Source organism: Mucilaginibacter sp. P2_D11 (assembly GCF_056404435.1).
This window is the reverse complement of sequence record NZ_JBFUEA010000003.1, coordinates 115,343-230,685: the sequence shown is the minus strand read 5'-3', so window position 1 is coordinate 230,685 and position 115,343 is coordinate 115,343. Positions and strand designations below refer to the sequence as shown.

The following is a 115,343-nucleotide window of genomic DNA, read 5'->3' as shown; positions in this document are numbered from 1 at the left end:
TCATATTCCTATTGTTTTGTCAAATCGTTCTTGTTTATTTCGGGCCAGTTGCCTACCCAATTTAGCCGGGCCAGCCGTAATTTGGGTATAGCCCTGTCGGCAGCATCGTACCCGTGAAAAATGATGTAATCGGCACCATCAAACGTGGCGACGCCGTTATGGCCCACGCCGTACCAATCCTTATCTCCTTCCAATAAGATGCTGCCGCCCCCATCGCTCATGGTCACGCCATCCTTATCAAGGTAAGGCCCCCTGATATTTTCGGCACGGCCAATAATCATTTTGTAAGTGCTTTTAGGCCCCTGGCAGCAATAATCTATCGATGCAAACAGGTAGTAGTATTTATCGTGCTTAAATATAAATGGTGCCTCTATGGCATTCCCACTGCGCTTTCGGCTGGCAATGGTTGGTATGGTAGCTATGTCTTCGGCAACACCTAACCTGTCCTTTTGCAGCTTTACCAGTTTAATGCCATCCCAAAACGACCCGAATACCAAATAGGGAGTGCCTTGGCCATCGTCTACCAGGTTTGGGTCAATAGCATTCCAATTGGTTTGCCCGGGTACCGACCGGATGATTTGCCCATGATCTACCCATTTGTAATCGGCACTGCTTGCGTGCAGTGTGGTGTTGGTTGCCAGCCCAATGGCCGACGTATTTTTGCCAAATGCCGAAACGCTATAAAACAAGTAGTACCGGCCTTTGTAGTACGATATATCGGGCGCCCAGATGTAATTTCTAAATTCGGGCAAAAAATCTTTCACCCAGGCCGGCGCAGTAGCAAACACCGGTTTTTCGCGCTTCCAATGAACTTTATCTACCGACGACCAATTGGTTATGCCATTGCCCGTGCAGAAGATATAGTAAACGCTATCCTGTTTAATAATAACAGGGTCATGTACCGATATATCCTTTTCCTTATCCTGAGCCACAAGCTCTTGGCTCAGGATAAGGAAAACAATAACGATGATGCTTTTCAAAAGCTTCTGCTTAAATCAATTTCAGCCTTATCACTTTAAAAGTATATGGCTCTACGGTAACGTTAACCGCTTTGCCCTTTACCACCAGGGTGCTTTTAACCGGGCTAACCAGTTTTGGTGCCTTAAATGAGTTTACCGCCGCTTTATCGGCACTACGCAACGTTGTTACCAGTGCGGTTTTTTTGCCGGCCGATGCACCATCGATATTAAATACCACCGGTTGTGCCGTTGCCCCGCTATTCACAAACTTAATAATGAGCTCTTTGGTGCTTTTATCAATACTGGCCGTGGCGTAACATCCATCCTGGCCGGTTACCATTTTGCCATCATTCAACAAGGGTACCACATCACTGCCTTTGTTTAGTGAAAAGAGTTGCTGCACATAATAGTTTGGCGTGCCGTACGAGCGCAGGTTATCAAACCAGATCAAATCCGGTGTCCATTGCCAGCCATCCACATGTGCAAAAAGCGGTGCGTATGATGCCATGTTCACTACATCGGCATTGCGCTCCAGGCCGGTCATAAAAGCTGCCTCGGCTAAAGCACAATCCCAATTATTCTTATTATCGGGGCTGCCCGTGGATACGCTTTGCGCAGCGTATTCTCCCGCGAATATCTTGGGCCCTTTACGGTCGTAATTATCGTAACGGGTTGCATTATCTAAAAACCACTTAGGCGTTTGGTAATAGTGCTCGTCTAAGATATCGGCATGTTCAGTCCTGAAGAATTTATCCAGACGGTTAAATTCTTCGCCACCGGGGCTGGGGCCAACGCTCGATACAATCTTTACATATGGGTACTTGTCTTTTATGGCTTTGGTAAAAATTTTCCACCGGGCGATATATTGCTCGCCCCATTGTTCGTTACCTACCCCCAATACTTTCAGGTTGAAAGGTTTGGGGTGACCAAGATCAGTACGCAGCTTGCCCCATTTGGTATCAGGCCCGCCATTGGCAAATTCAATAAGGTCCAATGCATCCTGTACGTATGGGTCCAACTGATCCAAAGGCACTAGTTGCCCCGTATTATACTGGCAAGCCATACCGCAATTTAAAATTGGCAACGGCGTTGCACCAATATCCTCTGCCGTCATAAAATATTCCATAAAGCCGAGGCCGAAGGTTTGATAATAATCGGGCGTGGGGCGATGCTTAAACTCCATATTCCAGCGGTTTATCAGGTTCTCTCGCTTATCTATATCGCCAATACTTTTTTTCCATTGATAACGGTTAGCCAAATCGCGCCCCTCTACAATACAACCGCCCGGGAAACGCAGGAATCCGGGCTTCATATCGGCAAGCTTCTGCACCAGATCGGCACGCAGGCCGGCAGGACGGTTTTTCCAGGTGTGCTGCGGAAACAGCGATATCATATCCAGTTCAACCGTTCCTTTGCCTTTAAGCCAAACATATAAGGATGCTTTATCTTCGGTAGCGGTTGCCACAAACTTTACATTATATTTTTTCCATTCGGTTGATGTTGGCTTTAGGATGGCGGTGCCGATAACAGTGCCTTTTGCACTATGCAGCTCCACCAATAAGGATACAGCATTTGCGGTTGGTTTACGAGCCGTTATCGAAAAGCTGTAGGTTTCGCCTTTCTTGATACCCATACCCCGGAAACCTTCGTTCGATAAACCAAAGTAGCCTGCGTTGTCGCTTACATCTATTTTAATAACGTGTGCATTTTCCGAGCGTTCGGCTGTGCGGTCCAAAACTTCTATGCTGCCCTTGCCGCCGGCCTTTTGCTGCTGCTGCCAGCCAGCCAAATGCGAATCGAATTCGAAAGAGCGGTTCTTTACCAGTTCGGCGTAAACCCCACCATCTGCCGCCAGGTTTATATCCTCGAAAAAAATGCCGTACATAGTTGGCTCGATATGTGCCTTTACCTGGCCGGTTGCAATGGTATAAACTTTGGGCTGCGTTTGGGCATTGGCACCCAACATAGTAGCTGCAGCGCACAGCATTAGCAGTGTTTTTTTCATTTTCATAGTACTTTAAAAAAAATAGGCCTCGAAAGCCGGGAAGAGCCGAGGTTTTTGTTTATAAAAGGTTGTCTTCAACAAAATCACACAAATTTTAGCAGTTCAGCAAATCCTACACGGCTTCTGATTGTGTTTATCGATTCCCGAAGATAACATTAATTTATTAATTGTATAATCAACACTTAAAATATTGCGGCTGTTATCCCGCTAATTTTTTCGACTTGGCTCGGGATACAATTTGATTAGAGATAAACTATGATAAATATAGGGTTGCTCATTTTAACTATTTACCCAAATCGCCCAAATCCCAGCTATCTTTCCAAACCACCTTTACGTCATCGCCTGTAAACGTTATGGGTAGCCAAATGTACCTGCCATCTATTGCGTTCTTTGGCTCCCATTTATCGGCCATAAATATCAGCGCATCTTTTTTGCCGTTAACATTTAACACATAGGTGCTTTGGCCGCCGTAGGTAAGTTCCTTATTGGGGCCAATGCATGGGTTACCCAGGTATTCCCATGGCCCGAATATCGACTTTGCCCTAAACAAGCGCGCAGCATTGGGTGCCCAGCCCGTACAGCCCGACCCTATCATATAATAAACGCCGTTGCGTTTGAAAATTGCGGGGGCCTCGGTTTGCTGGCCAATGTAAACTCTGGAGAACTTACCCGTATGCGCGGTGTAATCGGCGTTTAATTCGGCCACATGCAATGTGTAGTTCTCTTCCGACGAGAAAATGTGGTAGGCTTTACCATCATCATCAACAAATAAAGTCATATCGCGGGCCATTTGCCCACCGGCAAAATCGCGCATAAAAAACTTGTCTTGCTCTTTTACAATTGTAGCGTTCACCCTATCGCTATCTGGCGTGCCATTGGGGTAAAACGGCATTCTGCCTGCGTTGGGTCGGTAACTTCGGATATACCGGTACGGGCCTGTTGGCTTATCGCTAATTGCCAGGCCTGTGCGCGCTGCACTGTAACCCTTACCCTTTAGTTCCAGGTGAAACCACATCACATATTTTTTGGTTCTGGCATTGTAAATAACCTTAGGGCGTTCTAAAACACAGCCCTTTACAATATCGCTCCGCTCATCATCAGACATGGGCAAGGCAATACCCTCATCTTTCCAATCGTATAAATTGGTTGATGAGTAACAATGCACGCCAACCTGAGATGTATTGCCGGCGCTACCTGCCACCTTGTGCTCGCCAAACCAATAATAAACGTTATCCTTAAACAACATGCCTCCGCCGTGGGCGTTAATAGCCACGCCCTTATCATCGTACCATTGTGCAATGGGCGTAAATTTACCCTTGCCGGCAGGCGGCGTACTTTGTGCGTAAACCTGCTGCGCCCCAATGAAACCAAAGCAGGCAAAAAACAACCGCGACAAAAAGAAAACCCTGTAATTATTCATGGAAGATTGAAACTTAAAACATTAAACAAGGTGCAAACCCTAACATCAAGTTTACGGGGTTAAGCGGCAGATTACTACAATTTTCCTATCTAAACCTGAAACTATCTTAAGGACGGCACAGGTTTAATTATTTCTTTTGATAGCCGGGTTAAGCGACAATTTCTTCGAAAAAGGGTCTCTGTATTTTTTGATGTATTCTGACGGGTTTAAGCCAAAAAGCTGGGAGAACTGCTCCCTGAAATACTTTACATCTTTAAATCCCACGATTACCGATACTTCATTAACATTCAACGATGTGTTGATGAACAGCTCGGCGGCACGCCTTAAACGCACGAACCGGATGAAACTATTAGGTGTTTGGTTAGATACCAGCTTTATTTTCTTGAACAGGTTAGAGCGGCTCACGTTAATATCGGCAGCAAGTTCATCAACGCCAAAATCATCATCTTCTAACCGGTTCTCAATAACCAGGATGCAGCGGTCGATAAATAGCTTTTCCTCTTCGGATATCTTCACGCTTTGCTCCTTAAGGGTAACCTTACGGTAAAAGTAATTCTGAAGGCTGTTGCGGCTATCCAGCAAGGCATCTATCCTCGCAATTAGCAGTTCTTTATCCAGCGGCTTGGAAAAGTAATCGTCGGCCCCATGTTTAATGCCTTTCAACCTGATTTCCTGGGATGAATTGGCCGTGATTAAAATTAAGGGGATATGGGCGAGCGAGGGATTGGCCTTTATCTCTTCGCAAAGCTCAAGGCCGCTTTTGCCATCCATGGTAATATCGCTGATAATAATATCAGGCACGTGCTCCCTGGCCATCAAAATCCCTTCGAAACCATCGGCGGCTTCCAGCATGGAGAATTGGCCTTTAAATATCTGTTTAAGATAAATCCGCATGTCGGGGTGGTCATCAATCACCAGCATGGTGCGCTTAGAAAAAACAGCCTGCTCTGTCAGGTTGGCTGGATTGTCGCCCGGCAACTGTGTATCATCAACGGCGGTAATTGCGTCCGCATTAGCCTGGAGCGCGTAATTGGTAAGCTCCTGCTCGCCGGAGAGTTCATCCAGGAAAACGTTCCCGCTTTCGACATTCTCATTTATTTGGAGGCCCGGGAAATGCGCTTTCCCCTTTTTGAAATTAATAACGAAGGTAGTCCCTTGCCCTAGTTGGCTCTCGTAACTAATATCGGCTTTGTGCAGCTTTACAAATTGATGCACCAGATAAAGCCCTATGCCGAATCCGGCTTTCTGGCTCGACCGGGGATTACCCGATCTGTAGAACTTATCGAAAAGGTGCTCGCCTGTTTCGGGAGCAATACCATATCCTGTATCACTTATCGCAATATTTATAAGCCCTTCCGATTGTGACAACTTCAATGCGACCGTGCCGCCACTATCGGTGTAACGAAGCGCATTTGATAGCAAATTGTAAAGGATAACTTCAATTTTCGGCTTATCACCATATAAATTGATATGCTCCTCGTCAATAAGTAATTGGTAGGTTATCCCCTTACTGCGGGCCTGGTAAGCAAAACTTTCGTAAGTGAGCCTGCAAAGCGCAGAAAAATCAATCAGGCTTAATTGCAGATCGGTGCCGTCGTTTTCTGTTTTGTTGAACAGCAGCAGCTGATCTATAAGGCTCACCAGCCGCCGCGCATTACGATAAATGATACCCAGTTCTACGTCTTTTTGCTGGGCGGGCCGGGCAAGTATCTCTTGCAATGGGTTAATGATGAGCATAAGCGGGGTACGGAACTCGTGCGATACATGCGTAAAAAAGGATGTTTTCCGCAGGCTTAGCTCAGCTTCTTTCTCACTGTTCATACGCTCCAGCTTTATTTGGTATTGCAGCCTGGCCTTGCTGGTTCGGTAACTAATGAAAGCCAGCATTACCCATACCAGCGCACCTGTATAAAGTAACCAGGCCCACCAGGTACGGAACCAGGGTGGGGTTATTATCAGTTTCAGCGTGGTTTGCTGTGCGTTCCATTTACCTAAAGCATTGGTAGATCGTATGTGCAAGGTGTAATTACCCTCGCGGATGTTGTTGTACGTAATTATTCTTTGATTGCCCGCATGTATCCAGTCTTTATCCAAGCCCTCCAGATAGTAAGCGTACTTAATATGCTCGGGCGAGGAATACTCCAGCCCGGCAAACGCGAAGGAAAGTATTGCTTCATCATACGGCACTTTTAAACCTTGCACCTCTCGGGTGCCGTTGTTATTGGTAATTGTATTTTGGCTGGTAATCCTTTTATTATTTACTGTAATGCTGGTAAACACTACGGAAGGCATATAATTACGGGTGGCAATGCTATCCGGGTAAAACAGGTTAAAACCATTTATGCCGCCGAAAGCAAGCTCCCCCGATTTTAACTTCAAGGCTGAATTAGCTGAGAACTGATTGCTTTGCAGGCCATCGCTTTCGAAATAACTCCTCATTTTAAAATCCTTGTAACCAAAGCTTGTTATCCCCCTAAAGGTACTCAACCACAGTTTGCCGGAGTTATCTTCCAGTATATTCAAAACCGAATTGTTAGATAGCCCCTCGCTATCGGTGTACCTTCTTACGATTTTGCCCGATGCCCTGTTAAACAGGCACAAGCCGCCGCCTTCTGTGCCTAACCAAAAATTGCCGCTTTTATCTTCATAAATTGCGCGTACAGGCTTATCTATCTTATAAAAAACATGGTTATGTGTTGCAGTATCGAGTTTAATAAGATACTCTGCATTGCCGCACCACAGTTGGCCGGCGCGGTCTTCTACAAACGAATAGGGGTCATTTACCTGTTGGTCAAAAACAATAAACTTATTCGCTTTTCTGTTAAACCTATACAACTTGCCGTTGGAGAATGTACCGGCCCAGAGATTTTTGCGGCTGTCTTCATATAAAAGCCAAACATTCTTGTTCAATTCGCCGTTTTCCAGGTTTTCGAATTCAAAATGCTCAAAACCCCCGCTCTGCGCATTAAAACGATTCACGCCTCCCGCAAAAGTGGCCACCCACATTTTATTAAGGTAGTCTTTTACGATGTAGGTAACCGTGTTGCTGCTAAGCGAGGCGGGGGAATTATTTGAATGGACGAAGTTTTGGAACTTTCCCGTTGTCCTGTCCATCACAGAAACGCCGCCATCTTCTGAGCCTACCCAAAGCCGTTGCTTATCGTACTCGCAAAAAGACGATACGTAATCATTAACCAGGCTATGCACGTCACCGGTTTCGTGCCGGTACTTTTGAAAGTAACTCTTCTGCTGATCTATGATGTAAACGCCAGCGCGCACGGTCGCAATCCATATCCGCGATTCTTTATCCTGGTAAATATCCATCACCGCGTTACTCTGCAGCATCCCTGTTTTTTGGCCCTGCCTTAGGTAACTAAATTTACCCGAAGCAGGGTTTAATATGGTAACCCCGCCGCCTTCGATACCGATGTAAAGGTTATGATTACGCGAGAGCAACAATGAGCTGATGTTATTGCCCGATAACTGACCCGCGGCCGCCCGATAGGTCTCGACAATCTTTTTTTGCTGCACGGCATACTTAAACAACCCCTGGGTGCTACCTATCCAAACTATACCTTCATTATCTGCTTTTATGCGGCTAGCCAACTTAACACTGTTACTTGCCAATACAATTTGTTTAGCACTGCTATCGTAATAACACAAGCCTATTTCCGATAAAAAGAGCCAAACCTTGTTGTGCTTATCAATATCTATGGTAGGGCAATCCACGTACATTAGGGTATTCATGCCATACTTTACAGGCAGTTGGATGCAGATATCGCTATCGTGCGGCTTTAAGAATACCCCCGAGCTGTTAGTGCCGATGAAAAGGTTGCCCTCGCTATCGGCCTTAATTACATCTATATTAAATGTTAGCCTATACAGCTTTTTAGAGTGGTAATCCCGGTAATATGCCCAATGAAAATCATCGGTAACGGGGTCTAGTGCCATCAGGCCCTGGCCGGTCCCTACCCAAATTTGCTGCTTATTATCCTCACTTATGGCGTAAATGTAATTGTGCTGCAACGACGCCGTATCCCCGAACTTATTCCTGTAAACCTTTACCTCGTAACCATCGTAACGGTTAAGCCCGTCGAAGGTACCAAACCACATAAAGCCTTTCTTATCCTGATAAATGCAGCGTACCGAGTTATTTGACAGGCCGTCTGTAATGGAAAGCTTGGTCATTTGCTGTTGCGCCATAAGCCCCGATTGGATGCAGATGGTAAACAGAAGAATGACGACAGCGCGATAACTTAGATACATATTAAAGGCTTGTTAAGTAAGAGCCTGGTTTTTACGGAAACTGTTATACTAATTGATGAGGTATTAATAAATATACCCGTTTTTGAATCGTTGTATCGTTTTTAATTCTTCAGCTTATATGCAACCCTCGCCCTGAAGCATTAGATGGCCTTATAAATTCCTATTCTTCAAGGCCTTGATTCGCCCTGAAAAACCGGCCGTTTAAACCCCGTTTATTAAAAAAAAATGCCCATTTATTATTTGTCCCCCATATTAGAGATAATTACCCCCCTATGCAAACGCTGCCCTAATTTACATTTGTTTGATTAAACCAACTGTTTAGTGTAAAAACAACACTTATTATAAGCCACCGGTCTCGTTTGTCAAAGATATAGAATTACGCTTTACTAAACTGCCGTTTTTAAATTCAGTTAACGGCTAACAGTGTAGGGCCATAGATTTAAAAAGACTGGCAACTGGCTTATTGGTGCTTATGAAGATTAAATATCTATGATATTATCGTCATTTTGACTCTTATTTTAACCAAATACCTAAATATAAACCAACTCTAATGAACAACGAAGCATCAAAGATGAAAAGCAGCCGGCCATTTACCGTTAAGCCCATAATAAGCCCAGAAGAATAAACGGTAATTTTTTTGATAATTTTTTTAAGTGTTTATTTTACAATTAATAAATTAATATTTAACTTCGAAATAAGTAAACGCCTATAAAGCAGCCACAAGTTGTTACCAAAATGCAGCTAAAGGGTTTGCTAATAAACCAATAATAAATCTATTCTTCAAAATGCAGGGCATGGGGTTAAAAGCCATTATTGAAGATAGTACCGTACAACCTATTTTAAACGATATGTTATGACTTCAACTTTACAAAAACTACCCGTTACTCACGAGTCGACCTTTTTTGCCAAAACTTTTAAATCGGCGCAATTCGATATCCCATGGCATCATCATACCGAGTTAGAAATCGTATTGATATTGGAAGGTTGTGGTAGCTGCTTTGTTGGAAACTACTCGGGCAAGTTTACCGCGGGAGATGTTTTCCTGATTGGGGCCAATGTGCCGCACACATTTACTTGTACCAATCCGGCTAGCACAACTTGCGCCGTGCTGGTGCAGTTTAAAGCAGATTTTTGGGGACGCGACTTTATTTCGCTCCCCGAAACATCTAACATCAGGCATCTGTTTGAGCAGGCTAAAAGCGGCATAAAAGTAAGCGATTGCTGTACATCTACATTATCAGCAAAAATCAAAGAACTTGAATTTCAACGTGGATTCGACCGCATTATAACCTTGTGCTCGTGCCTTAACATCATTGCAGAGGATAATGATTGCCAGCTCCTCTCAACGGCCAACATTCACACCCTCGCCTGCCAAAAAACCGACAGGCTGGAAAAGGTTTTTAAATTTACCAACAGCGAGTTTGCGCGGGTAATTACATTAAAAGAAGTATCAGACATAGCCGGCATGAGCATCCCTGCCTTCTGCGAACACTTCAGGAAAACGGTTAAAAAAACCTATATAGAGTTCCTGAACGAGGTAAGGCTGAGCTTTGCATGCAAACTGCTTATGGAAAGCGACATGACTATTTCCGAGATATTCTTCCAGAGCGGCTATAATACCCCGGCCAATTTTAACAGGCAGTTTTTAAAGTATAAAGGCTTATCGCCATCAAGCTTCAGGAAAAAATTCTACGTTAACTAATAGCCCTACCAGGCATCAAATAAGCTTAAAAGAGCGGTTTAGGTAAAGCTGAACCGCTCTTTTTTTTCCAGGTTTTATTTTGTAGAATTTGCAAAAAAACGGAGAAATTGTGTCGGACCGGCATGACATTCAGCTGCGCTTTTTACCATCGAATAGGCCAATATGCCGGCGAAAATCGCCGTATTTTTGCGGTTTTTGGGTGCTTTTTCCGGTGTTTTACCGAGTTTTTCGGAGCTTTTTCGGAGCTTTTGTGACTTTTCCTACAAAAGTTAAAAACGGCCTGATTTACATGGAATGGCGGTTTTTAGCTAAAATCATGCGTACACGCAGAAAAACAATTTCCAGTTTTTTCCAATTTTTGCGCGGGTTTCAGCTGTGATTTTTCCAGGAATTTCCAGCTTTGGTAATGGTGGTTAAAATATGGGCATACCCCTTTACTGCCATTAAAGAAAAAAGCCCCGGGAGTTTTCACCACCGGGAGCTTACCAATTATAAACCCCATTTATTTTCTTAACACTCAACGGGCACCTTTTTAGCGACAGAGGCATTTTTGTTGCTATAACAAAAATGCCTCCGGGCCGCTTTGGGTAATATCCAAAATTAGTTTCTGAACAGTTTGATATTAAGCACCTGGAAGTAACTCCCCGGATCACCGCTACCAACAACATTCCCCAAAAATCCAATTGATACCACCTGCGGCGAGGTCAATACAAATTCAAAGGTTTTTGTTTCTTTAACGTTTGGAGACGTTTTGCCTACTGCTGCGCCGTTAAACAAACTGGCATACCCCAACGATGAAGTCAGATTAGCCAATACCGGGATACCGGTGCCACCCGCTGCTGCTATACAATACACCGTTGAGTTAGCTTGTATTTCGGAATAGTAGGTGAACGTAACCTGGTAAGTACCTGCGGGTAAAGCAGCCGATGTTGGCTGGTAAACTATGCCGTTTACTACAGGCGTGTTGCCCCAGGTCTCCCAGTTGATAACGCCGCCTTCGTCGGCAGAGAAGCCGCCGTTGGTACCGCCGTCTTTATTTTTTGCAGCAGCGTTAGTTATCCATGGCGCGCCAAGCACGCCCCATCGGCCACCTGGTGTCGCTCTTGTAAAAGGCCCGGTGTTCGACAAGTAAATGCTTGTTACTTCGGCTTTTACGCTATGGTCCTGAAAATCGGTATAAAAAATATCGATTGCGGTTTTGTTAGGTTTAAAAGCGCTGCGGTAACTGATAGATGCACCTGCCTTAAATTTTGGCAGCGACGTGCTTTGGCCGGTAACCTGCGATGTTATTAAAGTATCGTGCAGTTTATTGTTAACATCAGTGTACCTAATTTGCATAGAAAGCAAACCGTCATCTGCGTTTACATCGGCCCAATTAATCAGTGCCGAACCATCTCCCTGCAATTCGGCTTTGGCTATACCCCTGTTAGATAATGAAGCCTGATACTGATCGCCATACACGTTACCGGCCAGTGTTACCGGGATGGATATATGCCCCTCGTTGTCATAAGTGCGTATCTCAAAAGTCATAACACCTTCGGGCAGATTTGGGATAAGCAGTTTAGCGGTATCTACTCCATTTGTGCGGGTTACTGCGGTTTCTATTGAATCCTGCTTACTGTTCCAATACACTTTGTATTTTACGATTTTAGGATCTGATGTAAATAGGCCCGTTAGCAGCACCCTGTTCCTGCCAGAGAATACCTGTACGGAATCTAACTTGCCCGGGTACGAAATTGCGCCGTTTGGTTCGTACTTCTTTTTGTAATCATCCATTTTAGTGCAGGCGCCCAGCGCCGATATAATTAGCACTAAAAGGAAGTATGGTATGTTTTTATATTGTTTCATAATTGAAATTGAATTAAAAATGCCGCTACACTATTACTTACCGAATAACGTAAACTCGGCTATACTCATAAAGTACGACCCTGTCCAGTTACGTAAATTCCTGATCCTGATGTATCGATACGCCGGAAGCCCTGCCGGGAAATCAAAGCCCCATCCGTTATGCCCATAATTATAATCTGCTGTTGTTTCGGTACCAGAAGCAGCGCCTGATGGCTTCACTACGTTACAGGTAACCAACTTTGTCCACGATGCATCTAAATTACCGTTAGGGTTTGGCGAGTTGGAGCCCCATATTTCAAAATCGCGCGGGTTACCCCTTACATAAAACACAGTACCAAGTTCCTGGTACGGATAAAGTATAAAGCGGCTGAATATGCGCTGCTTACCCAAATCTATTGTTACCATTTGCGGGCTGCCTGCGCTCTCCATGGTGAAGAGACAATTTGGCCAGTATGGGTTGGCGTCACCATCAATCATCCTGCCCACATTTGTATAGGAATACAGGTTTGTGGCATCTTGCGGCAGCGTATAAGTCGACCAATCGAGTTTTGAGAACTGCTCCTCAAAAAACGGAGTGAGGTTTAAAAACAAGGTATCAGACCTATTCAGGAACCTGTCGCGCACAAAAAACCCATATTTCCTATCAACAGGGGGCTGCCCTCGTACCGTTGCTACTATAGCTGCACTGTTGCTATAAACATTATCCATACCCTTAGATTGTACAAACTGGCCGTTATTGGCAGTATCAACCAAAGGCACTATAGCTAAATTGTCTTTTGTCGGGTTATCTGCCGTAATTTTGAACCCGCCAAAGGTGGCTGTTATTTTAAGCGAATTAAATGCCAGCTCATACGGTGGCGTTAAGGGTTTTACTGTAACGTTAACCGGCGCCGAAGCTGTTTCACTGGAGTTAACAGCATATAGTTTCACCACATGCTCATTAGTATCGCCAAAGCCATCTACCGTTAAGGTATTGGAATAGCGGGATGCAATTACCTCGCGCGATTTGCCGGGCGAGGTTTCGTAAACCGCTCTTACATAAAACAGGTCGCCATCGGTTGGCAGTGCGTAAGTTAAAACCGCTAATCCGTTTTTATTCTCCACCTGCACATTGCTAACCACACCGGGGGCATTGGTATTGTTGGTGAGTGGCTTATTAAGTGTTTCCTGCTTGCAGCCCGATGCTACTACTGCTAACAGCCACATACAAAAAGCAGTTCGTAATTTCATTGATTTCATGTTAATGTTTTTATTGTTAAACATTTAATTATATACGCTTACCAGTTAGGGTTTTGTACCAGGTTCTGATTGACAAGCAAATCGCCCTCCTGTATTGGCCATAAGTAATCGCGCGGGATAACAAAGTGCCTGGAGTAGATAGAACGCTCCCTGTAATACAACTCCGGCGAATTTTCGCTTATCGACCAACCTGTTACGTTACTGTTCAGTTCAACACCTGCTGTTTTCCAACGCAAAAGGTCCCAAAAACGCTGCCCTTCAAAGCAAAGCTCAACGGCACGCTCGCGCTGTATAATAGCACGCAAACCATCTTTGGTGGTGTACTTTGTTGGGTTGATGCTAAAGTTTGTCCATGAAACCTGCACGGTAGGCAAGCCGGCCCTTTCTCTCACACGGTTTAAGTAATCGTAAGCAGCGGCGCCGGGGCCTTGTGCTTCGTTCAATGCTTCTGCGTAAAGCAGATACAGGTCGCCCAAACGCATCTCAGGCCATGGATAATTTAAATAAGTAACGGTTGCCCATTCGTAGTGCCAGTTAAGTGCCTTTTTCATGTAGAAACCGGCAATAGGTATTGGCGACGACTGGCCAATTTCGGCACCGCGCGATTTTAACCACCAGGTGTCAACATCCGTTTTTGTTGGGCTATTGGCCATGTACCAAACACCACGGTCGAAACCAAGGTCGGCGTAGTAGCGTGGTTCCCTGTCAAAATTAAGTCTTGCGGTAGTCTCACCTTCCTTTATATAAAAACGTTCGGCATGGTTACCAACACGCAGCTTAGCTATATTACTAAAATCAAGCGTTTTGTCTTCATTGATGGGCACACCATTTTTGGTGTAGAACATTTTTGCCATTTTTATGGTAGGGCCAAGCAGCGGGCGGTTGGCCGATTTTGCGGCATCAGCGTTGTTAAAATCATACTGGCCGGCACACATCGACTGGAAGAATGAACTAAACCCAATGTTATTTACCGTTAAGCCCCAAATCAATTCGTCGTTCCATTTTTCGCTCATCGCGTTCCTGATGCTCATTTGCGTCATGGTGCTATCGCTTAGTTTAACTGTTTGCGCGGGAAACTTGTACAAATGGATATTTTGCGATTCGCATGCATCAATCGCAGCTTTGCAGGCGTCTGCAGCAACCTGCCATTTTTCGGCGCTGTAAGTTGAGTTGAACAGCAGTTCTCCGTCTTTATTCTTAAATGAATTATAATCCGGGTTGCCGTTGAAAAGCGGGCTTGCGGCGGTTACCAGTAACCTGGCTTTCATGCTTAAGGCAATTGGCTTGGTTAAGCGGCCCAGGTCGCTGCCTTCGTTTTGGATGGTTAGCGGCAGTTTGGAAGCTGCCAGATCGTATAAACCTGCTATGTAAGCCACAACCTCGTCAACGGGGCGGCGTTTTACCCTTACATCTTCTATAGATGCATCTATAGCCAGGTTTTTATCAATGATGGGGATAGGCCCATAGGCGCGGAATAACTGAAAATGATAAAAGGCCTTTAAGAATTGTGCCTCGGCTATCCAGCGCTCGCGCGTATCTATATCCAGGTCGCGCACCTTGGTAAGGTCGCTCACGTTTTCCAGAAAAACGTTACAATCGCGTATGGCGCGGTAGTTCCCTGCTGCATCCCGGGTACCGTTCATGTAATTGGCAATAGGGTCTGATGAGTTTTGGAAACCCCTTGGCAACTGCAGCACATTGGTAGAGCGTATGTGGTTCGCCGGGTCTTCTACCCAAACTTCATCACCGGCGGTAAGGCCCACGTTATAAGTTGGATCTGCCCCGGTTGGCAGGTACGAGTAACAGGTAAACAAATATTTCTCGGCCTCGGCTTTAGAAACAAAGGCATTGGCTATTGTAGAAACGTTATCCGGCACAACATCCAGGAAGGGTTTCTTGCACGATGAAACTGGCAGCACCAATATAAAAGCGCCCATTAACAAGGCGATTGCCCCCTTTGGTGCGCTGCCTGATGCGGCGAGCTTTATTTTTTGTATATAATTAGTTTTCATATAATTAATTTGAAAGCTTTTAAAATTCTACCCTTAAGCCTAAGTTAAACACACGTTGAATAGGATACCCTAAACCGGATGTACCCATCTCCGGATCCCAAAGCTTAAAGCTGCTGAGCGATACCAGGTTTAGCCCGTTTGCGTAAATACGTGCGCTGCTTAAATGGATGTTTTTAAGTGCGTTTTTACTGAAGTTGTACCCGATCTCTGCCGATTTAAGGCGCAGGAATGAACCGTTACGCAACCACCAGGTTGATGCCTGCGTGTTATTACCCTGTATCTGCGTGCTTAAGCGCGGGTAAAAAGCATAAGGGTTACGGTTATCTTCAGACCAATGGTCATTTGCTATAGCGCTCAGCAAACTGCTTTGGTTACCCCTATCCAGCCCGTTCCACGGCTGATACCCACTAACCTGGTAAAAGGGAGAAATATCAGCCGAGTTGATAAAGAAGGACGAGCGTGCAGACCCCTGGAAGAAGGCACTGATATCGAAGTTTTTATACCCTACAGAAAAACCAAAGCCATAAATAATCTCCGGCACCTGGGGGTAGCCAATAGGCACCACATCAGAGCTGGTTATTTTACCGTCGCCGTTCATGTCGCGGTATTTAATATCACCCGCTTTGTAATCACCAAAACTTTGCAGTGGCGAGTTTGCCACATCCTTGTCGTCGATAAATAAACGCTCGGCAATAAGGCCGTATAGCTGGCTTAAAGAGTTGCCCACCCTGGTGAGGTATTGCAGGTTATCAGGATAAACGGGCTCTTCGTTTTTAAGCAGCTTGCTTTTTGCGTAAGTAAGCGTACCGCGCGATTGAATCCAGAATGACGAACCAAAGTTCACCTTGTAATCCATGGCAACATCTATCCCCTTGCTTGATGATTTACCCGCATTTGATGATATATTGGCTTGTAAACCCATTGATGTAGGGATGGTGGTGCGCACCAATAAAATATTATCGCGGTTTTGCTGATAAGCATCCAGCGTAAGGTTGAAGTTTTTGGCTACCGTTAAATCCATACCAATATTCAATTGGCGCGATTGCTCCCAGGTAATGTTCTGATTTTCGTAACGGTAAGTAACTACACCCGGCCTGCTGTAGGTATAATTGGTACCGAACTGGCCAATGCTGCCATTGTTGAGGTTAACATCTGAGAGGTAAAAGAAACGGTCTGTAGCCGAGCCTATCTGGTCGTTACCTACCAAACCGTAGGTGAACCTGAATTTAAGGTTATCAATTGTAGATAGCAACGGTTCAAAGAATTTCTCGTTCGAAACCACCCAGCCCGCACCTACAGAGGGGAAGAAACCAAAACGGTGGTTAGCCGCAAAACGCTCGGAGCCGTTATAACCAAAGTTGAATTCAAACAGGTAGCGGTTATCGTAACCGTAAGTCATCCTGCCCGATACGCCTTGGTTACGCGACGGTAACGACAGCTGCAGCGTTGGCGCGTTGCCGGTAAGATAGTTGCGCATGGTACCAATAAGCAAGCCACTTACCGCATGCTTTTTGGCAAATGTGCGGTTATAGTTAATAGCCGTTTCTACGTAAGTAATAGAATTAGAAACGTTTAATTGTGGGTTTTGGTTATAGGTTAGGTACTCCGTTGGCGTAGCACCAATGCTGCCTGTTTGCCCATTGTTAAGCAAACTCAGACCACTGAACTCGCCGTTTGATACGTTTGATTGATAGTAGTATGGGCTATACTGGCGCGATACGGTGAAGTACGAATAACGGGTGGTGTAACCCATTGCCCTGGCAGATAACCCTTCTGTAATAAAATCGAGCTTTTGGCTTAAGTTCAATTGCGCCGTTAGCGTACTGGTATTGGAGCTTTGAAAGCCAGATAGCGATTGCGCGTAAGGGTTCATATACAACGCGCCGCCCGGGATAATGGCATTACCAAAAAGCGGGTGATTTACATAAGGCAATAAACTACCGGGATAAATAGCCGGGAAAGCAACCGGGTTGCTCCACAATGCATTTAAAAAGGTATAACCGCCCCCGCCGTTTGGCCCATTGTAGCTATCAAACTGGCCTTTTAGGCTTACCACGGCTTCGGTGCTTTTGGTTAGATTTAAAGTTGTGTTTGATAAGATGGAGTACGATTGCAGCTTAATGTTGTTGCTGAAATTGTTAAGGCTGTTTTGGGCCAGGTTACCATTATCTATATTATAGGTCATGGCCAGGTAGTACTTGGCTTTTTCGCCACCGCCACTGGCATTCATATTGTACCGCTGGTTATTGGTTTTGGTTTTTATCAATTGTTTTAACCAATTGTTGTTTGGGTACAATAAAGGATCGTCGCCCGCAGCGGTATGGTCTATCTTATTTTGCGAATAAGGCAAAACACCTAGCGGGTTACGGGTAAGTACCGCTTCGTTGGCCAGTGTCATGTAAGTAATATTGTCGGCCAGCTGAATGTTCTTGATATTTGATGATGTGGAGCTTTCTGCACGCACGTTAAATTTAACGGTACCTGCTTCGCCTCGTTTTGTTGTTACCAGTATTACGCCGTTAGCACCGCGCGCGCCGTACAATGATGATGCGGTAGCATCTTTCAATACCGAAAAACCGGCAATATCATCAGGCTGCAAACGGGCAAGGTCGGTAGTGGATGATTCGATACCGTCTATCAATATCAAAGGGTCCACCTTACCTGCGCCGAACGTACCCACCCCACGGATGAAGAACTGGGCATTATCTGCACCCGGTTCGCCGCTTCGCTGGTAAGATATCATGCCCGGCACAACACCTGCAAGCATGGTTGTTAAGTTACTGGTAGAGCCTTTAAGCTGCTTGGTGCTCACACTGGTGATTGAGCTCACCAGGCTTGCCTTTTTCTGTGTGCCGTACGCAACAATAGCCACCTCGTTCAAGTTATTCTCGCTCTCTGCCAAAACAATATCAACAATGTATGTACCGTTGCTTAAAACGGTATAATCTTTAAGGCTTACGCTTTGGGTTTGATAACCAACAGATGTAATGGTTAATTTACTGTTGGGTGGTACATCTAATTTATACCGGCCGTTAACATCTGTTGTTTTGCCGTTAGTAGTACCATCTACTTTTACGGTTGCGCCAGGTAGGGGGCCTACCTTATCTTTTATTACTCCCTCAACGTGTACATTCTGCGCTATTGCGGCCGAACTTAACATTGTTAGTGCCATTATTGGCAGTAGTTTGAAAGTATAAAGCAATTGTTTGTATAGTTTTTCCATATAATTATTTTAGGTTTTGTTCTGCGATGCCACGCATTTTTTTTACTGGCCATTTGGTTTTACTTTTCCTTTTGCTATCCCATAATCGATTTTTTAGAGGCTTTTTATTATTGTACATTTAACACTTAAAATTTTTTAGCCGTCAAAAAGCTTCAGCATGATTTTTAAACATGCGAAGGCAGCAAACCAATTAGTTAAAATCTAAATGGTTGAGACTGCAGGCCCAGGATATCTTCCGACAACCAAAAGCCGTTTTATCTAAAAAGTATTTTGTTAATATGGCTGCCCAAAACATATACGCGGGCAACGCTCGATTTATAATTGAACAATTTTAATCAACTGCCGCGGGTAAAATCACTACTATTCTATTAGATTCTAATACGATTTTTTTGAAAAATGCGGCAAACCCGATTTAGGTACTTAACTGGTTGCTTTTGTGGGTTTCAATAATCAAATACAAAAGGGCCTAACGGGCCTTGAATTTGCTGATTGAGGCTTAGCGCTCCGGCCGATACACGAACAAGAGGTTATTATTGTATAAAAAACAATTAATGCTCAATTGGATGAAGTTTTTAAATAGCTGCTAAATGAGGTTGTGGTAAAGCCCTGTTAATTTGCATTTAGGGCACGGAGAGGCTCGGGCGCAAGGCAACAATTAGCCCGGTAGGCACGCGGCGTTGATCGCTAACAGGGGCCTCAGTACTTCGCCGGACAGCCTGAATTAAATAGCCGGGTTATACTAAAGGAGTAAATCAATTCAAGGATGCAATCGCACGGGCATAAAATGCGTGGCTGTCATCCTTAAAAGCGGCATTAGCTGTATCGCTTGTATACAACATATGGCCAGCTTTATAATATTTTGCGGTGAGGTTTTTACGGATTTGCTTCCCTAGGCCTAAATGGTTCAATACATAATCGGTAGCGGCAATGGGTGTAGCCAAATCATAATACCCGCCTACCACCTGTACTTTTAAGCCAGGGTTTTGGGTCATTATCTTTTTTAACGTAGCGGATGCATTGATGTAGCAATTGTTTGCCCCTTGCCCATAGTTCCAACCGCTGGTTGCAGTAGTGGCCAGGTAGGGCAATTGGTTATCATATTTAAGTTCTCCGCGTACATAGTATTGAAAGCCCTGCGTAAACGGCGTAAGTATAGCGGCAATGCTGGGGTCGCCATGCTGCAGGGTGTCTTTTACGCGGCCATCAAAGGTGCCTATCGTTTGGGTATCGCTACCTAACAGCTCAGCAGTAAATTGGCCATCTGTTACCCTTCCGTTCGCTTCCGTCAAATAATCCCTGCTTAGGCCGGTAAAATAATGCAGCGAATCTATCACCTTGTTTACTAAAGCTTGTGGCGCGGCATCGCCCAAATGAAGAAAACGAGTATAAGTACCCTGCCCGAAGGCTGCTGCACGGCTCATCAATTGCTCGTCGGTAAGGCTATCCAGGCGGGCATCTAACTTATGATGGTAGCGGGCTGTAACCGCATATGTTGGCAGGTAGTAAGCATAAGGCGTTTCGTTACCCTCGTTAAAACTAATCAACTGGTAATTAAGCGCCGGCGAAATAAGCGTTATGCCGGAAAGCTTTACCCCGCCGTTGGCCTGCAGGTTTTCGGCCAGGCCCACAGCGCGTAGTCCGCCGTAACTTTCTCCGGCCAAAAAAACCGCATCGTTTTCCCTGCCGTTATCTGCCAGGTAGGCGCGTATGAATTCGGCGATGGAACCGATATCTTCTTTATAGCCATAAAACTTGCGGGCATCGGTACCGTGGGCAGCACGGCTGTAGCCGGTACCAACAGGATCTATAAATACCAGGTCGGTAAAACCAAGCCAGGTATTGCTGTTGTCTTCAACCCTGCCATTGCCGCCGACGCGCACCGGCCCAAACGAACCCATATGCAACCATAGTGCAGATGAACCGGGCCCGCCGTTAAACACAAAGGTAACGGGGCGCTTTGCAGCACTAATGTTATTATCAAGGCTGTAGGCCACGTAAAAAACATTAGCCGCAGCCCGGCCTTTCGACTGCCCTATACCCAGATAACCTGCTTTTGCCCTATAAGCCAACGTTTTGCCATTTAAGGCTATGGTATGCGAAGTTACCGCAGTGCTAAAGGCCGCAGGCCCCGCTGCAACATCTTCAGACGGGCGATGGGCAAATTCAGACCACGAAGTAGAAAGTAAAGCAATAGTGCCGGCCAGCAAAATAGTGGCAATAAAACGCAGATTGATTGTAACAGTAAAAGAAGAAGGTAACATGGGAGGCAAATAATAATTTTAATAAACAGCGGTTGTTTTTGCTTGGGGGTTAGCAACAACAGCTGCACATACCCATCTGAGGCATGGGCATTCGCATTAAAAATTGATTATTTAAACCTTGGGTTATCATTATAAAACACAGTACCGCTATATGCGGGTGCTGCAAATGTAATGGTAAATTTCGTTTCCTCAAATTTTTTCTATAATTTCTATGGGATTAATAGAATTTATTTACATTTGCATCGAAACGTTCTTTTAAACTTATCCAGAAAGACCGAGGGAATGGCCCTATGACGTCTTGGCAACCTATTATTTAAGGTGCTAATTCCAACTCCTGCCAAAACAGGAGAAAGATAAGAGTGCAAGTTTTCAACTTGTTAAGCGGTAAATCTCACCTCGCTTTCTGGCCTGTTTAAATCAAAATTTAATTAAATTACCATGAAAGTTTACCTCGACAACGCCGCTACCACCCCACTTGATAAAGAAGTGTTTGAAGCCATGACGCCGTATCTGCTCAATCATTTCGGCAACCCGTCGTCGCATCATCAGCACGGTCGCGAAGCAAAGCAAGCTATTGAAAGCTGCCGCAGTACCATTGCCGGTTTGCTCAATGCCTCGCCCAGCGAAATCATTTTCACATCGGGCGGCACGGAAGCCGATAATACTGCCATACTAACGGCGGTGCGCAACGCCGGCGTAAAGCATGTAATTACCACAAGGTTCGAGCATCATGCTGTGTTAAGTTTGCTGGAGCACCTCGAAAAAACCGGCGAAATATCCTTAAGCTTCATCGCTCATGACGAAAAAGGGAACCTGGATCTTAGTCATTTAGCATATTTACTAAGCACCAACCCGCACAGCCTGGTATCGGTAATGCACGCCAACAACGAAATTGGCAACCTTAACGATATTGAACAGATAGGCAACATCTGCGAAAAGTACGATGCGCTTTTCCACACCGATACGGTACAAACCATGGGCCATTATCGGCACGATGTAAGCAAGCTTAAGGTTCATTTCCTGGCTGCCTCTGCCCACAAATTCCACGGGCCAAAAGGTATAGGCTTTTTATATTGCCGGCAGAGCCTAAGGCCGGCCAAATTGCTGCACGGCGGCGGGCAGGAAAGAGCGTTGCGTGCAGGCACAGAAAACATCCCCGGTATAATCGGCCTTACCAAAGCATTGCAACTGGCCTATGCCGATATAGACGGGCACGGGCAATACATACAGCAATTAAAAGACCATCTGATTGCCGGGCTTACCCAAACGCTGCCGGGCGTACGCTTCAACGGAAATTCGGCCATTGCGGATAAAAGCTTATACACCGTGCTCAGCATCAATGTACCATCGTTAAACCCCGACCTGCTGCGATGTTTGGACGAGTATGGCATATCTGTATCGGGCGGGAGCGCCTGCAGCAGTGGCTCATCGTCGCACGTGCTTAGTGCGCTTGGCGTTGACGCAGGTAGAGATACCATCCGATTCTCTTTTAGCAAATTCAACACCCCGGAAGAGATAAATTATGCCGCCGGTAAACTTGCGGCTATTTATCAGTTGATTGCGGCATAATTGCGCAAAGGCAGCCGGTCCCGTTTCCTGTCAGTTTTTTATTGATAAGAATAGGGGCATGGCAAAAACATATAAGGGTTCTTCTTAATACGCAGCAAAAACAAGGTGGAGTGGCCGAGTGGTTAGGCGGGAGCCTGCAAAACTCCTTACGATGGTTCGAACCCATCCTCACACCTCCCATAATTAAAAAATGAAATTAAGCTATTTATATATCTTGTTGGCCGCCCTTTTTATATGCTCTGCGGCCACTGCGCGTGGTTGCGTGCCCGATACGCCTGCAAGGGTACTGGTGGTGATTGCGCACCCCGATGATGAGAGCGAAATGGCCGTTACCCTATACAAAATAGCTAAAGAACACCACGGCCTGGTAGATATTGCGGTTATCACCAATGGCGAGGCGGGTTATAAATACTCCACCCTTGCCGAGGCTTATTATAACATAAGCCTTACCAATGAACAGGTAGGCCGCCGAAAGCTGCCCGCCATCCGAAAACAGGAACTTAAAAACGCAGGGCGCATTATTGGCGTCCATCGTTACTATTTCCTAAACCAGCCCGATGCACATTTTACCCTGAACGAACGGGAACCAATAGACACCAGTTGGAACGTGCCCTACGTGAAAAAGGCCTTGCTTACTGTCCTCAACAAAAATCGTTACGATATTGTGCTTACCCTTTTGCCCGTGGCCCAAACGCACGGTGCGCATAAAGCTGCTACCCTACTGGCATTGGAAGTTGTTAACAGCCTCCCCGCCGACAACAGGCCGGTAGTATTGGCGGTAGCTACCCGCGATAAAGGTAATGCAATGCCCGGTTTCGGTAACGATTACAAGTACCCTCTGTGCCATACAACTGCCGACACCCCCAGCTTTTTTATCGACCGCACGCAATGTTTCAGCTACATGAACCGGGTGAACTATAAGGTAATTGCTAACTGGGAAATTGCCGAACATAAATCTCAGGGCTACACCCAAATGACGATGAACGTTGGCGACCTGGAGGAGTTTTGGAGTTTTACCCTAAATACCCCAGCCGGCCTTGATTGGTGCAGGGGCTTGTTCGATATCTTAAAAACTCCGCCACCGGCGTTGGCTAAAACTACCTATTGACATTTGCGGGCATCTCCAAACGCAGCCTGGAAAATGAGTTATTTCATCAGTTCCCGCTGGATGTTGAACAGGAATTCGAAGAGGTTCATCTCGGTAGGTATCTGTAATTTTTTGCGCAGGCGATAGCGGCTTACCTCCACTCCACGTACAGATATCGCCATCAGTTGGGCTATCTCCTTGCTCGACAAGTTCATGATGAGGTAGGCGCAAAGCTTCAGTTCCTGTTGATTGATGGTGCTGTAGCGATCCTTAAGCAAGGATAAGAAGCCCGCATGCACCCTATCGAAGTGAATGGAGAATTGCTCCCATTGTTCGTTCAGCTTATCTTCTTCGGTAAGCATGCGCTGTATCTTTTTGATTTCGGCCACCTCCACGGTGTCTTTTCCTTGTTTTTGCAGGCGCAACAACTCTTCGCGCACCTTGGTCAGGAATTCCTTTTGCTGCACCAGGTTCAAGGCGGATGATGCCAGTTCTGAGTTTTTGAATTCCACCTCGGCTTGCAGTTTCTCGTTCTTCAGGTTGGCCAGTTCTTTTTCAGATCGTTCCAGTTCCAGCTGATGCTGGTAGGCCAGTTGCTGTTGCTCTTCCTGGTTCTTTTGCTGCTGCAACAGCAATTCCTTTTGTTGTTTTATAATGTGACGCTGTTCCTGCTTTTGATATGCCAGATAAAGCCCGCCCGCAATGGCAATAATATATAAGCCATAGGCCCAAATGGTTTGATACCACGGTGGATTGATATTGAATGCGTACACAGTAACGGCCGATTCGTTATTATGGTGGTTGCGGGCCTTCACCTTAAAAAAATAGTTGCCCGCAGGCAGGTTGGTGTAATCCTTTTCCGACCGTTTAGACCAATCCGACCATTGCTTATCGAAACCTTCCAAAAAATAGCTGTATTCTACATTAGATTGCTCCTCAAAAACCGGCGACGAATATTCAAAATGTAACGAGTTGAACGCATAGCCCAAGTCCAGCGCCTCATTTGCCGATGGCTTATCATCACCTCCTATATTGCTGCTATATCCGCCAAACAACAAACTATCCGTACCCGAACCCGAGCGCACGCTGCGGATGTAAACCTTTAGCGGCCGGATGTTCTGTTTATACTTCGCATAGTTGATATGGTAAAACCCATTCTCGCTGCCCACGAATATATTTTCGGCGTTGATGGGGTAAACGTTCTCAAATCCGCTTAGGATACGGTTGTTTAGTTCCGGGAAATTGATAATGGTTGGCGCTGCCGAATAGTCTACCACGCCAAGGCTTTTTCCTTCAACAAACCAAATGTTGCCCAGGTTATCTTCCTTTAAATACCTTATCCCCCGCGTGCCAAAAATTGCCTTAAAAAGCTGCGAAGGCACAAATTTGTCCGCCCGGGCATCATAGGCATAAATACCTTTTTCGGTAGCCACAACAACATGCCCTTTTACTTTAAACACAAAATTATTGAGTGCAGATGGCAGCCCCTGCTCCTTGCGGTAGTTCTTAACTTTTTTTGTTTCGGGGTTAAGGCAATAAACACCGCGGTATGGGTGCGATGTCCAAATCATATTGTCTTCGTCAACTTCCAAAAACCTGGCCGATTCGTAATATGCACCCAGGTTACCCTTATCCGTAAGCTTTGCACCATCATCCCCAAACAGGCGCACGCCGTAATAATTACCTGCCGCTATTAGTGGCTGCTTAAGGCTGTTTGCAAACGGCTGGAACATCCAAAACCCGGTGGCATTATAAATAGGTACAATTTTGCCATCCTCCACTTCAAACAGCCCGTCGTCGCGGCCGGCTAAAAGGTGGCTGCCTACAGCGGCAATATTCCAGGTTTGTCCTTCGGCGGCAATCTTGAAGTTGTTTTTAACATAGCTCAGGTCGCCCATGTCGGTTACGGGTACCTGGTAAATACCGTTTGATAAGGCAAAATAAAGCCGGTTATGGTAAAATGCCGTAGCATAGCCTCCTCCATCCTTAAATATAGAGGGGCTGATGTGTTTGACGGCATTATTATAAGCAATAAAATCGATGCCGTTATCCAGTCCCAGCCAAACATTATGGTTGGCATCTGCGAACATGCAGCGCACGAACATATTCTGCAGCCCTTCTTTTTTGGCGATGTTCTCTATCACCTGCCCCTGGCGGTCAACCTGGTAAACACCGTTTAAATAAGTGCTTATAAGATAAGTGCCATCGTCTAAGGCAAGTGCTGCCGAAAAATGCTGATGATTATCTATTCCATCACCTGTAAGTGTGAAACTTCGCAAAGTGTTACCGCTCAAAATAAAAACTCCGTCTTTCGCTGTGGTAACCAGGCTAAACGAGGTGCTGTATTTGGATATGGAAGTGATGTAAAATCCGTTTGGCAAATCTTTTTTGGCGATAAAGGGCTGCCAGTTGCCATCGACATATTGCAGCAGTCCTTTTTGCTCGTCGTGCGCCAGCAGTTTATCCTGGTGGCAGCCCATAAATAACCACGAGCGGGCATGATAAACCGTTATTCTGCCTTTGCTGTATTTAAATATCTTATCGTTCGATCGGAAAAAAACATCTTCCTTAATTCTGACGATGTCCCACAGATCAGAAAAAACCTGGTCGGCTTTGGGGATGAGTGCTTTGAGCGAGGTAAATACCAGCGAGCCATTTTTGCCCGGCGAAAAATAGCCTATCTCGTCCTGCCCCCCTACGTATAATTTTTTATCTGCACCAAACTCTAGCGAGCGCACGATGGTACGGTTTGGTAAGGGGAAAAGCTGCCAATTGGAGCCATCAAATACCAATACGCCCTCGTTATTGGCAAAATACATACGGCCTTGTGCATCCTGGCGTATTTTCCAGTTCTGCGTACCGCCATTGTACTGCCGTTTTTCGTAATTAATGGTTTTGCGCTGCGCTATATAGGCCTGCGACAGCGCAAAGTTTGCCCGCGCAACAAATACAATTACGGTTAAGTATTTAAAATACAGCAACTTATGCCGGGCAAGAAACATCGTTTATCATTGGTTTGATGGTTGCCCTAATATCGGCTTTTTTATGGCTTTTTTTTGCCTTGTTGTAGTAGTGATGTAGTCCGTTATTCTCTTTAACGCTTATCCATAGTCTACTTTTGACCCCGTGAACCAGCGCATCCGGCGCTTACTATAAACCAATTATAAACGCACAACATCATCTATGACCTATTAACCGCGTGCATTTTTATGCGCCTAAAATCCTTTTATGAGAAAACTTTTACAACCAACAACGGGCACAGCCCCCAACCTATTAATCATAACTAACATTTAACCTTATGCAATTTAAACTCAAGTTTCTTGTGGTTATAGCTTTGCTATTTTTTGTTAGCGAGGCTTATGCACAATCCCTCCGCTTAACCGGTAAAGTAACCCAAAAATCCGACGGGCAAGGCGTACCCGGCGCATCTGTTGCCATTAAAGGCACAACTATCGGCACCGTAACAGATATAAACGGTAATTATACGCTCACCGTTCCGCAAAACGGCGGCGTTATCATAGTATCGTTCATCGGCATGGTATCAGTAGAACGTACCATAACCGCCGCAGGCGTAGAAAACTTTGTTTTGGACGATAACACCCAGGCATTGAACGAAGTAGTGGTAGTAGGCTACGGTACGCAAAAAGTAACCAATATATCGGGGGCTATATCCGTAGTAAAAGCATCCGATATCAAAAAGCTGAACGCGGTACGTACCGAGGAGGTGCTGCAAGGGCAGGTATCGGGCGTTACCGTTATACAGGCGGGCTCGCCGGGCGCAAAACCAGCTGTGCTGGTAAGAGGTATTCCCTCGTTCTCGGGCAACGACCCTACCGTGGTGGTAGATGGTTCCATCCAATCGCTGGATGACTTGAACTCCATCAACCCTTCGGATATCGAATCCATCAACGTGCTGAAAGACGCTGCTACCACAGCCATATACGGCCTTAAGGGCGGCAATGGAGTCATTGTGGTAACGACCAAATCGGGCCGCAAAAACCAGAAGACGGAATTCTCTATCAACAGCAACTACGGCGTACAGGATGTTTCGCGCCGCATTGGGGTGTTGAATGCCGCAGAATACGGCGCCATGGTAAACGAAGGCAGTGTGGCATCAGGCGGCAACGTTATCTTCCCCGATCTTTCTATACTAGGCACCGGCACCAACTGGCAGCAAGAAATCTTCCACACCGCGCCTATGCAATCGCATAATATATCGGCACGTGGCGGCAGCGATAAAATGTCGTACTTCCTATCGGGCGGATACCTTAGCCAGGGCGGTATAGTGGGCGGATATGATAAATCGCACTTTAACCGCGGTACTTTTACGGCTAACCTTACATTCGATTTCACATCGAAACTGAAGTTCATCGTAAACACCACCGGTGTTTTGTTGAACAATAAAGGCGTGGGCGAAAACTCGTTCAACAGCGTTATAGGCAATGCACTTAACTTCGACCCAACCGTATCCGTTTACAATACCGACCCTAACGTAACCAGCAGGTATGGCTACAGCAATTTGCTGCTATCAGAAATCTCCAACCCGCTTACCCAACTGGATAATACCTACAACACCAACACCGGCAGCAAAATTTACGGCAAGTTTGAATTGCAGTACGATATTATCAAGGGGCTTAAAGTGAATAGCCGCTTTGGTTACACCAAATACGACGATAAATCGAAAGGCTTTACGCCCCTTGTATTTTACGGCCCGCTGAATGTTGAAAACGGTTTAGATGCAGGCGGCAATCCAATTGCAGGCAGGCACAACAGTGTAAACCAAAGCAAGAACAGCAACTTTAATTACACCTGGGAAAATTTTGCCAACTATAACTTCAATGTAGCCACAGACCACCATTTCGAAACCGTGTTAGGTTTTTCGATGGCGAAAATTACCGGCAACGGCATGAACGTAGGCCGCCAGGATGTACCCTTCAACTCATGGGAATTTGCCGATTATTCTGCTGCTACGGGTACCAACAGTGCCGATAACCCAAATGCGCAAACCGGCGGTTACTATCAGTATTTCCGCAGGAACCTTTCTTACTTCGGCCGTGTAAACTACGATTATAAAAACCGTTACCTGGCATCCTTCTCGGCACGCCGCGATGGTTCGTATGCCTTCGGCGTAAATAACAAATTTGCCGATTTCTATGCAGGCTCGTTAGGCTGGGTAGTTACCAGCGAAGAATTCTTCAAACCATCGTTCATAGATTATTTGAAGATCCGCGGTAGCTACGGTGTCACGGGTAACGAAAACGTATCACCACAGTACAACAAAATTGCCACCGGCGGCCCGGACTATGGCCCAACTGCCAACAGCAACGGTTACAACTATGGCAACGTGTTCTACACCGGTTCAACCCTTGCCTCATCGCGCAACGATGACCTGGCCTGGGAAAAACAAAAACAAGGCAACATCGGCTTCGATATGACCATGTTCCATAACAAAATTTCTATCTCTGCAGATTATTACCAAAAAAGAGTAAGCGGTTTGTTGTTCACCCCAACCGCGCCGGGCATTTACGGTACTTTACCCGTGCCGCCGTATAACATCGGTTCTACAAAAAGCAGCGGTTTAGATATCAGCATTGCCTATAATGAAAACATAGGCGGCTTTAAGCTGAGCAACACGTTCAACGTTACTACCATCAAAAACATGGTAACCGCCACAAACTCTGATGGTACAGCCCGCATACTTGGCGGCGGTTTCTTCAACGGCCAGTCGCAAACGGTTACCGTGTTTGAGAAAGGGCAAACCCCGGCTTATTTCTACGGCTATAAAACCATGGGCCTGTTCCAGAACGCGGCAGAAATTGCTTCAGCACCAACACAGGCAGGTGCCCAGCCGGGCGATATCCGCTTTGTGGATACCAATAACGATGGCGTAATTAACGCCGCCGACCAAACCAAAATAGGCGACCCATTCCCTAATTTCACTTTAGGCTGGAACCTGAATATGGCTTACAAAGGCTTTGATATGAGCGTACTGACTTACGCATCTATAGGCAACGATATCTATCGCGCTTATGAGCGTAACGCCAACTTCAGCAACAAATATCGCGCAGTATTAGCCAGGTGGACCGGCGAAGGCACTACCAATGATGCACGCTACCCACGATACTCTTTCACCGACCCTAACAGCAACATCCGCGTATCAGACCGATATGTAGAGGATGGCTCCTTCGTAAAGGTGAAGAACATCCAGTTGGGTTACACCTTCTCTAAAGCGATGCTGAAAAACGTATTTAAATCTGTAAGGATATATGCCCAGGTAAAAAATGCATTTACCATCACCAAATACAACGGTTTCGACCCGGAGATATCTGGCGGCGGCAACTTGCTGGAAAACGGTATAGATCGTGGCGCATATCCGCAGGCACGTATTTATGCAGTAGGGCTTGATATTAATTTGTAATGGCTTTAAACAGGAAAACAATGAAAAAGATATATATAAAGATGGTGGGCCTGGCTGTTGTTGCAACGCTGATAGGTTCATGTAAAAAATTTATTGATTACAATCCGCACGAGGATTTCGTGACTACCGATTTGGATTATTTTAAATCGGAAAGCGATTACCGCAGCATGGTGGTAAGCGCCTATACGCCTGTGCAATGGCTAAACCAGGTAACCGTTATTGGCGATATTGCTTCAGATAACTCAGTAGCCGGCGGCGAGAGCGCATCAGACGTACTGGCACTGCAGCAGATAGATGACTTTACCCTTACCCCGGTAAACTCCGCGCTTGAAGATTTGTACAAAGTTGCTTACGAGGGTGTTAACCGCACCAACTACATTGTGCAGAACAAGGATAAAAACCCGGCGGGCCAAACCGTTAGTTTTACAGGTAAGGACGCCTTGTATGGCGAAGTGTATTTTTTACGCGCATACTACTACTTTACGTTGGTAAAAATGTGGGGCGATGTGCCGATGTTCCTGGATAAGCGCATTTCCCTTACCGAAGCCAGGGGTCTTGCTCGTTCGCCGAAAGCTGATGTTTACGCCCAGATAGAGAAGGACCTGCTTGCAGCTATTGCTGCATTGCCAACAACGCAATCGCAGCAGGGCCGCATTACCAAATATGCCGCACAAGGCTTATTGGGCAAGGTTTATTTGTACGAAAGTAAATTCGCAGAAGCTGACGCGGTTTTAGAACCCATCATCGGATCTAACGCGTTTACATTGGTAACAGATTTCCCATCCATCTACCTGGCAGCTGGCGAAAATGGCAGCGAATCGGTTTTCGAAGTTCAGTACACTAATGGTTCGCCATATTACAACTGGGGCGGCGCAACCCGCGGCCAGGGAAACTATGCGGTGCAGCAAAACGGTATAAGGGGCCTTAGCGGCAGCGGCGCCATGCCATATGCAGCCGGCTGGAGCACCAACCTGCCTACGCAGAACCTGGCCAGCGCTTACGCAGCCGGCGATCAGCGTAAAGATATTACCGCATTCAATATCGAAGCTTATAAAGCCGCCCACCCTGAGTTCAATATTGTTTACTCTGTAGCCCCTTACAGGAATACCGGGCTTTACAACGGCAAGTACCTGCCGCGGAAGGGCGAAACATCGGGCCAGATAGAGCTCAACTACCTCAACAACTTCCGCGTAATGCGTTACCCCGAAGTATTGCTGATGGCAGCCGAGGCTATTAACCGCAGCGGCGGAGATAACGCTAAAGCGCTGGGTTACCTTAACCAGGTACGCCGCCGCGCATTTAAAGATAATGCACATGATATTACAGCCACCGGCGATGCCTTGAAACTGGCCATATGGAACGAGCGCAGGCTGGAACTGGCCATGGACGGCGACCGATTCTTCGATTTGGTGAGGACAGGCCAGGCAGCCTCCAAGCTTCCCGGGTTTGTTGCGGGCAAGCACGAGGTGTTCCCTATCCCGCAAACGGAGATAACCATTACAGGCATCACACAAAACCCAGGCTACTAAACCTTAATTATTACAAATTATGAAGGCAATAAAATATTATTTAGGATTAACCCTGGTACTTGCCACAGCAACTGGCTGTAAAAAGGATTATCTGGATACCTCATTTGTTACCCAGGCCTCGGCCCCAGGCAAATTGAGCGTGCTATACAACATTACGCAGGATAATACCGGGCTGGTAACTATTATACCAAACGGCGAAGGCGTAACCAGCTACGACGTTTACTTAGGCGATGGCGGCGACACCTATGTTAAGGTTGCCGCAGGTAAAACCATCGACCATAAATATGCAGAAGGCGTTTACCAGGTAAAGTTGGTTGGCCACAATATTGGCGGTCAAACGGTGGAGTTTACCCAGCCACTCACGGTATCTTTCCGCGCGCCGGAGAACCTTACCCCGGCTATAAGCACCAATGGTCTCACCGTTACTGTTGACGCGAAAGCCGATTACGAAACCATGTTCCATGTGTACTATGGCGACGAAGCGGGCACCGTTCCCGAGCCTTTCGATACCTTTATAGAAGGCCAACCCGCTGCGCATACCTACAAAGCTGCAGGTACATACACCGTACGCATAGTGGCCCTGAGCGGTGGCGTGGCAACTACAAATGCTACCCGAACCATTAAGGTTGGCAAACAGATAGATCTGCCGCTAAGCTTCGACGACCCTAACTTTGATTATACGATGAGCGATTTTGGCGGTAACCAAAGCGGCGTAGTTGCCGACCCTGCAGACGCAGGCAACAAAGTGTTGAAAGTTACCAAACCGGGAGGTGCCGAAGTTTGGGCAGGTACTACTTTAGGTACAGGCCTGGGCTTTGCAACCAAAGTTGGTGTCACTGCTGCTAACTCAAAAATGACAGCAAGGGTTTACTCTCCTGCCGCAGGCTTAACTATAAAATTGAAATTAGAGGACCATGCCAACGGCGCAAACTCTGTAGAAACAGATGTGTTGACTACCAAAGCCAACCAGTGGGAAACTTTAACATTCAACTTCAATAACAATTCGGCAGGCACGCCGGCTATAAACCCGGCCTTTACTTACGATAAGGCTTCGATGTTCTTCGACTTTGGTACAGGCGGCAGCGGCAAAGTGTTTTATATGGATGATCTGCAAATGAGCGTGCCTATACAGCAGATAAGCTTACCGGTAACCTTTGATGCAGCGAATACCGATTACACGGTTACCGATTTTGGCAACAACAGTACAGTAGATGCCGTTGACCCGGGCAATGCGGCAAATAAAGTTAAAAAGACCACCAAACCGGGCGGCGCAGAAGTTTGGGCGGGTACTACCATTGGTACACCGGCAGGCTTTGCAACCAAAGTGCCTATCACGGCCGATTTTGCCCAGATGAGCTTGCGCGTATATTCACCGGCAGCGGGCTTATCCATCAAATTAAAACTGGAAGATCACACCAACGGCGCAAAATCTGTTGAAACCGATGTGGTAACCACGGTAGCCAACGCATGGGAAACCTTAACGTTCAACTTCCTGAATAACTCCGCAGGCACGCCGGCCTTTAATGCTACCAGCAATTACGATAAAGCCTCCGTGTTCTTCGACTTTGGCGTGGCAGGCTCTGGCAAGGTGTTCTATTGGGATGACCTGAAGCTGGTGCCTGCGCCGGCATCGGTATTAGGCATCCCGCTCGATTTCCAGTCGTCGACCCTGGCCTACGCCTTTACCGATTTTGAAGGCGGCAACGTTACCGTGGTAAACAACCCCGCTTCGGGCGGCATCAATACCAGCACCAAGGTGGCCAAAATGGTGAAAAATCCCGGCGCAACTTACGGCGGTAGCTTCATCACCCTGGATAACCCTATCGATTTCTCGACTAAGAAGACTGTCACCATGAAGGTATGGTCGCCAAGGGTTGGTGCTAAAGTGCTGTTGAAAGTAGAGAACCTCACCACCGGCGGCATCAGCTTCGAGAAAGAAGTATCTACTACAAAAGCCAACGAATGGGAAGTGCTCACGTTTGATTACAATGCCATCAATGCCGCAAATTCTTATCAGAAGGTGGTGCTGATATTCGACAACGGTACATCAGGCGATGGATCGGCCAACTACACGTTCTATTTTGATGATATAACCCTTAACTAAACAACAAATGAAGATCAATATAAAAATTTTAACAGCGGCCTTTGTTGTGGCTGTTATTGCGGTGGTAAGCTGCAAAAAGCAGGAGTACACCTTCGGCAAAATCATCACTCCAACCGATGTAATGCTTACTACCCAAATTGAGGGCGTGGATGCTGCAAACCCCAACGGGGGAGGTACCGGCAATGTTAGTATAACTGCCGCAGCAACCAGCGCGGTTTCTTACAAGGTAGATTATGGCGACGGCAATGTGGAAATAGTACCTACCGGTAAGGTAACGCATAAATACGCAAACCCAGGCACTACCGACTATACCGTTATCGTAAGTGCGATAGGCACCGGCGGCGTAACGTCTACTCTTTCTAAAAAGATAACCGTTTTTGTGGCCTTCGAAATTCCTTCTGAAATAATGCAGGATCTTACCAACGGCGGCTCGCAAACCTGGGTTACGGCTAAAGAGACACCGGGCCACGTAGGTGTGGGACCAAACAATACGTATTCATCTGACTATTACAGTGCCGACCCCAACCAGCGCGACCCTTGTTTGTACGACGACGAGATGACCTTTACCAAAAACGGCAGCAACATAACGCTAACCGTTAACAACAAAGGCCAGTCGTTCTCTATTGCGGCGGCAACCGCGTTCTACGGTGCATCAGGCGGCGACGGTTGCTACACTATCGATTTGGCGGCACCACGCAAGCTTACCTTCATGAATGCAACCTCTGGCTCTACTACCGCAAACTCTACCCGCATACAATTCGTAGTTCCGGGTAACGGGTTAATCAATTTTGGTACCGGCGGCAATACTTACGAGATATTGGCGATTACCCCAACCACCATTACCTTGCGTAACATCGGTATCGACGGACTGGCATGGTATCAGAAATTTAAAGTTAAATAACCAACATATGAGACATTTACGCATATATATGATGATTGCACTTGTGGCCATAGCCGCAAGCTGCAGAAAAGAAACCAACAAAACCGACCCTACCAAACCGGCGGATATCCAGATCGCTACCGTACCGAGTACCGATAACAGCGGCAATGTAGCATTTACGGTTACGGCTACTAACGCGGCATCGTACGAGTTTGACTTTGGCAACGGCGTTTTCCAAACATCAACCACCGGCACCGTTACTTACAAGTATCCGGTTGCCGGCACCTACACTGTAAAGGTTACGGCAAAAAGTGCTTCGGGCTCGGTTACCACGCAAACGGCGCAGGTTACGGTGGGAGCCAGCCAGGCGCTGGTTTTTTCAGACGAGTTTGATAAACCCGGCGCACCGGATCCCGGCAAGTGGGGTTACGATTTAGGCAACAACAGCGGTTGGGGCAATAACGAGTTGGAGTACTATACCAACCGTGCCGATAACGCTGTAGTGGCCGATGGCAAATTGAAAATCACCCTGAAGAAAGAAGCCTTCAGCGGGTTTAATTATACATCGGCACGCTTGCTTTCTAAAGGTAAGTTCAACTTCAAATACGGTCGTGTAGAGTTCAAGGCGAAACTGCCTGCCGGGGCCGGTACCTGGCCTGCCCTTTGGGCATTGGGCAGCAGTATCGATACCACCCCATGGCCTGCATGCGGCGAGATAGATATCATGGAGCATGTTGGCAATCAGCAGAACAAAATATTTGCTACGCTGCACTACCCCGGCCATTCGGGCGGCAATGGCGTGGGCAATACCACCATGATACCGACTGCGTCTACAGAGTTCCATGTGTACAGCTTAGACTGGAGCCCTACCGAAATGAAGTTTGCGGTTGATGGCGTGGTGTACCACACCTTTGCCAACACGGCAAGCACGCCGTTTAATGCCAACTTCTTCCTCATCATGAACGTGGCAATGGGCGGCAACTTCGGCGGTGCCGTAGATCCAAGCATTACCAGTGCAACCATGGAGGTTGAATACGTACGTGTTTACAGATAACAACATCAAAGGGGCACCCTTGCCGGGTGCCCCTTTTTAAATCATAATCCCCTAACGAGTTTATGCTCACAAAAAAACATTTCATTGCTGCGGTAATAGCGGTGGCATCTGCCCTGCCCGGTCATACGCAAACAAAAAAAACCGCATCGGTAAAACCAACCGGCAAGGTCATCTTTTTCGATGATTTTGCGGGCAATAAGCTCGACCGCAGCAAGTGGACACCGATAGTCACCGGCTTTCATACCAATGGCGAATTGCAGGCTTATGTAGACTCTACCAACGTAATTTCCTTCGCGAGCGGCGCAGCGGCCCAGGGCGCCCACAATGGCGCACTGGTGCTAAGCCCAAAGTATTCGCCAGGCTTTAAAACGTTCGACGGACAAACTTTCGATTTTATTTCGGGCAGGATTACTACCATAGATAAGTTCGATTTTACCTACGGCACTGCCGAAGCCCGTATTAAATTAGTAGCGGCAGATGGCCTTTGGCCCGCCTGGTGGATGCTGGGTTACCCTACCTGGCCAGCCGGCGGCGAAACCGATATCATGGAATTTATAGGCGAAGCCGACTGGGTAAGCGCGGCTGTGCATGGCCCCGGTTACAGCGGCGAAACCCCTTTCGTTAACCGCCAATACTTCAAAAAAAGCAACGATACTACCCAATGGCATACCTATGCCGTTGATTGGGCACCCGAAAGCCTGGTATTTAAATACGACGGCGTTACCATGTTCCGGGTTACGAAAACCATGGCCGAGCATTACGGCAAATGGATATTTACCGATAAGCAGTACCTGCTGTTGAATTTTGCCGTAGGCGGCATCTATCCTTACAAAATCAACGGGCTTAAAAAACCATACTATGGCCTATCAGAAAAAGCGCTTGGCCTCATCAAAACCAACAAAGCAAAAATGCTGGTAGACTGGGTGAGGGTTACTAAAAAGTAAGGACTATCGTCACGAATCAAACTACTACAAAAACCTTCGGCAATGCCGGAGGTTTTTTGTTTGATGCGAACAGCATATTGTTTGTACTTTAGTGCAACCAACATAACCCAATGAAAACATTAGCCGAATTTAAAGCATCATTGAATTCAGACCGCCCGGCGGAAAGCCTCTCCGTGCAATTAAAAAGCCTGTGGTATGATGGCAAAGGCGATTGGCACCAGGCGCATGCCCAGGTAGATCAGCTGAGCGATAAGGCATCGGCCTGGGTACACGCTTACCTGCACCGCAAAGAAGGCGACATCTGGAATGCCGACTACTGGTACAGCAAAGCAGGCAAGGTACGGCCGAATGTTTCTTTAGAAGAAGAATGGGAAGCTTTGGTTGTGGCATTTATTTGATTGAAGAATGGCTGCTTTGTAGCGAAAGTTATATCAATTAATAGTCAGCACCGTTTAACAGATAACTAATTCCAGAGGCTTGCAACCCTACACCTTCCATATAATCCTTTACGATGCAGCCCTTTTTGCCCTGCTATCCATCGGCTTTGCCTTCATTGCGCTTCTATGGTTTACCCGTAAAGCAAACCAGGCGGCAAACCGTTTTTTAGCTACCGCACTGGCGGTCGCAGTTTTGTGGCTAGCAAAGATACTGGCTGCAAATATTGGACTGGCCACCTCTCTCCCGTTCTGGAGCCGCCTACCCATGCAATTTTCTTTGGCGCTTGGGCCTCTTATTTATTTTTATGTATTGACGACCATCCGGCCGGGCTACCAATTTCGTCGGAAGGATTTGCTGCATTTTAGCCCCTTGTTATTGGAGCTATGCGTACAGGTTTTGCCGTTTGCAGAGAGCTTAAAAACAGTAACATTGGTCCTTAATGTATTGGCATTCGTCTCCGTTTTAGCATATCTATATTTATGCCTCAACACTATAGATAATTTCTATACACAAAAAACGTTCAACGGCGGCGACCGCTACAGGCACCAATTTTGGTGGCTCCGTAATTTAATTACTGCGTTCGGCTTACTATGGCTGTTGTGGGTTCCGCTCGTGGCCGCAGATTATTTTTGGTACGGCAATCGCATAGGCGCACAGGCTTACTATCCCTTGTACATACTTTTAATGGGTATGCTCATCTGGATGGCGGCAAGGATATTCATTGTGCCCGAAGTTGGCACGATAACAGAAGCTGTACCGTTATTGAAACCTTTGTTACCCGCCGAGCTGAAAGAAAAAGGCATCTGGCTAAAACACCAGGTTAAACAAAACCATTATTATCAGGACCCTGATTTAAGCTTAAGCTCCCTTTCTGAAAAGCTGGGCCTGCACACCCACGAGGTATCGCGCATATTGAATACCGTACTCAAAAAAAGCTTCAACGATTTTATAAATGAGTACCGGGTGCAGTCGGCGGCCCGCATGATGCAGGATGAGGCATACGATCACATCACTCTGCTGGGTATCGCCTACGAATCGGGCTTCAATTCGCAAAGTAGCTTCAACCGCATTTTTAAGCAACTGACGGGTAAAAGTCCGCAGGAATACAAAAACAGCCTTAAAAAAGAGCAGCCATCTTATAATTTGGGCAGTCGGCCTGCATTTGCGCCGGTAATTTTGAATCGTGATAGCCCCGCTAAATGGGCTTACGATAAACTTACCCGCAATTATATGATCAGGAATTATTTGAAAATAGCGAAGCGCAACCTGCTGCACAATAAAAGCTATGCGGCAATCAACATTACCGGCCTGGCCGTAGGCATAGCCGTTTGTCTGGTCATCTTTATCATCATCCAATACCAAACCAGCTTCGATAATTTCCACAGCAAGAAAGACCGCACATACCGCTTGCTCACCGAATATCATCATGCCGAAACAGGCACGGTATCCTACGGGAAGGACCTCGCCTTCCCGATACCGAAGGGCCTGAAGACGGAGTTTCCGCAGATGGAAGCTGCACCCATCTTTGCCAGCCAAAACGACCATCTGATTATACCCGACAGCAACGGCAGTCCGAGGAAAATATTCAAGGAACAACGTGGGCTGTTTATTACTTCGGCCTCCTTCTTTAAAATATTCGATTTCCCCCTGCTTGCAGGCTCGTACGCATCGCTGAACGACCCGAATAACATATTCCTCACCAAAGAGACAGCCGAAAAATACTTTGGCGACTGGAAAACCGCGATGGGCAAAACCATGAAGATACAGGTAGGCGGCTATATGTTTGAACACGGCACCGATGTGGTGAGGGTGTCGGGCATACTGGCAAGCATCCCCGCAAATTCCGATTTTCAGCTGAAAGTGGTGGTTAGCTACGGCACCGCCTTTACCGGCGATTATCTATCCCAAAGTACCGATTGGGACGAAACGGTAATAGATTATGGCTGCTATGTAATGTTGCCGCCCAATACCACGGCCAACAGTTTTAATGAACAATTAAAAGCCTACTCGCGAAAGGTAGAATCGCCCGATAATAAAGACAGCCATATCCTGCAACCACTAAACGCGGTGCATTACGACACACAGGTAGGCAATTACAGCAATAAAACCATCAGCCGCAGCCTGCTCAACGTGCTTTGGCTCATAGCCGGTTTCATCTTGTTGATTGCCTGCGTAAACTTTGTCAACCTCTCTACCGCGCAAGCCGTTAACCGGGCAAAAGAGGTTGGCGTGCGCAAAGTTTTAGGCAGCAGCAAAGGCCAGTTGCAGGCGCAGTTCATCGTAGAAACCTTCCTGATCGTCATGGGCGCGGTGCTGCTTGCCGTGGTAGTCGCTATTTTTGCGCTGCCTTCGGTGGGCCGCCTGTTAGATCTTTCGCTCTCGTTCAACATCTTCAGTAATCCGGCAATAATCATCTTTTTGGTGGGCGTGCTTATTATCGTAACAGCACTTGCCGGATTTTATCCCGCTATCGTTTTGTCGCGTTTCAATCCGGTAAATGCTTTAAAAAGCAAACTTAGCAGCAACCCCGCAAAGGGTATCTCATTGCGGCGAGGGCTGGTGGTGGGCCAGTTCGTTATTGCGCAGGCGCTTATCATTGGCACCATAGTCATCGTTCGGCAAATGGATTACTTCATGAACCAGCCTTTAGGCTTTGATAAAGAAGCGGTAATCAATGCCCCATTCAGGGTAGATAGCGTAAGCATGAGCAAAATGGAATATGTAAAGAACCGGCTATTGGCGCTGAATAATGTAAAAGCGGTAACCTTCAGTTCCAACACGCCCATCGAAAACGGCGACGATACCTGGAGCGCACTCAAATACGATCACGCGCAAAAGGAATCGGGCTTTAAGGCCATTACCAAGTTTGCCGATGACGCTTACGTACGCACGTATAAGTTAACCTTGGTAGCCGGCAGGGATTTAAAACCATCCGGCATGACGCGCGAATTCCTGGTGAACGAGTCGCTGGTGAAAAGCCTGGGCATCAAAAACCCGGAAGATATCCTGAATAAGCAAATCAGCATCTGGGGCGACAGAATCACCTGCCCCGTTGTTGGCGTAGTAAAAGATTTTAACGACCGCTCTTTCCGCGACAAGCTCGCACCCTTGTTGATTACCACCAACGGCACCATGTATAACCAGGCCGGCATAAAACTGGCCACCGGTAACCTCCCCGCTACCATCGAGTCCGTTAAAGCTATATGGGAGCAAACTTACCCCGATATGGTTTTTGAATACAAGTTCCTCGATGAAAAAATCGGTAACTTTTACAAGCAGGAAAACCAGCTATCGCAGTTGTACAAGCTATTTTCAGCAATCGCTATATTCCTCAGCTGCCTTGGCTTGTATGGCCTGGCATCGTTCATGGCGGTACAACGTATAAAAGAAGTAGGCATCCGAAAGGTGCTTGGTGCATCCGCAGGCAGTATCGTTTATCTGTTTTCGAAGGAATTTATCATCCTTATTGCCATTGCCTTTACCATTGCCGCGCCTGTTGCCTGGTATTACATGCACCAATGGCTGCAGGATTATGTGTACCGCATCAACATCAGCTGGTGGTTGTTTGCAGCGGGCGGGCTTGCGGCTATTATCATTGCGCTGGCAACCATCAGTTTCCAGGCGGTAAAAGCCGCCATGGCAAACCCGGTGAAGAGCCTCCGGAGCGAATAAGCATCGCGGAGCCATCCTGATAAACTGACGCTGGGGAAACCATGCGCAACGCATTAATCGCTATTTTTGTGGCGATAAAACGTTAAACAATGTCGATAACTACCGAAGACGAAAAAGTTGGCATGCAGCAGGCCAGCGATGCCGTAGCCATTACGTTGCGCAAGATGCGCGAATACGCCAAACCTGGCATATCCACCAAGGAGCTTGACGATTACGGCGGCGAATTGCTGGCGCAGATGGGCGCGAATTCGGCCCCCAAATTAACTTATGGTTTCCCCGGCTATACCTGCATCTGCGTTAACGAGGAAGCCGCGCACGGCATGCCCTCGGCAGATAAAATACTGCAGGAAGGCGACCTGGTAAATATCGATGTATCGGCAGAGCTGAACGGCTACTGGGCCGATAACGGCGGCTCCTTCGTACTTGGCGAAGACATCCATGGCCATGGCAAACTGGTACAAGCCTCTAAAGACATCTTAAAAAAGGCTATCGAAAACATCAAAGGTGGCGTAAGGATATCAGAAATTGGCCGTTTGATTGAGACCGAAGCCAAAAAAGCCGGCTACACCGTTATCAAAAACCTCACCGGCCATGGCGTTGGCCGCAGCCTGCACGAAGAACCCCACGAAATTGCCAACTACTGCGATAAGTATAACACCACCCGTTTCCGCAAAAATTCGGTGGTGGCGATAGAAACCTTCATTGCCACCAAATCTACCATTGCCGAAACCCAGGCCGACGGCTGGACCCTTAGCGGCAACAAAGGCGGCTTTGTGGCCCAGCACGAGCACACCATTTTGGTAACTGGCGGCCAGCCCGTAATATTTACCGCACAGAATGGTATTTGGGATTGACTTTAAAATAGGCTTGCCCAATGGGCAAACAAAAGTCATCAAAAACCCGTCATTGAGGAACGAAGACAACCGACCGAAGGGAGCTCATTGATACCTTGAAAAAAAAAATAAAACATCAATAATCTCCCGGAAAGCAGAGCGGCTTTGCAAAGTGCCCCGTCCTGCGTAGAGATTGCTTCGTTCCTCAATGACGCGGTGGTTATTTGGTTTTCTTAAGGCTTATCACCTACCTCCCGTTCAATTTATCAGCTAACGGTTTCATGTAAAACCCACCTACAACGCTGCGGGCTTTAAAGTTATCTCGGATGCCTGTGTTAGAATCATAGAAATCGTTCAGCGGTACGCGCGATTCGGTTTCCGTGGCGTGCCTGTACACCGGTTTTACCAAAGCCTCAAACTCGGCACGGGTTGGCGCGAAAGTGGCAGTCCACAATATCCAGTCGTTTTTGGTGTAGGCCTTACGGCTATCCAACGGTATGCCGAATTTGTTTTGCTTGGTCAGATAGTACTTCGTTTCAGTATCATAAACCCGTTGCGGAAACAGGGTCAGGTTTAAAACCTTATCCCAAACCAGGTTGTACTTCTGGCTCCAGGTGGCTTTGTTATCGAAGGTGAGCGCGTAGTGGTCACCGGCATCTGCCATGTTTATCCATTTAGGTACCATGCTTTCGGCAATCGCCCGGTATTTTTTCGCGGTATCGGCATAGCCTAAAGTCTGCGCCATTTGCGCGTAGCAGGCGATACCAACAATAGCCTTTACAGAAAGGTTGGCGTTACGGGCCAGGTGGCCTGCAAAGTCATCGGTACATAATTGCGTTTTAGGGTCCAGGCCTTCCCTTACCAGGTAATCTACCCAGGTGCTCAGCGTTTTCCAGTGCAGCTTGGCAAATTGGGCATTGCCCTGCGCTTTGGCGATAGCCGCAGTCAGGATAATCATATTGCCCGATTCTTCCACCGGCATAGGCTCGCCGTACGTTTGGCCATTTGCCAGCGGGTAGGTGCCTAAATCATGCGCGGCCCATGGATGCGGGTATTTGCCGCTCTCGCTGAAGTAGAAGATGCCGTTGAGCATGCCTTGCAACAGTTTGGGATTGTATATCAGGTACAGCGGTGCCGATGGATAGGTAACATCCACGGTGTTAATGAAGCCACCGCTGTTGTTCTCTTTAGATAGCCACAGTATTTCGCCCTTCGGGCTTTTTACCAATGTGTGTGCCGCGATGCTTTGGCGATACGCCAATACACAAAGGTGCGCATACTCCTTGCCGCCCGATTGTAATGCCGCCGCATAAACCTCTTTATTAAAGGTCGCGCATTGCAGCATCACTTTTTTGTATTCGTTATACGCACTGGTTAGCTGGCCATCCATGGTGGCCTTGCCCGATGCATTCCACCAGGGGCGCAGGTTGTTTTTAAAGTACTGTATCGAGTATATCTCGTCGTAACCCAGCTCCACGAAACGCTCCACAGCCGTTTTGCCAACCGCACCGAAAGGGATAACCGTATTCAAGGATAGTGATTTGCCGGTAGATGCAGTGGACGATACGGAGTCATTCCTGAAAGCATCTACAACAGTGCTGCCCGGGGTGATAAACTGTACCGCGCCGCCTGTTTTAGGTGCAGCAACGTAAAAGTAACCCCAATCTATCCGCATATCGTCCGCACCTTTCCCCAGTATCGCTTGCTCTACCGTACCCACTTTAAGTACCGACAAAGCTGCCGTAGCATACTTTTTGACCGATACCTGCTGCGATGGGCGGAACACGGCAATATCCGACGATGCACCTAAAAACACCTTCACCTGGTGTGTTTTGTTATCGTTTGCGGCTACGCTATAGGTGATATATGATACCGGGCGCGATGACAGGCTAAGGTTTCTGATCAGCAAGGGCGAAGTGAACGTGAGCTTTAAATCAACCTTGCCGCAGGTAAAATTATAGATGGTTTGCGTAGCAGTAACCTCAACCTTCTTTTGGTCGGCTAATTGTACTTTGGCGCCTTTTTCCTTCAACTTATCCGCCAGGCCAAAATCAAGGAAACGGCCGCCGGCTGTATTGGCCAGGTGGATAGCGATGATATTATCACCCGCTTTCAGGTCATCCTTGCTGACCGCATAATATTGCAGCGTGCTTGTCCAGCCTGTTTTGGTATAGATTTTCTTCCCGTTAAGGTATAATTCGATGTTATCATCATGGTCTATCTTCAAAAACAACTCGTTGATGCTGGCTACATCGGCAACGCTGAAAGCCCGCCTCACCCAAATATTGTCGGTTTTCCAAAGCGTTTTTACCGTGCTGGGGTTATCGCCAAGGGGCATAGGGGCTGTCTTCCAATCGCCTGCCGCATAAGCTGCCGAGGTCCAATCGCCCTGCGGGGGCGTTTCAGTATATTTAACGCTATATGGCGTTTCGTCTGATGTGCCCAGCACTGGTTCGTACTTTACTTCCTCCTTGCCCAGGAAACGGTAGATGTTGCCATCAACGTTGATCATCCCTAACAAGGAATGGTCCGAACCCGTCCAATGCGTAGTGGTGGATGCATTGAGCTTGTCGGTATTGCTCCAGATGCTAAAGTTTGGGTTATGCGTAATGAGCGGGTATGAAGGGGCTTTCCTGTCCTGCGCGCGGGCATAGCCAAAAGCGAGGGCAAAAGCCAGCAAACCGAGACATTTTAATTTGTTAGATAGATTCATCGTAAAAGCAGTCTATAATTGAGTGGGTAAAAATACCCCACAGCAATCGCATCACGCCGCTTTTTCGTATCAAGTTTTCGACTATTCGTATCAATTAATTTATTGTCCGCATAAATCTAAAAAGTATCCAGCTAAACTATGCCCATCACCCGGCCAGATAATGGATAAGCATTTTGGCTACGGAAACCCGCGATTAGGCTACCCCGATTGAACAGCATCTGCGCACCTTTGATGCATCATCAATAAAACAATAACATGGAAAAGCAAAAAAATAAGGTTTGGTTTATTACAGGCGCATCGCGTGGGTTCGGACGTATCTGGGCCGATGCCGCGTTAAAACGGGGCGATAAAGTAGCCGCAACAGCTCGCTCGCTGGATAGCATTGCCGAACTCAAGGAAAAATACGGCGATAACGTTCTAACACTGGAGCTCGACGTAACCAACGCCGGGCAAGTAAAAGCGGTAGTCGAGCAGGCCCATGCGCATTTCGGCCGGTTAGATATCGTGCTCAACAACGCCGGTTATTCGCTGGTAGGCGCTATTGAGGAAGCTGATGCAGACGCGGTAAGGGCGCTTTACGAAACCAATATCTTCGGCACGCTTTCGGTAATACAGGCGGCCTTGCCCTTGCTGCGGCAACAAGGCGGCGGCCACATTATGGGTACATCCAGCGGCTTGGGGCACGTTGCCATGCCGGTAATCGGCTATTATTGTTCATCTAAATGGGCGTTCGAGGCTATCCACGAAAGCCTGGCCGCAGAGGTAAAACCTTTTGGCATCAAGGTAACCATCATAGAGCCGGGGGCCTACGCAACAGAATTTGGCAGCCAGGAATCGTTAAAATTTTCTGAAGGGATGGATATCTATGCTGGTTTCAAGGAGCAGTTTTTTGGCAGGCTCAGAGGCGCGGAAAGAGGCGACCCGGAGGCTACGCCGGAAGCCATCTTCCAGATAGCCGATGCAGAAAACCCGCCGCTGCGGTTCTTCCTCGGCAGCCATAACCTGCCATGGGTACGCGCTGCCTACGCCAACCGCCTGGCCGAATGGGAGGCATGGGAAACCGTATCCAATGCGGCTCAGGGTGAAACAAAATAAAAACCTGCCAATAATAACCGGTAGCCGCGCGTTATCGGTTATTATTGCATAAATGTCCTATCGATGAAAAAGGAAGAAAACAACCCGCCTAAAATGCATTCGCTATCAGAGGTGCATCATGCTTTTGGCCTGCCGAAGCCATCGCATCCGCTCATCAGCCTTATTGATGGCGCATCCAACCAAATGATCGTAGGAAAATTGCCGCGCGTGCATGTGCTCAATTTCTACAAGATATCATACCGGCCAAAATTGAGCAGCAAATTGAAATACGGCCAGGGCTATTATGATTTCGACGAGGGTGGCCTATTGTTTGCCGCGCCAAACCAGGTAATAGGCAGCAATACCGATGAGGAAGTACGCGAGTGTTCACTTTATACTTTGCTTATCCATCCTGATTTTTTGTGGAACTACCCTTTAGCCAAAAAGATAAAGCAGTATGGATTCTTTTCTTACGGTGCCAACGAGGCTCTGCATCTTTCGGATAAAGAGAAAGCAACCATCATTGCTATTTTCCAAAACATACAGGAGGAACTGGCCGACCGGATAGACGACTTTAGCCAGGATGTAATTATCACCCAAATCGAGCTACTGCTGAACTACGCTAACCGGTTTTACAAGCGCCAGTTTATTACCCGCAAAGCCGTAAGCAATACCATGCTGCAAAAGCTGGAAGAGGTGTTAGATGCATACTTCGATAACGAACAATCGTTAAAGCAAGGCATCCCAACGGTACAATACCTTTCGGACCAGCTAAACGTATCGCCCGGTTATTTAAGCGATATGCTGCGCTCGCTCACCGGCCAAAATGCCCAGCAGCACATCCACCAAAAGCTGATAGAAAAGGCTAAGGAAAAATTATCTGCCACCACCCTATCGGTAAGCGAGGTGGCATATGCCCTGGGCTTCGAGCATCCGCAATCATTCAGCAAATTATTCAAAACAAAAACGAGCCTTTCGCCGCTGGAATTCAGGCGGGCGTTCAATTAAGGCAGAGGGTTTCAAGGCGCTGGAAATTCCTGGAAACTCATAGCTAAACAGGTGCGATTTATTGGAAAAAACTGGACAAGATTTTCGTCGCCCGTAAACTAAAATTTAGCTAAAAACAGCCATTCCACGCAAATTTCGCCCTTTTTACGTCAGCAAGTAAAAAGCACAAAAAGACAGTAAAACCCCTCGAAAAACACAGAAAAACGCGGATTTTTGATTGTATTTTAGAAAAATTCAAGCCGGAAAAAGAAGCAAAAAATGGCAGGTAAATACGTCCCGGGTATCGTCGATTCCGCCGGATTTTTCCAACATTTCTATAAAATAAAACTGGACAAAAAAGCACCTCTGCTTTGTTGCATTATGCGGCCCCACCTCCCTATATTGCATGCATGACGGATTATAAACAGGAAGCTGCAAAAGCAGCCTTAGGACACATCAAACCCGGCCAAACCATTGGCCTGGGCGCAGGTGCAACCATTGCGTATCTGGTTGATATGCTGGCAGCAGATAGCGTACTTGCGGGTTCGCTAACCTTCGCATCCTCCTCCTTTAAAACGGCGGGCCTGCTTGCCGGGCGGGGCCTCAACCTTAAATCGCCTGCTTATCTTAATCACCTGGATATTTACTTCGATGGTTGCGACCAGTTTGATGCGCACCTGAACGCATTGAAAAGCGGCGGCGGCATCCACGCTACCGAAAAGATACTGGCCTCAATGGCCGATGAGTTCATTCTGCTGGGCGATACCTCAAAATTCAGCGAGAAGTTGAGCACCAAATATCCGCTGGTGATAGAAGTGCTACCTGCAGCCCTACAGATCGTGATAAAAACCCTTAAGGATGATTTCTCACCTGCTTCGCTAAACCTGCGGATGAGTAGCCAGAAGGACGGTGCCCTTATTTCTGATAACGGTAATTTACTGGTTGATATTTACTTTAACGAATTACCGGCACTGAGCGAACTGAACACAAGGGTTAAGATGATACCGGGGATAATTGAGCATTCGCTGTTTTACCGCATGGCATCCAAAGCGCTTATTGCCGGGCCGGATGGGGTATCCGTCGTCACCCCACGGCATGTGCGATAACAAAAAAAGCGCGTTGCCATCCCTTAAGGATTGCCAACGCGCCTTGGTTTAGGTTGTTTACTTTACTTTCAGGTCCTTGCCAGCTATATCTTCCCAGCGATAATAGTGGAAGGTTTTATCGTTGCTCATCACTACAAATAACCCGTGTTTGAAGTTCTCGTCTAACGGCACGTTCACCACATCAGAACCATCGCTTTGCGTGGCGGCTACGTTGACAACCTTCAGCAGCTTATGCTCGAATGGGTTCTGCGCCGTGCCTTCGCGACTGAACACCTGGAAACGGTTGGCCCCCTGATCCGACACCTGGATGTATCCCGTAGAATCCGTCAGCTTATAAATCGATATACCCTCATGGTCGGCAGCGAAACCGCTGGTGCCGAATATGGCCAGTTGCGCGTCGCCTTTCTCCGGGTCGGCGTAGTATTGCCTTACCCCTGTCTGCTCGTCGGAATAATAAATGTAGCCCAGCTCGTTATCAACGGCTATGGCTTCTATCTCTTTTTTGCCGCTATAAGTACCAAACTTGCGCACCAGCGTAGCTTTAACATGCCCGCTGCCATCGTCGCCCAGTAAATATTGCCAGAGGTAACCGCCGGTTGTGGGCCCGTTTTTACGGCCGGCTATGGCATACATGCGGCCATCTTTGGCGGTGTATATAGATATCCCCATCAAATCGCGGTATTCGAAACCTGTCTCGCCTTCGAATATCTCTATGCCGCCATTGTCTACGGGCAGCATATCGGGCAACGAAAATATCCGCAGCTTATGTGTCATGCGTTCGCTTGCAATTACAATGTCGGTTGCTTTGCCATTCAACACCAAGCCGTAGGCAAGGTCTACATTGTTTGGCCTTTTCAAGCCCCTTACCACTTTGCTTTGCACAATTTTGCCATGCAAATCGAACACGTACAGCGCGCCGTCTTCATTTTTATCGGTACCTATCACCAGGCTTTTGGCAGGGTCGGCAGGGTTTACCCAAATGGCAGGGTCGTCGGTATCGTATTTCACGGGTTCGGTTACAAAAAGGGGCTTCACTATCGCCGCATCGCCATTTTGCGTTTTGGGTTTCATGGGTTGCCCGCACGCTCCGCTGCAAACCAGCAGGAGCGGCAGAACCCTATTCAAAAACTTAACACTCATGCTTATAATTTTGTGCCGTATGCGCCCACGAATATTGCCGGCTCCGGCGATACATAGGTAATACCGTTAGCCATGGTGATGCCGCCTTTATGGTGGCGGGTAAAAGCGGTAGTGCCTTTGGTAAGCGCAGGCGAAACACCTTGTAGATGGAAATCCCATGCGGTATTGAAATCGGGACTGGTAACCGGGTTATCCAGCGGGAAGTTCACGAATTTAGGATCGTTCTCACCGGCTGTGGTGCCCCTTACATCGTTAGTGCCTGCTATCACGTCGTTTTTGCCTGGCTGGAACTGGTTAACAGTAGTTTGGTCGAAACCATAGTACCAGTTGTTGCTGTATTTAGAACGCGCGTCCTCAGGCTTCTTCGGGTCGCGTTTTACGCCGAAACGGGTATTGGCAAACAGGTTGTTGTACAAATCGGCACGCACAGTGGCTTCCAACCAAACCGAACCGCCTTTTGCGGTAGGCCTCCTCCAGCCGGTGTTTACCATCGTATTATTGTAGGCAATGATATACGCCTGTGGGTTACGGTCGCCACTGTTAGATAGTTTAAGCGCGTTGGTATTGGTGCTGTAAACCAGGTTATACGCAACATCGGCCAAACATCCCGATTTAAAGTTCATGGCTTCGCCGCCGGTAACGCCGGTGGTATAGAACACGTTGTTGGCAAAAATAATTTTGCCGCCCTCTATGTAAGTGCAATCTTCCTGCAGGTTACGGAAGATACTGTTCTGTACCACCAGCCTGCCGTTTACATTAGAAAACCATAACGCGGGCAGGTTTTCGCCGGCAACCGCTTTGTACAGACCCATTTTTACCGAAGTAGAAGCATCCGAAGTGGTTGCGCCGCCGTACTCGATAATAGTATGGTCGAGCACCAGTTCGGCGCAGCTTGGCGCTGCCAATATGCCGCCCCAAAGCTTACCGAATTTTTTGGCCGGGGTTTTATACAATTCGTTCACAGTGAACCTTACCGGGTTCTCAGCAGTACCTAAAGAATACAGGTTGCCTTTTACCACAATCTCTGGCTTGGTAAGGGTATCCATCAAAACGGTTACGCCTTCTTCTATGGTAAGCGATTTACCCTCCGGGATGATAATATCGCCCTTGATAACCTGGGTACTGCCTCTTTGCCACACACCCGATACTTCGCCTATGGCAGAACCATCCGCCGGCGTAGTATCAACATCTATATTGGCCTTTTCGCAGCTACTGAACATCAGGGCCGATGCTGCAAATGCTGCTATAATCAGTTTAAATTTCATATCGATATATTTTTTTTTGATGTAAATGTTAGTTGAATTTATACCTCAGGCCCAGCAAATAAGTTTGGCCATAGTAATCGCTGCGGATAATGGTGCGTCCGTTTGATACGATGTCTTCCTTTAGCCTGTCGTTCTCGGGGTTGGTTCCTTTTATGAACAGCTTTGTTGGCGTATTAAGTAAGTTGCCCGCTTTGATGAATACGCTCATGCCACTCCTGAACCTTTTCTCGGCCGATGCATCCATCTGGATAAAGCCTTGCTGCCACAAGTCGTTGTTGAGGAACTGCGATACGGTATTGATGCGCGGGCCTGTGTAAGCACCTGCAACCTGTATATCCCAGCCTTTTTTAGTGTCTTTATACAATAAGGACATGTTGGCGATATGCTCCGACTGGCCATACAACGGGCGCGATTGGTTTACCAAAAACGCTTCGATATCGCCAGAAGTGGCATTAATGCGCCTTGATGTTTTTGGCGTAGTAATGCGCGAATGGGTGTAGGTATAGTTGGCCTTGATGCCAATTTTGTTGAAGAACTTAATGTAATCCAACTCGGCACCATAGTTTTTAGCAGTACCGAAGTTGCCCGGGCTGTAGTAGATATCCTGGCCGCGAACCGCGTCTGCCTGGAAGGTGTACTCAATTGGGTCTTTGATGTTTTTGTAGAAAGCACCCACCAGCAATATCTCAGATGCGCCAGGGAACAATTCGTAGCGCAAATCGAAGTTATCGGCCAGGGCGCGTTTCAGGTTCGGGTTACCGCGTTCCTGGTATTCCTCGTTCACTACCTTGCCGGGTACTATCTCATAAAAACCTGGGCGGTTAAGTGCCTTGTAGTAAGACGCGTGCAATTGCGATTTATCGGTTAAATGGTATTTTAAAGTTAAGCTTGGCAATACATCTGTGTACACCTGGCTGCCTTTAGGGTTGGTTTCGCCGGCCGGGAACAACAGGTTGTAGCCCTGGTTGGTATGCTCTACCCTGGCACCACCTATTACATCGAGGCTGTGGGTGGTAAACTTGAACATACCGTAACCCGCGCTGGTTTTTTCAGAAGCATCGTAGGTAAGCGGGTTACTTACCGCGCCTGTTGGGTTGCTTACTACCAGGCTTAGGTCGGTGTAGTTGTTAAAATCTACCCCGTATTGCTTGCCTGCGTTAGCAGCTGTTGGCGCAAGGGTGTAATTATTAAAGAAGCTGCTGCGTTGCTTATCGCGATAAAGGCCGCCCACGGTAAAGTCTACTTTTACGCCACCAATTGGTGCGGTGTAGGTAAGGTCTAAGTAACCCGCTTTGTCTTCGTCGGTATTACGCTCCCAGCGGCGGTTTACCGGTGAGGTGTTCACCAGCGAAGTGCGTTTATCCACGAAACCCTGGCGCAGGCCGTTCAGGCTAATGGTCGTATTATCGGGCACCTCGTTCTGCGCAGTTGAGTAAACTGCCGACCATTGTATCTTGAACTTATCGCCAAAGAGTTTGTGATCGCCATGCAGGGTGCTGTTGTATATCTTCTGCTCGGTTAAGCGGCTCCGGGTATCGTAGGTCAACTCTGCGTTGCCTGCTGTCGGGTCGTAAACGCCGTTGTAAGATGTGCCTACCGCATCGCGCAGTTGCTGGTTCTTCAGGTCTACGAATACGTTGTATAAGCTCAGCTTGTTGTTTTTATCGAAGGCATAGTCAACCTTGCCATGCAGGCCAAGGCGGGTTTGCTGCTCCGAATACTGGCGGTAGCTTTTGCTGGTGATAACTGCGTAAGCATCGGTGCCGTTTACTGCCGAATTATAGAACGTGCTGTTGCTACCGCGGTAGGTATTCTGGTAACTACCTGCAACAATAACGCCTAGCTTGCTATCGAAGAAACGCTGGCCTAAAGATAAGCTACCAATAACATTAGGGGCGGGTTTTTTGGAGGTATAGTCCAAAGTGCCTTTGGCAAAATCGGCCTGGGTAGCGGTGTAGGTGCGGCCATGCAGTTCATATGGCGACTTACGGCTGATGCCCGAAGCGTCGAAGCTGGTAAAATCGCGATCGAAAAACAGCTGACTATAACCTGTAGCAATGTTGGCGTTCACCTGGAAATGATCCGGCGCGTTTTTCATTACCATGTTAACAGAACCGCCTATGGCGTCGCCCTCTAAATTCGGAGTAAGGGTTTTGTAAACCTCAAGCCTGTCCAGCAGGTCGGCCGGGAATAGATCCAGCGGAACATAGCGGTATTTGTTATCGGGGCTAGGGATCTTCACGCCGTTCACCAGCGTGTAGTTGTAGCGTTTATCCATACCGCGTAAAATGGCGTACTGGCCATCACCGTTGCTGTTGCGCTCTACCGATATACCCGATACACGCTGGATAACGTTTGCCACGGTTAAATCGGGCGATATTTCGATAGCCCGGCCCGAAACGATATTCATCACTTGCGTGGCGTTCTGCTCAATGCGGCGGGCATCGCGGTCGTTTGAGCCGGCGGTGGTGGCCCTTACCACAACTTCGCCTAAATCCTTAGAAGCAGATTCCATGTAGATTTTCACATGAGGTTCATCCTTGCCTACTACTATCTGCTGTACCACCGTTTGGTAAGTGATGTACGATATGCGGAGAGTGGCCGGACCAGCATCCACATCCTTTATTTCGAAGGAGCCATCCAACCCGGTGCTGGTAGACTTGCCTGTTTTCTCGAGCACTATGGTAGCGCCTACCAGGGCCTCGCCCGACTTCTTGTCGTAAACATGGCCTTTTATTTTAGCTGCGTTCGCAATTGCTGCGCAAAAAAGGAACGGAATAAAAAGGTATAAAAGTTTATTCATTTTCGATACGTTTTGTACAAATTGTTGACTCTGTTTTTGGATGTTGCAAAGTTGGACTACCCGCAACGATTAAAAAAATTTTGAGGGCTGCAGAAAGGCGACAGCGTTACATGGGGTGTAAACACAAAAGCAACAATAGTATGTAAATAACTGATAATCAATTACTTAATATAAATAGAAACCTCCATTATCATTATATTACCGTTACATTAACCAAATGTTAAGCGTGGCATATAGAGTTAATATAGATGGGAAAGGGTGATATCGTGTGAAGAATTATAAAGATTGGATAAAGGCGGTGAGGTTGTCGCCCTGGCCTATGTTGAGCTTTTTACGAAGCCTGTAACGCGATACACGCAGACTATCGGTAGAAATCCCCAGCAGCGTGGCTATATCCTCGGAGCTAAGGTTGATACGTAAGAGGGCTATTAGCCGCATATCGCCAGAGGTAAGTTCGTTGCTGTATTGTTTGATGTTCTCAAAAAATTGCTGATGCACCTGTTCAAAGGCAGTGGTAAATTCTTTCCAGTGCTGCTCGTGGTTAAAGCTATCGTTTATCTGCAGGATGATTTGCTGCATCTGCTTTTTCTGGTCGCGCTTATCTTCTTTTACCATGGCCTGCAGGGTGCTGCGCATCTGCTCCAGCAACTGGTTGTTGCGGATAAGGTTGAGCGTATGGCCCGATAGTTCGCGGCCTTTCAGTTCCAGCTGCTGTTTGAGGCTTTCTTCTTCCAGCCGTTGGTTTTCGAGCTGCAGCTGCATCACCTGGTGCTCGGCTTCTTTTTGCCGGGCAAGGGCATGCTGGTCTTTTATCTTTAGCCGCTGCCTGCTGAACACTACTACGCCCAAAGCCACCAGCAAAACCACCACAATAACTCCGGCAGCGGTAATGATATAATTTACTTTGCGAATATTGTTGAGTCTGGTTATCTCGTTGCTCTTCTTATCCATATCAAACAGCACCTGCAAAAAGGCGGTTTGGTTTACGCCCTCCCTCGAGTAGATTTCCAGCGAATACTTACGGCTCAACTCAGCATAATAAAAGGCGCTATCCATTCGGTTCATCAATTGATAGGCTTTGCCCAGGTCTTTGGTGGAAGAGGCCAACTGATAAGTATTGCCTGTTTTTTGGGCAAGGGCCATAGCTTTCCGTGTTTGGATAATACTTTCGGCATAATGGCCGGTTTTGCGCAGTATATCGCCCAAATTGTTCACCACCTCTATAGAGGCAACCTCGTTATTCTCTTCCTTGTACAGTTGCAGCGATTTATTGAAGCTGGCGTAGGCCGAATCGTACTTCGCCAAATCCTCGTAAATGCTGCCCAGGTTTTCGTATATCTTGGCTGCACCTTTTTTGTAATTGGCGCGGGTATAGTTCTTAAGGGCGAGGTTCTGATAATAAAAGGCGCTATCGTAACGGTGCTGTTTTTCGTACAGGTGCCCTATGTTGCCCAAAATACCGGCCTGGCCTACCAGGTTATTGTTTCGCCTGTATATGGCCAGCGCCTTATTGTACATAGCGCGCGACCTGCCCAGTTGCTTATTGTAGTAATAGAAAACGCCCATCTGGCCAAGGTTGGCGGCTTGCAGGTTGGGGTGGTTGTCGCTGCTGAAGATCTTATCAGCGTGTAGGTAATATTCCAAAGCCTGCGCATAGTGGCCCTGGTTATAGCAAATTTGCCCCATTTGCTGCATGCATATGCCTTCGGTAAGGCCATCCTTACGCTCTACTGCACGGGCGGATATCTTCCTGAGGATAATGAGTACCGAATCGGGGTGCTGCTGGCTTATCTGCGCCGCGGCAGCTATTTCCTTATCCTGCGCATAAACCATACCGCAAAGCATAACGCTGATGACGAAGGCCAGGGTACGGACTGATTTAAGCAACATGGGCACGGTATTACGCTAAGCTAAGGGCTCAACAAATAAACTAAAATAGTATTAATTTATCGTTAAAACATCTGCTGTGTAAGCCATGCATAAAAACGAAGAAAACCGGAGAAAAATCGCCGGTTTTCTTTAAATTTCTTAAGGATTTGATGGTTTTTACTTTATCACGGTTTTTATAGCATCACCTACCTCATGGCCGGCGTTGGCTTTAAAATCGAGGCCGAGTAATTGGGCCATTGTTTGGGCCAATTGCTTGTGGTAAGTAGTGCCGGTTTTTACTTCGCCCAGTGGTGCGGTGTCTGGGCCAATAACAGCGAACCAGGTTTGCTCGGCACCTGCTACATCCGAGCCATGGTGGCGCCAGCTATCCAGCTGCTCATAACCGCGGCCATGGTCGCAGGTGATGATGAGGGTGGTGTTGTTTTTATAGAAGGGATCGGCCTGCACCATTTCCCAAAGGCTTTTGATGAAGCCGTCTTCCTGCTTTGCAAATTCAAGGTACGATTTGTAGTTGCCGTTGTGGGCCATATCGTCTGTTTCGTCGAACGCCATGAATAATACGCGCGGCTTGTACTGTTTAAGGTATTCTCTGCTGTACTCATAGGTAACAAAGTCAGACCGGGTGCTATCGTTTACATAATGCGGTACGTTCTCCTGCAGCTCGTTCAGATATTTCAAGCGCGCGTTGGCATCGGCATTTTTCAGGCCCGAATAGCCCGAATACACCGGCAAGCCCGAACGGTTCACGTTCAGTATCTGCGGGAAACGCTCCCATGAAGAGAAAGCGATTACCTTGCCCTCGAAACCCTTTTGCCTGTTGATGTATTCCAGCACGTTCATGTTAGGGTTCACTATAGGGTCGTTGGTGTTCATGCGCACATCGGGGAAACCGGTAAAGATTTCATTATAGCCCGGGTACGAAAATTTGTAGGGGTTGGCAATCTCGTCCTTACCGCCGGCATCGCGGTCGCCGTAAAGCTGGCCCTGCTTTGCTATGGTACCCCATAAAAACGGGAACAGGATAGCCCTGCGCTCCTCCGGGGTTGCTGCCCAGTATCTTTTCTTTACATCCTCCTTATCATTGGTGAATTTGGAGTTGATGAGCGCCGAATCGGCACCTCGGTAAACCTCCTGCCAACGCATGCCATCGAGCGTTACAATGATGAGGTTCTTTGTTTTTTGCTGCGCCATGGCCGGCGATACGGCCAAAGCCGCCAGCAATACGAATAATAGCTTTTTCATGATAATTTTTTTTAAACAGGCAAAGCAGTTATTGCTAACTGCCTTGCTGTATTGTATATGGGTTAGGGGTAAATTATTTAAGTATCCACAAGGCCTGGTAAATATCGTCCTTGCCGCCAAACTGGCTTTGCACTGCTGCATTGTAGTTGGTTGCATTGGCCGTACGCTCATTAGCCGGATACTGGTAACGCACCGGGATAACGCCACCATCGGTATTGCCCGGGCCGATATCGAACGCCGGGATGCCGGTACGGCGCCATTGGTAATAAGCTTCCTGACCAGAATTACGGGCAAATGCCAGGTATTTCTGCGTTAAGATTTGCTTAAGGCCATCGGCAGTGTTGCCTGCATATTTAACAGCAGCCTGGTTGTAATAGGTTGCGTAGCTGAAGGTGATAGGGTACGATACATCATCGCCCAACAAACCACCGCTTTTTTGGAAAGTAACCGTGTTAGCGCCATCGTTTACACCGTAGAAGCCAAAATCGGTATAGATACCATTTTTGTACCACGCTTCGGCATCGCCGGTAACCCAGCCCTGGTTAATAGCTTCGGCAATGTTGAAGCACATTTCGGGGTAGCCAACAATAAAGGTGTTCTCGCCGGTTAGGGTTTCGTAATAACGGTGACGGCCTATCAATGATATTTTACCCGCCTGTACCAGGTTAGCCATATTACTTTGATCCTGGCCCGAAGCGCCGCCCACGAACGAACGGAAATCGGTATCGCCAAAGCCAAGGCCACGTGCCGGCTCGGCCACTTTCATAGCGCGCAAATCATTCAGCGAAGCAAGCGTATTCAGGTAAGTAGCAGCCATGTTGTAACGGGTAGCATCGTTACCGAAGTTACGCGGGCTGTTTGGGTAGATGCTGAATACGCCATCATAAACATATTGCAGGTTATCATCCATACCGCTCAGCAAAGGGTATTTGGTTGGGTTGTTGATGATAGATGCAAATTGCGCTTTTACATTCAGATCCGCATCACTTGCTTTCTTGCTCAGGTTTATCAAAACACGCAGGCGGTAAGCGTTAACCACTTTTTGCCATTTGGTAAGGTCGCCCCTAAAGTAGAAATCGTATTTGCTATCCACTACATAAGTACCGGTGGTAAGCTTGTTTACGGCGTTCATTTCGCCAAGGTCTTTATTGGCATCTTCCAATAAAGCCAGCGCATTGATGAAAACCTGCTTCTGCGAATCATACTTGGGCGTAAGGCCGTCTAAGCCTTTCAAAGCATCAGTCATTGGCACATCGCCAACTTTCATGCTCATCCTCACAAAGAAATAAGCCCTGAAGAATTTAGCCAGCGCGAGGTATGGTTTAGATAGCGTGGCGTTTAGCTTGTTAGATTCTGTTTCCATCGCAACAACGTTGTTCAGGTTACTGTAATCTAAGCCGGTGCTGCCTGTCCAATACTTGTTGTTGTCGTAATAGGTATAGTTACAGGCGGTGTACTGGTTTTGGCGCTCTACCTGGTTATAAGCCGACTCGAAAATTGCGGTCTCGATATTAGGGAGCAACAAGGCTGGCGACAAACCTGCTACAGGCAGGTTTTTATTTTGCACATCCTGGTCGAATTCTTTTTTACAGCCCGATGCCGCAACAATTATTGCTAAAGAGGCTATAGTTATTTTTAATGCTTTCATGTAATGTTTCTTTTGTGTTTGGTGATACTTTATCGCTTAGTAAACCACGTTTAAGTTGAAACCGAAGCTACGGGTAGTTGGGGTTTGCAGGTTGTACTCCAGTGCGGTTTGGCCAAGCTGGTTACGGCCCGGATACTGGTCAACATCAATGTCTTTATACCCTGGTTTGAAGAAGTACAACAGGTTACGGCCTACGATAGAGAACTCAACGCGTGATAATGATAATTTCTTTACCAGGTTGCTTGGCAACGAGTAACCAATTACAACCTCGCGCAGCTTAGCGTAAGTTTTGCTGATAACCGTATGCTGTGGATCGTTGTAGAAGTTGTTCACGTAATCCTGCACGTATTTTACAGGGGTGGTGTTCGCTACGAATTGCAACTGGCTGTAGTTAGAAATAACACCAGTCAATGGGTCGAACTGTATGGCCGGGCTGCCCGGTGCAAGGGTTACGCCATCGTGGCCCAATATTGGGGTACCATCGCTGTAAACTGCACCTTTAAAGCCTGGGTCGCCCCAGTGTTGCGACTCGTATAAACGGGCCGCGCCAATAACGCCTTCATCCGTAACCTGGCCACGACCGCCTTCAACAAGCTTGCGGTAAACCCTATCCTGTATTTTACCACCTACCATACCATCAAACTGGAACGATAGCGTAAATTGCCTGTAACGGAATTTGTTGTTGATGCCCCAGCTAAAGTCAGGGTCGGCGTTGCCTAAGTATTGCGATTTTGGCAAGTACCTTGGCAAGCCCGATGCATCGTGTATCACTTTGCCATCCGGGGTCATGGCTTCGTATTTACCATAAAGTTTGTCAACGCGATCGCCTTTTACGAAAACCTGGTCGCCAGATACGATACCGCTTTGGCCATCGGCAAAAGAATCATAAACTTCCTTGTAAGTACCTAAGTTCATCAACACATCCCATTTGAAGTTTTCACCTACTATAGGGCTGCCGTTAATAGAGAACTCGTAACCGGTACGTTTGGTTGATAAACCATTGGTAACCAAAGTTTGCGCGCTACCGTTGGTTTCAGACAATTGCTGATAAAACAACTGCGGGCCGTCTTTATACTGATAGTAAGTACCTGCAAAACCTAAGCGATCGTGTAGGAAACGCATCTCCAAACCGCCTTCGTAGTTGGTACGGCTGTAAGGTTTAATGTTAGGGCTAATTGCCGTAGTTGGCGCATAAGCTGCGGTAACGTTACCGTAAGAGGTACCCAACGAGTAAGCCGGCTGTGCGGTTTGGTAGTTAGGGCCGCCATAAGTAGTTTGGTAAGCATCGCCATAGCCCACAGGGTAACCGGCAGGGCCAATGTAAGTAGATGTACCACCGCTTTTTACGTTAGCATAGCTGGCGCGTAATTTCAGGAAAGAAATCACTTCCGGCAGTTTCACGTAATCAGAAATAGGAGTTGCAATACTAACCGACGGATAGAAGTACGACTGGTTTTGCAGTGCCGATGATTTCTCGCTGCGGCCTGTTGCTGATATAGTGAAGTAATTTTTATACGATACGTCGGCAGATGCATAAGCACTTGTAGTGATAAGGCTTGAGCCGAAGTTGTAAGCCCTAAGCGGGTTGATGGTATTTTGGAAGGTGTACACATCATGTATCAGCAATTGATCTGTTGATACGAAGGTTGATGTGTATTTAAGGTTACGCAAGGTACCACCGGCCAGCAAGTTAACCGAAATGCCTGTTTTAGCGATATCGTTTAAGTTGTATTTAGCAATTAAATCGGTGTTGTTTTCGAAGATGTCGCGGCGGTCTTCGCGGTAGTTACCATGGCCGTGCTCATCACCGTAAGGGTGTGCCGAGAAAGGCTCCTTCTCTGTGCGCAACATATTGTAGGTAGTGATGTTGCTCCTCAGCAAAATGTCGAAATCTTTAACCGGGCTGTAGGTAATCGAGCCCCAGCCATATATATCGTTTTTGTAATGGCCACGTGTCCACTCGTAGCTTTGGAACCAAGGGTTATGGTAACGTTTGTACTCCACGAATTTTGATTGGATGCCTTCTTTACCCGGCTGCCAGTAATCACGGGCATCGTCTATATTCCAGTCGGCACCGGTCCATAAGTCAACGTTGTAGATGATACTGTTCGGGCCGTAGCTTACATCCGGTACGTTATCTGTGTACTGGCGGTTATAGTTCAGGTTACCTTCAACCTTAATTTGTTTGGTAAGGTTGTAGCTGGCCATTAAGTTGAAGTTAACGGTATTTAAGCCGGTGTTTGGCGTAATACCGCGCTGGTAACCATGCGTAACCGACATCCTAACGGTCGATTTATCCGACGATGAAGAGATGCTTAAGTTGTTGCTGGTAAGCAAGCCCGTCTGCAAAAAGCCTTCCAGGTTGTTAACGCCACGAGCAACCCATGGGGTTGGCTTAATGTGGCCTGTAAAGGTAGAGCCATCGGCAAAAGTGGTTACGTAAGTTTTGGTTGGGTCGTACTCGCCATCGTATTGCGGCAACATTAAACCAGCGTTAAGCCTTGGGCCCCAAACGTCGTAATCACCATCGTTAACGCCACCGCCGGCACCATCGCCAAATGCGTATTTGTCGTTATCGCCGCCACCGTAGTTGTTCTGTACTTTAGGGATAGCAATAAAGCCCCTGTTGAACTGGGTGCTCGAGTTAAGCTCGATAGTAAAACCCTTGGTAGCACTTTTTGCGCGTTTGGTGGTTATTAAAATAGCTCCGTTTATACCACGGCTACCGTATAATGCAGCAGCAGTCGGGCCTTTCAGTATAGTATAAGTATCTATATCATCTGCAGATATGTTCTTGGTATCGGAGTTGATGGGGATACCATCTACCACATAAAAATCAAGCGGCGAACCACGCAGCAATACCGTTGGTGCAGCAAGCAGCTCCTGGTTTATACCAACGTTTAAGCCTGCTACTTTACCGGTAAGGCTATTGATAGCGTTTGGCTCGCGTGCCTTTACCAGGTCGGCACCACGTACTTCCTGTACCGAATAACCCAATTTCTTGGTCTCTTTCTTTACGCCTAACGCGGTTACTACAACCTCATTAAGCACTTTGCTTTCGGCTTTAAAGTTTAAGTTATATATGGCATCCTCGCCAACGGCAATTTCCTGCGCTGCGTAGCCTATAAATTTAAAAACCAGCACCTGGCCCTTTGAGGCATTGATGCTGTAATGACCGTTTACATCTGTTACCGTACCCTGCTGGGTGCCTTTTATAGACACGGTAACTCCTGGTAAGGGCTGCTGTGTTTCATCGGTAACTTTACCTGTAATTTTCGATTGCGCCAGCAACATGCCGGGCAGCAAACAAAACATTACAACCGCTAAAACGGCCTTTAAATGTCTGTAAATCTTTTTCATTAATAGATTGTTTTTGAGTGGTAAAAAGTTTCGTTTTTGTGAGGGCAATAGTAAACTTTGTTTATTATTTATAAACTAAGTTTACATTAACTAAACTTTATCACTTTGTGTACTCAGGATTAAGTACAAGGGGAGATGGTAACAATTATATTATAGCGGCATGATAAAAACTTAACATGTCGGCGAGAGTGGCGTGTTACCTGCGGCTTAGGTGGGTAAGCGCCAATTGTTTCAGATGGGCAACGTTATCTACCGGGATGTGCTCCAGTTTGGCTTCGTCGTCCCAGTAGCGCATGCGCACAATGAGTTCTGCATCGGGGTGCTGTTCAAATGCTTCAGCTTCGGCGGCACTCATTACGCCACCCTGGAAACCAAGCGTAACCCTGCTGGCCGGCGAAAGCTTTTCGTAATATTCGGGGTATTTATAAGTAAGGTAACGTTTGGCTATCACGTGCCCGTTCACCAGGTTGGCCAGGCGCGCAGAAAAGCCGCGTTCGATGAGGTAATCAGCGCCCAGTTTTTCGTGATCTACATTCCCCATGCCGCCCATGCTTTCAACGCTGGCGCATAGGTGGCCTATGTCATGAAAAAAAGCAGCTAGTATAACCTCTGCATCGTACCCCTCCCCTTCGGCCAGGGCAGCCGCCTGCGACATGTGCTCCAACTGCGAAACCGGCTCGCCGATGTAATCTTCGTTGCCGTGCAGTTCATACAGCGCAAAAACTTCGTCTACGATTTCTTCCGGGGTGCGTATTTCAATGGGCATAGGGGCATGTTTATGGCCAAAGTAACGGCTTTAATATTATGGCAAAATTAAGTCTTCATGATATTTGTTAATGCTATTTAAAAATTGGCTTTACGAACTTTACGTGTGGTTAATTTTACCGCAAAGCACGCCAAGATTTGCATGTTTATGAGCGCAAAGAACACAAAGCTTTGCAATACCAAACAGCTATTTTAAATAATTAAACGATATAATAAAAAATAAACAAGGACAGGCTTTGTGCCTCTTTGCGCTTTCTTAGCGCTCTTTGCGGTTAAATTAGCCATAAAGTTAATTTGAACATGTTTTGTCGACGTTGTTAAAATAAGCTAAATACCTTGCCTCCTTTAATTATATTATCTACTTTGCCAGCGTCCAATAAATATTTGCAGCATTCAGCATGGAAGATGACGTACTGATACAGATCAGTAACCGCATAAAAGACAAGCGGCGCGAGAAAAACATTACCGTACAGGAACTGGCCATAAGGGCCAACGTGAGCAAGGGCCTTATTTCGCAGATAGAGAATAGCCGCACCATCCCCTCGTTGGTGGTGCTGATAGATATCATTAAGGCCCTGGAGATTGATATGAATGTTTTTTTCAAAGACATCCACTCACCCGATGCCAACTCCCCGCTCATTATCCGACGTAAGGCCGATTACGAGCACTTCGAAAAAGAGCATGCCGAAGGGTTCCATTACCAGCGCATCTTCACCCAATCGATAAAAAGCTCTACGGTAGATATCGTGATACTGGAACTGCAACCCGATGCGCACCGCCCGCAGGTAGAAACCGAGGCTTACGAGTATAAATACATCCTCTCGGGCACCATAGAATACCAGTTCGGCGAGAAATCGTACACGCTTGCCGAGGGCGATTCGATGCTGTTTGACGGCCGCATACCGCATACGCCAAAAAATACGGGAACCACCAAGGCAAGCATGCTGGTTATCTATTTCTTCGAGGCAAAGGCATAGGCCGTTTAAGATTTCTTAACTTAAATTTGGTTTATTATTAATAAACATAGTTTAGTTTTGCTAAACAATAGGGGCGATTCTAAAAATCTCAATGTTTTTGATGATCTTGTCTGCTCTAAAATATAGCATCCCAAAAAATGGCCATACCCATTGTTACTCAACTAAAAGCAAAAGTAGCTAACTGGCCGTATTGGCTCATATCTTTATTGGCAGCCATTTCGGCGTTCGGGGCCTATACTTCTATGTATTCGTTCCGCAAAGCGTTTACTGCCGGCACATTTTTAGGCGAGCAGTATTGGCATATAGATTATAAGGTATGGTTGGTAATTGCACAGATCTTTGGCTACATGCTCAGCAAATTTTACGGCATCCGCTTTATTGCCGAAATAAAAGGTGCTAAACGCGGCGTAACCATATTGGGGCTGGTTGGGATTTCCTGGTTGGCCCTGCTAGCTTTTGCAGTTACGCCTGCGCCCTATAACATTATTTTCCTTTTTATTAACGGTTTCCCGCTGGGCCTGATATGGGGCTTGGTTTTCGGCTACTTGGAAGGCCGCCGTTCTACCGAGTTTATGGCCGCAGTGCTTTCTATCAGCTTTATTTTTGGTTCGGGTTTCGTAAAAACGGTAGGGCAAACGCTGATGCACGTTTATAATGTAAACGAATATTACATGCCTTTTGCAACCGGGGCACTGTTTGTGCTACCGCTTATTTTGTTTGTAATGATGCTGGAGCTGATGCCCCCGCAAACGCCTGAGGATATCGCCCTGCGTACCGAGCGCCTGCCTATGACCAAGCTGGAACGTAAACAGTTTATCGCCCGTTTCTTACCAGGCATCATCCTTACGCTTTTTATTTATGTGCTGATAACCGTTATGCGCGATATACGCGACAACTTTAACGTGGAGATATGGAACAGCCTGGGCATAACAGACCGCACCATTTATGCCCGGATTGACACGCAAATCTCCGCGATCGTATTGGCGGCTATGAGCTTGCTTATCCTCGTAAAAAAGAACCTGCGGGCATTCAGCCTCATCCACCTCATGATCATTGTAGGCTGCGTATTGGCGGGAGGCTCAACTGTTTTATTTTCGTTAAAACTGATAGGCGCTGTAGATTGGATGAAGTTGGTAGGCCTTGGCCTATACCTGGTTTATGTGCCTTACAACGCCATATTTTTTGAGCGGATGATAGCTACCTTCCACTATAAAAGCAATGTGGGCTTTTTAATTTACGTAGCCGATTCTATCGGGTACCTGGGCAGTGTGAGCGTACTGCTTGTTAAAGAACTGGGCAGGCCAACCATCAGCTGGGCTCAGTTTTTTAAGGAGGGAGCCATCGTTGTATCTATTGTAGGCGGCGTTTGCGGCTTGCTGTCACTCCTATATTTTTACCGCTCAGCCCGCAAGAAAGCTGCGGCCGATGCAGCCTCAAATATTGCAACTTTATGAGTATCCCATCAGCAATCGTAATCGGTGCCGGCATTGTTGGCCTGGCCACCGCACGTGCCCTTGCCACACGCGGTTACGAGGTAACCGTTTTTGAACGCAACGAACGCGCTGTAGGCGCATCTATCCGCAACTTTGGTATGGTATGGCCAATAGGACAGCCGAACGGCCCTTTATTCGAACGCGCCATGCTATCGCGCAGCATATGGAAACAAACCTGCCTGGAAGCCGGCATATGGCACGATGAGGTAGGCTCGCTCCACGTAGCCTATCACGACGACGAACTGGCAGTAATGGAGCAATATGCCGATATGAACCAGGGATACCGCGACTGCGCCTTGCTTAGTCCGCAGCAAACTTTGGCTAAATCAGAAGCGGTAAACCCCAACGGACTAAAGGGTGCTTTATGGAGCAGTGCCGAAATGATAGTAGAGGCCCGCGTAGCGATAGGCAATATTGCGCAGCACCTTGCCGATAAGTACGACGTAAAGTTCCATTGGAATACCGCTATAAGCCATGTAGAGCAAAGCGTAGTGGTAAGCGGTACCCGCAGCTGGCAGGCCGATGAGATATATGTTTGCAGTGGCGCCGACTTCGAAACGCTATACCCCGAGCTTTTTAGTTCTTTCAAAATCACCAAGTGCAAACTACAGATGATACGCCTGGTAGCCCAGCCCGAAGATTGGCGTATTGGCCCGGCAATCTGCGGCAGCTTAAGCATGGTGCATTACCCCGGCTTCCACGCGGCACCGGCATTGCCTGCCCTGCGCAGCCGCTATGAGCAGGAATATGCCGAATACCTTAAATGGGGCATACACGTAATGGCAGCACAGAACCACCTGGGCGAACTTACCGTTGGAGATTCGCACGAGTACGGCCTGGTGCACGACCCATTCGATAAGGATTTCATCAACGAGATGATATTGAAATACCTCAAAACTTTCACCAACTTTAAAGACACCCGGGTTGTACAAACCTGGCACGGCATACTCCCCAAAATGACCACCGGCCAAACCGAACTGGTATTAGATGCAGAGCCCGGCGTAACCATCATAAACGGCCTCGGCGGCAACGGCATGACACTCTCCTTCGGCCTGTGCGAGCAGATTATAGCCGCGAAGCACGGTTAAGATGGTATGTACGTGTTCACGATGCGCCGCGTGAACGCCGTGAACACTCTTAAATTACTTTTAATCAAGCATTTGCAAATTTAGCAATGGTGACAAAATCCTGTCACCATTGCTAAATTTGCTTGTATTGTCTTTGCAAAAAACGGCTTCTTCGCTTAAACACAGCCATTTTATCAATAAATCCACTCGTTGGTGTTTTGCCAAAAATAAAGGCCCTTGCGATAAAGTAAACAGAACTGTATTACCTACATACATTTAAATAAAATCCCCGCCCCTTACTGTAACATTCCCCCGGTTGTTAAATCTAAAAATTGTCATTTAATTTGACACCAAAATCGACGATGACCTCAATCGGCCGTTGCCAATTCTATTAAAATGGAAACATCCTGGCATACAAACATCTAAACAATATTTTTATACATACTGATATGGCTATTACGCTAAGAAAAGGTGAAAGGATCAATATTGGCCTTTCGCAAATAAGTGTTGGCTTAGGCTGGAACCCCAACGAGGGTACCGGCTTAGCTTTCGACCTTGATGCATCCGCAATTATGGTGGGTGCAGGCCGCCTCATCCCGGCCGAGGATTTTTTTGTTTTTTATGGCAACACCACCTCGCCCGACGGCGCACTAAAGCACTCGGGCGACGACCCCACCGGTGGCAACAGCGATGGAGGTGATGACGAGGTCATCGCCGTAAACCTTAACCAGGTTGACCCCCGCGTTACCGAAATACTGTTTGTGGTAACCATTCACGAAGCCACGCACCGGCGCCAGAATTTTGGCCAGGTACGCGATGCCTACATCCGCATTGTAGACGAAACCACCAAAATGGAAATAGCGAAATACGAGCTCGACGAGGATTTTTCCATAGAGACGGGCATCGAATTCGGCCGTCTTTACAAAAAAGATGTGAACTGGAAATTTGAAGCTTCGGGAATCGGTTATCGCGAAGACCTGGGATTTTTTCTCGCCAAGCATTTCAAGGGCGAAATCATCAAATAAACAGGAGGACGAGTTATGGCAATAAGTTTAGTGAAAGGGCAAACCATCGACCTCCGCAAAAACGATGGCGGTACGGAGTACGACCTTTCTGAAGTAACCATTGGGCTCGGCTGGGACGTTAGGAAAAAGGAAACCGGCTTTTTTGCCGGCCTGTTCGGCCAGGAAGAAGAAGAAGAGTACGACCTGGATGCGATAGCATTTTTGCTGGATGCGAATGGCAAAGTGGTAAATACCGGCAGGAAAACACCCACCACCAACGGCAGAAGCATTAGTTATTACGGCGGCGATATTATCTTCTTCAATTCTATGCAGCACCCGTCCGGCCACATTTGGCTTACAGGCGATAACCGCACCGGTGCCGGCGAAGGTGACGATGAGCAAATTATTGTAAAACTGAACGATTTGGGGCAGCAATACCAAAAGATAGTGTTTGTGGTGGCCATTTACATGGGCCAGGCGCATAAACAGCATTTTGGTATGGTAGAAAACGCTTTTATCCGCGCTGTTGACAAACGCGGACGCGAAATTGCGCGGTTTAGCTTATCGGGCAACAGTGCTTATAACAGTATGCGTTCCATGCTATTTGCAGAAGTTTACCGCCACGATGGTTCATGGAAATTCCGCGCCATAGGCGAGCCGCACACTACAGACAATTTTGTGGACCTGTTGAAGCAATACACCTAAAATGAAACAGGCGCTGTGCATATACCTGCGCAGCGCCTGTTTTAATTACTTCTTAGGATCCGGTGCGATCCATTTGTTTACCGTGTTGTATTTGCCTTCTAAAACTACTTTATAAAACGCCGATGGCATATCTTTTACCGAAACGAGTGCGTGTTCGGTATCGGCATTGAATTCGCCCAACAATTTATAATCATCGGCACCGCCTGTTTTAACATTATTGGTAGGCGTAACCCAAATTTTTACATTTTCGCCTTTGCCTAATGCTTTCCAGCTTACATCAATATTACCTTGTACCAGGTTTACTTTTGCGTCCGCTATCGAAACCGGGCCAGTGAGTGGCGTGCCATCAATCTCTCTTTTATAATTTACCGGGATACTGATATCCATAAACCTTGCTATCGAGGGCATAATGTCTACGATACCGGCGTAGTAATATTTCTTATAGGCGTTGAATCCTTTTGCGTTAGTAAACATCCAGGTAGAGCGCTGCCTGGTCGATTGCCCGCCGTGGTTGTGGCCGGTCTTCTCGTCGCGCCCGTGGTCGGTAGTGATGAATATCTCCCACTCCTCATTAAAGTTCTTTTGGCGGTATTGTATCGCCTCCCAAATTTTGCCTACCTGCGCATCCATCATCTGTATGGCTTCGTAGTATTGGGGGCTATCGCCATGGCCGTGGCCCATATCGTCGGTAAACTCCAGGTACACCCAACTTAGGTCGGGCGCGTTCTTGCGGATGCCTGTGGCGGCATCGGCAATAACCCTTTCGTCTATACGGTGCATGTAGGCACTCGCATTGTCGTGCTTAAAGTTAATCGTATCCAGTTCAAAGCCGTCGGCATGGTAATCTACATGCAGGTAATTGGTAGCGGCCAGGTTATCGCCAACCAATTTGGTACGGTTATCCAACCAGCTCGAATAAACGGCTATCTTCTTTTTTGGGTATTGATTTTTGAACAGCCTGAAGATGGTAGGGTAATTATAATTAGGATCCTTGATATCGTTATCCCAAACGTTGTGCTTGTTTACCCAGGTACCGGTTAGCAAGCTGTTGTAGCCCACTGCAGATATAGTGGGCGTTTGGCTGTAGGTATCTTTATCGCCACCCACATGCGCACGAAAATAGCCACCCTCGCGGGCAATGGCATTAAGGTTGGGGGTTGATAGCTTCTCAATCGCATCGGCCGGGATACCATCCGCTATAATGAAAAGCGCTTTTTTTACCTTTGGCTGCGCCGAGGCCAATGTCGCCGCGCATAGCAGCACCAATAACACCTTGCTTGTTTTAATAAATGTCTGCATCGTACACAAATATAGTTTTGCGCGAAGCTATTATTAAAAAAAGTGCCAGGTGTTAAGCGAATATTATTTTTGGAGAAAGCAATGCGCATGCCCGCTACTAAGCCGTGCAAAAAAAATCAGCGCAGCAAATGCTGATAAAGCATTTCCCCGCGCTGATTACTTCTATGATTTCGCTGCTTTTATTTGTGCTTGTTGCTCATAAAAAACACCAGTTCGCCGCCAGCCATAATTTGCTGGTGGGTAATGGTTAAGCCGCTGAGGGGTTGGCCGTTCAGTAGCATCTTTTGGATGTACACATTCTTCTCGCTTTGGTTTTTCACGGTGATGGTGAAGGTTTTGCCGCCGCCAACTTGTATTACCGCGTTGTTGATGGCCGGGCTGCCGATGGCATAATCGTTAGAGGCCGGCGCAACCGGGTAAAAACCCAGCGTGCTGAAGATGTACCAGGCGCTCATCTGGCCGGTATCATCGTTACCGCCAAGGCCATCCGGCGTTGGTTTGTACATGCGGTTCAGTATCATACGGATGCGTTCCTGGGTTTTCCAGGGTTTATCGGTCCAGTTGTACAGGTACGCTACGTGGTGCGATGGTTCGTTGCCGTGTACGTAATTGCCAATGATGCCGTCGCGGGTAATATCCTCGGTTTCGGCAAAGTATTTATCCGGCAGTTCCATGGTGAACAGCGAATCGAGGTAGCGCACAAAGCGTTTATCGCCCCCCATCAGCTTTATCAGTCCTTCAGGGTCCTGCGGGGCAAATAAAGTGTAGTTCCAGGAGTTGCCTTCGATGAAACCTTCGTTGATAGTGCTTAACGGATCAAACTTAGCGCGGAAAGTTCCATTGGCCAGTTTAGGGCGCATAAAGCCTACCGATGGGTCGTAAACGTTTTTATAGTTCTCGCTACGTTTGATGAATTCGTTATAGATATCCATCCTGTTCAGCTTTTTGGCCATCTGGGCAATGGCCCAATCGTCATAAGCATATTCCAGCGTGTTGGATACCGACACGCCCGTTTTTTCATCGGGGATAAAGCCTTTATCTATGTACTCGCCAATACCCTCGTAGCTGCGGTGGCGCGCAGTGGTTACAGCAGCATCCAAAGCTTTATTGGCATCGAAGGGCGCGTTGCCTTTTACCACGGCATCCGCCAAAACAGATACACTGTGGTAGCCGCTCATGCACCAGTTCTCGTTGCCGCTATTGCTCCAAACGGGCAGCATGTGCTCGGGGCTTTGGTCGTAATGGGCCAGCATAGATTTTACCATATCGGCATTGCGCTGTGGCTCTATGATATTGAACAGCGGGTGCAGCGCCCTGTAGGTATCCCATAACGAAAAGGTGGTGTAGTTGGTAAAGCCATCGGCCTTGTGAATATTTTGGTCGATGCCGTTATACTGGCCATCTACATCCATATAAACGGTGGGGTTTATCATGGTATGGTACATGGCGGTATAAAAATCCTGTTTACGGTCTACGCTGCCGCCAACAGTAATTTTCTCCAAAGCGGTTTCCCAAAGGGCCTGGCCATCGGCTTTCACCTTCTCGAAATCCCAGCCCGGTACCTCGGCTTGCATATTGGCCAATGCACCATCCATACTCACGGGCGATAGCGCGAATTTTATCTTTATCTTCTCGTTCTCCTGTGTCTTGAAATCGAACCAGGCGCGTATCTGTTTGCCGGCTATCTCGGGGAAGTCTTTTGTTTGGTTGAATTTGCCCCAAAAGCCGCCATAAACCTGCCGTTTTTCGTACTTTTTAAAGCCATAATGGTCGAATTTTTTGTTGAATGACATCGCAAAATATAGTGTGCGCGTACGTGCCCAGCCATTGGTTTGGCGGTAACCCACCAGGGTGCTATCGTTCAATATTTTTACATACGTCCATACGGTTTTATCGGGGTAGTTGTAGATGCCGGCCATCAAATCAAGGACGATATGCGCCTGGTCGGTTTTGGGGAAAGTGTACTGATGGAAACCTACGCGGGCGCTGGTGGTCATCTCGGCTATGATGTTACTTTCGTCGAGCTTTACTTTGTAGTAGTTGGCTTCGCTTACCTCGTTGGCATGCGAAAATGCAGATCGGTAGCCGCTGCCGGGTTTATCGGCCGTTCCGGGGTTAAGCTTTAATGTGCCCACGGTTGGCATAATGAGGAAATCGCCCAGATCCGAGTGGCCGGTACCGCTGAAGTGGGTATGACTGAAACCCACTATGGTTTTATCATCGTACTGATAGCCCGCGCAATATTTATATACATCGGGGTTGTATTTGCCGTTTAGTTCGTAGCTGGCGGTGTCGGTTTCGGGGCTAAGCTGCACCATCCCAAAAGGAACGGTAGCTCCCGGATAGGTATGCCCCATCCGCTGTGTACCGATGATGGGCTTTACGTATTGTACCAGTTTTTCGTGAGGGGAAGTTTGGGCATTGGCAGATGCCGTGCCAAATAGGAATATGGCTGCTAATAATTTCTTCATTAGTGTGCGGTGGTGTGCTATCAGTAAACAAATTAACCGGAAGCAAATATAAAATCATATCTTGGTTAACCCTACTTAATTACAGCTTACCTTTAGCGTATATTGCCAATATGGCGTAATTGTTACGTTTTGTAACATCGGTACGGCTTTTGTAATCTAATTCGTAAATTCACATCACCGTAAACTAAAAACAACATCAGCATGAAAAAATTATTCGTAGCGCTTGCCATAATGGTTGGCGCAATGTCGTTAAGCTCGTGCAGCTACAATAGCATGGTTACTGCCGACGAAAATATAAAAGGCAAATGGGGCCAGGTAGAAACACAATACCAGCGCCGTGCCGACCTTATCCCTAACCTGGTTGCTACCGTAAAAGGCGAAGCCAACTTCGAAAAAAGCACCTTGACAGATGTTGTGCAGGCCCGCGCCAAAGCAACATCTATACAGGTTGATGCCAGCAAGCTCACGCCCGAAAGCATACAACAATACCAGGCGGCTCAGGGCCAGTTAAGCACTGCATTGGGCCGGCTTTTAAGCGTCACCGAAAACTACCCCACTTTAAGGGCAAACGACGCATTCCGTGGCTTGCAGACGCAGTTGGAAGGAACCGAGAACCGCATTAGCATAGCCCGCAAAGATTTCAACGAAGCCGTGCAGGCCTACAACAGCAAAATCCGCTCGTTCCCGGCAAACCTTACTGCCAAGATGTTCGGCTTTAAAGAGAAGGGCTATTTCCAGGCCGATCCGGCATCGGCTAAAGCACCTAAGGTTGAGCTCTAATATTATTTCTGATTACACCGATTTTTATGATTTACACAGATGCCCTGCACCTGCAATGCAATCCTAAAAATCGGTGTGAATCAAATTAATCTGTGTAATCACAAAAAACAAAATGGCAGTATTTACCGAAGAAGAGCAGCAGCAGATACAAAAGGCTGTGGCCGCCGCCGAAAAGAATACATCGGGCGAGATACGCGTTTGCGTGGAGAAAACCTGCAGCGATAACACGCTTGACCGCGCCGCAAAATACTTTAGCCAGTTAGGCATGGATAAAACCAAGCTACGCAATGGTGTGCTTATTTATGTGGCCACTGTCGACCGTAAGTTTGCCATTATTGGCGATGCCGGTATAAATCAGGTCGTTCCCTCCGATTTTTGGGATAGCACCAAAGAAGATATGCTGAGCCATTTTAAATACGGCAACCTGCTGGAGGGTATAATTACCGGTATTGCCAAAGCGGGCGAGCAGCTGAAAAAATACTTCCCGCATACGCTGGATGATAAGAACGAACTGCCCGACGATATCGCCTTTATGGATGGCAACTAAACTTACCCTAATGTTTAAAAGAATATTATTGTGCCTGGCCCTTGCACTGTGCATAACAGGCGCTTTCGCGCAAAACTACCCCGAGCGGCCAACCGATAGCCCTGTAGCCGACTTTACGAACACGCTATCGCCCCAGGAAAAACAAATGTTGGATGCCAAGATACGGGCGTTCGAAGATTCTACCACCAACCAGATAGCCATAGTTATTGTTAAATCGCTGGGTGGTTATGAGACTATAGAATACGGCAACGGGCTCATCCGCAAATGGGGCATCGGCACCAAAGAGAAAAACAACGGCATTTTGGTGCTGGTAGCTATTGAGGACCGCAGAATGTCGGTACAAACGGGCTACGGCTTGGAGGGCGCTCTGCCCGACATCGTAACGCAGGAAATCATCCAGAACGATTTGAAGCCCAGCTTTAAAGAAGGCGAGTATTTTGCCGGTTTGGATGCAGCTACAAACGATATTATCAAATTTACCAAGGGCGAGTATAAAGCGCCCTCCGGGTTCAAAAGCACCAAGACCAAAAAAGGCAACAGTGATGGCGGGGGTTCCTGGGGGTTCGTTATCATCATCGTAATCGTCATCATCATCTTTATCTTCCGCAAGGGTGGCGGCGGTGGTGGTGGGCGCATTATTGGCAGTCGTGGCGGCGCTAATCCATTATGGTGGTTGCTGGCGGGCAATATGCTTGGCGGCCGCAGCAGCGGCAGCGATTGGGGCGGTTTCTCCGGCGGAGGTGGCGGCTTCGGTGGCGGCTTCGGTGGCGGTGGCGGCTTCGGTGGCGGTGGCAGCAGCAGCGGCGGAAGCTGGGGCGGCTTTGGTGGTGGCAGCAGTGGCGGTGGCGGCAGCAGCGGGAGCTGGTAAGCGAAGAAATCCTAAATGCTAAGCTCTAAATTCTAAAAAAGAGAACACGCTTTATACCGGAGTTGCGCCATTTTGAGTTGTGGCTAAATTCTAATCGACTAACCTCTAATCTTCAGACTATGGCCCAATACGATTTTATACTTAACGAAACGCGTAAAATGGCCTTACTTTTGGCGAAACTATTCGGCCTAAAGGCCGAAAGCAACGACGAGGAGTACAGGCAATACTTCAACACGGTATTGCAGGATGAATATAATGCCGAGTTGGATGAATTGTTACAAGCATCCGAAGCAGACTTTGTTTCGATGCTTAAGACCAGGGCTTACAGTGCCGAAAAGCTGAACGCCCTAAGCCAGATGCTTTACGTATTTGCCGAACCCTTTAAAGCCGACGACGAGACGGCGGCTATTCTAAACAAAGTCCTCGCCATATTCGACAGGCTTGAGGAAGAGCATCATTACGAATCTTTTGATAATTTAAGCAAGAGGAACTATATATTGCGTTTCTTTAAAGACAACTATGAGCAGGCTTCATGAGAAACATACACCCGGCAAGCCATAACAAACAATACATAAAGTGCACCCCTTAATCAAGAATTCATTAATTTGTGGCCTAAGTATTTTCTTTGTTTCTAGCCTATGCACCCTCATAGAGGCTGCACACGTAGTGTTGTTTCTTTTGGCATTTATACCTGGCTTTGTGTACGGCATATTATTAATTGCCCACACGTCGCAAGGTGACAACAGCGGTAAAACCAGCTTTTTTTTCCTTTGGGCGGGTTTGTTATACATCGGCTGTTTTTTTATTGTGGACCTTAAAGATAATTCGCGCTTTATTTTCACGCATATAGTAGCAAGCACATTAGGGTCAGTGCTTCTTTTTGTTGGATACTATTTCTTTATCGAAAGAAATTACCGGCTACTCTCAACGATTTTTTATGCCTTACTTTTAGGGGTAATAAGTACGCTGCCATCATCCCTGCTTTTCAGTTGGCGCGACAGGCTCGAGACTGACTTAACTTTTTACGGAATCTTTTTGATTTACCCTATTTGGCAAACTGCCTTTTCTGTACTTTTAGTAAAATGTAAAACTAACCCCGTTATTAATGAGCGAACATAAATGGAAAACCCTTTCCAGCACGTATGTGCATAAAGGCCCCTGGGCCACCCTTCGTGCCGATAAATGCGAAATGCCCGATGGTACTATAGTAGATGAATATTATGTGCTGGAATATCCCAACTGGGCCAATGCCGTTGCGCTAACAGAGGACAATAAAATCATCATGATACGGCAATACCGCCACGCAGCGGGCATTATGTCTTTAGAAATACCCGGTGGCGTAATAGAAGAAGGCGAAGATAAAGAAGCCGGCATGCGCCGCGAGTTGCTTGAGGAAACCGGCTACGCCTTTGAGGAGATTGAGTTGATAAGCACCGTGTATGCCAACCCATCTACAGCGGGCAACGTTACTTATTGCTACCTGGCCCGCGGCGGCAAAAAAGTGCAGGAACAAGACCTGGACGAGCACGAACGCATAGAGGTGATGGAATACACCATCGATGAAGTGAAGCAATTGCTGGCCGATAATAAGATACCCCAATCATTACATTGCACCGGCTTGTTTTATGCGTTGATAAAATTGGGCGAACTAAAGTAGGCCCGTTACTGCCTCACTCCCATAAAACAAAAAACCCCGAGGCTGATTGGCTTCGGGGTTTTTTGTTAGTATGGATTTTATTGATAACCCTCGTTTTGTGTTAATTGCGGGTTAGCATCGCGCTCGCGTTTTGGTATCGGGAACACCAATTTTGGCGAGTTCCATGGGAACGGATCTAAATGGTTGCCGTCGCCATCTACTGAGTAAGTTGTGCCTTTGTACCGTTTCAAATCGAAGAGTGCAAAGCCCTCGAAACCGAGTTCGGCGTGACGTTCGTATTTAACCTCATCTAAAAGATCAGCGGCGGTAGTTGCCCCGGTATCATCCAATAACGCGCGATGACGGATAACATTGATATCATCTGCTGCACCTGTTAAATCAGGAGATGCTTTCAATATCCTCGCCTCGGCCCTTATTAAATAAATCTCGGCTAGGCGAATTACCACCACGTTGCCAAAAGCATTATTGAATTTTGATGTGAAGGAATCATCGGTAACTTCGTTTATCCTGTCGTCGCCATCTTCAAAGCGATCAAAAAACTGCCCGAACAGGTAAGTTTCTTCACGACCAGCGAAAGCCGATGATGCATATACTTCGTTAAGCGCATTAAAGCCCGATTGGTTTGATATCTGTATGGCAAAGATGTCCTCAGATGTATTGAATACACGGGTTGCCTGCTCTTTCACCTGGAATTCATCGCTATAATGCTCTACAAGGCTGTAAGTGCCGCTGCCGATTATCTTGGTTGCTTCGGTCTCTGCCAAATCGTACTTTTCTTGCGTAAGATATATCCTGGCCAATACTGCCGATGCAGCCCCGGAGCTTGCATAGGTAGATTTATCGGTAGTAAGGTTTGTTTCGGCAACTTTTAAATCGGCTATTGCCTGCGCGTAAACCTCTGCCACCGTATTACGTTTCACGTTTTGAATATCGGCAATTGCGGTAGTTGGCGTAAGCACTATGGGTACAGCAAGGTTGGTAGCGGGTGCTCCATCGTTCCAGGCCTTTCCGAACACCCGGGCCAAATCGAAGTAAATCATGCCACGCAAGAATTTGGCTTCGCCCTCAACCCGGGCTTTTTTAACCGGATCTACCAGGCTTAAATTTGCCAAAACGGTGTTACATACGCCAATAGCATTATAGCCTGTGTTCCATACGCCTTCAACAAATCCGTTATTTATGGTTATTGCCTTGTTATTTAGCTCGGTATAATCAGAGAATGTACCGAAATAAGCAAAATCGCCATCGTCCGCCAAAAAATCGGTTGTAGACTGAAAGCGCCCGCCATAAAGGCCTCTGAGGCCCGCAGCAGTATAAGCTCCAATAAGTACGCCCTCTACATCTTTCGATGTTTTTAAAGCTAAAGACGATTCCACAGAGTTTTGTGGCTTAATATCCAACTGCTTTTGGCAGCCAGAGTTATATAGCAAAGCAAATGTGCTTAATGCTACTATTAAATATTTTGTATTTTTCATTTCCTTCAGCTTAATTAAAATCCAACGTTTATACCAAAAGTTATTGTCTTAGCCTGCGGAGCTGCGTAAAAGTCGTAGTTCTGGGTTATATTGCCAGAGAACGCGTCCGAGTTAAGTTCCGGGTCCCAGCCTGTGTATTTAGTCCAGGTGAAAAGGTTGGTAGCTTGCGCATAAACCCTTAGGCTCCGTAATTTAAGCTTACTAAGCAAGCCTTTAGAAAAGTTGTACCCTAAAATGATGTTCTTCAGGCGCACATACGAACCGCTTTCCAGATACCTCGAACTTGGGTTTACACCGTTACCACCAAACAAACGCGCCTGCGGTACATTTGTGATATCGCCGGGGTTTTTCCAGGCTTTCAACTGATCTATCGTTTGGTTATCTGCGCCGTTATTAAAACCAACTGACATATATTGCCCGCCGCCGTTATAAATATCATCGCCATTTACCTGTTGCAGCAAAAAGCTAAAATCAAAGCCCGAATAAGTTATGGTGTTATTTAAACCCGCTATAAATTTAGGATTAGGGTTACCCACTACTACAGGGGTGGCTTCGTTATAATCGCTGGTTGTGGTGCGATCGCGTTGGCCGTTGCCTAAATCGGTGTTTTTGTAGTACAACGCATCGCCATTGGCGGGATCGGCACCCGCAAACTCAACGGTGTAAAATACGCCAAGCGGCTGGCCTTCAACTGCACGGTTAACCGCATCGCCACTGCCGGTAATAACCTGGCCCTTCAAATCGGTAATTTTGTTGCGATTTATAGAAAAGTTTACGCTGGTGCTCCAGGTAACTTTGCCAACCAGGTTTTTAGAATCAACCTGTATCTCCAGCCCCTTGTTTTGCAACTTACCCAGGTTTTGGGTGATGGTTGTAAAACCCGAAGTAGCCGGTACCTGCACATTCAGCAACAGGTCTTTTGTTTTTTTCAGGTAAACATCAAACTGACCCGATAGACGGCCATTGAAGAAACCAATATCTAAACCAATATCGCTGGTAGCCGAGGTCTCCCATTTCAAGTTGGGGTTAGGCAACTGCGTTGGCCTTGAACCAGCAACGCCTGCATAACCAAAAGCCGAGAACAAGCCACGCGAGGGGAAATTACCGATCTCCGAGTTACCTGTTATGCCGTAGCTGGCCCTCAATTTCAATTCAGATATCAGGTTTTGGTTTTTCATGAAATTTTCCTGAGAAATTATCCAACCCACAGAACCTGCCGGGAAAAAGCCGTACCTGTTATTTGTACCAAAACGCGATGAACCATCTACACGGCCACTTACCGATAATAGGTATTTATCAGCATAGCTATAGTTTGCCCTTGCAAAATAGGATAGCAATGAGTAAGCGGTAGATGACGATGAAGCACCGGTGATATCTGCAGAGCTAATTAGCTTTTTGTAAGCATCACTTGGGAATTGGTCGCCGCTAATCGAATTCAAATCATTTTGCTGGCGCTGATAACTCATACCACCCACTGCGTTGATAGTGCTTTTGCCGAATGATTGTATATACTGCAAAAAGTTGTTAGTATTGAAGTTTGTAGAAGTAACCGAAGAGTTAAAACCAGCGCCGTTACCTGTACCCGAGTTACGGACCGTTAAACTGCCCGCATAGCTATCCTCGCTGGAGTTTAATATATCTACACCAACTTCCGACCTGAAACTTAAAGCCTGCGTAAATTTTACCTGGGCAAACGCGTTACCAAGATTTCGAAAATCGATGGTGTTAAAATAGGCGTTCTGCGAATTGATAAGCGGGTTGTAATACACCGGGAAATTGGTGTTAGGGCTACCCGTTGCCGGATCGAGCGCACCACTAAGCAAACCGGTGCGCGGGTCGATAATAGGCGTAATGGGCGATAGTGCAACAATTTGCTCCGGCGTTGAAAACTGGTTGTCGTTTGATAAACGGTAGTTCTTGGTTCGGGAGACACTCATGTTCGCACCTATCTCCAACCATTTATTGGCCTGGTTACTAATGTTGGTACGCAGGCTGTATTGATTTAAGGCGTTGCCTATCAGGTACCCTTTTTGATCGTTATAGGTACCTGAAATGTAGAACTTCGTTTTGTCGGTACCTCCGGATAGCACCAAGTTATAATTTTGTACGGGCGCATGCTGCGTTACGGCATCCTGCCAGTTTGTATTTACATCATAAGTTTTGTAATTATCGCTGCCTGCGGCATATCTTTTCAATCTTGCTTCAACCGAAGTGGTTGAATAACCGCCTGCGGCGCCCGCTTCTCTAAGCATGGTAACATATTGTTCGGAGTTTAGGAATTGCCTCTCACCGGTAGGTTTGCTAAAACCATAGTACTGATTGTATGTTATCTTGGTGTCGCCGGCTTTGCCTTTTTTTGTGGTTACCAAAACTACGCCGTTTGAAGCCCTCGAACCATATATAGCAGCTGCTGATGCATCTTTCAATATGTCGATAGATTCGATATCATTTTGGTTTAAATCAACAAGCGGGTTTGTGGATGCCCCATTGCTTGAGAAATCATCAACCGTGATGGGCAATCCATCAACAACATATAGTGGCTGATTGCCCGCCGATACAGAAGAGGCGCCACGGATACGCACCTGGATACCCTGCCCTAATTTACCATTCTGCGCCTGGATGTAAACACCCGGCGAACGGCCCTGGATAGCGGACTCTAAACTTGGTACAGGTATATTTTCGATATCAGTGCCTTTTATTTTAGATACGGAACCGGTCAACAGGCGTCTGCTCTGTGTACCGTAGCCCACAACCACCACTTCGGTAAGTTGTTTGGCATCGGTTTCAAGTACAGCGTTCACAACGTCGCCCGTCACAGCAAGCTCCACATCTTTGTACCCGATATATTTAAATAGAAGTACTTTCCCTGTAGGTACAGATAAACTGTATTTACCGTTGACATCGGTTTGCGTGCCGATGGTGGGGGAACCTTTAACGGATACGGTTACTCCCGGTAACGCTGAGCCGTCCTTCTGATCTGTTACTTTACCCGTAACGGCAACATTTTGGCTAAAAGCCAGCGTTACGCAGGTAAATAACAGCAGGAATGAGAGTAGAAATTTCTTCATGCGATATTTGTTAAGTGAATTGAAAAAGTAAGTTCACAAAAAAAAAGCATATAAGCAACAAAAGGCACAAGTTTTTGTGCCTTTTGTTAATATTCTATTAAAATATTGAGGGACCCCCGAAAACTACATGTTAAAACATCATTAAAATCTGCCCTTTCTCTACTTTATCTCCGGGTTTAATTTTAATTGCTTTTATCGAAACATCTGCGGGGGATTTTATGATATTTTCCATCTTCATCGCTTCCAGCACAAAAAGGTTATCTCCCTTTTTCACTTCTGTACCCTCTTGGGCAAAAACCTTAAGTACCAGCCCGGGCATCGGGGCCTTTATCTCGCTTATCCGCGCGGTGCTGGCACTGCTCATGCCTAACTTATCCAGCAATACATCGAACTGATCTTTTGCCGATACGGTATAAACATTGTTGTTTACTTTAATTTCGGCGGTTTTTGCGGCTCTATCAAAACTTACCACCTCTGCATTGTATGATGCCTGGTTGCTTATGATATGGTATAAGGTTGGGTTCAAAGTCGCTATATCGGCATTTACCGCAACATTATTCACCAGCAAACCATCTGCTTGCCTATCTACCTCGAAATCGTGCCGGTTGTTTACCTTTATCTTATACATATCACTTCGTAAATATATACTGCACCAAATTAGCGCCCATGCGCAAAGCTTTAAGCCGCGTTTCCTGGCTATCGCCGGGGTAAGTGCCTAAATCTTCCCAGCCGTTGCCCAAATCGCATTGGTAGGTATAATAGCATACCAACCGGCCTTTGTATATCAAACCGAAACCTTGCGGCCGTTTGCCGTCGTGCTCGTGTATCTTGGGTAGACCTGTTGGGAAGCTGTATTTCTGGTGATAGATGGCGTAGTTTACGGGCAGTTCCACAAAATCAAGCTCGGGGAATACCTTCTTCATCTGCGGGCGTATAAACTGGTCGAAACCGTAGTTATCGTCGATATGCAGGAAACCGCCGCCTGTTAAATACTTCCGCAGGTTTTTTGCTTCCTGATCGGTAAATATCACGTTGCCGTGGCCGGTCATAAAAGTAAAGGGATAATTGAATAACTCCTCGCTGCCTACCTCCACCGTCTCCTCTTCGGGCTGGAAGTTGGTCTTCAGGTTTTCATTACAGAATTTGATGAGGTTGATGAGCGCGGTGCGATCGCCGTACCAGTCGCCCCCGCCGTTGTATTTTATACGCCCCATTTTATACGATGGCTCGCTAAAACTGCTTATGCACAGTAGCAAAGCAATGGCGGCAACATAAAAAAGAGGGTTCCTCATATCCGGTTCAAAAAGTTAGTTTCGAAACAGGCCTCCAATGCGGCGGTTTCGGTGCGCAGGCGGCTTTCACCTAAAGTTATGGCTTTAAATCCGTTCTGCAAAGCCATATCTATTTCGGCGGGGCTAAAATCGCCTTCGGGGCCTATCAATATCAAATAACGGCTTTGTTTATCCAAAGATTGCGCCAGGGCCAATTTTTCGCCGTCGGCACAGTGCGCCATGAATTTTTGCCCCTCGAAAGGTTGTTTCAGGAACTGGCTAAACGTTACCGCCTCATTCAATACGGGGTGATATGCTTTGATAGATTGCTTTACGGCCGATGTGATGATTTTATTAAGCCGCTCTACTTTGGCCTCCTTGCGCTCCGATCGCTGGCAGATGATGAGCGAAACCTCATCGATACCTATCTCCGTGGCTTTTTCCAAAAACCACTCGGTACGCTCTATATTTTTGGTTGGTGCTACAGCTATGTGCAGGTAATGATTACGTTTACCAAAGCCTGTTTCAACAGAATTTATTTGCAGGATGGTGCGTTTGGGGTGTGCATCCTTAATTTCGGCCCGGTACAAGCCGCCTTTGCCATCTACCAGGGTAACGGCATCGCCATTTACTAAACGCAATACGCGCACGGCATGCTTGCTTTCTTCCTCGCTTAAAAAGTATTGGGATACGGTGGGATCGATATCGGGCGTGTAAAAAAGCTGCATTGGTAAAATTACTAATGTAAATCTACAGCGTCTTCTTCGTTTATCAGCAATTCCAGCTTAACCGACTCAATGTTCTGATCGGATTTTTTCAGCACCGTAATGTTATAGCCGTTCGATTCCTTTTGCTCTCCCACATCGGGTATCTTGCCGAATATATCGCCTAACCAGCCCGATACGGTATCAAAGTCGCCATCCTCGGGCAAATCGTGCGGCAGGTGCTCGTTCACGTCGTATATAGGCGCAAGGGCGTTTACCACAAACTCGCGTTCGTTTATTTTTTCTACGATGGGTTTTTCCTCATCGAATTCGTCCTGTATCTCGCCCACCAGTTCTTCCACGATATCTTCCAGCGTAACCATGCCGGCGGTACCGCCAAACTCGTCAGACACGATAGCTATCTGTATGCGTTTTTGCTGCAGCTCGGCCATCAGGTCGTTTATCTTCTTGGTTTCAGGAATGAAGTAAGGCTTGCGGATTATGTTCTTCAATACTATTTCCTCGCCACGGGCCAATAGTGGCAATACATCTTTGGCGTGAACTATACCGATAATCTTATCAATTACATCATCATAAACCGGCATGCGCGAGTATCCTTCGGTTATCAATATCTCTAACAGCTCATGGGTAGGCGTATCAACCTCTATGCCTGATATTTTTGTACGCGGCACCATGATGTTCTTCACCACGCGCTCGTTAAAATCAAAAACGTTCTGTATCAGTTCATGCTCGTTAGAATCCAACGCACCGCTTTCCTTGCCTTGCTCCAAAAGGTATTGCAATTCTTCGGAACTGTGGTGCGCTTCGCCGCCCTCTAAGGTGGTGATGCCCATCAGCTTCAATATAAAGTTGGCAAAACCGTTGAGCAGCCAGATTAGCGGCCTGAATACAACAAAGAAGAATTGTAACGGTACCGAAACCGCGAGTGTAGTCCTGACAGATTTCTGTATAGCCAGGGATTTTGGCGCAAGCTCCCCGAAAACGATATGAAGGACAGTAATTACCGCAAATGATACAATATGCGCAGCAGTATTAAAGCCGGGAGACAAAGTGATTCCCACAGCTAAAAAGCCCCTGATCACAATATTGGTAACCACTCCTTCGCCTACAACACCAAGCCCCAGCGAGGCAATGGTAATACCCAGCTGCGTTGCAGCCAGGTAACCATCTAAATTATGCAAAATGCCGCGGGCAACCTTGGCAACGCCACTACCGCTTTTGGCTTTAAGCTCTATTTGCGAGCCACGTACCCTTACCATGGCAAACTCCGCGGCTACAAAAAAACCGTTGAGAAGCACCAAAAATATGGTTGCTATTATATAAAGGCCATTTATCTCGTAATGCGCGGGGTCCATCAATTATTTATTGGTAAACAGGAAAAGTGGTTTTATACAATTCCTGGGCTTCGGTAATTACTTTTTGGGCATAACGTAAACCCAGCAGGTGCTCAATGGTTACGTTTTTTCCTTCCAGTTTTTTATAATCTTTAAAGAAACGCACGATTTCGGTCATGGCGTGGGGCGGCAACTCATTCAGGTCGTTAATATAATTTACCGACATGTCGTTTTTTGCAACTGCGATGATTTTATCATCCTGCTCGCCATTATCAACCATGTGCATCACCCCAACTACTTTTGCTTCGATGATACTCATCGGGTAAACGTCTATAGAACAAAGCACCAAAATATCAAGCGGATCCTTGTCATCACAATAGGTCTGCGGTATGAAACCGTAATTAGCAGGGTACATTACCGATGAAAACAAAACACGATCGAGCTTTAACAAACCCGAATCCTTATCGATTTCATATTTCGCTTTAGAACCTTTAGGTATTTCAATTATCGCGTTAACTATTTCCGGAACGTTTTCTCCCGGAGAAACCTGGTGCCATGGATGTTGTGTACTCATTGGTATATGTTATATTACTATATTACTGTTGTTGCCCGTCGTTCGCCTTTGCCAGTTTCTTTTTTACGAAAGCAATAATCAACGGAACGGTTGTTACTATTATCAATCCAAGTATGATGTATTGCAGGTAATCTTTCAGTTGCGGGAACCTCCTGCCTAAAAAATACCCGGCCAGCGTTAAAATGCTAACCCATGCAACGCTGCCGATGATATTATATAAAGTAAACTTTTTGATATCTACTTTTACAACACCCGCAAATATAGGGGCAAATGTCCTAACTATAGGGAAAAATCTGCCTAAAATCAAAGCCATGCCACCGTATTTGTCGTAAAACTCCTCGGCAACGGCTATATAACGCTTCTTAAAAAATAACGAATCGTTTTTGTTGAAGAGCACAGGCCCCGTTCGGTAGCCAAACCAGTAACCCGTATAGTTGCCCAAAACACCGGCTACTATCAACGATGGTACCAGGATATATACAGGGACTTCTATAATGCCGGCAGCGGTTAATATACCCGCCAAAAACAAAAGATAATCGCCCGGGAGGAAGAAACCAAAGAACAAACCAGTTTCGGCGTAAACCACTATAAGCAACAGGTAAAAACCGCCATTGCTAATAATGGATTTCGCATCGGTCAAATTCTGCAGGTATTCCCAAAAATCTCCCATTAAGTATATCCGTAAAACTACAAATATTATATGGAAAATGCTTTAGCGATAAATTAAATAAGGCGGGATATCAGCTCGGGGTAAACGCCTATGGCAATCGTAACAATTATCGAAAAGCCGAAAACGAATTTGTAGTAAGCCGGCACAAGTACTTCGGTGCGATCGGCACTGCGGAAATACATGGCAATAATTACCCTGAAATAATAGAATATACTGATGATAGCGTTTACTACCGCAATAATTACCATGAGGTATTTATACTGCAGCAGCGCACCCGAGAACATGTAGAACTTGCCAACAAAACCCGCCGTTAAGGGGATACCCGCCAGCGAAAGCATGCTCACGGTAAGCGCAAAAGCCATGAATGGATTTTTGCTGGCCAGCCCGTTGAAGCCCTCGAAGTTATCGGTACCGGTTTGCTGTCTTACTAATACTAAAGCTCCGAATGCGATGATAGAAGCGATAGAGTATGCCGTAGCATAAACAAATATTGAATTGGCTGAGGCCGCGCCTAAAGCCACTATTGCAAATAACAGGTAGCCCGCATGCGATATACTGGAAAACGCCAGCATACGCTTGAAGCTTTGCTGGTAAAGCGCAGTTATGTTACCGATAAATAGTGTCGCGATGGTAATAACCAATATAACCGGCGACCAAAATGAAGATACGGTGCTAAAGCTTCCCGAAAACAAACGGTAAAATGCTGCGAAGCCTGCTGCCTTAACCACGGTAGACATGAAGGCAGTAATTAACGCAGGCGCGCCCTCGTAAACGTCCGGCGTCCAGAAATGGAAGGGAGCTGCGCCAACTTTAAAGCAAAGGCCAACTATAATAAGTAATATCCCTGTGTAAAATAATGCATTTTGGCTGTGCGGATTAGTAACCACCCAGGCGTTGATAGCATCCAGATCGAACGAACCTGTGGAACCATAAATAAGCGTGATGCCAAACAACAAGAAACCTGTTGAGAAGGCGCCCATCAGGAAGTATTTCAGCGCAGCTTCATTAGAGGCGAAGTCGTTTTTGCGGATACCTGCCAGGATGTACAAGCTCACCGACATGATTTCGATACCCACGAACAGCATGGTTAAATTGTGGAAGCTCACCATTACGATGATGCCGGCCAACGAGAACAGGATGATGGCGTAATATTCGGCAATGTGGTTGCTTATCTTCTCGAAATACCCTTTAGAAAGCATCAGAATCAATATAGTAGAAACGATACTTGTTACCGAAAACACAACCGAAAAGTTATCGAAAAGCATCATGCCGCTATAAATCGGCTGTGCATTAGTGTTCCATTGCATAACAGCGGCAGCCAGGGCAATCAACATGCCTACTATGGTTACCGGCAAAAGCGCCTTTTGGGCCTTATATAAACCCAGGTACAGCAGTACGATAGGCAAAACAGATATGATGATTAAAGTGGTCATTTCACAAATTCTAAAACCTAAAATCTAAATCCTAAAACGAATCTATTTCTAAAGTACATTTTTAAAAATCCAAAGGTTGATTTAATTTCAATCGCACCTATTGGTTGTTGTTCTTCATTTTCTCCAAGATTGCCCCAAAAATCTTCATCAACTCTGTAGATTCCTGTTTTAAGCCTTCCCTGCTTTGTTCCAATTGCTCCGTTACATCAAGCAATCTCAGCCATAATATGCTTTCCTTTGCTTCTTTCCTGCAAATCTTTATCCTGTGCGAGTAATCATTCCGGCTAAAACCTTCATTCGCCTCTATCATATTAGCGGCTACGGAGCCTGACGACCTGATAAGCTGCTTGTAGTATTCGATATTATGAATCGACTTTTCTATTTTCTTTAGGAACTCTTTACAGCTCCGTGCAAATTCAAACGTCCGTTCTTCGAGGTTATACCTTCTTGCAGCTACTTCTTCTGCCATCAATACTTTTTTTTCTTTTAGGATTTAGGCTTTAGATTTTAGGATTTCAAAACTTCGTTGTAATAAATTTATGGCTCACGGTTTCCAGCAAATTCGTAACAGACGCTTCGGAAATGTGCAGCAAGGGTTGCGGATAAACACCGATAACGATGATCAGCGCGCAGATAATACCCAGTGCCAGTTTCTCCGATCCTTTGATATCTGTAAAGGTAGCAGTAAGCTGGTTCAGCTCGCCTTGCATCACGTTCTTGTACATGCGCAGCATATAAACCGCTCCAAGGATAATAGTAGTACCCGCAATGCCCGCCGTAACGATATCCCAACCGAAAACGCCTCTTAATAACAGGAACTCGCCTACGAAACCGTTTGTTAAAGGTAGTGCAACCGTACCTAATACGATGATCAGGAACGCGATAGCAAAGTTAGGCGCTACCTTGGCTATACCGCCAAGCTTGTTTATATCGCGGGTGTTTAAACGCCTGCTGATGATGTCCCATATAAAAAACATCCCCACCACGTTGATACCGTGGCTTACCATCTGTATCATGGCACCTTGTACGCCATAAATATTCCAGGCGAAGATACCGGCTGCTATCAGCCCGACGTGTGCGATAGATGAATAGGCTACCAAGCGCTTTCCGTCAGTTTGTTTAAAAGCAATGATGGAGGCATAAACGATACCTATTACTGACAATATAATGGCAATGTTCGCCCAGGTTAAAAAGCCAATCGGTGCGTTCGGTATCAACCAGCGGATAACGCCGTAGATACCCATCTTCAGCATAATACCTGATAGCATCATGGTGCCAGCGGTTGGCGCTTCGGTATATGTATCGGGTTGCCAGGTATGGAAAGGAAATATGGGCATCTTGATGGCAAAGGCCAAAAAGAAAGCCAGGAACACCCAGGATTGATGCTTTGCATCTAAGCTTAAGGCGTAGAAATGTTCGAGGTCGTAATCTTTCGTTGGCGTTTGAAGGTACAGGTATATGATGGCTACCAGCATAAACAAGGACCCCGCGAACGTATAGATAAAGAATTTGATATTGATACGGATGCGGTTTTCGCCGCCCCACAAGGCACAAATAAAGTAAATAGGGATAAGCGCAGCTTCCCAGCCTACGTAGAACAAGAAACCATCAAACGCGGTGAACACCGTTAGCAAGCCCGCCTGCATAAACAGAATAAGGGCGTAGAATGCTTTGGCATTTTTGTATTGATGTTCGTACGTGGTTAATATAATCAGCGGAACCAGCACGGTAGTAAGCAATACCATCACCATACTTATGCCATCTATGCCCGCTTTAAAATAAATACTGAACTGTTTTATCCAGGGAACATCTATAGAATATTGCAGCGATGCATCGGCCACGAAACCGTTCAGGAAATAAAGGGCAAGGGCCAGTTCGGCAATGGCAAAAAACATGGCAACATGTTTGGCCATCTCATTTTTGAACAGCAATACCACAAGGGCTGCCAAAATCGGTAAAAAAAGTAAAATGCTAACCGTCATTTTATTGGGTAAAACGCTATCGTTTTATATTTTAATTAAACCGTAAACCAAAATGGCAATAATACCCACCACCATCATAAATATGTAGAAACCCACATTCCCCGTTTGCAGCAAGCGCAGGCCTTTGCTTGTCTCCAGGGTACCTTTGCCCAAGCCGTTAACCAGACCATCTATGCCAAGCTGCTCCACCACTCTGTAGAAAAACCCCGACAGGAAATCCAATGGCTTGCGTATAATGGTATCGTACAACTCGTCGATGTAAAATTTGTGGTATGATAGATTAGCCAATGCCGGGCGTTCTTCCTCGTCGGCCACAGGCAACCTGCCGCCTTTTACGTATTTGATATAGGCGTAGGCCATTGCGGCAAAAGCCACACCGACAGAAATAAGCATCAAAGTAATCTCGGTACTGTGGCTTAGCTCATGTTCACCCAATATCTTTGTTGAGTTTTCAAACACCGGTGCAAGAAAAGCACCCAACTCATGGTGCCCAGTCAGTACCGGCGGCACGCCTATAAAACCGCCGATAGCTGATAATATTGCCAATACGATGAGCGGGATAGTCATACTTGGTGGCGACTCGTGCAGGTGGTGTTCCTGGTCGTGCGTTCCTCGGAATTTACCCCAGAAGGTGAGGTACATCATCCGGAACATATAGAAAGATGTCAGCATAGCCGTAATTACGCCCACTACATAAAACGTAGTGCTATGTGCAAATGCCGCTGCTAAAATTTCGTCTTTAGAGAAAAAGCCAGAGAAAGGAGGGATACCGGCAATGGCTATGGTACCGATAAGCATCGTAATAAAGGTAATCTTGATTTTACCTTTTAGGCCACCCATCTTGCGCATATCCTGTTCGCCGCTCATGGCGTGTATAACCGAGCCTGCACCAAGGAACAATAATGCCTTAAAGAAAGCGTGTGTGAGCACGTGGAAGAACGAGCCGGTGTAAGCGCCAACGCCTAACCCTAAAAACATATAACCCAACTGCGATACGGTAGAATAAGCCAGCACCTTTTTGATGTCGGTTTGCGTAAGGGCTATCAAAGCGGCGAAGCAAGCCGTGGTTAAACCCACTATGGCTATAATCTCCATAGTTTGTGGAGCCATGGTGAATAAGATGTTAGAGCGGGCTATCATATAGATGCCTGCTGTAACCATGGTTGCAGCGTGTATCAATGCCGAAACCGGAGTTGGGCCGGCCATCGCATCGGGCAGCCAGGTAAACAGCGGCAACTGTGCCGATTTACCGATTGCACCAACAAAAAGCAGCAAGGTAACGAGGGTGAACATCGAATCGCCCCTTATCATGGTAGCTGCCTTAGGGAATATTGTAGCAAACTCAACGCTTTTAAATACTGCAGTGAGGATGAACACGCCAAGCAAAAAGCCAAGGTCACCAATGCGGTTCATGATGAAAGCTTTTTTGGCGGCATCGGCATAGCTGGCATTGGTGTACCAGAAACCGATGAGCAAGTACGAGCAAAGGCCTACGCCCTCCCAGCCAATAAACATCACAATGTAGTTGCTGCCCATTACCAGCAGCAGCATGAAGAACACGAACAAGTTTAAATAAGCAAAGAACTTACCGAAACCTGCATCATCGTGCATATACCCCGCCGAGTAAAGATGTATGAGAAACCCAACGCCGGTAATGATCAACAGCATGATAGAGCTAAGCTGATCTACCAGGAAAGCGAAAGGAATTTTTATGTCGCCAACGCTAATCCAGTTGAAAAGCGTAACGTTTATTGGTACGCCGCTAGATTTTATCTGGAAAAACGCAAGCGCGCTTATACCGAAAGCCACGAACACCAGCAAACTGCCGATAGCGCCGATAACGCTTTTCGACAAGGTGTTGCGCCCAAATCCGTTTATCACAAAACCGGCTAAAGGTAATATAGGAATAAGCCAGATATATTTATCCATTTGTATAGTTCGTTAGCCCCCTAGCCCCCTGAAGGGGAAACGTTGGCGGGTTATTGTTTTATCGTTTATGAACTCCTGCTCCACTTTCAGGGGGATGGGGGGCTCTTACCATTTCAACCTGTTCAACACGTTGATATCTATCGAATTGGTATTACGGTATATCATTACTATAATGGCCAGGCCTACGGCAACTTCTGCTGCGGCAAGTGCCATAATAAAAAAAACGAAAACCTGCCCGGCCGGGTCGTTGCGGTAAACCGAAAATGCGGTAAGCAACAGGTTAACCGAATTAAGCATCAACTCAACCGACATGAATATCACTATAGCATTGCGGCGCAAAAGCACGCCCATAACGCCGATAGAGAAAATAATCGCGCTTAAGAGTATATAATGATTAAGCGGCACCGCATGCATGGTATTGGCTATACTGTTCATCAGATGGTTGCTTTTTGTTCTTTTTTATCCTTTGTTGCCAGCAATACAGCGCCCACCATTGCCGATAGCAGCAACACCGACGATACCTCAAACGGCAATAAAAAATCTTTGAATAATACTCTACCCAGGTTTTTCACCAGGCCAAGGTTGGGGTTTTGCAGCACCACAGGGTCTGATACATTAGTGGCGACTTTTAAAGATGATACAAGCGCCACCATCAAAATACCTGCTCCCACTACTGCGGCAAGTTTTACATAAATAGGTTTTACCGGCTCGCTCTCTTTATTAAGGTTGATGAGCATCAGCGTATATAAAAACAAAACCAGTATGGCGCCCATGTAAACAATAAAGTTTACGATGGCCAAAAACTGAGCGTTCATTAAAATATAGTGTACTGTGAACGTAAAAAAGGTAAGTATAAGGTACAGTATGCTATGTACCGGGTTCTTCGCAGAAATAACCAGTATCGAGAAAAAGATAGATAAAAACGCGATGAAGTAAAATGTACTCATGTTTTATTTTACTAAATACTTCTGCCTGTGTAAAAGGTTGGGCAAAGGTATAAAACTTTGGTTATTGATTTAAAGGTGCTTCTACTAATTTGTCTTTACCGTAAATAAAATCCTTACGCAGGTAATCTGATGCTACCACATCGCCATCGAGGTATATAGCTTCCTTAGGGCAGGCTTCCTCGCAAAGGCCGCAAAATATGCAGCGCAGCATATTTATTTCATAAACGGCGGCGTACTTTTCCTCGCGGTATAAATGCTCCTCGCCTTTCTGGCGTTCGGCTGCTGTCATGGTGATGGCTTCTGCAGGGCATGATAATGCGCAAAGGCCACAGGCGGTGCAGCGTTCAGCACCGTTCTCGTCGCGTTTAAGCGAATGTTGGCCCCTGAAATTTTCAGAGAACTCGCGTTTTTGCTCGGGGTATTGTATGGTAACCGGCTTTTTAAAGAAGTGGCCCATGGTAATGGTCAAACCTTTTGCAATAGCAGGCAGGTAAGCACGTTCCCAAAAATTGAGAGGCTTTACTTCTAAAACTTTCTTTTTATTACTTAATGATTCCATTTTAAACTAATCCTCAATTATAAAAAAGTAATAACACAAGCCGTAATCACAATATTGGCGATAGCCAATGGTATCAAAACCTTCCATCCCAAGTCCATCAGTTGGTCGTAGCGGAAACGCGGAATAGTCCAGCGCACCCACATAAAGAAAAAGATGAACAACAACACTTTCAAGAACATGATGGCGAAGCCGAACAGCGGCCCCCAGGTTGCTCCCAGCAGCCCATTCATATAATCCATGCCCGGGTAATTATAGCTGCCCCAGTATAGGGTAACCATTACTGCAGACGAGATGAACATGTTGATGTATTCCGCAAAAAGGTAAAAACCTAATTTCATCGAAGAATACTCAGTATGGTAACCACCTACCAATTCGGTTTCGCACTCAGGCAAATCGAAAGGGGTACGGTTGGTTTCTGCAAAGGCGCATATCAGGAATAACAGGAAACCTACCGGTTGGTAGAGCACATTCCAGTGCCAGCTGTGTTGGTTCGCAGCGATTTCACCAAGGCTCAATGTACGGGTTACCAGTAATAAAGCGATGATGGAAAGCCCCATCGAAATTTCGTAGCTGATATTTTGCGATGCTGCGCGGATAGCGCCAAGCAGCGAATATTTATTGTTTGAGGCCCAGCCGCCTATCATTACGCCATAAACGCCTAATGATACTACACCGAAAATATACAGGATACCTACGTTGATATCGGTAACCTGCAGCGGTATGGTTTTGCCGGCAATAACGATATTTTGCCCCCATGGTATAACCGCCGAACCAATACAAGCCGTTAAAATAGCCAGCGATGGGCCAACGATAAACAAGAAAGGTGTAGCATTTGTGGGGATGATTTCTTCCTTCAAAAACATCTTACCGCCATCGGCCAGAGGCTGAAAAATACCCCAGGGGCCCGCGCGGTTTGGGCCAACACGGTCCTGAAAAAATGCCGCTATTTTACGCTCGGCATAAGTAGAATACATGGCCACCACCAGGCTTATGCCAAATATAATGGCAACAAGTGCAAATTTTATACCTATTTCTGCTAATTCCATTACAGGCGTGTCTCCCTTTCAAATTGTTCTTTATTGGCTTGCTGCAATATCGGGTTGGTTTTAACCACCGGCAATGGCTTAAGCGTATCGTAGTGGTTGGAGCTGATAACCGATTTATTGGATACCTTGCGCGGGCCTTCTATCACCCAGTCAGCTGTTTTCTTTTTATCGAAACGGCAGGTATTGCATATAAATTCTTCTACCTCGCCGTATTCGTCTTTACGTGCGGTTACGCGTATAACATCTTCACCTTTGTACCAAAGGGTTACTTTACCGTTGCACTTTTCGTGGTCGCAATCGCGATGCGCCTCTACCGGTTTGGTAAACCATACACGGTTCTTGAAGCGGAAAGTCTTATCTGTTAAAGCGCCTACCGGGCAAACATCAATTACATTGCCGCTGAAGTCGTTATCTACCGCTTTAGTAATATAAGTAGAAATTTCGGAGTGGTCGCCACGGTTAAGGATACCGTGTATGCGGTGGTCGGTAATTTGGTCGGCCACAAACACGCAGCGGTAGCAAAGTATGCAGCGCGTCATATGCAGCTGTATCTTATCACCGATGTCGATTTTCTCGAACGTGCGGCGGTCGAATTCATAACGGGTTTTGGCAGCACCGTGTTCGTAACCTAAATCTTGCAGGTGGCATTCGCCGGCCTGGTCGCAAACCGGGCAATCAAGCGGGTGGTTTATCAAAAGCATCTCCACAACACCTTTACGTGCTTCAATAACTTCCGGGGAAGATATATTTTTTACTTCCATGCCGTCCATGACGGTAGTACGGCAGCTCGCTACCAGCTTAGGCATTGGGCGTGGGTCTTTTTCAGAACCTTTGCTTACCTGCACCAAACAAGTACGGCATTTACCGCCTGTGCCTTCCAGCTTAGAGTAATAGCACATAGCAGGCGGAACGATATCACCACCTATCATCCTTGCGGCGTTCAGGATGGTGGTTCCCGGCTCTACTTCAATGGATATACTATCTATTGTTACCTTCATTTATAATTTATACTTATCAAAGTATGTTTAAGTTCTTATTCCTGTTCAAATAACTTGGCGAATACATCGTCCATCGCTAACTCAAAACCTGGTAAAATGGGGGTTATTAATTTATCACCAACAGTCAATGCTCTTCCTTCGGTAACAAATTTCCCTTCGCTATTAAGGATATATCTTATCATCGATTGCTCATCCGGATAAACCAACCAATACTCCTTTACGCCAAACTCCTCGTAGAGGTCGTATTTTATTTTTATCTCTTTCTTGTTGTTTCCCGGCGATAATATCTCCACTACAATATCCGGTGCACCCAGGCAACTCCTTGGATCGGCCATCTTCGCTAAGTCACAAATGACACAAACGTCAGGCTGAACTACGGTTTTTACTTTCTTATCACTTTTTTCGCTTCTTACCAGTCGTACGTCAAAAGGTGCTGCAAATACCCTGCAAGGCTTATTCTTTAGATATTGATGTAACTCCCCTGAGATATTACCTGATATAATCTGGTGATTTCCGCTTGGCGCGGGGCTCATCCTAAAAATCTTACCCTTTATTAATTCCAGCCGTTCTTCAAAACGCCAGGAATAATAATCTGCGTAGGTATAAGATTTCGAGAAGTCTAAATCATCAATGCTTTGCATATTCAAAGTTACTTCAAATTAGCTGGACACTTTAATTCAAATTTAAACTAAAGCTAACTGCTTTAACACCTGTTTCCGGTGGCCCAAACCTTAATATAATATTTGCGCCAACCATAAAAGGAACAGTCTCCAAATCCTTTCTTACCAGTTCGTACAACTTTTTAGCGTCCGGGCCATACAAGTAAAATGAGCCGTCACTATTATCAAGGGCTATTTCATGCCCGTCATAAAAACCAACTTCACTATCCTTTAACAGAGCCATCAACCTTTCAACCAGGTCATAAAATGGTTCATCCTCTTTGAGGCCATAGTTAAACTCAATGATAACGGCCTGCTCCATTTTTTACTACGCTACAACCGCATTCAACGGATCAGCGTAATGTGCTATCCCGTAATTGCGTGTTGTTGCTTCGTAGGCATTTGTTACGTGCCATTCAAACTCATCCCTAAAATGGCGTATAGCACTGGCAACCGGCCAGGCTGCTGCATCGCCAAGTGGGCAAATAGTGTTACCTTCTATCTTTTTCGATACATCTACCAGCAAATCAATGTCGCTCATTTTGCCATGACCGTATTCCAGGCGGTGCAAAACTTTCTCCATCCAGCCTGTGCCTTCGCGGCATGGCGAGCATTGCCCACAGCTTTCATGGTGGTAGAATCTTGAAAAATTCCAGGTATTGCGCACGATACACTGGTCTTCGTCATAAGCTATGAAACCGCCCGAACCCAGCATGGTGCCGCTTACGAAACCGCCATCCGATAACGATTCGTAGCTCATCAAGCGGGCCTCGTTATTAACCGTCTTCAAAAACAAATTAGCAGGAAGAATCGGTACTGATGACCCGCCTGCAACAACCGCCTTAAGACGTTTGCCGTTGGCTATGCCCTGGCAATAATCGTCACCGTAAACAAATTCTTCACACGAAAGGCCCAGGTCAATCTCGTAAACGCCGGGCCTTTTCAGGTTACCGCCGGCTGATATCAGCTTGGTACCTGTGCTGCGGCCTATGCCAATCTTAGCATACTCTTCGCCACCATCGTTAATGATAGGTACTACAGCCGCAATAGATTCAACATTGTTTACTACCGTAGGGCAACCGTACAAACCCGCAATAGCCGGGAATGGTGGTTTTATCCTTGGGTTGCCGCGTTTACCTTCAAGCGATTCTAACAAAGCGGTTTCTTCTCCGCAGATGTAAGCACCGCCGCCGGGCTGTACGTATAGTTCCAGGTCGTAACCCGTACCTAAAATATTCTTGCCCAAAAAGCCTTTTGCTTTTGCTTCTGCAATGGCTTTTTCAAGGATGCGTATCTGCGGCATCATTTCGCCGCGCAGGTATATATACGATGTATTTGCACCCAGCGCAAAGCTGGATACGATCATCCCCTCAATCAACAGGTGAGGGATGTAAGTCATCAGGAAACGGTCTTTAAACGTACCGGGTTCAGATTCGTCGCCGTTGCAAACCAGGTAACGTGCTACGCCTTCCGGCTTGGCCAAAAAGCTCCACTTCATCCCGGTAGGGAAACCGGCGCCACCACGGCCACGCAAGCCCGATTTTTTCACCTCTTCCACAATTTCTTCTGGCGTGAGGGTTTTCAGGGCCTTCTCCACTGCTGCATAGCCGCCTTTAGAGCGGTACACATCAAAGGTTTCGATACCAGGTACGTTTATATGTTCTAACAGTAATTTACGTGCCATCCGTATTAATATATTTTGCCGGTTAATTTGTAGTACTGTATATGTTGCCAAATACGATGCCCCAGTACCAGAATAACAATAAACACCTTTATAAATCCGTCAACTCCTATTGGGTTTGATGGGAGGAATAACAACGCAATCAATAAAGCATGCGTTATGTCCCTAAAAATCAGCCAGCCTTTAGTTACCACTGCCTTTTGCTTTTAAATCACTGATCAGTTTATCAACCGAAGCGGCGGTTAAGTTCTCGTAAAATGTATATTCCGGGGCAATTTGCAATACCGGGCCATAACCGCATGCTGCAAGGCACTCAACACCTCTCCAACTAAACAGACCGTCTTCGGTAACATCGCCCTCTTTTACGCCAAGCGTTTTTTCTATGTGTTCCATTATGGGCGTTGCGCCTACAATTTCACAAGGGCCCGTGCGGCAAACTTCCAGCATGTACTTCCCTTGGGGCTTTAAAAAGTACATGGTGTAAAACGATGCTACCTCGTAAACCTCTATCGATTGAATTGAAAGGTATTCTGCAACGCTATCCATTGCCGGTGGGCTTACCCAGCCGTATTCGGCCTGCACCAAATGCAATATCGGCAGCAATGCCGATTTTTGCTTACCCACAGGGTAACGGCTAACTACATCAGCAAATTTGGCTGTAAGCTCCGGCGAAAATGTAACCGGCGTATTGGTATCTTGTACGCTAAGCATCTAACTCTCCTGCTATTACATTTAAACTACTCATGTTAATAATGGCATCAGATAACAGCATGCCGCGGCTCATGGGCGCATACATCTGGTAATTGATGAAGCTTGGCCTGCGGAAATGCAAACGGTATGGCGAGCGGCCACCATCGTTCACCAGGTAAAAACCAAGTTCTCCGTTAGCGCCTTCCACTGCGTGGTAAACTTCAGAATTCGGGGTTTCCACTTCGCCCATCACTATTTTGAAGTGATAGATAAGAGCTTCCATGTTATTGTAAACTTCTTCCTTCGGAGGCAGGTAAAACGCCGGCACATCCGCGTGGAAGATATCTGATGGTTCTTTCTCTATTTTGGCAAGGGCCTGCTCTATCAGGCGCATGCTTTGCCACATCTCTTCGTTGCGCACCAAAAAGCGGGCGTAAACGTCGCCGTTATCACCAACCGGTACTTCAAAATCGAAATCCTCGTACGATGAATACGGCTCCATGGCCCTTACATCATAATCAACACCTGTGGCACGCAATATAGGGCCGCTCCAGCTATAGTTAAGGGCATCCTCTGCGGTAACAGCAGCCACGCCGCGCGTACGATCAACAAAAATGCGGTTACGGTTAAAAAGGCTTTCGAATTCCTTTAAACCGTAGTTGAAATCCTTTAATACTTTCTTTATCTTACGGAAAGCGATATCATTGAAGTTGCGCTCGAAACCGCCTATACGACCGATGTTGGTGGTGAGGCGCGAGCCGCAAATTTCTTCGTAAACTTCGTATATCGCTTCGCGATACTGCATCATGTAGGTAAAACCCGTCAACGCGCCGGTATCTACGCCTAATATCGAGTTACACACAATATGATCTGCAATACGGGCAAGCTCCATAATGATCACACGCATATAATCAACACGTTTCGGCATAGTAATGCCAAGCAGTTTCTCAACCGTCATGTGCCAGCCCATATTATTGATGGGCGATGAGCAGTAGTTCAACCTATCGGTAAGCGGGGTTATCTGGTAAAAGGGGCGGTGTTCGGCAATCTTTTCGAAAGCGCGATGTATGTAGCCTATGGTTGATACGCCGCTAACTATCCTCTCGCCATCCATCTCCAGCACGTTTTGAAATACGCCGTGCGTAGCAGGGTGCGTTGGGCCGAGGTTAAGCGTGGAATGCTCGGTTTGCGGATCGTTATCTGTATATACGGGATGGTTCTGCATTATCTTCCAAAAAAGTAATCTTTTTTATCAATACGGTTTGGATCTTCCAGCGGGAACTCTTTTCTCATCGGGAACACCGTCATGTCATCCACGTTCAGTATCCTCCTCAGGTCGGGATGCCCGTCAAATATCACCCCAAAAAAATCATATGTTTCTCTTTCCATCCAGTTGGCGCCTTCCCATAGCGTTGTAGCCGTTGGGATGTGCACGTCGTCGGCAGAAAGAAAAACCTTTACACGAATGCGCGTATTGGTAGTTAAACTATGCAAGTGGTAAATAACCCCTATCGCCTTCTCCAGTTCAGGATAATGAATAGCCGTTATATCCGTAAGGAAAATAAACTTCAACTCCGGGTCGTTCTTGAGGTAGGCAAGCACGTCGCCAATCTGTTCCCTGCCGGTTTCTACCGTTAAAAGTCCGTAATCCTGGTTAAGCTCGGTAACCTGGCCGGGGAATTTCTCGCCCAATGCCTGTAGCAGTACTTCGTTAGCTATCTTACCCATTATTGTATTCCGTATTTAGCTAACAATGCCTGGTATTTGGGTTCCTGACGGCGGCGGCCGGTTTCAGTTTTAACCAACTCCTGTATCGCCATAAAACCATCTATTATTGCTTCGGGGCGCGGTGGGCAGCCGGGTACGTAAACGTCTACCGGTATCACTTCGTCAATCCCTTGCAAAACCGAGTAAGTATCAAAAATACCACCGCTTGATGCACATGCGCCAACGGCCATTACCCAGCGTGGCTCGGCCATTTGCAGATACACCTGGCGTAAAACCGGGCCCATTTTTTTTGATATAGTACCCATCACCATCAACAAATCTGCCTGGCGCGGCGAAAAACTCAAACGCTCGGCACCGAAACGGCTAAGATCGTACGTAGAGGCCATGGTGGCCATAAATTCGATGCCACAGCAAGAGGTTGCGAATGGTAAGGGCCATAACGAGTTTGCCCGGGCCACACCTATCGCTTTATCAAGCGATGTGGCAAAAAAGCCGGAACCTTCTACCCCTGCGGGGGCCTCAACTATTTGAATATCACTCATGAATTTCTATCAAATAAAATAAACCCATCAGCTAAAACTGATGTGCAAATTTAATAAAATACGTTGTAACGAGTACACGAAGAAAGGAGAGCCAATATATTTAGAATCAGTCTAAACTAATCCCAATCCAGAGCACCTTTTTTAATAATGTAGATAAAACCAGCCAGTAATGTTGCCATAAAAATAAACATCTCTATCAGCCCATCCTTGCCCAACTCGCGAAAATTTACCGCCCAGGGGTACATGAAAATTACTTCCACATCAAACAGCACAAAAAGGATGGCCACGAGGAAGTACTTGATAGAAACTGCGCTGCGGGCGTTACCCACAACCTCTATACCCGATTCGAACGGGGTGAGCTTATCCTTAGTAACACGTTTGGGGCCTATTTTGTGCGTAACAAACATGGTTGTAACCACAAAACCCAGCGCAACCAGCATCTGGAATATAATCGGAAGAAAATCGCCGGGTGAACTTTGTAATTCCATGCTGCAAATATACAAATGAGCCGATAATAAAAAAGCCCCTTTTGCAAGGGGCTCTTATTATTTTTAAAGGGCAGGTGTTACTTGCCTTTCGCCCCCTGGGCTTTCCTTTGGAAGTAGTTTATCGCAGCTTTATTTGCCGGATCGTACTCCTTAGCTTTGGTAAAATTTTCGGCGGCTTTAGCGTCGTCTTTTTCCTTAAACTCATAGTAGTAACCTAAGTAAGCGTAAGCTTCGGCCATGAAAGATTTATCTGCATCTGTTACGCCCTTAGCCGTAACCAACTGTATGTATTGCTCATAATAAGGCTTAGCGTAACCTTTGTATAAAGTCCTGTCGGCCGGTTCTTTAAAGTCGTTGGCACGCGCCTGGTATAGGGCCACAATTGCCAAAGGCGATGATGCTTTGTGCTGGATATAGCTGAACGCTGTGTCGGCTTTGATCAATAACGTCGAATCCGGTGTAGGCTTTGGCTTAGCAGTGCTAAAGAACTGTTCGCTATAAGCTTTGTAATAGCTTAAGCCTTGAGCCAAGTAATCGTTCAGCGTAGTCTTACGCGATTTAGCGATATAATTTCTGTAAGCTTCAGCAGCTTCCAGGTATTTCTTTTTGCTATATAATGATTTACCTATTTCCTGGTAAACATCTGCCTGGGTAGTATCTAAGGTGGCAGCCTGGCGCAATGAATTGATACCCAAAGAATCCAAGCCAGAAGCGATTTGCACACGGCCCAGGTAAACCAAGTCGCGCGGGATCACACGTTTTGCTTCGGCTTTTTGTATCCATGCATTACCTGCTGCCAACGCAGCTGGATAATCCTTATTTTCATACGATGAATACAACAAATAGCGCTGAACTTTTAAGTTACTAGACACTTTGGCCAATTCTGCAGCTTCTGTCTGCAAAGTCTTCCAATCGCCTGAGTACACCAGGAAGTCGGCATAACGTAAGCGCGACTCTACCGAAAGGTCTGTTAACGATAGGTATTTACGATACTGCTCAGTAGCTTCCTTAACTTTTACGGATGCCACTTTAGGGTCTGTTAAAGCCCAACGCACATCGGTTTCTGCCCATTCGCGGTAAGCAGGGCCATAATTAGGGTCGATAGCTAAAGCAGCCTGAAACTCAGTTTCTGATGATTCGAAGTTATTAGCGAATTTCCAGATCACACCTGTAGCCACTTTTGCAGCTGCCAGTTTTGGATCTATCTCCAGCGCTGCCTGGTAGTTACCCAATGCTTCGGTGTTTTTAGATTGCGTGCGGTAAGCATCGCCCAGGGCTAGCAACACGTCTACGTCTTTAGCGTTCAATGCCTTTCCTTTATTCAGAATAGCGATTGCTGCATCAGCATCAGCAGGAGATACCCTATCGTTCACTGGCGACATCAAATAACCTTTACCTATATAAGCGTAAGGCTTGCTGGCTTTGCCTGCTAAAGCAATGGCCTGGTTAAAGTTGGTTGTTGCGGTAGCCCTGTCTTTATCAACAAATGCGGCAACGCCCAAACCTGCGTAGTTAAGAGCCGACTTAGGGTTAACGGCAATCCCTTTGTTGAATACGGTTCTGGCAGAATCGGTGTAATCCTGCAAAATGTAAACCCAACCCAGGTAAAAAAAGTTCTCGTCTTTTGTAGATTGGGTAACGGTTAAATTCTTAAGCATGCCCTTAGCTTTCTGGTATTGCTCTGCATCGATGGCTTTTTTCGCATCCTCTAAACTCTGCGCAAAAACCGACGAGCCTACAAATGCCAGCGCTAAAACTAGTTTACTTATTTTACTGATCATTTTCATCTTATCTTAGTTTCTTAATTAGTATTCAGTATTAGTGTTTAATATTTATTTCCCTTGAGGGGATTGACTCGGGCAGCAAGCCTGATTTCAATATTATCCTTTGTCCGCGCTCGCTGGCTAAAAATGATGCAAAGCCTGCTCCCAATCCTTTTCTGCCTGTGCAATCAACTATGTACAGCGATCTGCTCAATGGATACGTATGTTGGACGAGCGTTGTCTGCGATGGTTTAAAGTACTCTTTAGGCGCAGTTTTACTGCTTTCGTCCTTAACACCCATTATCTTCACCTTATTTACGTCGTCCGCATAATCCTTATCAGGATCGTTTAGCCAGGCAAATCCGGTAATGCCAATGGCATCAGGGTGAGTGCTTACGTACTTTATAACTTCTTTATTAGATTTCAGCGCGTATATGTTCTTCTGTGTAAAATCTTTGTTCCCCGATATTTGTTTCAAATATCTTACCAAACTTGAGTTGGGGTTATCAAAAACGATGTTTTTATCGGTTTTAGCCTTGCCATTAAGCATGGCTATCACCTCTTTAACCGATATTAAAGTATCGTTAGATGCCTGGTTAACAATCAACGCAACGGCATCAACGGCAAATTTATTAACATCGGGGGCCAATGCCCTTCTCCTTAAAATACCGACCTCTGTTGTATCCAGTTCGCGCGAAATAATGGCCACCCTTACCTTATCATTCATCAAGGCGTTTATCGTTTGGCTTTCAGGCGCGTATTTTATTTCCGGCTTTGCATCGGGGTAAAGGGCCCTGAACACATATTCTTCTTCGCCTACTATCGGCGAAAACGACTCGTCGGCTGCAAAAGTGAGCGTACCCGACGTAAAACCGTCTACTATAACTGCTTTCCCATCCTTTTTATTTTCTTTACAGCACTGAAATGCTAAAATAAACAGTGCACCTATCAACAAAAGGAAATACTTATTCTTCATTATCGGGCTTTCTTTTTAAATAGCGCGAAAAACGCAACACTGCATAAACTAATACAAACCCACCAAACAACTTCTTTTGGGTAGGGTCTAATCGCGGCGGGAAGTTATCCAGGAATATCAACAACAGCCCAAGAACTAAAAGTGCCACGAATGTAACAACTCCTAAAATAAGCAAAAACCGCCTTTTGGGCGATTTTTGCTCTTTGTTATTATCAGGTAACATTAAATTACTCTTCTGAAGAAAGCGAGAACGCTACGGGTACACTAAACTGTACACGAACAGGGCGACCGTTTTGTATACCTGGTTTCCATTTCGGGGAAGCTTTCAAAGCGCGTATTGCTTCTTCGTCGCAACCGCTGCCTATACCCCTAAGTACCTTGATATCTGTCAACGACCCGTCTTTTTCAACCACGAAGGTCAAAATTACGCGGCCCTGTACATTATTTTCCCTGGCAACAGCCGGGTAGTGTATTGCTTTACCTAAGTATTTACCAAAACCGCCATCGCCGCCCGGGAAAGCAGGTTGCTGCTCTACCGCCTGGAAAATCTGGTTAGGGTTATCCTCAACTACTTGCTTTACGTCTGCATTACCTACAGGTTCTTCAATCCTGATATCAGCATTCGGGTCACCTTTTTGGTCTTTCTGACCAGGGTCGGCAACTTTCAGCTCTTCCTGGGTAGGAGGTTCTTTCTCCTGTACCTCATTATCAGGTTTTACAACCGGAGGAGGGAAACGCACCTGGTCAATCTTCGGTTTTGGTGGTTCCGGAGGTGGCGGAGGTGGTTTCTTGGTTTGATCTACCGGTGGCGGCGGAAGCACCACCTCGGTAATCTTCACCTTTTCGTCAGCCTTAGGGATAAAGCCCTCAATTTTATTGAGGATTGTTTTAAAGGATATCGCAAAAACAAATACAGCTACGCCAATAATAAGGGCCTTGTTGGTATGACGAGGATTGTCCTTACGTAATTCGTATGCTCCATAATCTTTGTTACGGCCTTTAAAAACAACGTCTATCCATTGCTGGTTTAGAATGTCTAATTTTGATCCTAACATTGTCTTATCGCATTAATTTATACTTAATAATTGCCATCCCTTTTGAGCAGTTCAAGCTCTGCAGGTAGGATATCAACAATTGCGTACGATTGCACACCTGTTATGTTCATCTCGTCAATCGTATCAACTATGTTTTTATAGTTTGATTTATCGCTTGGTTTGATTAGCACAAACATGAATTTACCCGTACTCTGTTGTATTTCTTTTCCTTTTTCGATGAGGGTTTTACGCAAGCCGTCTTTACCGTAGCCTTCGGTAGTTGGCTGGGTTTTGCCTGGCTCGCCAATAAACCATTCTACTTTGTTGTTGGCACCCAACAGCAAGGTCATAGATCGCGACGCTGCCATAGGCAACTGGTCTTTTGTCTTCTCATCCTTATCTGGCATGGTTAAATCCATTGCCTTTGGTTTTGATAGCGTAGTGGTAAGCATAAAGAAGGTGATGAGCAAGAAAGCCAAATCCACCATCGCGGTTAAATCCACGCGCGTAGAGGCTTTTTTACTGCGAACCTTGCCGCCTTTATGTTTACCCCCGCCGGAGGTATCTAATTCTGCCATCTTTTTATTTTTTAGGATCCGATTTGATCGTAGTGATCAGCGCGAACTTGTTTATCTTTTGTTTCTGAAGAACGCCTATCAGTTTCTTGATGGTTGGGTATTCTTCTTTGTTATCCCCTTTGATGGAAACACGCAATGCTAGCCCGTGCAAACTTACATCTACGCGGCGCGCCTCGCGGATCCAGTCAGACAGCTCGTTATTGTCGGTCGTATCATGCGGGATACCTTCTTGCTGGAAAGCTTTCCTTCCCTCTGCATCCAAATCCAGGAAACCGCCCAGTTTGTTTAGCGGCACGCCAAATATTGGCAGCCCCGCAAATTTTTCCTGTTGCGCCGGGGTAAACGGGATGCCGTATTTCTCGCCCATCTGAATAAGCAATTGTTTACGGATATCATTACCATCTACAGAGAAGAACACTTTGCCCTGGCCCACAGTTAACATCAGCATGTTATCATCAGGGATAGGTTGTACCGTTGTGGATGCCGGTATGTCAACCGGTACAGGATCCTCGGTCCTTGGTTTTGCTGTTAATATAAAGAAGGTAAGCAATAAGAAAGCTACGTCGCACATGGCGGTCATATCTATCGAAGTGCTCTTTCTTTGGACTTTTACTCTTGGCATGGTGTAAAGTTAAATATTAAGTGTTACAATTTCAAATAAATTCCAAATTATATTTTGTCATAACGTGGAAACAAGCACTAATATTTTTATTACCTGCTGTTTTTATGCGATGCAGCGAATGTTTGAACAATGCTGAAGCCTGTTTCGTCGATAGCGTAAGTAAGCTTGTCTATCTTAGAAGTAAACAAGTTGTACATTACGATTGATACGGCAGAAGTACCGATACCCAACGCAGTGTTGATAAGCGCTTCAGAGATTGAGTTAGACAGGGCTGATTGGTTTGGAGCACCAGAAGCTGCTAACGCACCGAAGGCCTTGATCATACCGATTACCGTACCCAACAAACCGGTTAATGTACCGATAGATACCAGGGTAGCAATGATGGTAAGGTTTTGCTCTAACATTGGCATTTCCAAAGCAGTTGCTTCTTCGATGTCTTTTTGGATAGCCAAAGTTTTCTGGTCAACATCCAGGTTTGGCTCTTCTTCCATTTCTTTGTATTTCTTCAAGCCCGATTTGATAACGTTTGCTACCGAACCTTTTTGAGTATCGCAGGCAGCGCTGGCAGCTTTGATATCGCCGGCGTTTAATAACGATGTGATTTTTTTAACGAATACATCTACGTTGCCGGTACCAGAAGCTTTGCCGATAACGATTGCCCTCTCGATAGAGAACACGATAACCATTAACAGGTAAGACATGATGATAGGCACGATAACACCACCTTTGTGGATGATACCGAAGTAATCGCCGGGATTCACATCATTCTCAGAGTTGCCACCTTTATAATGACTTCCATCGCCCAATATGAAGATGTAAATACATACGGCCACAGCGATGCAAATTGGAATAGTTAAAGTTGCAAATGCGCCTGATGCACTTGAGCTTTCTTTCTTAACAGGGGTAGTTGGTTTTGTTGGTGCAGTTGCCATTACTTTTGATTTTAGTTTTCGTTTTGTTAGTAATATAAGTTAATAAAAATGTGTGCGTATTAAGCGGTTAACAAAAATAGAATTTAAATGAATTAAAAAAACTTTTTATGTAATTGTTTATAATAATTTAATATAGGCCGCGAAGCCGTTTTGCAAAATGGTAATACATAACGCTATTACGCGGTAAAATTGTGTTTTTGTCAAATAATATTCTGCAATAAAACCCATTTTTTTTGTCAATAGCAAACTTTGGGCCATAAAAAGTGTGTAACTAAGCTGATATAGTAATGTCTAAGCAATAGTCGCAGCTATGTTTTTGCCGCACAGTGTGTCGTTTTTACGCATTGGCCACTCCCGGATTTTTATCAGTCAAATTTTAAAATGCCGCAAGCAGGCAAATCCCTGGCGTAAAAGCCCTGTAACACAAAGCACTATGCCCCGAAAATAATAAAGATTGTGCCCCTCAGCATGGGGTATGGCTGTACAAGTTGGTACAAGTTGAAACAAATCGTGCATCGAATGCATTTTGCTGCCCAAAGGGTGCATCCAAAGTAAATATTTAGTGTAGTTTTTACGATTATCCGCCGGCCTTTTTGGCTTTGTAGCCATCTGCCTGTAATAAGGTGAGCACCTTGTCCCTAAAATCGCCTTGCAGTAGCACTTCGCCATCTTTGGTAGAACCGCCAACACCGCATTTAGTTTTCAGTTTTTTGCCTATGGCCTCTAAATCGGCATCGATACCTATAAAACCGTTTACACGGGTTACCAGCTTGTTGCCTTTTATGCGATCGAGGAATATTTTGAGGTTTTGTTGCTGAGGCGGCAGGGTTTCCTGGGCATGGCTACCCTCCTCCTGATATTGGAAATCAGGGTCGGTAGAGTACATGATGCCGGTATAGTTTTTCTTTGCCATGGTTATCAGCCTTTATAGTTATCGCCAACAATAATTTGCAGCGTGGCGGGCATTACGTTTATTGCTATATCTATGCCGGCTTCCCTCGGCTCGCCATCTAAATGGATAGGGCCGGGCTGCATACGGGTGATGCTGATGTTCTTCCCTTTGATAATCTCTACATATTTAGAGCTTTCGCTTGCTTTGAAAAGCATCCGGAAGCCCATCTCCGGGAAACGGTATAACGGGAAGGGTTTAATGATGCAAACATCAAGCAGCCCATCCTGCACCGAGGCCGTTGGCGATATATGTGCATTGTTACCGTATTGCGACGAATTGGCAATGCTCAGCATAAATGCTTCGCGCCGGTACTCCACGCCGTCTATATTAATAAGGTATTGCTGTGCTTTATAACTCGAAATCTCGCGGATGGACGATTTAAGGTAGCCGATAAACCCTCGTTTGGTGCTTCCGTTGGCAAATACCTGGCTAATATGGGCATCGAAACCCATCCCTGCCATATTGAAGAACCACCGGTCGTTCATCTTGCCTGCATCTATGGTAATTATACGGCCCGCATTGATGCCTTTTATAGCCCCCTCGGCATCCATAGGTACGCTTAAGAAGCGCGATAGCCCGTTGCCCGAACCATAAGGTATAACGCCCAGTACCGTGTTCGTGCCCGCTATGGCCGATGCCACCTCATTAACCGTGCCATCGCCGCCTACGGCAACTATCATATCGTAATATTTTGCCTGCTCGCGGGCAACATCGCGCGCATGCTTTACGCCGGTACTAAATATGGTTTTATACTCAAACAGCGAATGGTCGAGGTACTTTTTTATAAGCTCCGGCACCCCATCTTTCTTCTTCCCTCCCGATACCGGGTTTATAATAAATAACGCTTTCCTTTTCAACTATATAGCTTTACAAGCGGCAAAAGTAAATGTATTTTCGGCTTTGTGAAAAATTGTTTTATTTTTGCCCCGCGTAAGTGGACTGATTTGATGGTGCGGGCCTGCCCTGCACCTGTTGCAACCACGTAAAAAAGTGCTAATTCCTGCTTCTCTTTTTACAAGTTTCAAATAAATCCATACTTTCGGCTTTAACGTTTATTTCAAATAAAAATATGCCATATTTATTCACTTCAGAATCTGTATCAGAAGGGCACCCGGACAAAGTTGCCGACCAAATATCCGACGCTTTAATCGATAATTTCTTAGCGTTCGACCCACAATCGAAAGTTGCCTGCGAAACCCTGGTAACCACCGGACAAGTAATTTTGGCCGGCGAGGTAAAATCTAAGGCTTATTTAGACGTTCAAAAGATTGCCCGCGAGGTAATCAACAAAATTGGTTACACCAAAGGCGAGTACATGTTCGATGGCAGCTCTTGCGGCGTGCTTTCGGCCATACACGAGCAATCACCAGATATTAACCAGGGCGTTGAGCGTAAAGCACCGGAAGAGCAAGGCGCGGGCGACCAGGGCATGATGTTTGGCTACGCTACTGCCGAAACCGACAACTATATGCCATTGGCATTGGATATTGCACACGCTTTATTAATAGAGCTTGCTGCTATCCGCCGCGAAAACACTGAGATAAAATACCTGCGCCCGGATGCAAAATCGCAGGTTACATTGGAATATGCCGACGATAACACGCCGCAGCGTATAGATGCCATCGTAATATCTACCCAGCACGACGACTTTGATGAAGAAGCCACCATGCTGAAAAAGATAAGCGATGATATCATCAGCATTTTGATACCCCGCGTAAAAGCAAAATACCCTAAATACGCCCACTTCTTCAACAGCGATATTAAATACCATATCAACCCTACCGGTAAGTTCGTTATCGGCGGCCCGCATGGCGATACCGGCTTAACCGGCCGTAAAATTATCGTTGATACATATGGCGGTAAAGGCGCGCACGGTGGCGGCGCATTCAGCGGTAAAGACCCATCTAAGGTTGACCGTTCTGCAGCTTACGCTACCCGACACATTGCCAAAAACCTGGTTGCGGCCGGTGTTTGTACCGAAGTTTTGGTACAGGTATCGTACGCCATTGGCGTAGCCCAGCCAATGGGTATTTACGTAAACACCTACGGTACTGCCAAAGTTGGTTTGAATGATGGCGAGATAGCCAAAAAAGTGGAGGCCATTTTCAACATGACCCCTTATGCTATCGAGACACGCTTTAAACTGCGCAACCCTATCTATAGCGAAACAGCAGCTTACGGCCACTTTGGCAAACCAAGCGAAATAGTTACCAAAACCTTCAACGCTCACGATGGCAGCAAGCTGGAGCGCGAAGTAGAGCTATTTACCTGGGAAAAGCTGGATTACGTAGACAAGGTAAAAGCCGAATTTGGATTATAATTCCCCTAATAAATTAAAATCAACAAAAGCGGCCGAAATTTTCAGCCGCTTTTTTTATACCCTTTTATTTGGTGTACGCCTTTAAGGGGCCGCAACCCAACATAAACCGACATGAAAACGCAAAAAGCAATCTCGCCGCTGTTGGTGGCATTCGCCTTCTTTAATATATACGTGGTATGGGGCAGCACCTACCTGGCGGTGATATATGGCTTGCAAAGTTTCCCCCCATTTATTTTAATTAGTTTGCGATACCTTACCGCCGGGTTGCTGTTGCTTGCCTGGTGCAAAATAAAAGGAGAAAGCTTCCCCGAGACGAAAGCGATGCTGCGCCATGCGCTGGCCGGTACATTGATGCTTGTAGGGGGCACCGGCGTTATAGCATGGGCCGAGCAGTACATCAGTTCGGGCCAGGCTGCTATACTGGTAGCCACAGAGCCTTTGATGCTTTTGGTGATAGACCGCAAACGCTGGAAGGAGTACTTCTCTAATAAATTTATCGTTAGCGGGCTCATCATCGGCTTTATAGGCATCTTTTTGTTTATGAAACTGGGGGTAGCCCAAATACACCCCTCACCGATGGCGATCGTTGCCAGCGTGGCCATATTATTTGGTGCGTTGTTATGGATAACAGGCTCGCTCATTGTAAAGGGTAGCGACGGGAAAAGCTCTACCGTGATGAATGCCTGCGTGCAATTATTGGCGGCCGGCCTTGCAGCAGCCGTGGTAGCTTTTTGCAAAAGCGAGCAGATTGGCTTCTCGTTTAGTGCGGTAAAGGGCGAAGCCTGGGCAGGCCTTATATTCCTTATCGTAATGGGTTCGCTTATTGCCTATCAATCTTTCGTGTGGCTACTGAGTATCAAACCGCCGGCAATTATCAGCACGCATACTTACGTAAACCCGGTTGTAGCGGTGTTTTTGGGCTGGTTGTTTATACACGAGGAAGTGAACACCGCCCAGCTTTTAAGTTTGTTTATCATATTAGCCGGCATATTGCTGGTAAACGTGCCGGGATATTTGAAGCGGAATAATACCGGGAAGGCGGTATAATTGCTTATTTTAGGTGCGATTTAAAGGCATTCTGAAAATTCTTAAATTCTGATTCAGACACCATGCAACACCCTACCGAAAACCCCTGGACAATAACCGGCGAACAAAACGTATATGATAACCCCTGGATAAACGTTACCGAGTACCAGGTGCTCAACCCATCGGGCAACCCGGGCATTTACGGCAAGGTGCATTTCAAAAATGTAGCCATAGGCGTTATTCCGCTGGATGCAGATATGAACACTTACCTGGTTGGCCAATACCGCTTTGTACTGAACCAGTATTGCTGGGAAATACCCGAAGGCGGAGGCCCGGAGGGCACCGACCCATTAGAATCGGCCAAACGCGAGCTGCTGGAAGAAACAGGCCTTAAAGCCAGCGAGTGGACCGAGATACTGCAGATGCACCTCTCCAATTCGGTAAGCGATGAACTGTGCATTATTTATATGGCCCGGGGGCTGGAGCAGCACGAGGCCGAGCCTGAAGATACCGAGCAACTGCTAGTAAACAAAGTACCCTTTGATGAGGTTTACCGGATGATAAACGCCGGCGAAATAACCGATTCTGTGACAATAGGTGCAGTACTCAAACTAAAGCTGATGCAATTAGAGAACAGATTATAAGCCAAAGGTTTACCAATTTCTCAAAAAAATATACCTTTGCGGCGCTAATGAAAAAGTTTTTAGGCTATTTTTTGTCCCCGCTTGCTACTATTGCATTTATGCTGATGCTGGTTATTTTCCAGCCCATACAATGGCTTTGCTATAATCTGGGCGGCTACAAGGCACATAAGCGTTCGGTTGATATCCTGAACTTCTTCCTGGTAGGCACCTACTACATTTTGTTCAACCCCGTTAAATTCACCAATAAGCAAAATTTGCCGCTTGGCCGCTCTATCATTTTTATAGCCAACCACCAAAGTGACTTTGATATCCCGCCGATGATTTACTTCCTGCGGAAGTACCACGCAAAGTTTATCTCCAAAGTGGAGCTTACCAAAGGCATACCCTCTATATCCTACAACCTCAAGGTTGGCGGCGGTGCCAATATCGACAGGAAAGACGCGCGCCAATCAATCACCGAGCTGGTAAAATTCGGCACGCGGATGAAGGAGAATAAATGGAGCGCTATGATATTCCCGGAGGGTACGCGCTCTAAGGATGGAAAGGTAAAAACCTTTCAATCAGCCGGTGTGGCTGCGCTGTTAAAGTATTGCCCTGATGCCCTGCTGGTGCCTGTAGCCATCAAAGATTCGTGGAAGATGCGCCGCTATGGCTTGTATCCGCTAAATACCTTCACCCCCATGAACTGGACGGTGCTGGAACCCATAGAACCCGGCAAAACCCCGGTAGATGAACTGGTAAAACAAATCGAAGAGCGGATAAGGGCGGTGGTTGACTAGTGAGTTTTGGCCTGCGGTTTTTGTCCAGTTTTATTTTATAGAAATGTTGCAAAAATCGATTGAATTGGATCGACCGCAGACATCGCTTACTCCCATTTTTTTGTTTCTGCCACTGGCTTAAATTCCCCAAAATAGCCGCAAAAAATAGGCGTTTTTCTGTGTTTTTCGGAGTTTCTCTAGCGTTTTGTAGCATTTTTCTTGCACGGCGAAAAACAGCCTTATTTGCATGGAATGACCCTTTTTGACAAAACACCACATTTTCGGACCGAAAAAAATTTCCAGCTTTTTCTAATAAATCGCACCTGTTTCAGCTATAACTTTCCAGGAATTTCCAGCTCTGTTTGCCGTGGCAAAACACCCGGGGGCATCAACCAAAAAAGGGATAGCTTTTGGCCATCCCTTTCAATTATCTAAACAAAAACCCTTAAGCCAGCTTGCGCTTTACCTCTACGTTTTCGTATGCTTCTACTATATCGCCAACTTCGATGTTGTTGTAGTTGTTGATGTTCAACCCGCACTCGTAGCCGGTTAAAACTTCTTTCACATCGTCTTTGAAACGTTTCAGTGATGCCAGTTCGCCGGTGTGCACTACCACGCCATCGCGGATGATGCGGATCTTGCTGTTACGGGTAATTTTACCATCAAGTACCATACAACCTGCGATTGTACCCACCTTGCTGATCTTGAACACATCACGGATTTCCACGTTCGCAACAATCTTCTCTTCGAAGGTTGGTGCAAGCATGCCTTCCATAGCTGCCTTTATCTCATTGATCGCATCGTAGATGATAGAGTACAAGCGGATATCGATCTGCTCTGCTTCGGCCAGTTTACGCGCACTTCCCGAAGGACGTACCTGGAAACCGATGATGATCGCATCTGACGCAGAAGCCAGCAACACGTCGCTTTCTGATATCTGCCCAACAGCTTTAGAGATGATGTTCACCTGTATCTGCTCGGTAGATAGTTTCAGCAACGAATCTGATAATGCCTCGATAGAACCATCCACGTCGCCCTTAACAATGATGTTAAGTTCCTTAAAGTTACCAACTGCCAAACGGCGGCCAATTTCATCAAGGGTGATGTGTTTCTGCGTACGTAAGCCCTGCTCGCGTTGCAATTGCAAACGCTTGTTGGCTATTTCGCGTGCTTCTACTTCGCTTTCCAGCGAGTTGAACCTGTCGCCCGCGGTTGGTGCACCCTGCATACCCAGTACCTGTACCGGTGTTGAAGGCCCTGCCGAAGTTACGCGCTGGCCACGCTCGTTGGTTAAAGCTTTTACACGCCCGCTGTAGCAACCGGCCAGTATTGGGTCGCCCACTTTTAAGCGGCCGGCCTGTACCAATACAGTAGTAACGATACCACGGCCTTTATCCAGGGCCGACTCGATCACTGTACCCACGGCACGTTTGTTAGGGTTGGCGGTAAGCTCAAGCAATTCTGCTTCAAGCAACACTTTCTCTAACAACAGTTCGATATTCAAGCCTGTTTTGGCAGATATTTCCTGGGTTTGGTATTTACCACCCCATTCTTCTACCAGTATATTCATGGCCGATAGTTGCTCACGGATCTTATCCGAGTTGGCACCCGGCCTGTCGATCTTATTGAACGCGAAGATGATTGGTGCGCCTGCAGCCTGTGCGTGGTTTATGGCCTCGCGGGTTTGCGGCATCACGCTATCGTCTGCTGCTATCACAATGATAACGATATCCGTTACCTGTGCACCCCTTGCACGCATGGCGGTAAACGCCTCGTGGCCCGGTGTATCCAGGAAGGTGATTTTCTTATCATCGGGCAAAGTTACTTCGTAAGCGCCAATGTGCTGGGTTATGCCCCCTGCCTCGCCGCCTATTACGTTGGTTTTGCGGATAAAATCGAGCAATGATGTTTTACCGTGGTCAACGTGGCCCATAATGGTCACGATTGGTGCACGCGGCAAAAGCTGATCCGGCTCGTCCGGCGTATCTAAGTTCGCTTCTTCGTCCTGTGGTTTTACAAACTCTACCTGGAAACCAAACTCATCGGCTACGATGCTTAAAGTTTCGGCATCCAAACGCTGGTTGATGGATACGAACATCCCCAAACTCATACAAGTAGAGATAATTTGCGTAACGGATACATCCATCATGATAGCCAATTCGTTTGCCGTAACAAACTCGGTAACTTTCAATACTTTAGATTGTGCATCCTGCTCCATTGCCAGTTCTTCGGCAGTTGCAGCAACATCATCGCGTTTTTGGCGGCGGAATTTAGCACGCTGCGCGAATTTACCCGATTTACCTGCCCCGCTTAAACGTGCAAGGGTGGCTTTAATCTGGTCTTGTATATCTTTTTCTGTTGGTTCTTCCTTAGGCCCTGTACTTGGTGGCGCATTGCGGTTGCCCCCACCCCTAAAATCGGGGCGGTTGCCTTGCCCGCCTCCCGGAGGAGCTGTTGGGCGGTTACGGAAATCGGGGCGGTTGGGATTTATAGGGCCGCTTGGCGGTGCCTGCTGCCCGGTGTTGTTGCCGCCACCACCCTGGCTATCTTTACGCTTGCGTTTACGTTTATGATCTGCTGCGTTGCCTGCCGCGTTCGACGACGAAGCCACCGGACCGCCACGCTTAGGCGTGTTGTTTACAGGCAAAGTAATTTTGCCTATAATTTTCGGACCGCTAAGGCGCTCGGCGCTTGCGCGGATAACATCATCGCCTTCTTCTGCTGCCGCTGCTTCGGGCTCTGCAGCCACAGGTGCCGGCGCAGGAGCAACCGGTGCTGCGGGCGCAGGTGCTTCTGCAACAGGAGCAGGTGCTTTTGGTGCCTCTATTACAGGTTTTGGAGCCTCAACTACCGGTTTTGGTGCCTCTGCCACAGGAGCGGGTGCTTTTGGCTCCTCAACTATCGGTTTTGGTGCTTCAACTACCGGTTTTGGTGCCTCTGCAACGGGAGTGGGCGCTTTTGGAGCCTCAACAACAGGTTCAGGTGCTTTTGGCGGCTCGGGCGCTTTTGGCGCTTCGGCAACTGGTTTGGCCCCCAGGTTGTTCAGGTCAATTTTGCCTACAACAGTAACCCCAGGCAAGCCTGCGGTGCTACGATCTTCGGCCTTCGGTTGTGCCGGTTCGGCAGGCTTTGGCTTCTCGGCCTGCGGCGAAGAAAAATGCCCGTTGTTTTTGATCAGTATCTCCTCGTTCTCGAAATCTCTCGAACGGCGGCTTTCTACAGGTTTCTCGGGAGCCGCAGTTGGCTCTTCTTTCCTGATTTTGCCTATGCTGATCTGCTTGGCCTCTTCCTTAATAATTTTGTCGACAGCAAATTCCTTCAACAAGGTAGTGTACATGTCGTTATCCAGCTTGGCCATGGGGTGTTTATCCACCTTGTAGCCTTTAGTAGCTAAGAAATCGACAAGGGTACCCATACCGATGTTCAGTTCTTTTACTGCCTTTATTAATTTTATTGATTTGTCTTCTGACATTTATTATTATTTCTCTGCTCTAATTATCGCAAAAATACGATTTTAATTTTGCTTATTCTGTTTATTCAAACTCTGCCTGCAGAATTGATAACACATCTTTTACGGTTTCTTCTTCCAAATCGGTACGTTTTACCAATTCGCCAACAGAAAGCGCCAGTACCGATTTTGCCGTATCTAAGCCTATACGCTTAAATTCGTCAAGTATCCAGCTATCAATTTCATCCGAGAATTCTTCGATATCCACATCCTCGTCGTGCTCGTCGGCCTCGCGGTAAACGTCAATTTCATAACCTGTCAATTTACCTGCCAGTTTAATGTTATGGCCACCACGACCTATCGCAAGCGATACCTGATCGGGCTTTAAGTACACTGCTGCTGTCTTCTTCTCATCATCTAATTTAATAGAGGTGATTTTGGCGGGCGATAAAGCACGCTGTATATAAAGCTGCAGGTTATTGGTATAGTTGATAACGTCGATGTTCTCGTTCTTCAGTTCGCGTACGATACCGTGGATACGTGATCCTTTCATACCTACGCAGGCACCCACCGGATCGATACGATCATCGTAACTTTCTACGGCAACTTTCGCCCTTTCGCCCGGTTCGCGTACGATTTTCTTGATGGTGATCAAACCGTCGAATATCTCCGGCACTTCCATCTCGAACAAACGCTGTAAAAACTCCGGCGCGGTGCGCGATATGATAATTTTCGGGTTGCTGTTCAGCATATCAACCTTGCTGATGATGGCACGTACGCTATCGCCTTTTTTGAAGTAATCGGCAGGTATCTGCTCGGTCTTAGGCAATAAAAGCTCGTTGCCTTCATCATCCAAAACCAAAGTTTCTTTTTTCCAAACCTGGTAAACTTCGCCGGTTACTATTTCGCCAACGCGGTCTTTATATTTCTTGAAGATTTCGTCTTTCTCTAATTCGAGGATTTTAGATACCAAAGTTTGGCGGGCGGCCAAAATAGCGCGGCGGCCAAAGCTCTCTAAGGTAATCTGTTCAATCTGCTCATCACCAACTTCCAAATCCGCATCAAATGCTTTAGCTTCCAGCAATTCAACCTCCAGGTCGTCGTCTTCGCTAAAACCATCTTCAACCACAACACGCGTGCGCCAGATCTCTAAGTCACCATTGTCGGTGTTTACAATTACGTCGCAGTTTTCGTCGGTGCCGTATTTTTTCCTGATCATGCTTCTGAAAACGTCTTCCAGTACGCTCATCATGGTTGGGCGATCGATGTTCTTGAAATCTTTAAATTCCTGAAAAGAATCAATTAAATTAATATTGCTCATTTTCTTACTTGAATGATATTAAAACCTTTGTTTCTGTTATTTTATCTGTAGGGATGGTGCTTTCAACAGTCACAGCCTTTTTCCCTTTTTCTTTTATTGTTTCTTCTATTACAATGTTGCCTTCGCCTATGCTCAGCAATTTGCCTTCGCGCTTTGCGCCATCATCCATTTTTATGCCCAGCGTGCGGCCAATGTTTTTGGTGAACTGCCTTGGCAAGGTAAGCGGGGTATCGATGCCCGGCGAAGATACTTCTAAATTGTATGCCTGTTCAATCACGTTCTCCTCTTCCAGGTGGAAACCCACGTGCCTGCTTATGGCTGCACAATCGGCAATGCCTATGCCATTATCCCCATCTACCAACACAATCAGCTTGCCGTTAGAATGCATCTTTGCCTCCACCAAAAACAGGTGCGGCATATCGGCAATTTTCTCTTCAACCAGCTCTGTTACTCTCTTTTCAATATTCATTATCGGTTCGGCTTATCTGAAATGATAATTTGATTGATAAAATAAAAGAGGGGACTAAAGCCCCCTCTTTTTTTAATTCGGACACAAATGTACGAATTTTTTTCTATTCCAAATGCTTATTGCTTAAAAATCAAATCGGTAAATTGGGTTTGCCCGGGGCGCAGCTGTCCGCGCAGGTAATCAGTAGCCTTTTTTCCTTTATCGAAATGGAACCACCGCACGAAATACGTTTGCCCTTTTACGAAGGGCGTATCGGGCGTAAAAACCACTACGCTATCGGCCAGCTGGTATTTGCCGGGCTGTATGGGCTGATAGCTCAACAGATCCGAATCGGCAGGCATGCGGTAAACCGGCACCACCGCTTGCCAGCCGTTGCC

90 protein-coding genes, 1 tRNA gene and 1 riboswitch (2 of these 92 running past the window's edge) are annotated in these 115,343 nt (G+C 46.6%); of the genes, 31 read left to right on the top strand and 60 right to left on the bottom strand.

The window, feature by feature from the left end:
* From AC1DXC_RS05790 to AC1DXC_RS05770, 5 genes are all read right to left on the bottom strand, one after another.
* On the bottom strand, window positions 1-4 hold the beginning of the coding sequence (locus tag AC1DXC_RS05790; RefSeq protein ID WP_477458193.1) for a GH39 family glycosyl hydrolase. It extends 1,694 nt beyond the left edge of the window; the window shows 4 of its 1,698 coding nt (coding positions 1-4); its start codon is at window positions 2-4; the stop codon falls past the left edge of the window.
* 4 nt (window positions 5-8) lie between these two features.
* A complete protein-coding gene (locus AC1DXC_RS05785) occupies window positions 9-980 on the bottom strand; it encodes a family 43 glycosylhydrolase (RefSeq protein ID WP_477458192.1) in 972 nt (323 codons plus the stop codon).
* Between the two features lie 10 nt (window positions 981-990).
* Window positions 991-2,964 carry an alpha-L-arabinofuranosidase C-terminal domain-containing protein gene (locus AC1DXC_RS05780; RefSeq protein WP_477458191.1) on the bottom strand — a complete coding sequence of 658 codons (1,974 nt, stop codon included), beginning with the start codon at window positions 2,962-2,964 and terminating at the stop codon, window positions 991-993.
* 283 nt (window positions 2,965-3,247) lie between these two features.
* Window positions 3,248-4,384 (bottom strand): glycoside hydrolase family 43 protein, encoded by a 1,137-nt coding sequence (locus AC1DXC_RS05775; RefSeq protein ID WP_477458190.1) that lies wholly within the window; start codon window positions 4,382-4,384, stop codon window positions 3,248-3,250.
* 123 nt (window positions 4,385-4,507) lie between these two features.
* Entirely contained in the window at window positions 4,508-8,650 is a 4,143-nt protein-coding gene (locus tag AC1DXC_RS05770; protein WP_477458189.1) for a hybrid sensor histidine kinase/response regulator transcription factor, read from the bottom strand.
* A gap of 853 nt (window positions 8,651-9,503) precedes the next feature.
* Here AC1DXC_RS05770 and AC1DXC_RS05765 point away from each other — a divergent pair.
* The gene (locus tag AC1DXC_RS05765; protein WP_477458188.1) at window positions 9,504-10,352 is read left to right on the top strand and encodes an AraC family transcriptional regulator; all 849 of its coding nucleotides are present in this window, start codon (window positions 9,504-9,506) and stop codon (window positions 10,350-10,352) included.
* 600 nt (window positions 10,353-10,952) lie between these two features.
* Here AC1DXC_RS05765 and AC1DXC_RS05760 read toward each other — a convergent pair.
* From AC1DXC_RS05760 to AC1DXC_RS05740, 5 genes are all read right to left on the bottom strand, one after another.
* Window positions 10,953-12,200, bottom strand: coding sequence for a DUF4998 domain-containing protein (locus AC1DXC_RS05760; RefSeq protein WP_477458187.1), 1,248 nt, complete (start codon window positions 12,198-12,200; stop codon window positions 10,953-10,955).
* A 33-nt stretch (window positions 12,201-12,233) separates the two neighbouring features.
* On the bottom strand, window positions 12,234-13,430 hold the full coding sequence (locus AC1DXC_RS05755) for a DUF5000 domain-containing lipoprotein (protein ID WP_477458186.1): 1,197 nt from the start codon (window positions 13,428-13,430) through the stop codon (window positions 12,234-12,236).
* Between the two features lie 47 nt (window positions 13,431-13,477).
* Window positions 13,478-15,451 (bottom strand): RagB/SusD family nutrient uptake outer membrane protein, encoded by a 1,974-nt coding sequence (locus AC1DXC_RS05750; RefSeq protein WP_477458185.1) that lies wholly within the window; start codon window positions 15,449-15,451, stop codon window positions 13,478-13,480.
* A gap of 19 nt (window positions 15,452-15,470) precedes the next feature.
* Window positions 15,471-18,674, bottom strand: a complete 3,204-nt coding sequence (locus AC1DXC_RS05745) for a SusC/RagA family TonB-linked outer membrane protein (RefSeq protein WP_477458184.1) — start codon at window positions 18,672-18,674, stop codon at window positions 15,471-15,473.
* 752 nt (window positions 18,675-19,426) lie between these two features.
* Window positions 19,427-20,935 carry a S10 family peptidase gene (locus AC1DXC_RS05740; RefSeq protein ID WP_477458183.1) on the bottom strand — a complete coding sequence of 503 codons (1,509 nt, stop codon included), beginning with the start codon at window positions 20,933-20,935 and terminating at the stop codon, window positions 19,427-19,429.
* A gap of 258 nt (window positions 20,936-21,193) precedes the next feature.
* Window positions 21,194-21,295, top strand: a riboswitch (SAM riboswitch).
* A 78-nt stretch (window positions 21,296-21,373) separates the two neighbouring features.
* On the opposite strand from AC1DXC_RS05740, the gene AC1DXC_RS05735 reads away from it, so the two are divergent.
* From AC1DXC_RS05735 to AC1DXC_RS05725, 3 genes are all read left to right on the top strand, one after another.
* Window positions 21,374-22,504, top strand: coding sequence for a cysteine desulfurase family protein (locus tag AC1DXC_RS05735; RefSeq protein ID WP_477458182.1), 1,131 nt, complete (start codon window positions 21,374-21,376; stop codon window positions 22,502-22,504).
* A 104-nt stretch (window positions 22,505-22,608) separates the two neighbouring features.
* Window positions 22,609-22,680: transfer RNA gene (locus AC1DXC_RS05730), tRNA-Cys, on the top strand.
* A gap of 14 nt (window positions 22,681-22,694) precedes the next feature.
* Window positions 22,695-23,612: a PIG-L family deacetylase gene (locus tag AC1DXC_RS05725; RefSeq protein WP_477458181.1), complete on the top strand. Its 918-nt coding sequence runs from the start codon at window positions 22,695-22,697 to the stop codon at window positions 23,610-23,612.
* 38 nt (window positions 23,613-23,650) lie between these two features.
* Here the strand turns inward: AC1DXC_RS05725 and AC1DXC_RS05720 are convergent, their stop codons facing one another.
* Window positions 23,651-26,593: a triple tyrosine motif-containing protein gene (locus AC1DXC_RS05720; protein WP_477458180.1), complete on the bottom strand. Its 2,943-nt coding sequence runs from the start codon at window positions 26,591-26,593 to the stop codon at window positions 23,651-23,653.
* A 296-nt stretch (window positions 26,594-26,889) separates the two neighbouring features.
* Here AC1DXC_RS05720 and AC1DXC_RS05715 point away from each other — a divergent pair, with 296 nt between their 5' ends.
* From AC1DXC_RS05715 to map, 9 genes are all read left to right on the top strand, one after another.
* Window positions 26,890-30,009, top strand: coding sequence for a SusC/RagA family TonB-linked outer membrane protein (locus tag AC1DXC_RS05715; protein WP_477458179.1), 3,120 nt, complete (start codon window positions 26,890-26,892; stop codon window positions 30,007-30,009).
* Between the two features lie 20 nt (window positions 30,010-30,029).
* Window positions 30,030-31,538, top strand: coding sequence for a RagB/SusD family nutrient uptake outer membrane protein (locus AC1DXC_RS05710; protein ID WP_477458178.1), 1,509 nt, complete (start codon window positions 30,030-30,032; stop codon window positions 31,536-31,538).
* Between the two features lie 19 nt (window positions 31,539-31,557).
* Window positions 31,558-33,642: a hypothetical protein gene (locus AC1DXC_RS05705; protein WP_477458177.1), complete on the top strand. Its 2,085-nt coding sequence runs from the start codon at window positions 31,558-31,560 to the stop codon at window positions 33,640-33,642.
* Between the two features lie 7 nt (window positions 33,643-33,649).
* Window positions 33,650-34,543 carry a PKD domain-containing protein gene (locus AC1DXC_RS05700; protein WP_477458176.1) on the top strand — a complete coding sequence of 298 codons (894 nt, stop codon included), beginning with the start codon at window positions 33,650-33,652 and terminating at the stop codon, window positions 34,541-34,543.
* Window positions 34,544-34,571: 28 nt separating this feature from the next.
* Entirely contained in the window at window positions 34,572-35,576 is a 1,005-nt protein-coding gene (locus AC1DXC_RS05695; protein ID WP_477458175.1) for a family 16 glycosylhydrolase, read from the top strand.
* 62 nt (window positions 35,577-35,638) lie between these two features.
* Window positions 35,639-36,520, top strand: a complete 882-nt coding sequence (locus AC1DXC_RS05690; protein WP_477458174.1) for a glycoside hydrolase family 16 protein — start codon at window positions 35,639-35,641, stop codon at window positions 36,518-36,520.
* A gap of 110 nt (window positions 36,521-36,630) precedes the next feature.
* Entirely contained in the window at window positions 36,631-36,918 is a 288-nt protein-coding gene (locus AC1DXC_RS05685; protein WP_477458173.1) for a hypothetical protein, read from the top strand.
* 79 nt (window positions 36,919-36,997) lie between these two features.
* A complete protein-coding gene (locus tag AC1DXC_RS05680; protein ID WP_477458172.1) occupies window positions 36,998-40,630 on the top strand; it encodes an ABC transporter permease in 3,633 nt (1,210 codons plus the stop codon).
* 89 nt (window positions 40,631-40,719) lie between these two features.
* Complete coding sequence (gene map, locus AC1DXC_RS05675) at window positions 40,720-41,484, top strand: type I methionyl aminopeptidase (RefSeq protein WP_477458171.1); 765 nt, start codon at window positions 40,720-40,722, stop codon at window positions 41,482-41,484.
* Between the two features lie 226 nt (window positions 41,485-41,710).
* Here the strand turns inward: map and AC1DXC_RS05670 are convergent, their stop codons facing one another.
* Window positions 41,711-44,176, bottom strand: a complete 2,466-nt coding sequence (locus AC1DXC_RS05670) for a glutaminase family protein (RefSeq protein ID WP_477458170.1) — start codon at window positions 44,174-44,176, stop codon at window positions 41,711-41,713.
* Between the two features lie 255 nt (window positions 44,177-44,431).
* Between AC1DXC_RS05670 and AC1DXC_RS05665 the strand changes: the two genes are divergently transcribed.
* The 3 genes from AC1DXC_RS05665 (at window position 44,432) to rpiA (ending at window position 47,343) form a co-directional block, all read left to right on the top strand.
* Window positions 44,432-45,271, top strand: a complete 840-nt coding sequence (locus tag AC1DXC_RS05665) for an SDR family NAD(P)-dependent oxidoreductase (protein ID WP_477458169.1) — start codon at window positions 44,432-44,434, stop codon at window positions 45,269-45,271.
* A 63-nt stretch (window positions 45,272-45,334) separates the two neighbouring features.
* Window positions 45,335-46,258: a helix-turn-helix domain-containing protein gene (locus tag AC1DXC_RS05660; RefSeq protein WP_477458168.1), complete on the top strand. Its 924-nt coding sequence runs from the start codon at window positions 45,335-45,337 to the stop codon at window positions 46,256-46,258.
* Window positions 46,259-46,647: 389 nt separating this feature from the next.
* Entirely contained in the window at window positions 46,648-47,343 is a 696-nt protein-coding gene (rpiA, locus tag AC1DXC_RS05655) for a ribose 5-phosphate isomerase A (RefSeq protein WP_477458167.1), read from the top strand.
* A 57-nt stretch (window positions 47,344-47,400) separates the two neighbouring features.
* Here rpiA and AC1DXC_RS05650 read toward each other — a convergent pair whose 3' ends face one another.
* The 8 genes from AC1DXC_RS05650 to AC1DXC_RS05615 form a co-directional block, all read right to left on the bottom strand.
* Window positions 47,401-48,414 (bottom strand): phytase, encoded by a 1,014-nt coding sequence (locus AC1DXC_RS05650; protein WP_477458166.1) that lies wholly within the window; start codon window positions 48,412-48,414, stop codon window positions 47,401-47,403.
* A 71-nt stretch (window positions 48,415-48,485) separates the two neighbouring features.
* Complete coding sequence (locus AC1DXC_RS05645; protein WP_477458165.1) at window positions 48,486-49,748, bottom strand: right-handed parallel beta-helix repeat-containing protein; 1,263 nt, start codon at window positions 49,746-49,748, stop codon at window positions 48,486-48,488.
* 28 nt (window positions 49,749-49,776) lie between these two features.
* The gene (locus tag AC1DXC_RS05640) at window positions 49,777-52,551 is read right to left on the bottom strand and encodes a TonB-dependent receptor (protein WP_477458164.1); all 2,775 of its coding nucleotides are present in this window, start codon (window positions 52,549-52,551) and stop codon (window positions 49,777-49,779) included.
* 276 nt (window positions 52,552-52,827) lie between these two features.
* Window positions 52,828-54,441, bottom strand: coding sequence for a tetratricopeptide repeat protein (locus AC1DXC_RS05635; RefSeq protein WP_477458163.1), 1,614 nt, complete (start codon window positions 54,439-54,441; stop codon window positions 52,828-52,830).
* Between the two features lie 156 nt (window positions 54,442-54,597).
* Entirely contained in the window at window positions 54,598-55,683 is a 1,086-nt protein-coding gene (locus tag AC1DXC_RS05630) for an alkaline phosphatase family protein (RefSeq protein WP_477458162.1), read from the bottom strand.
* A 73-nt stretch (window positions 55,684-55,756) separates the two neighbouring features.
* Window positions 55,757-57,331: a SusD/RagB family nutrient-binding outer membrane lipoprotein gene (locus tag AC1DXC_RS05625; protein ID WP_477458161.1), complete on the bottom strand. Its 1,575-nt coding sequence runs from the start codon at window positions 57,329-57,331 to the stop codon at window positions 55,757-55,759.
* A gap of 36 nt (window positions 57,332-57,367) precedes the next feature.
* Window positions 57,368-60,691, bottom strand: a complete 3,324-nt coding sequence (locus AC1DXC_RS05620) for a SusC/RagA family TonB-linked outer membrane protein (protein WP_477458160.1) — start codon at window positions 60,689-60,691, stop codon at window positions 57,368-57,370.
* 196 nt (window positions 60,692-60,887) lie between these two features.
* Window positions 60,888-61,457: an HD domain-containing protein gene (locus AC1DXC_RS05615; protein ID WP_477458159.1), complete on the bottom strand. Its 570-nt coding sequence runs from the start codon at window positions 61,455-61,457 to the stop codon at window positions 60,888-60,890.
* A gap of 397 nt (window positions 61,458-61,854) precedes the next feature.
* Between AC1DXC_RS05615 and AC1DXC_RS05610 the strand changes: the two genes are divergently transcribed.
* From AC1DXC_RS05610 to AC1DXC_RS05590, 5 genes are all read left to right on the top strand, one after another.
* Entirely contained in the window at window positions 61,855-62,433 is a 579-nt protein-coding gene (locus AC1DXC_RS05610) for a helix-turn-helix domain-containing protein (protein ID WP_477458158.1), read from the top strand.
* A gap of 137 nt (window positions 62,434-62,570) precedes the next feature.
* Complete coding sequence (locus AC1DXC_RS05605; RefSeq protein ID WP_477458157.1) at window positions 62,571-63,887, top strand: DUF5690 family protein; 1,317 nt, start codon at window positions 62,571-62,573, stop codon at window positions 63,885-63,887.
* Window positions 63,884-65,014: a TIGR03364 family FAD-dependent oxidoreductase gene (locus AC1DXC_RS05600; protein ID WP_477458156.1), complete on the top strand. Its 1,131-nt coding sequence runs from the start codon at window positions 63,884-63,886 to the stop codon at window positions 65,012-65,014. The genes AC1DXC_RS05605 and AC1DXC_RS05600 overlap by 4 nt, the downstream gene beginning before the upstream one ends.
* 428 nt (window positions 65,015-65,442) lie before the next feature.
* On the top strand, window positions 65,443-66,018 hold the full coding sequence (locus AC1DXC_RS05595) for a TerD family protein (RefSeq protein WP_477458155.1): 576 nt from the start codon (window positions 65,443-65,445) through the stop codon (window positions 66,016-66,018).
* A 15-nt stretch (window positions 66,019-66,033) separates the two neighbouring features.
* Window positions 66,034-66,702: a TerD family protein gene (locus AC1DXC_RS05590; RefSeq protein WP_477458154.1), complete on the top strand. Its 669-nt coding sequence runs from the start codon at window positions 66,034-66,036 to the stop codon at window positions 66,700-66,702.
* A 45-nt stretch (window positions 66,703-66,747) separates the two neighbouring features.
* Here AC1DXC_RS05590 and AC1DXC_RS05585 read toward each other — a convergent pair whose 3' ends face one another.
* Together AC1DXC_RS05585 and AC1DXC_RS05580 are read right to left on the bottom strand one after the other, a co-directional pair.
* Window positions 66,748-68,001 carry an alkaline phosphatase family protein gene (locus tag AC1DXC_RS05585; RefSeq protein ID WP_477458153.1) on the bottom strand — a complete coding sequence of 418 codons (1,254 nt, stop codon included), beginning with the start codon at window positions 67,999-68,001 and terminating at the stop codon, window positions 66,748-66,750.
* A 179-nt stretch (window positions 68,002-68,180) separates the two neighbouring features.
* The gene (locus tag AC1DXC_RS05580; protein WP_477458152.1) at window positions 68,181-70,472 is read right to left on the bottom strand and encodes a GH92 family glycosyl hydrolase; all 2,292 of its coding nucleotides are present in this window, start codon (window positions 70,470-70,472) and stop codon (window positions 68,181-68,183) included.
* A gap of 201 nt (window positions 70,473-70,673) precedes the next feature.
* On the opposite strand from AC1DXC_RS05580, the gene AC1DXC_RS05575 reads away from it, so the two are divergent.
* The 5 genes from AC1DXC_RS05575 to AC1DXC_RS05555 all read left to right on the top strand — a co-directional run bounded on the left by AC1DXC_RS05575 (window position 70,674) and on the right by AC1DXC_RS05555 (window position 74,324).
* Window positions 70,674-71,252 (top strand): LemA family protein, encoded by a 579-nt coding sequence (locus AC1DXC_RS05575; protein WP_477458151.1) that lies wholly within the window; start codon window positions 70,674-70,676, stop codon window positions 71,250-71,252.
* Window positions 71,253-71,364: 112 nt separating this feature from the next.
* A complete protein-coding gene (locus tag AC1DXC_RS05570; protein ID WP_477458150.1) occupies window positions 71,365-71,799 on the top strand; it encodes a TPM domain-containing protein in 435 nt (144 codons plus the stop codon).
* Window positions 71,800-71,809: 10 nt separating this feature from the next.
* Complete coding sequence (locus tag AC1DXC_RS05565) at window positions 71,810-72,667, top strand: TPM domain-containing protein (protein WP_477458149.1); 858 nt, start codon at window positions 71,810-71,812, stop codon at window positions 72,665-72,667.
* Window positions 72,668-72,786: 119 nt separating this feature from the next.
* Window positions 72,787-73,203: a hypothetical protein gene (locus AC1DXC_RS05560; RefSeq protein WP_477458148.1), complete on the top strand. Its 417-nt coding sequence runs from the start codon at window positions 72,787-72,789 to the stop codon at window positions 73,201-73,203.
* A gap of 569 nt (window positions 73,204-73,772) precedes the next feature.
* Window positions 73,773-74,324: an NUDIX hydrolase gene (locus AC1DXC_RS05555; RefSeq protein ID WP_477458147.1), complete on the top strand. Its 552-nt coding sequence runs from the start codon at window positions 73,773-73,775 to the stop codon at window positions 74,322-74,324.
* Between the two features lie 77 nt (window positions 74,325-74,401).
* Here AC1DXC_RS05555 and AC1DXC_RS05550 read toward each other — a convergent pair whose 3' ends face one another.
* The 32 genes from AC1DXC_RS05550 to AC1DXC_RS05395 all read right to left on the bottom strand — a co-directional run bounded on the left by AC1DXC_RS05550 (window position 74,402) and on the right by AC1DXC_RS05395 (window position 103,929).
* The gene (locus tag AC1DXC_RS05550) at window positions 74,402-75,799 is read right to left on the bottom strand and encodes a RagB/SusD family nutrient uptake outer membrane protein (RefSeq protein ID WP_477458146.1); all 1,398 of its coding nucleotides are present in this window, start codon (window positions 75,797-75,799) and stop codon (window positions 74,402-74,404) included.
* Between the two features lie 14 nt (window positions 75,800-75,813).
* A complete protein-coding gene (locus AC1DXC_RS05545) occupies window positions 75,814-78,867 on the bottom strand; it encodes a SusC/RagA family TonB-linked outer membrane protein (protein ID WP_477458145.1) in 3,054 nt (1,017 codons plus the stop codon).
* 130 nt (window positions 78,868-78,997) lie between these two features.
* A complete protein-coding gene (locus tag AC1DXC_RS05540) occupies window positions 78,998-79,495 on the bottom strand; it encodes an acyl-CoA carboxylase biotin carboxyl carrier protein subunit (RefSeq protein WP_477458144.1) in 498 nt (165 codons plus the stop codon).
* Between the two features lies 1 nt (window position 79,496).
* Complete coding sequence (locus AC1DXC_RS05535) at window positions 79,497-80,159, bottom strand: DUF4159 domain-containing protein (RefSeq protein WP_477458143.1); 663 nt, start codon at window positions 80,157-80,159, stop codon at window positions 79,497-79,499.
* Complete coding sequence (locus AC1DXC_RS05530; protein ID WP_477458142.1) at window positions 80,156-80,866, bottom strand: 16S rRNA (uracil(1498)-N(3))-methyltransferase; 711 nt, start codon at window positions 80,864-80,866, stop codon at window positions 80,156-80,158. The genes AC1DXC_RS05535 and AC1DXC_RS05530 overlap by 4 nt, the downstream gene beginning before the upstream one ends.
* 11 nt (window positions 80,867-80,877) lie before the next feature.
* Window positions 80,878-82,218 carry a hemolysin family protein gene (locus AC1DXC_RS05525; RefSeq protein WP_477458141.1) on the bottom strand — a complete coding sequence of 447 codons (1,341 nt, stop codon included), beginning with the start codon at window positions 82,216-82,218 and terminating at the stop codon, window positions 80,878-80,880.
* A gap of 7 nt (window positions 82,219-82,225) precedes the next feature.
* A complete protein-coding gene (locus tag AC1DXC_RS05520) occupies window positions 82,226-82,771 on the bottom strand; it encodes an inorganic diphosphatase (RefSeq protein ID WP_477458140.1) in 546 nt (181 codons plus the stop codon).
* A gap of 22 nt (window positions 82,772-82,793) precedes the next feature.
* Complete coding sequence (locus AC1DXC_RS05515; protein WP_477458139.1) at window positions 82,794-83,441, bottom strand: DedA family protein; 648 nt, start codon at window positions 83,439-83,441, stop codon at window positions 82,794-82,796.
* Window positions 83,442-83,494: 53 nt separating this feature from the next.
* On the bottom strand, window positions 83,495-84,874 hold the full coding sequence (locus AC1DXC_RS05510; protein ID WP_477458138.1) for an NADH-quinone oxidoreductase subunit N: 1,380 nt from the start codon (window positions 84,872-84,874) through the stop codon (window positions 83,495-83,497).
* A gap of 97 nt (window positions 84,875-84,971) precedes the next feature.
* On the bottom strand, window positions 84,972-85,343 hold the full coding sequence (locus AC1DXC_RS05505; protein WP_477458137.1) for a four helix bundle protein: 372 nt from the start codon (window positions 85,341-85,343) through the stop codon (window positions 84,972-84,974).
* A 46-nt stretch (window positions 85,344-85,389) separates the two neighbouring features.
* A complete protein-coding gene (locus AC1DXC_RS05500; protein ID WP_477458136.1) occupies window positions 85,390-86,856 on the bottom strand; it encodes a complex I subunit 4 family protein in 1,467 nt (488 codons plus the stop codon).
* A gap of 24 nt (window positions 86,857-86,880) precedes the next feature.
* On the bottom strand, window positions 86,881-88,785 hold the full coding sequence (gene nuoL, locus AC1DXC_RS05495; RefSeq protein ID WP_477458135.1) for an NADH-quinone oxidoreductase subunit L: 1,905 nt from the start codon (window positions 88,783-88,785) through the stop codon (window positions 86,881-86,883).
* 105 nt (window positions 88,786-88,890) lie between these two features.
* On the bottom strand, window positions 88,891-89,220 hold the full coding sequence (gene nuoK, locus AC1DXC_RS05490; RefSeq protein ID WP_477458134.1) for an NADH-quinone oxidoreductase subunit NuoK: 330 nt from the start codon (window positions 89,218-89,220) through the stop codon (window positions 88,891-88,893).
* Entirely contained in the window at window positions 89,220-89,732 is a 513-nt protein-coding gene (locus AC1DXC_RS05485) for an NADH-quinone oxidoreductase subunit J family protein (protein WP_477458133.1), read from the bottom strand. Before AC1DXC_RS05485 ends, nuoK begins: the two co-directional genes overlap by 1 nt.
* Window positions 89,733-89,793: 61 nt before the next feature.
* Complete coding sequence (locus tag AC1DXC_RS05480) at window positions 89,794-90,291, bottom strand: NuoI/complex I 23 kDa subunit family protein (RefSeq protein WP_477458132.1); 498 nt, start codon at window positions 90,289-90,291, stop codon at window positions 89,794-89,796.
* 17 nt (window positions 90,292-90,308) lie between these two features.
* Window positions 90,309-91,337 carry an NADH-quinone oxidoreductase subunit NuoH gene (gene nuoH / locus AC1DXC_RS05475; RefSeq protein WP_477458131.1) on the bottom strand — a complete coding sequence of 343 codons (1,029 nt, stop codon included), beginning with the start codon at window positions 91,335-91,337 and terminating at the stop codon, window positions 90,309-90,311.
* On the bottom strand, window positions 91,337-92,335 hold the full coding sequence (locus tag AC1DXC_RS05470) for an NADH-quinone oxidoreductase subunit G (protein ID WP_477458130.1): 999 nt from the start codon (window positions 92,333-92,335) through the stop codon (window positions 91,337-91,339). The genes nuoH and AC1DXC_RS05470 overlap by 1 nt, the downstream gene beginning before the upstream one ends.
* Window positions 92,336-92,370: 35 nt before the next feature.
* Complete coding sequence (locus AC1DXC_RS05465) at window positions 92,371-92,976, bottom strand: Uma2 family endonuclease (protein WP_477458129.1); 606 nt, start codon at window positions 92,974-92,976, stop codon at window positions 92,371-92,373.
* 31 nt (window positions 92,977-93,007) lie between these two features.
* Window positions 93,008-93,316, bottom strand: a complete 309-nt coding sequence (locus AC1DXC_RS05460; RefSeq protein WP_477458128.1) for a hypothetical protein — start codon at window positions 93,314-93,316, stop codon at window positions 93,008-93,010.
* Between the two features lie 6 nt (window positions 93,317-93,322).
* Window positions 93,323-94,678 (bottom strand): NADH-quinone oxidoreductase subunit NuoF, encoded by a 1,356-nt coding sequence (gene nuoF / locus AC1DXC_RS05455; protein ID WP_477458127.1) that lies wholly within the window; start codon window positions 94,676-94,678, stop codon window positions 93,323-93,325.
* Between the two features lie 180 nt (window positions 94,679-94,858).
* Window positions 94,859-95,386 carry an NADH-quinone oxidoreductase subunit NuoE family protein gene (locus tag AC1DXC_RS05450; protein WP_477458126.1) on the bottom strand — a complete coding sequence of 176 codons (528 nt, stop codon included), beginning with the start codon at window positions 95,384-95,386 and terminating at the stop codon, window positions 94,859-94,861.
* The gene (locus AC1DXC_RS05445) at window positions 95,379-96,590 is read right to left on the bottom strand and encodes an NADH-quinone oxidoreductase subunit D (RefSeq protein WP_477458125.1); all 1,212 of its coding nucleotides are present in this window, start codon (window positions 96,588-96,590) and stop codon (window positions 95,379-95,381) included. Before AC1DXC_RS05445 ends, AC1DXC_RS05450 begins: the two co-directional genes overlap by 8 nt.
* On the bottom strand, window positions 96,590-97,093 hold the full coding sequence (locus AC1DXC_RS05440) for an NADH-quinone oxidoreductase subunit C (protein ID WP_477458124.1): 504 nt from the start codon (window positions 97,091-97,093) through the stop codon (window positions 96,590-96,592). Before AC1DXC_RS05440 ends, AC1DXC_RS05445 begins: the two co-directional genes overlap by 1 nt.
* Entirely contained in the window at window positions 97,093-97,635 is a 543-nt protein-coding gene (locus tag AC1DXC_RS05435) for an NADH-quinone oxidoreductase subunit B (protein WP_477458123.1), read from the bottom strand. The genes AC1DXC_RS05440 and AC1DXC_RS05435 overlap by 1 nt, the downstream gene beginning before the upstream one ends.
* Before the next feature lie 116 nt (window positions 97,636-97,751).
* On the bottom strand, window positions 97,752-98,123 hold the full coding sequence (locus AC1DXC_RS05430; RefSeq protein ID WP_477458122.1) for an NADH-quinone oxidoreductase subunit A: 372 nt from the start codon (window positions 98,121-98,123) through the stop codon (window positions 97,752-97,754).
* A gap of 77 nt (window positions 98,124-98,200) precedes the next feature.
* Window positions 98,201-99,910: a tetratricopeptide repeat protein gene (locus AC1DXC_RS05425; protein WP_477458121.1), complete on the bottom strand. Its 1,710-nt coding sequence runs from the start codon at window positions 99,908-99,910 to the stop codon at window positions 98,201-98,203.
* Window positions 99,911-99,941: 31 nt separating this feature from the next.
* Window positions 99,942-100,862 carry a PstS family phosphate ABC transporter substrate-binding protein gene (locus AC1DXC_RS05420; RefSeq protein ID WP_477458120.1) on the bottom strand — a complete coding sequence of 307 codons (921 nt, stop codon included), beginning with the start codon at window positions 100,860-100,862 and terminating at the stop codon, window positions 99,942-99,944.
* Window positions 100,852-101,010, bottom strand: coding sequence for a hypothetical protein (locus AC1DXC_RS05415; protein WP_477458119.1), 159 nt, complete (start codon window positions 101,008-101,010; stop codon window positions 100,852-100,854). The genes AC1DXC_RS05420 and AC1DXC_RS05415 overlap by 11 nt, the downstream gene beginning before the upstream one ends.
* Window positions 101,011-101,089: 79 nt before the next feature.
* Complete coding sequence (locus AC1DXC_RS05410; protein WP_477458118.1) at window positions 101,090-101,917, bottom strand: energy transducer TonB; 828 nt, start codon at window positions 101,915-101,917, stop codon at window positions 101,090-101,092.
* Window positions 101,918-101,940: 23 nt separating this feature from the next.
* A complete protein-coding gene (locus AC1DXC_RS05405; RefSeq protein WP_477458117.1) occupies window positions 101,941-102,474 on the bottom strand; it encodes an ExbD/TolR family protein in 534 nt (177 codons plus the stop codon).
* A 4-nt stretch (window positions 102,475-102,478) separates the two neighbouring features.
* A complete protein-coding gene (locus AC1DXC_RS05400; protein ID WP_477458116.1) occupies window positions 102,479-103,096 on the bottom strand; it encodes an ExbD/TolR family protein in 618 nt (205 codons plus the stop codon).
* An 89-nt stretch (window positions 103,097-103,185) separates the two neighbouring features.
* Window positions 103,186-103,929, bottom strand: a complete 744-nt coding sequence (locus AC1DXC_RS05395; RefSeq protein WP_477458115.1) for a MotA/TolQ/ExbB proton channel family protein — start codon at window positions 103,927-103,929, stop codon at window positions 103,186-103,188.
* Window positions 103,930-103,933: 4 nt separating this feature from the next.
* On the opposite strand from AC1DXC_RS05395, the gene AC1DXC_RS05390 reads away from it, so the two are divergent.
* Window positions 103,934-104,071, top strand: a complete 138-nt coding sequence (locus tag AC1DXC_RS05390) for a hypothetical protein (protein ID WP_477458114.1) — start codon at window positions 103,934-103,936, stop codon at window positions 104,069-104,071.
* Between the two features lie 534 nt (window positions 104,072-104,605).
* Here the strand turns inward: AC1DXC_RS05390 and AC1DXC_RS05385 are convergent.
* On the bottom strand, window positions 104,606-104,941 hold the full coding sequence (locus tag AC1DXC_RS05385; protein ID WP_477458113.1) for a translation initiation factor: 336 nt from the start codon (window positions 104,939-104,941) through the stop codon (window positions 104,606-104,608).
* A 5-nt stretch (window positions 104,942-104,946) separates the two neighbouring features.
* Window positions 104,947-105,837 carry a diacylglycerol/lipid kinase family protein gene (locus AC1DXC_RS05380; protein ID WP_477458112.1) on the bottom strand — a complete coding sequence of 297 codons (891 nt, stop codon included), beginning with the start codon at window positions 105,835-105,837 and terminating at the stop codon, window positions 104,947-104,949.
* 212 nt (window positions 105,838-106,049) lie between these two features.
* Here AC1DXC_RS05380 and metK point away from each other — a divergent pair, with 212 nt between their 5' ends.
* The 4 genes from metK (at window position 106,050) to AC1DXC_RS05360 (ending at window position 109,749) form a co-directional block, all read left to right on the top strand.
* Window positions 106,050-107,300, top strand: coding sequence for a methionine adenosyltransferase (gene metK / locus AC1DXC_RS05375; protein ID WP_477458111.1), 1,251 nt, complete (start codon window positions 106,050-106,052; stop codon window positions 107,298-107,300).
* Window positions 107,301-107,411: 111 nt separating this feature from the next.
* Entirely contained in the window at window positions 107,412-108,347 is a 936-nt protein-coding gene (locus tag AC1DXC_RS05370; RefSeq protein ID WP_477458110.1) for an EamA family transporter, read from the top strand.
* Between the two features lie 62 nt (window positions 108,348-108,409).
* Window positions 108,410-108,970, top strand: coding sequence for an NUDIX domain-containing protein (locus AC1DXC_RS05365; RefSeq protein WP_477458109.1), 561 nt, complete (start codon window positions 108,410-108,412; stop codon window positions 108,968-108,970).
* Between the two features lie 47 nt (window positions 108,971-109,017).
* Window positions 109,018-109,749: a lysophospholipid acyltransferase family protein gene (locus tag AC1DXC_RS05360; protein WP_477458108.1), complete on the top strand. Its 732-nt coding sequence runs from the start codon at window positions 109,018-109,020 to the stop codon at window positions 109,747-109,749.
* Between the two features lie 424 nt (window positions 109,750-110,173).
* Here AC1DXC_RS05360 and infB read toward each other — a convergent pair whose 3' ends face one another.
* From infB to AC1DXC_RS05340, 4 genes are all read right to left on the bottom strand, one after another.
* Window positions 110,174-113,200 carry a translation initiation factor IF-2 gene (gene infB / locus AC1DXC_RS05355; protein WP_477458107.1) on the bottom strand — a complete coding sequence of 1,009 codons (3,027 nt, stop codon included), beginning with the start codon at window positions 113,198-113,200 and terminating at the stop codon, window positions 110,174-110,176.
* Window positions 113,201-113,261: 61 nt separating this feature from the next.
* Window positions 113,262-114,497 carry a transcription termination factor NusA gene (nusA, locus tag AC1DXC_RS05350; protein WP_133235950.1) on the bottom strand — a complete coding sequence of 412 codons (1,236 nt, stop codon included), beginning with the start codon at window positions 114,495-114,497 and terminating at the stop codon, window positions 113,262-113,264.
* A gap of 4 nt (window positions 114,498-114,501) precedes the next feature.
* The gene (gene rimP, locus AC1DXC_RS05345; protein ID WP_477458106.1) at window positions 114,502-114,966 is read right to left on the bottom strand and encodes a ribosome assembly cofactor RimP; all 465 of its coding nucleotides are present in this window, start codon (window positions 114,964-114,966) and stop codon (window positions 114,502-114,504) included.
* Between the two features lie 116 nt (window positions 114,967-115,082).
* Window positions 115,083-115,343: the 3' portion of a hypothetical protein gene (locus AC1DXC_RS05340; protein ID WP_477458105.1), read on the bottom strand. 159 nt of this gene lie beyond the right edge of the window; only the last 261 of its 420 coding nucleotides appear in the window; its start codon lies off the right edge, out of view; its stop codon occupies window positions 115,083-115,085.

Excerpts from the sequence above, each read along its gene's own strand:
- AC1DXC_RS05780 (WP_477458191.1), bottom strand. The coding sequence starts at position 2,964 with ATGAAAAAAACACTGCTAATGCTGTGCGCTGCAGCTACTATGTTGGGT.
- AC1DXC_RS05775 (WP_477458190.1), bottom strand. The coding sequence starts at position 4,384 with ATGAATAATTACAGGGTTTTCTTTTTGTCGCGGTTGTTTTTTGCCTGC.
- AC1DXC_RS05770 (WP_477458189.1), bottom strand. The coding sequence starts at position 8,650 with ATGTATCTAAGTTATCGCGCTGTCGTCATTCTTCTGTTTACCATCTGC.
- AC1DXC_RS05765 (WP_477458188.1), top strand. The coding sequence starts at position 9,504 with ATGACTTCAACTTTACAAAAACTACCCGTTACTCACGAGTCGACCTTT.
- AC1DXC_RS05760 (WP_477458187.1), bottom strand. The coding sequence starts at position 12,200 with ATGAAACAATATAAAAACATACCATACTTCCTTTTAGTGCTAATTATA.
- AC1DXC_RS05755 (WP_477458186.1), bottom strand. The coding sequence starts at position 13,430 with ATGAAATTACGAACTGCTTTTTGTATGTGGCTGTTAGCAGTAGTAGCA.
- AC1DXC_RS05750 (WP_477458185.1), bottom strand. The coding sequence starts at position 15,451 with ATGAAAACTAATTATATACAAAAAATAAAGCTCGCCGCATCAGGCAGC.
- AC1DXC_RS05745 (WP_477458184.1), bottom strand. The coding sequence starts at position 18,674 with ATGGAAAAACTATACAAACAATTGCTTTATACTTTCAAACTACTGCCA.
- AC1DXC_RS05740 (WP_477458183.1), bottom strand. The coding sequence starts at position 20,935 with ATGTTACCTTCTTCTTTTACTGTTACAATCAATCTGCGTTTTATTGCC.
- AC1DXC_RS05735 (WP_477458182.1), top strand. The coding sequence starts at position 21,374 with ATGAAAGTTTACCTCGACAACGCCGCTACCACCCCACTTGATAAAGAA.
- AC1DXC_RS05725 (WP_477458181.1), top strand. The coding sequence starts at position 22,695 with ATGAAATTAAGCTATTTATATATCTTGTTGGCCGCCCTTTTTATATGC.
- AC1DXC_RS05720 (WP_477458180.1), bottom strand. The coding sequence starts at position 26,593 with ATGTTTCTTGCCCGGCATAAGTTGCTGTATTTTAAATACTTAACCGTA.
- AC1DXC_RS05715 (WP_477458179.1), top strand. The coding sequence starts at position 26,890 with ATGCAATTTAAACTCAAGTTTCTTGTGGTTATAGCTTTGCTATTTTTT.
- AC1DXC_RS05710 (WP_477458178.1), top strand. The coding sequence starts at position 30,030 with ATGAAAAAGATATATATAAAGATGGTGGGCCTGGCTGTTGTTGCAACG.
- AC1DXC_RS05705 (WP_477458177.1), top strand. The coding sequence starts at position 31,558 with ATGAAGGCAATAAAATATTATTTAGGATTAACCCTGGTACTTGCCACA.
- AC1DXC_RS05700 (WP_477458176.1), top strand. The coding sequence starts at position 33,650 with ATGAAGATCAATATAAAAATTTTAACAGCGGCCTTTGTTGTGGCTGTT.
- AC1DXC_RS05695 (WP_477458175.1), top strand. The coding sequence starts at position 34,572 with ATGATGATTGCACTTGTGGCCATAGCCGCAAGCTGCAGAAAAGAAACC.
- AC1DXC_RS05690 (WP_477458174.1), top strand. The coding sequence starts at position 35,639 with ATGCTCACAAAAAAACATTTCATTGCTGCGGTAATAGCGGTGGCATCT.
- AC1DXC_RS05685 (WP_477458173.1), top strand. The coding sequence starts at position 36,631 with ATGAAAACATTAGCCGAATTTAAAGCATCATTGAATTCAGACCGCCCG.
- map (WP_477458171.1), top strand. The coding sequence starts at position 40,720 with ATGTCGATAACTACCGAAGACGAAAAAGTTGGCATGCAGCAGGCCAGC.
- AC1DXC_RS05670 (WP_477458170.1), bottom strand. The coding sequence starts at position 44,176 with ATGAATCTATCTAACAAATTAAAATGTCTCGGTTTGCTGGCTTTTGCC.
- AC1DXC_RS05665 (WP_477458169.1), top strand. The coding sequence starts at position 44,432 with ATGGAAAAGCAAAAAAATAAGGTTTGGTTTATTACAGGCGCATCGCGT.
- AC1DXC_RS05660 (WP_477458168.1), top strand. The coding sequence starts at position 45,335 with ATGAAAAAGGAAGAAAACAACCCGCCTAAAATGCATTCGCTATCAGAG.
- rpiA (WP_477458167.1), top strand. The coding sequence starts at position 46,648 with ATGACGGATTATAAACAGGAAGCTGCAAAAGCAGCCTTAGGACACATC.
- AC1DXC_RS05650 (WP_477458166.1), bottom strand. The coding sequence starts at position 48,414 with ATGAAACCCAAAACGCAAAATGGCGATGCGGCGATAGTGAAGCCCCTT.
- AC1DXC_RS05645 (WP_477458165.1), bottom strand. The coding sequence starts at position 49,748 with ATGAAATTTAAACTGATTATAGCAGCATTTGCAGCATCGGCCCTGATG.
- AC1DXC_RS05640 (WP_477458164.1), bottom strand. The coding sequence starts at position 52,551 with ATGAATAAACTTTTATACCTTTTTATTCCGTTCCTTTTTTGCGCAGCA.
- AC1DXC_RS05635 (WP_477458163.1), bottom strand. The coding sequence starts at position 54,441 with ATGTTGCTTAAATCAGTCCGTACCCTGGCCTTCGTCATCAGCGTTATG.
- AC1DXC_RS05630 (WP_477458162.1), bottom strand. The coding sequence starts at position 55,683 with ATGAAAAAGCTATTATTCGTATTGCTGGCGGCTTTGGCCGTATCGCCG.
- AC1DXC_RS05625 (WP_477458161.1), bottom strand. The coding sequence starts at position 57,331 with ATGAAAGCATTAAAAATAACTATAGCCTCTTTAGCAATAATTGTTGCG.
- AC1DXC_RS05620 (WP_477458160.1), bottom strand. The coding sequence starts at position 60,691 with ATGAAAAAGATTTACAGACATTTAAAGGCCGTTTTAGCGGTTGTAATG.
- AC1DXC_RS05615 (WP_477458159.1), bottom strand. The coding sequence starts at position 61,457 with ATGCCCATTGAAATACGCACCCCGGAAGAAATCGTAGACGAAGTTTTT.
- AC1DXC_RS05610 (WP_477458158.1), top strand. The coding sequence starts at position 61,855 with ATGGAAGATGACGTACTGATACAGATCAGTAACCGCATAAAAGACAAG.
- AC1DXC_RS05605 (WP_477458157.1), top strand. The coding sequence starts at position 62,571 with ATGGCCATACCCATTGTTACTCAACTAAAAGCAAAAGTAGCTAACTGG.
- AC1DXC_RS05600 (WP_477458156.1), top strand. The coding sequence starts at position 63,884 with ATGAGTATCCCATCAGCAATCGTAATCGGTGCCGGCATTGTTGGCCTG.
- AC1DXC_RS05595 (WP_477458155.1), top strand. The coding sequence starts at position 65,443 with ATGGCTATTACGCTAAGAAAAGGTGAAAGGATCAATATTGGCCTTTCG.
- AC1DXC_RS05590 (WP_477458154.1), top strand. The coding sequence starts at position 66,034 with ATGGCAATAAGTTTAGTGAAAGGGCAAACCATCGACCTCCGCAAAAAC.
- AC1DXC_RS05585 (WP_477458153.1), bottom strand. The coding sequence starts at position 68,001 with ATGCAGACATTTATTAAAACAAGCAAGGTGTTATTGGTGCTGCTATGC.
- AC1DXC_RS05580 (WP_477458152.1), bottom strand. The coding sequence starts at position 70,472 with ATGAAGAAATTATTAGCAGCCATATTCCTATTTGGCACGGCATCTGCC.
- AC1DXC_RS05575 (WP_477458151.1), top strand. The coding sequence starts at position 70,674 with ATGAAAAAATTATTCGTAGCGCTTGCCATAATGGTTGGCGCAATGTCG.
- AC1DXC_RS05570 (WP_477458150.1), top strand. The coding sequence starts at position 71,365 with ATGGCAGTATTTACCGAAGAAGAGCAGCAGCAGATACAAAAGGCTGTG.
- AC1DXC_RS05565 (WP_477458149.1), top strand. The coding sequence starts at position 71,810 with ATGTTTAAAAGAATATTATTGTGCCTGGCCCTTGCACTGTGCATAACA.
- AC1DXC_RS05560 (WP_477458148.1), top strand. The coding sequence starts at position 72,787 with ATGGCCCAATACGATTTTATACTTAACGAAACGCGTAAAATGGCCTTA.
- AC1DXC_RS05555 (WP_477458147.1), top strand. The coding sequence starts at position 73,773 with ATGAGCGAACATAAATGGAAAACCCTTTCCAGCACGTATGTGCATAAA.
- AC1DXC_RS05550 (WP_477458146.1), bottom strand. The coding sequence starts at position 75,799 with ATGAAAAATACAAAATATTTAATAGTAGCATTAAGCACATTTGCTTTG.
- AC1DXC_RS05545 (WP_477458145.1), bottom strand. The coding sequence starts at position 78,867 with ATGAAGAAATTTCTACTCTCATTCCTGCTGTTATTTACCTGCGTAACG.
- AC1DXC_RS05540 (WP_477458144.1), bottom strand. The coding sequence starts at position 79,495 with ATGTATAAGATAAAGGTAAACAACCGGCACGATTTCGAGGTAGATAGG.
- AC1DXC_RS05535 (WP_477458143.1), bottom strand. The coding sequence starts at position 80,159 with ATGAGGAACCCTCTTTTTTATGTTGCCGCCATTGCTTTGCTACTGTGC.
- AC1DXC_RS05530 (WP_477458142.1), bottom strand. The coding sequence starts at position 80,866 with ATGCAGCTTTTTTACACGCCCGATATCGATCCCACCGTATCCCAATAC.
- AC1DXC_RS05525 (WP_477458141.1), bottom strand. The coding sequence starts at position 82,218 with ATGGACCCCGCGCATTACGAGATAAATGGCCTTTATATAATAGCAACC.
- AC1DXC_RS05520 (WP_477458140.1), bottom strand. The coding sequence starts at position 82,771 with ATGAGTACACAACATCCATGGCACCAGGTTTCTCCGGGAGAAAACGTT.
- AC1DXC_RS05515 (WP_477458139.1), bottom strand. The coding sequence starts at position 83,441 with ATGGGAGATTTTTGGGAATACCTGCAGAATTTGACCGATGCGAAATCC.
- AC1DXC_RS05510 (WP_477458138.1), bottom strand. The coding sequence starts at position 84,874 with ATGACCACTTTAATCATCATATCTGTTTTGCCTATCGTACTGCTGTAC.
- AC1DXC_RS05505 (WP_477458137.1), bottom strand. The coding sequence starts at position 85,343 with ATGGCAGAAGAAGTAGCTGCAAGAAGGTATAACCTCGAAGAACGGACG.
- AC1DXC_RS05500 (WP_477458136.1), bottom strand. The coding sequence starts at position 86,856 with ATGACGGTTAGCATTTTACTTTTTTTACCGATTTTGGCAGCCCTTGTG.
- nuoL (WP_477458135.1), bottom strand. The coding sequence starts at position 88,785 with ATGGATAAATATATCTGGCTTATTCCTATATTACCTTTAGCCGGTTTT.
- nuoK (WP_477458134.1), bottom strand. The coding sequence starts at position 89,220 with ATGAACAGTATAGCCAATACCATGCATGCGGTGCCGCTTAATCATTAT.
- AC1DXC_RS05485 (WP_477458133.1), bottom strand. The coding sequence starts at position 89,732 with ATGAGTACATTTTACTTCATCGCGTTTTTATCTATCTTTTTCTCGATA.
- AC1DXC_RS05480 (WP_477458132.1), bottom strand. The coding sequence starts at position 90,291 with ATGGAATCATTAAGTAATAAAAAGAAAGTTTTAGAAGTAAAGCCTCTC.
- nuoH (WP_477458131.1), bottom strand. The coding sequence starts at position 91,337 with ATGGAATTAGCAGAAATAGGTATAAAATTTGCACTTGTTGCCATTATA.
- AC1DXC_RS05470 (WP_477458130.1), bottom strand. The coding sequence starts at position 92,335 with ATGAAGGTAACAATAGATAGTATATCCATTGAAGTAGAGCCGGGAACC.
- AC1DXC_RS05465 (WP_477458129.1), bottom strand. The coding sequence starts at position 92,976 with ATGCAAAGCATTGATGATTTAGACTTCTCGAAATCTTATACCTACGCA.
- AC1DXC_RS05460 (WP_477458128.1), bottom strand. The coding sequence starts at position 93,316 with ATGGAGCAGGCCGTTATCATTGAGTTTAACTATGGCCTCAAAGAGGAT.
- nuoF (WP_477458127.1), bottom strand. The coding sequence starts at position 94,678 with ATGGCACGTAAATTACTGTTAGAACATATAAACGTACCTGGTATCGAA.
- AC1DXC_RS05450 (WP_477458126.1), bottom strand. The coding sequence starts at position 95,386 with ATGCTTAGCGTACAAGATACCAATACGCCGGTTACATTTTCGCCGGAG.
- AC1DXC_RS05445 (WP_477458125.1), bottom strand. The coding sequence starts at position 96,590 with ATGCAGAACCATCCCGTATATACAGATAACGATCCGCAAACCGAGCAT.
- AC1DXC_RS05440 (WP_477458124.1), bottom strand. The coding sequence starts at position 97,093 with ATGGGTAAGATAGCTAACGAAGTACTGCTACAGGCATTGGGCGAGAAA.
- AC1DXC_RS05435 (WP_477458123.1), bottom strand. The coding sequence starts at position 97,635 with ATGAGTGATATTCAAATAGTTGAGGCCCCCGCAGGGGTAGAAGGTTCC.
- AC1DXC_RS05430 (WP_477458122.1), bottom strand. The coding sequence starts at position 98,123 with ATGGAATTACAAAGTTCACCCGGCGATTTTCTTCCGATTATATTCCAG.
- AC1DXC_RS05425 (WP_477458121.1), bottom strand. The coding sequence starts at position 99,910 with ATGAAAATGATCAGTAAAATAAGTAAACTAGTTTTAGCGCTGGCATTT.
- AC1DXC_RS05420 (WP_477458120.1), bottom strand. The coding sequence starts at position 100,862 with ATGAAGAATAAGTATTTCCTTTTGTTGATAGGTGCACTGTTTATTTTA.
- AC1DXC_RS05410 (WP_477458118.1), bottom strand. The coding sequence starts at position 101,917 with ATGTTAGGATCAAAATTAGACATTCTAAACCAGCAATGGATAGACGTT.
- AC1DXC_RS05405 (WP_477458117.1), bottom strand. The coding sequence starts at position 102,474 with ATGGCAGAATTAGATACCTCCGGCGGGGGTAAACATAAAGGCGGCAAG.
- AC1DXC_RS05400 (WP_477458116.1), bottom strand. The coding sequence starts at position 103,096 with ATGCCAAGAGTAAAAGTCCAAAGAAAGAGCACTTCGATAGATATGACC.
- AC1DXC_RS05390 (WP_477458114.1), top strand. The coding sequence starts at position 103,934 with ATGCAAATTGGAATAGTTAAAGTTGCAAATGCGCCTGATGCACTTGAG.
- AC1DXC_RS05385 (WP_477458113.1), bottom strand. The coding sequence starts at position 104,941 with ATGGCAAAGAAAAACTATACCGGCATCATGTACTCTACCGACCCTGAT.
- metK (WP_477458111.1), top strand. The coding sequence starts at position 106,050 with ATGCCATATTTATTCACTTCAGAATCTGTATCAGAAGGGCACCCGGAC.
- AC1DXC_RS05370 (WP_477458110.1), top strand. The coding sequence starts at position 107,412 with ATGAAAACGCAAAAAGCAATCTCGCCGCTGTTGGTGGCATTCGCCTTC.
- AC1DXC_RS05365 (WP_477458109.1), top strand. The coding sequence starts at position 108,410 with ATGCAACACCCTACCGAAAACCCCTGGACAATAACCGGCGAACAAAAC.
- AC1DXC_RS05360 (WP_477458108.1), top strand. The coding sequence starts at position 109,018 with ATGAAAAAGTTTTTAGGCTATTTTTTGTCCCCGCTTGCTACTATTGCA.
- infB (WP_477458107.1), bottom strand. The coding sequence starts at position 113,200 with ATGTCAGAAGACAAATCAATAAAATTAATAAAGGCAGTAAAAGAACTG.
- nusA (WP_133235950.1), bottom strand. The coding sequence starts at position 114,497 with ATGAGCAATATTAATTTAATTGATTCTTTTCAGGAATTTAAAGATTTC.
- rimP (WP_477458106.1), bottom strand. The coding sequence starts at position 114,966 with ATGAATATTGAAAAGAGAGTAACAGAGCTGGTTGAAGAGAAAATTGCC.